The 115,343-nt window shown below is 49.4% G+C and carries 96 protein-coding genes (1 of these 96 running past the window's edge); 48 read left to right on the top strand and 48 right to left on the bottom strand.

The window, feature by feature from the left end:
* The 3 genes in view from ccsB to tilS are tightly spaced (at most 42 nt apart) and all read left to right on the top strand, a layout consistent with a single transcriptional unit that may run on beyond the window.
* On the top strand, nt 1–703 hold the 3' portion of the coding sequence (ccsB, locus tag ACJ2PR_RS00480; protein ID WP_446875526.1) for a c-type cytochrome biogenesis protein CcsB. The gene continues 287 nt to the left of window position 1, outside the view; only the last 703 of its 990 coding nucleotides appear in the window; its start codon lies beyond the left edge, outside the window; it ends in the stop codon at nt 701–703.
* A 42-nt stretch (nt 704–745) separates the two neighbouring features.
* Nucleotides 746–1,126, top strand: a complete 381-nt coding sequence (locus ACJ2PR_RS00475; RefSeq protein ID WP_446858513.1) for a KGK domain-containing protein — start codon at nt 746–748, stop codon at nt 1,124–1,126.
* Nucleotides 1,127–2,095 carry a tRNA lysidine(34) synthetase TilS gene (gene tilS / locus ACJ2PR_RS00470; protein ID WP_446875525.1) on the top strand — a complete coding sequence of 323 codons (969 nt, stop codon included), beginning with the start codon at nt 1,127–1,129 and terminating at the stop codon, nt 2,093–2,095.
* Nucleotides 2,096–2,276: 181 nt separating this feature from the next.
* Here tilS and hmpF read toward each other — a convergent pair whose 3' ends face one another.
* On the bottom strand, nt 2,277–4,025 hold the full coding sequence (gene hmpF, locus ACJ2PR_RS00465) for a pilus motility taxis protein HmpF (RefSeq protein WP_446875524.1): 1,749 nt from the start codon (nt 4,023–4,025) through the stop codon (nt 2,277–2,279).
* 758 nt (nt 4,026–4,783) lie between these two features.
* Here hmpF and ACJ2PR_RS00460 point away from each other — a divergent pair.
* The 5 genes from ACJ2PR_RS00460 to ACJ2PR_RS00440 all read left to right on the top strand — a co-directional run bounded on the left by ACJ2PR_RS00460 (nt 4,784) and on the right by ACJ2PR_RS00440 (nt 16,392).
* A complete protein-coding gene (locus ACJ2PR_RS00460; protein ID WP_446875523.1) occupies nt 4,784–6,037 on the top strand; it encodes a response regulator in 1,254 nt (417 codons plus the stop codon).
* A gap of 126 nt (nt 6,038–6,163) precedes the next feature.
* Nucleotides 6,164–6,529, top strand: a complete 366-nt coding sequence (locus ACJ2PR_RS00455; protein WP_446858509.1) for a response regulator transcription factor — start codon at nt 6,164–6,166, stop codon at nt 6,527–6,529.
* Nucleotides 6,530–6,540: 11 nt separating this feature from the next.
* Nucleotides 6,541–7,071 carry a chemotaxis protein CheW gene (locus tag ACJ2PR_RS00450; protein WP_446858508.1) on the top strand — a complete coding sequence of 177 codons (531 nt, stop codon included), beginning with the start codon at nt 6,541–6,543 and terminating at the stop codon, nt 7,069–7,071.
* 216 nt (nt 7,072–7,287) lie between these two features.
* Entirely contained in the window at nt 7,288–9,966 is a 2,679-nt protein-coding gene (locus tag ACJ2PR_RS00445) for a methyl-accepting chemotaxis protein (protein ID WP_446875522.1), read from the top strand.
* A 177-nt stretch (nt 9,967–10,143) separates the two neighbouring features.
* On the top strand, nt 10,144–16,392 hold the full coding sequence (locus tag ACJ2PR_RS00440; protein ID WP_446875521.1) for a response regulator: 6,249 nt from the start codon (nt 10,144–10,146) through the stop codon (nt 16,390–16,392).
* Nucleotides 16,393–16,542: 150 nt separating this feature from the next.
* On the opposite strand, the gene ACJ2PR_RS00435 is transcribed toward ACJ2PR_RS00440, so the two are convergent.
* Nucleotides 16,543–18,300, bottom strand: coding sequence for a phospholipase D-like domain-containing protein (locus ACJ2PR_RS00435; RefSeq protein WP_446875520.1), 1,758 nt, complete (start codon nt 18,298–18,300; stop codon nt 16,543–16,545).
* Between the two features lie 164 nt (nt 18,301–18,464).
* Here ACJ2PR_RS00435 and ACJ2PR_RS00430 point away from each other — a divergent pair, with 164 nt between their 5' ends.
* On the top strand, nt 18,465–19,631 hold the full coding sequence (locus ACJ2PR_RS00430; RefSeq protein ID WP_446875519.1) for a cysteine desulfurase family protein: 1,167 nt from the start codon (nt 18,465–18,467) through the stop codon (nt 19,629–19,631).
* A gap of 159 nt (nt 19,632–19,790) precedes the next feature.
* On the opposite strand, the gene ACJ2PR_RS00425 is transcribed toward ACJ2PR_RS00430, so the two are convergent.
* Nucleotides 19,791–20,882: a phosphotransacetylase family protein gene (locus ACJ2PR_RS00425; protein ID WP_446866205.1), complete on the bottom strand. Its 1,092-nt coding sequence runs from the start codon at nt 20,880–20,882 to the stop codon at nt 19,791–19,793.
* A 306-nt stretch (nt 20,883–21,188) separates the two neighbouring features.
* Between ACJ2PR_RS00425 and ACJ2PR_RS00420 the strand changes: the two genes are divergently transcribed.
* The 7 genes from ACJ2PR_RS00420 to ACJ2PR_RS00390 all read left to right on the top strand — a co-directional run bounded on the left by ACJ2PR_RS00420 (nt 21,189) and on the right by ACJ2PR_RS00390 (nt 30,721).
* Nucleotides 21,189–22,547, top strand: coding sequence for an ATP-binding protein (locus ACJ2PR_RS00420; protein WP_446875518.1), 1,359 nt, complete (start codon nt 21,189–21,191; stop codon nt 22,545–22,547).
* 86 nt (nt 22,548–22,633) lie between these two features.
* Nucleotides 22,634–25,747, top strand: coding sequence for an ATP-binding protein (locus ACJ2PR_RS00415; protein WP_446875517.1), 3,114 nt, complete (start codon nt 22,634–22,636; stop codon nt 25,745–25,747).
* The gene (locus ACJ2PR_RS00410) at nt 25,744–27,168 is read left to right on the top strand and encodes a response regulator (RefSeq protein WP_446875516.1); all 1,425 of its coding nucleotides are present in this window, start codon (nt 25,744–25,746) and stop codon (nt 27,166–27,168) included. Before ACJ2PR_RS00415 ends, ACJ2PR_RS00410 begins: the two co-directional genes overlap by 4 nt.
* A 1-nt stretch (nt 27,169) precedes the next feature.
* Entirely contained in the window at nt 27,170–27,616 is a 447-nt protein-coding gene (locus ACJ2PR_RS00405) for a DUF4870 domain-containing protein (RefSeq protein WP_446875515.1), read from the top strand.
* A gap of 112 nt (nt 27,617–27,728) precedes the next feature.
* Entirely contained in the window at nt 27,729–28,829 is a 1,101-nt protein-coding gene (locus tag ACJ2PR_RS00400) for a Gfo/Idh/MocA family protein (RefSeq protein ID WP_446875514.1), read from the top strand.
* 249 nt (nt 28,830–29,078) lie between these two features.
* Entirely contained in the window at nt 29,079–29,828 is a 750-nt protein-coding gene (sfsA, locus tag ACJ2PR_RS00395) for a DNA/RNA nuclease SfsA (protein WP_446875513.1), read from the top strand.
* A gap of 239 nt (nt 29,829–30,067) precedes the next feature.
* Nucleotides 30,068–30,721, top strand: a complete 654-nt coding sequence (locus tag ACJ2PR_RS00390; RefSeq protein ID WP_446858496.1) for a M23 family metallopeptidase — start codon at nt 30,068–30,070, stop codon at nt 30,719–30,721.
* Between the two features lie 260 nt (nt 30,722–30,981).
* On the opposite strand, the gene ftsH is transcribed toward ACJ2PR_RS00390, so the two are convergent.
* From ftsH to rph, 3 genes are all read right to left on the bottom strand, one after another.
* Complete coding sequence (ftsH, locus tag ACJ2PR_RS00385) at nt 30,982–32,844, bottom strand: ATP-dependent zinc metalloprotease FtsH (RefSeq protein ID WP_446875616.1); 1,863 nt, start codon at nt 32,842–32,844, stop codon at nt 30,982–30,984.
* A 206-nt stretch (nt 32,845–33,050) separates the two neighbouring features.
* On the bottom strand, nt 33,051–33,470 hold the full coding sequence (locus tag ACJ2PR_RS00380; RefSeq protein ID WP_446858495.1) for an ATP-binding protein: 420 nt from the start codon (nt 33,468–33,470) through the stop codon (nt 33,051–33,053).
* A gap of 142 nt (nt 33,471–33,612) precedes the next feature.
* On the bottom strand, nt 33,613–34,332 hold the full coding sequence (rph, locus tag ACJ2PR_RS00375; protein ID WP_446875512.1) for a ribonuclease PH: 720 nt from the start codon (nt 34,330–34,332) through the stop codon (nt 33,613–33,615).
* Nucleotides 34,333–34,492: 160 nt separating this feature from the next.
* Here rph and ACJ2PR_RS00370 point away from each other — a divergent pair, with 160 nt between their 5' ends.
* From ACJ2PR_RS00370 to ACJ2PR_RS00355, 4 genes are all read left to right on the top strand, one after another.
* Nucleotides 34,493–34,882 carry a DUF3119 family protein gene (locus ACJ2PR_RS00370; RefSeq protein ID WP_446858493.1) on the top strand — a complete coding sequence of 130 codons (390 nt, stop codon included), beginning with the start codon at nt 34,493–34,495 and terminating at the stop codon, nt 34,880–34,882.
* Between the two features lie 23 nt (nt 34,883–34,905).
* Entirely contained in the window at nt 34,906–36,030 is a 1,125-nt protein-coding gene (locus ACJ2PR_RS00365; protein ID WP_446875511.1) for a DUF3086 domain-containing protein, read from the top strand.
* Between the two features lie 4 nt (nt 36,031–36,034).
* Complete coding sequence (plsY, locus tag ACJ2PR_RS00360) at nt 36,035–36,733, top strand: glycerol-3-phosphate 1-O-acyltransferase PlsY (protein ID WP_446875510.1); 699 nt, start codon at nt 36,035–36,037, stop codon at nt 36,731–36,733.
* Nucleotides 36,734–36,824: 91 nt separating this feature from the next.
* Complete coding sequence (locus tag ACJ2PR_RS00355) at nt 36,825–37,700, top strand: STAS-like domain-containing protein (protein WP_446875509.1); 876 nt, start codon at nt 36,825–36,827, stop codon at nt 37,698–37,700.
* A gap of 663 nt (nt 37,701–38,363) precedes the next feature.
* Here ACJ2PR_RS00355 and obgE read toward each other — a convergent pair.
* From obgE to ACJ2PR_RS00295, 12 genes are all read right to left on the bottom strand, one after another.
* Nucleotides 38,364–39,398 (bottom strand): GTPase ObgE, encoded by a 1,035-nt coding sequence (gene obgE / locus ACJ2PR_RS00350; RefSeq protein WP_446858489.1) that lies wholly within the window; start codon nt 39,396–39,398, stop codon nt 38,364–38,366.
* A gap of 130 nt (nt 39,399–39,528) precedes the next feature.
* Nucleotides 39,529–40,488: a DUF6263 family protein gene (locus tag ACJ2PR_RS00345; RefSeq protein ID WP_446875508.1), complete on the bottom strand. Its 960-nt coding sequence runs from the start codon at nt 40,486–40,488 to the stop codon at nt 39,529–39,531.
* Between the two features lie 55 nt (nt 40,489–40,543).
* Nucleotides 40,544–41,944, bottom strand: a complete 1,401-nt coding sequence (locus ACJ2PR_RS00340) for an AtzE family amidohydrolase (protein ID WP_446875507.1) — start codon at nt 41,942–41,944, stop codon at nt 40,544–40,546.
* Nucleotides 41,941–42,126 carry a DUF4089 domain-containing protein gene (locus ACJ2PR_RS00335; protein ID WP_446866189.1) on the bottom strand — a complete coding sequence of 62 codons (186 nt, stop codon included), beginning with the start codon at nt 42,124–42,126 and terminating at the stop codon, nt 41,941–41,943. Before ACJ2PR_RS00335 ends, ACJ2PR_RS00340 begins: the two co-directional genes overlap by 4 nt.
* A gap of 51 nt (nt 42,127–42,177) precedes the next feature.
* A complete protein-coding gene (locus ACJ2PR_RS00330; RefSeq protein WP_446875506.1) occupies nt 42,178–42,564 on the bottom strand; it encodes an allophanate hydrolase-related protein in 387 nt (128 codons plus the stop codon).
* A 128-nt stretch (nt 42,565–42,692) separates the two neighbouring features.
* The gene (gene aroQ / locus ACJ2PR_RS00325; RefSeq protein ID WP_446858484.1) at nt 42,693–43,136 is read right to left on the bottom strand and encodes a type II 3-dehydroquinate dehydratase; all 444 of its coding nucleotides are present in this window, start codon (nt 43,134–43,136) and stop codon (nt 42,693–42,695) included.
* A gap of 21 nt (nt 43,137–43,157) precedes the next feature.
* A complete protein-coding gene (locus tag ACJ2PR_RS00320; protein ID WP_446858483.1) occupies nt 43,158–43,295 on the bottom strand; it encodes a hypothetical protein in 138 nt (45 codons plus the stop codon).
* Between the two features lie 181 nt (nt 43,296–43,476).
* The gene (locus ACJ2PR_RS00315; protein ID WP_446875505.1) at nt 43,477–44,769 is read right to left on the bottom strand and encodes a competence/damage-inducible protein A; all 1,293 of its coding nucleotides are present in this window, start codon (nt 44,767–44,769) and stop codon (nt 43,477–43,479) included.
* Nucleotides 44,770–44,948: 179 nt separating this feature from the next.
* Nucleotides 44,949–45,992 (bottom strand): glycosyltransferase family 4 protein, encoded by a 1,044-nt coding sequence (locus tag ACJ2PR_RS00310; RefSeq protein ID WP_446858481.1) that lies wholly within the window; start codon nt 45,990–45,992, stop codon nt 44,949–44,951.
* 265 nt (nt 45,993–46,257) lie between these two features.
* Nucleotides 46,258–47,541, bottom strand: a complete 1,284-nt coding sequence (gene glyA / locus ACJ2PR_RS00305; RefSeq protein WP_446875504.1) for a serine hydroxymethyltransferase — start codon at nt 47,539–47,541, stop codon at nt 46,258–46,260.
* Nucleotides 47,542–47,671: 130 nt separating this feature from the next.
* A complete protein-coding gene (locus ACJ2PR_RS00300; protein WP_446866184.1) occupies nt 47,672–47,896 on the bottom strand; it encodes a type II toxin-antitoxin system HicB family antitoxin in 225 nt (74 codons plus the stop codon).
* Nucleotides 47,893–48,282, bottom strand: a complete 390-nt coding sequence (locus ACJ2PR_RS00295) for a type II toxin-antitoxin system HicA family toxin (RefSeq protein WP_446866183.1) — start codon at nt 48,280–48,282, stop codon at nt 47,893–47,895. Before ACJ2PR_RS00295 ends, ACJ2PR_RS00300 begins: the two co-directional genes overlap by 4 nt.
* Here ACJ2PR_RS00295 and glmU point away from each other — a divergent pair.
* Both glmU and ACJ2PR_RS00285 read left to right on the top strand, forming a co-directional pair.
* The gene (glmU, locus tag ACJ2PR_RS00290; protein WP_446866182.1) at nt 48,239–49,594 is read left to right on the top strand and encodes a bifunctional UDP-N-acetylglucosamine diphosphorylase/glucosamine-1-phosphate N-acetyltransferase GlmU; all 1,356 of its coding nucleotides are present in this window, start codon (nt 48,239–48,241) and stop codon (nt 49,592–49,594) included. The genes ACJ2PR_RS00295 and glmU overlap by 44 nt on opposite strands.
* A 46-nt stretch (nt 49,595–49,640) precedes the next feature.
* The gene (locus tag ACJ2PR_RS00285) at nt 49,641–50,240 is read left to right on the top strand and encodes a Uma2 family endonuclease (protein ID WP_446875503.1); all 600 of its coding nucleotides are present in this window, start codon (nt 49,641–49,643) and stop codon (nt 50,238–50,240) included.
* A gap of 317 nt (nt 50,241–50,557) precedes the next feature.
* Here the strand turns inward: ACJ2PR_RS00285 and ACJ2PR_RS00280 are convergent, their stop codons facing one another.
* The 6 genes from ACJ2PR_RS00280 to ACJ2PR_RS00255 all read right to left on the bottom strand — a co-directional run bounded on the left by ACJ2PR_RS00280 (nt 50,558) and on the right by ACJ2PR_RS00255 (nt 54,929).
* Nucleotides 50,558–51,532, bottom strand: a complete 975-nt coding sequence (locus ACJ2PR_RS00280) for a hypothetical protein (RefSeq protein ID WP_446875502.1) — start codon at nt 51,530–51,532, stop codon at nt 50,558–50,560.
* The gene (locus tag ACJ2PR_RS00275) at nt 51,529–51,936 is read right to left on the bottom strand and encodes an Imm30 family immunity protein (RefSeq protein WP_446875501.1); all 408 of its coding nucleotides are present in this window, start codon (nt 51,934–51,936) and stop codon (nt 51,529–51,531) included. Before ACJ2PR_RS00275 ends, ACJ2PR_RS00280 begins: the two co-directional genes overlap by 4 nt.
* An 11-nt stretch (nt 51,937–51,947) precedes the next feature.
* Nucleotides 51,948–52,223, bottom strand: coding sequence for a hypothetical protein (locus ACJ2PR_RS00270; RefSeq protein ID WP_446875500.1), 276 nt, complete (start codon nt 52,221–52,223; stop codon nt 51,948–51,950).
* 320 nt (nt 52,224–52,543) lie between these two features.
* Complete coding sequence (locus ACJ2PR_RS00265; RefSeq protein ID WP_446875499.1) at nt 52,544–53,494, bottom strand: isoaspartyl peptidase/L-asparaginase; 951 nt, start codon at nt 53,492–53,494, stop codon at nt 52,544–52,546.
* A gap of 90 nt (nt 53,495–53,584) precedes the next feature.
* Entirely contained in the window at nt 53,585–53,752 is a 168-nt protein-coding gene (locus ACJ2PR_RS00260; RefSeq protein WP_446858473.1) for a DUF2256 domain-containing protein, read from the bottom strand.
* Between the two features lie 142 nt (nt 53,753–53,894).
* Entirely contained in the window at nt 53,895–54,929 is a 1,035-nt protein-coding gene (locus tag ACJ2PR_RS00255) for an XDD4 family exosortase-dependent surface protein (protein WP_446866177.1), read from the bottom strand.
* Nucleotides 54,930–55,227: 298 nt separating this feature from the next.
* Here ACJ2PR_RS00255 and ACJ2PR_RS00250 point away from each other — a divergent pair, with 298 nt between their 5' ends.
* The 3 genes from ACJ2PR_RS00250 to ACJ2PR_RS00240 all read left to right on the top strand — a co-directional run bounded on the left by ACJ2PR_RS00250 (nt 55,228) and on the right by ACJ2PR_RS00240 (nt 58,898).
* Complete coding sequence (locus ACJ2PR_RS00250; protein ID WP_446875498.1) at nt 55,228–56,016, top strand: RNA methyltransferase; 789 nt, start codon at nt 55,228–55,230, stop codon at nt 56,014–56,016.
* Between the two features lie 211 nt (nt 56,017–56,227).
* Nucleotides 56,228–57,685: a serine hydrolase gene (locus ACJ2PR_RS00245; RefSeq protein WP_446875497.1), complete on the top strand. Its 1,458-nt coding sequence runs from the start codon at nt 56,228–56,230 to the stop codon at nt 57,683–57,685.
* Nucleotides 57,686–57,929: 244 nt separating this feature from the next.
* Nucleotides 57,930–58,898: a hypothetical protein gene (locus tag ACJ2PR_RS00240; RefSeq protein WP_446875496.1), complete on the top strand. Its 969-nt coding sequence runs from the start codon at nt 57,930–57,932 to the stop codon at nt 58,896–58,898.
* A 435-nt stretch (nt 58,899–59,333) separates the two neighbouring features.
* On the opposite strand, the gene ACJ2PR_RS00235 is transcribed toward ACJ2PR_RS00240, so the two are convergent.
* The 7 genes from ACJ2PR_RS00235 to ACJ2PR_RS00205 form a co-directional block, all read right to left on the bottom strand.
* Nucleotides 59,334–60,158 (bottom strand): glycosyltransferase family 2 protein, encoded by an 825-nt coding sequence (locus ACJ2PR_RS00235; protein WP_446875495.1) that lies wholly within the window; start codon nt 60,156–60,158, stop codon nt 59,334–59,336.
* A 237-nt stretch (nt 60,159–60,395) separates the two neighbouring features.
* Nucleotides 60,396–61,139: an SAM-dependent methyltransferase gene (locus ACJ2PR_RS00230; RefSeq protein ID WP_446866170.1), complete on the bottom strand. Its 744-nt coding sequence runs from the start codon at nt 61,137–61,139 to the stop codon at nt 60,396–60,398.
* Nucleotides 61,140–61,214: 75 nt separating this feature from the next.
* Nucleotides 61,215–62,342, bottom strand: a complete 1,128-nt coding sequence (locus ACJ2PR_RS00225) for an iron-containing redox enzyme family protein (RefSeq protein ID WP_446875494.1) — start codon at nt 62,340–62,342, stop codon at nt 61,215–61,217.
* 148 nt (nt 62,343–62,490) lie between these two features.
* A complete protein-coding gene (locus ACJ2PR_RS00220; protein ID WP_446858465.1) occupies nt 62,491–63,120 on the bottom strand; it encodes a DUF1294 domain-containing protein in 630 nt (209 codons plus the stop codon).
* Nucleotides 63,121–63,290: 170 nt separating this feature from the next.
* Nucleotides 63,291–64,247 carry a UV DNA damage repair endonuclease UvsE gene (uvsE, locus tag ACJ2PR_RS00215; protein ID WP_446858464.1) on the bottom strand — a complete coding sequence of 319 codons (957 nt, stop codon included), beginning with the start codon at nt 64,245–64,247 and terminating at the stop codon, nt 63,291–63,293.
* Nucleotides 64,248–64,263: 16 nt separating this feature from the next.
* Nucleotides 64,264–64,602 (bottom strand): DUF3140 domain-containing protein, encoded by a 339-nt coding sequence (locus ACJ2PR_RS00210; protein WP_446875493.1) that lies wholly within the window; start codon nt 64,600–64,602, stop codon nt 64,264–64,266.
* A gap of 2 nt (nt 64,603–64,604) precedes the next feature.
* Nucleotides 64,605–64,820, bottom strand: a complete 216-nt coding sequence (locus ACJ2PR_RS00205; RefSeq protein ID WP_446866165.1) for a DUF2945 domain-containing protein — start codon at nt 64,818–64,820, stop codon at nt 64,605–64,607.
* Nucleotides 64,821–65,014: 194 nt separating this feature from the next.
* On the opposite strand from ACJ2PR_RS00205, the gene gorA reads away from it, so the two are divergent.
* Nucleotides 65,015–66,349: a glutathione-disulfide reductase gene (gorA, locus tag ACJ2PR_RS00200; protein WP_446875492.1), complete on the top strand. Its 1,335-nt coding sequence runs from the start codon at nt 65,015–65,017 to the stop codon at nt 66,347–66,349.
* Nucleotides 66,350–66,488: 139 nt separating this feature from the next.
* On the opposite strand, the gene ACJ2PR_RS00195 is transcribed toward gorA, so the two are convergent.
* Both ACJ2PR_RS00195 and ACJ2PR_RS00190 read right to left on the bottom strand, forming a co-directional pair.
* Entirely contained in the window at nt 66,489–71,417 is a 4,929-nt protein-coding gene (locus ACJ2PR_RS00195; protein WP_446875491.1) for a DUF5724 domain-containing protein, read from the bottom strand.
* 110 nt (nt 71,418–71,527) lie between these two features.
* Nucleotides 71,528–71,953: a hypothetical protein gene (locus ACJ2PR_RS00190; protein WP_446875490.1), complete on the bottom strand. Its 426-nt coding sequence runs from the start codon at nt 71,951–71,953 to the stop codon at nt 71,528–71,530.
* Between the two features lie 438 nt (nt 71,954–72,391).
* On the opposite strand from ACJ2PR_RS00190, the gene ACJ2PR_RS00185 reads away from it, so the two are divergent.
* The 13 genes from ACJ2PR_RS00185 to urtE all read left to right on the top strand — a co-directional run bounded on the left by ACJ2PR_RS00185 (nt 72,392) and on the right by urtE (nt 90,330).
* A complete protein-coding gene (locus ACJ2PR_RS00185; protein ID WP_446875489.1) occupies nt 72,392–74,002 on the top strand; it encodes a DUF3352 domain-containing protein in 1,611 nt (536 codons plus the stop codon).
* Between the two features lie 153 nt (nt 74,003–74,155).
* Complete coding sequence (locus ACJ2PR_RS00180) at nt 74,156–75,673, top strand: gluconokinase (protein WP_446875488.1); 1,518 nt, start codon at nt 74,156–74,158, stop codon at nt 75,671–75,673.
* A gap of 222 nt (nt 75,674–75,895) precedes the next feature.
* Complete coding sequence (locus tag ACJ2PR_RS00175; protein WP_446875487.1) at nt 75,896–78,688, top strand: ATP-binding protein; 2,793 nt, start codon at nt 75,896–75,898, stop codon at nt 78,686–78,688.
* A gap of 193 nt (nt 78,689–78,881) precedes the next feature.
* Nucleotides 78,882–80,087: a MarR family transcriptional regulator gene (locus tag ACJ2PR_RS00170; protein WP_446875486.1), complete on the top strand. Its 1,206-nt coding sequence runs from the start codon at nt 78,882–78,884 to the stop codon at nt 80,085–80,087.
* A gap of 358 nt (nt 80,088–80,445) precedes the next feature.
* Nucleotides 80,446–81,534 carry an aliphatic amidase gene (locus tag ACJ2PR_RS00165; protein ID WP_446866156.1) on the top strand — a complete coding sequence of 363 codons (1,089 nt, stop codon included), beginning with the start codon at nt 80,446–80,448 and terminating at the stop codon, nt 81,532–81,534.
* Nucleotides 81,535–81,735: 201 nt separating this feature from the next.
* Entirely contained in the window at nt 81,736–82,746 is a 1,011-nt protein-coding gene (locus ACJ2PR_RS00160; protein WP_446875485.1) for an alpha/beta fold hydrolase, read from the top strand.
* Between the two features lie 813 nt (nt 82,747–83,559).
* The gene (gene fmdA, locus ACJ2PR_RS00155) at nt 83,560–84,768 is read left to right on the top strand and encodes a formamidase (protein WP_446858452.1); all 1,209 of its coding nucleotides are present in this window, start codon (nt 83,560–83,562) and stop codon (nt 84,766–84,768) included.
* A gap of 64 nt (nt 84,769–84,832) precedes the next feature.
* A complete protein-coding gene (locus ACJ2PR_RS00150) occupies nt 84,833–85,093 on the top strand; it encodes an FmdB family zinc ribbon protein (protein WP_446858451.1) in 261 nt (86 codons plus the stop codon).
* A gap of 76 nt (nt 85,094–85,169) precedes the next feature.
* The gene (locus ACJ2PR_RS00145; RefSeq protein WP_446858450.1) at nt 85,170–86,561 is read left to right on the top strand and encodes an ABC transporter substrate-binding protein; all 1,392 of its coding nucleotides are present in this window, start codon (nt 85,170–85,172) and stop codon (nt 86,559–86,561) included.
* Between the two features lie 73 nt (nt 86,562–86,634).
* Entirely contained in the window at nt 86,635–87,609 is a 975-nt protein-coding gene (gene urtB / locus ACJ2PR_RS00140) for an urea ABC transporter permease subunit UrtB (RefSeq protein WP_446875484.1), read from the top strand.
* A 5-nt stretch (nt 87,610–87,614) separates the two neighbouring features.
* Complete coding sequence (urtC, locus tag ACJ2PR_RS00135; RefSeq protein ID WP_446858448.1) at nt 87,615–88,802, top strand: urea ABC transporter permease subunit UrtC; 1,188 nt, start codon at nt 87,615–87,617, stop codon at nt 88,800–88,802.
* A gap of 39 nt (nt 88,803–88,841) precedes the next feature.
* Nucleotides 88,842–89,642: an urea ABC transporter ATP-binding protein UrtD gene (gene urtD, locus ACJ2PR_RS00130; RefSeq protein WP_446858447.1), complete on the top strand. Its 801-nt coding sequence runs from the start codon at nt 88,842–88,844 to the stop codon at nt 89,640–89,642.
* Nucleotides 89,632–90,330 (top strand): urea ABC transporter ATP-binding subunit UrtE, encoded by a 699-nt coding sequence (gene urtE, locus ACJ2PR_RS00125; RefSeq protein ID WP_446866148.1) that lies wholly within the window; start codon nt 89,632–89,634, stop codon nt 90,328–90,330. The genes urtD and urtE overlap by 11 nt, the downstream gene beginning before the upstream one ends.
* Before the next feature lie 159 nt (nt 90,331–90,489).
* Here urtE and ACJ2PR_RS00120 read toward each other — a convergent pair whose 3' ends face one another.
* A complete protein-coding gene (locus ACJ2PR_RS00120; RefSeq protein WP_446875483.1) occupies nt 90,490–92,496 on the bottom strand; it encodes an IS1096 element passenger TnpR family protein in 2,007 nt (668 codons plus the stop codon).
* Between the two features lie 669 nt (nt 92,497–93,165).
* On the opposite strand from ACJ2PR_RS00120, the gene ACJ2PR_RS00115 reads away from it, so the two are divergent.
* The 4 genes from ACJ2PR_RS00115 (at nt 93,166) to nudC (ending at nt 97,289) form a co-directional block, all read left to right on the top strand.
* Nucleotides 93,166–93,522 (top strand): hypothetical protein, encoded by a 357-nt coding sequence (locus ACJ2PR_RS00115; protein ID WP_446866146.1) that lies wholly within the window; start codon nt 93,166–93,168, stop codon nt 93,520–93,522.
* A 77-nt stretch (nt 93,523–93,599) separates the two neighbouring features.
* Nucleotides 93,600–95,048: an alpha/beta fold hydrolase gene (locus ACJ2PR_RS00110; RefSeq protein ID WP_446875482.1), complete on the top strand. Its 1,449-nt coding sequence runs from the start codon at nt 93,600–93,602 to the stop codon at nt 95,046–95,048.
* Between the two features lie 58 nt (nt 95,049–95,106).
* On the top strand, nt 95,107–96,297 hold the full coding sequence (locus tag ACJ2PR_RS00105; protein WP_446875481.1) for an MFS transporter: 1,191 nt from the start codon (nt 95,107–95,109) through the stop codon (nt 96,295–96,297).
* Nucleotides 96,298–96,476: 179 nt separating this feature from the next.
* Entirely contained in the window at nt 96,477–97,289 is an 813-nt protein-coding gene (gene nudC / locus ACJ2PR_RS00100) for an NAD(+) diphosphatase (RefSeq protein ID WP_446875480.1), read from the top strand.
* A gap of 173 nt (nt 97,290–97,462) precedes the next feature.
* Here nudC and rbsK read toward each other — a convergent pair whose 3' ends face one another.
* Nucleotides 97,463–98,389, bottom strand: coding sequence for a ribokinase (gene rbsK / locus ACJ2PR_RS00095; RefSeq protein ID WP_446875479.1), 927 nt, complete (start codon nt 98,387–98,389; stop codon nt 97,463–97,465).
* 199 nt (nt 98,390–98,588) lie between these two features.
* On the opposite strand from rbsK, the gene xylB reads away from it, so the two are divergent.
* The 4 genes from xylB (at nt 98,589) to tnpA (ending at nt 102,797) form a co-directional block, all read left to right on the top strand.
* Nucleotides 98,589–100,037, top strand: a complete 1,449-nt coding sequence (gene xylB / locus ACJ2PR_RS00090) for a xylulokinase (protein ID WP_446875478.1) — start codon at nt 98,589–98,591, stop codon at nt 100,035–100,037.
* A 371-nt stretch (nt 100,038–100,408) separates the two neighbouring features.
* Nucleotides 100,409–101,065, top strand: a complete 657-nt coding sequence (locus ACJ2PR_RS00085) for a CAP domain-containing protein (RefSeq protein ID WP_446875477.1) — start codon at nt 100,409–100,411, stop codon at nt 101,063–101,065.
* A gap of 882 nt (nt 101,066–101,947) precedes the next feature.
* Nucleotides 101,948–102,220, top strand: coding sequence for a hypothetical protein (locus ACJ2PR_RS00080; RefSeq protein ID WP_446875476.1), 273 nt, complete (start codon nt 101,948–101,950; stop codon nt 102,218–102,220).
* A gap of 157 nt (nt 102,221–102,377) precedes the next feature.
* Nucleotides 102,378–102,797 (top strand): IS200/IS605 family transposase, encoded by a 420-nt coding sequence (tnpA, locus tag ACJ2PR_RS00075; RefSeq protein WP_446875475.1) that lies wholly within the window; start codon nt 102,378–102,380, stop codon nt 102,795–102,797.
* Between the two features lie 149 nt (nt 102,798–102,946).
* Here the strand turns inward: tnpA and tnpC are convergent, their stop codons facing one another.
* Nucleotides 102,947–103,972, bottom strand: coding sequence for an IS66 family transposase (gene tnpC / locus ACJ2PR_RS00070; RefSeq protein WP_446875474.1), 1,026 nt, complete (start codon nt 103,970–103,972; stop codon nt 102,947–102,949).
* A gap of 6 nt (nt 103,973–103,978) precedes the next feature.
* Nucleotides 103,979–104,413: a DUF6444 domain-containing protein gene (locus tag ACJ2PR_RS00065; protein ID WP_446875473.1), complete on the bottom strand. Its 435-nt coding sequence runs from the start codon at nt 104,411–104,413 to the stop codon at nt 103,979–103,981.
* Nucleotides 104,414–104,661: 248 nt separating this feature from the next.
* On the opposite strand from ACJ2PR_RS00065, the gene ACJ2PR_RS00060 reads away from it, so the two are divergent.
* Entirely contained in the window at nt 104,662–105,108 is a 447-nt protein-coding gene (locus tag ACJ2PR_RS00060) for a response regulator (RefSeq protein ID WP_446858437.1), read from the top strand.
* On the opposite strand, the gene ACJ2PR_RS00055 is transcribed toward ACJ2PR_RS00060, so the two are convergent.
* From ACJ2PR_RS00055 to ACJ2PR_RS00005, 11 genes are all read right to left on the bottom strand, one after another.
* Nucleotides 105,093–105,833 (bottom strand): HAD family hydrolase, encoded by a 741-nt coding sequence (locus ACJ2PR_RS00055; RefSeq protein WP_446875472.1) that lies wholly within the window; start codon nt 105,831–105,833, stop codon nt 105,093–105,095. The genes ACJ2PR_RS00060 and ACJ2PR_RS00055 overlap by 16 nt on opposite strands.
* An 86-nt stretch (nt 105,834–105,919) precedes the next feature.
* Entirely contained in the window at nt 105,920–106,939 is a 1,020-nt protein-coding gene (locus tag ACJ2PR_RS00050; RefSeq protein ID WP_446858435.1) for a 30S ribosomal protein S1, read from the bottom strand.
* 210 nt (nt 106,940–107,149) lie between these two features.
* Nucleotides 107,150–107,737, bottom strand: a complete 588-nt coding sequence (locus ACJ2PR_RS00045; protein WP_446858434.1) for a Uma2 family endonuclease — start codon at nt 107,735–107,737, stop codon at nt 107,150–107,152.
* Between the two features lie 254 nt (nt 107,738–107,991).
* The gene (locus ACJ2PR_RS00040) at nt 107,992–108,168 is read right to left on the bottom strand and encodes a hypothetical protein (RefSeq protein ID WP_446875471.1); all 177 of its coding nucleotides are present in this window, start codon (nt 108,166–108,168) and stop codon (nt 107,992–107,994) included.
* Nucleotides 108,155–111,280, bottom strand: a complete 3,126-nt coding sequence (locus ACJ2PR_RS00035; protein ID WP_446875470.1) for a DUF3987 domain-containing protein — start codon at nt 111,278–111,280, stop codon at nt 108,155–108,157. Before ACJ2PR_RS00035 ends, ACJ2PR_RS00040 begins: the two co-directional genes overlap by 14 nt.
* The gene (locus ACJ2PR_RS00030; protein ID WP_446875469.1) at nt 111,277–111,456 is read right to left on the bottom strand and encodes a hypothetical protein; all 180 of its coding nucleotides are present in this window, start codon (nt 111,454–111,456) and stop codon (nt 111,277–111,279) included. The genes ACJ2PR_RS00035 and ACJ2PR_RS00030 overlap by 4 nt, the downstream gene beginning before the upstream one ends.
* A gap of 127 nt (nt 111,457–111,583) precedes the next feature.
* Nucleotides 111,584–111,787, bottom strand: coding sequence for a hypothetical protein (locus ACJ2PR_RS00025; RefSeq protein WP_446875468.1), 204 nt, complete (start codon nt 111,785–111,787; stop codon nt 111,584–111,586).
* Between the two features lie 505 nt (nt 111,788–112,292).
* Complete coding sequence (locus ACJ2PR_RS00020) at nt 112,293–112,433, bottom strand: hypothetical protein (protein WP_446875467.1); 141 nt, start codon at nt 112,431–112,433, stop codon at nt 112,293–112,295.
* A complete protein-coding gene (locus ACJ2PR_RS00015; RefSeq protein ID WP_446875466.1) occupies nt 112,430–112,678 on the bottom strand; it encodes a hypothetical protein in 249 nt (82 codons plus the stop codon). The genes ACJ2PR_RS00020 and ACJ2PR_RS00015 overlap by 4 nt, the downstream gene beginning before the upstream one ends.
* 341 nt (nt 112,679–113,019) lie before the next feature.
* Nucleotides 113,020–114,687, bottom strand: a complete 1,668-nt coding sequence (locus ACJ2PR_RS00010; protein WP_446875465.1) for a hypothetical protein — start codon at nt 114,685–114,687, stop codon at nt 113,020–113,022.
* A gap of 60 nt (nt 114,688–114,747) precedes the next feature.
* A partial coding sequence (locus tag ACJ2PR_RS00005) for a hypothetical protein (protein ID WP_446875464.1) occupies nt 114,748–115,343 on the bottom strand: 596 nt, incomplete at its 5' end.

Raw genomic sequence — 115,343 nt, 5'->3', positions numbered from 1 at the left:
TCTGGTTGGGGTCGTGACCGCTCCCGTCGCGATGGCGATCACTGCGTTTGCAGCTTTGACGCTTCCTGATACGATGCAGGCTTCGGCCCCCCTGGTTCCCGCATTAAAGTCTAACTGGCTGATGATGCACGTTAGCGTCATGATGTTGAGCTATGCGACGCTGATGGTCGGGGCGCTGCTGGCGATCGCCTTTCTCATCGTCACTCGTGGTCAAAATGTTGAATTGCGCGGCAGTTCAGTGGGGACGGGTGGCTATCGCGACAAATCTTACCGACTCAATCGGGCGGAGGATTCTCAATCACCCACAATGGCACTGCAAACCGGGGGCACGGCTGTTTTAGAATCTGTTGCGACTCAAGCCGTTCCTCTCTCTCCTCAGCGTCTCAGTTTGGCAGATACGTTGGATAACATCAGCTACCGCGTGATTGGGCTGGGCTTTCCGCTGCTGACGATCGGCATCATCGCTGGTGCAGTTTGGGCAAACGAAGCCTGGGGGTCTTACTGGAGTTGGGACCCTAAAGAAACCTGGGCGATGATCACCTGGCTCGTCTTTGCGGCTTATCTTCACTCGCGCATTACCAAAGGTTGGCAGGGTCGTCGTCCCGCTCTTCTCGCCGCTACCGGATTTGTCGTTGTCTGGGTATGCTATCTGGGTGTTAACCTTCTAGGCAAGGGACTTCATAGCTACGGCTGGTTCCTCTAATCCCGCCTCGACCCTACTCTCCTTTCCACGATTAGAACCCACATGGATAACGGATACTCCCCCCTTAGAGATGATGAAGTGTTGTTTGTCGATCGCGGTCGCGTGTTGATGACCAATCCGACGTTCAAAGTCATCGAGTTTTTGGATGCGCTGGCTCAGGCTATTAGCGATCGCGAAGAAGACTGGTCAGAAGATAAAGAAGATTGGTTTGGTGACGGTCTAGCCTGCGAGGCCTTGCGCTTTGGGACGGGTGGCTGGCAGCGAGGCAGGGTGAGGATTCGATTAGAATTTATTCCTGAAAAAGTGCCCAACAAACTGCCTGAACGATCGTCCGCTTCCCGTCCTTCAGAACAGCCCCTAGAAAGAATTCGCGCCAAGCCGATCGAGACGTTTTACCAAGACCCTGAAGACGATCGCTACTAGATGACTCGCCTCCTCTGGACACCGCTCCACGCTCGACTACACCGCACGCTCAAAGAACGCAGGCTACTCACAAAAAGTCAGTCTGTGCTGGTAGCGGTTTCTGGAGGTCAGGACTCGCTCTGTCTCATTAAGTTACTGCTGGATTTGCAGCCCAAATGGAATTGGAATCTGGCGATCGTTCACTGTGACCATCGCTGGCGCTCCGACTCCGAGGAGAATGCGGGCTTTGTGGAGAGACTGGCGCGATCGTGGCAACTTCCGTTCTTTCTGCAAACGGCGGATCAAATTCCAAAGAGTGAGGCAGACGCGAGAGAATGGCGCTATCAGTGCTTTCAAGTGATCGCCCGTGAGAATTATGCTGCGATCGTCACCGGACATACTGCCAGCGATCGAGCCGAAACTCTGCTCTACAATTTGATTCGAGGCAGCGGTGCGGATGGGTTACAGGCATTGAGTTGGAAGCGAACCATCTCCCCCACGCTCAACCTTGTCCGTCCGCTGCTAGACACAACGCGCGCTGAAACTGCCCAATTTTGTCAAAATTCCCACCTTCAAATTTGGCAAGACAAAACCAATCAAGACTTAACCTACGCCCGAAATCGGATTCGTCAAGAGCTATTGCCTTATCTGCAAACCCACTTCAATCCGCAAGCAGAGCAAAATATCGCCCAAACTGCCGAACTCCTCACCGCCGAGGTTGAATATCTAGAAAAAACAGCCGCTGACCTGAGAGAAAAAGCTACGAATTCGTCAGGGCTAAATCGATCGCGCCTTCGATCCATTCCCCTCGCGCTACAGCGTCGCATCATTCGCCAACATCTTCAAAAAACGCTGACAATTAACCCAAACTTTGAGCAAATTGAGAAATTCGCCGCACTGATCACGGCTCCCAATCGATCGCGTACTGATCCCTTTCCGGGCGGCGCGATCGCTGAAGTCCAAGACGACTGGATCGTGGTCAAAACTTAAGCAGCGATTATTACTCTCTCCAGAGCGTGTAGCATCTGCACAGAATGATGAGTCTTGAAGTCGTGACTGTCGCCTAGCCCCAAACTCCATCTCACCAAAAAGTTCTCATCTATTCTGGCGAAGATGGTTATTTTGTAGCTGAGGTGCCAAGTTTACAAGGCTCGTTCCATTTCAGAACTGCTTAACTGGTGGCAAACTCTGGCTTGTTGGTGAGGTTAGTGACAATTTGCTGGATTTCAGCGATTGCGCCATTCTGATTATTTTTTGCCTCGTGGACTTGGGCGATCGTTCCGTGTAGTCCTTCAATCTGATATCTCAAACCATCCACCGCATCCTGAATCGGTTGCAGCATGTCTTGGTAGAGATTGACTTTACCCATCATTTCCGCGGCAGTCGCTCTCTGGGATCTCAGCGTTTCTTCCAGGTGTTTTAGCTCGCTGCGGGTAGCTTCTTGCTCGGTCGATCGACCGTTCACCATCTGCTGGGTTTCCTGGATGCGACTGCGAATTTGCTCAAGCTCACGCTCGATCGTTTGTAGCTCATCTGCCTGTTGCTGCCGCAAGAAATCAATCTGCTCAAACACCTGGCTCAAATCAAAGTTACCCTCGGCTGCTTCTGGGTCACTCTTGCCCTGTCTGCGAGCTAACACCGATCGATGCTGCCGCAAGGTTCCTTCCTTCTCCCTGAGACTGCGACGCTGACCCACCAAAGTTTCATTGAGAAATTGATAAGCGTCTTGTTCGTCAGCGAGTTCGGCTTCCAGAGCGATGCGCTCGTAGTCCCCAGCCTGCCCGATTTTAACTTTGAGTTCCTCAATTTCTCTCTGCTTAAACTCTAACTCTTCCTCTTGTCCGTTGACGAACCCAGAAGACATCTCAAAGTCGCGCAAAAATTCTTGAATCCGCCCTTGAAGCTCCTCGATCGACATCCTCTCCAACGCGCCGACATCGACAGAACTAATGTTTGCATCCATGCCTTCTGCAAGACGAAAAAGCTGCTGGTGCAAGTCTTCATGGTTTTGAATTTGCAGCCTCAATTTCTGAGCGTACTCTTCTTTAACCTGCAAAACTGCCTGCTGAAGTTTTACCTCGGCTTTCGCCTGCTCTAAAGCATCTTGTGCCTGATGCCACTCTTGCCAGCGACGATCGAGATCCTGAGCGCTGTGCTCGATCGCATCTTGAGACTGCTGAAGGGACGATCGCTGCTGCTCCAAATTTTGCCAGTGGTGGCTGAGAATAGCCTGCTTTTGGGTGACCAACTGTGCCACCTGATTAGCCTGTTCCTGCATCGCCTCTGACGAGAAGGCCGCGCCGTTCAAGCGATTTAGCAGATGTTGAATCGCCTGCGCCTGCTCATCATCCAAAACAGAGGCCGACTGCATTTCTGTCTGCCGCTCTTCAAACTGGCGCTTTTGCCCCTGTAGCTGCTCCCACGCGCCCTGCATTTCCTGACGATTGCGCTCTAGCTCCTCGTTTTGGCGCGTCACCTCATCGCGAGTGATCTCAAACTGCTGGCGCTGCTGCTCAAGCTGCTCAAAGTCTGCCTCAAGCTGCTCAAGCTGCTCACGACGGGCTTCCATCTCCATCTCTCGCCGATTTAACTCTTGACTCTGGTAGGTAAGAGACTGCTTCCATTGCTCGATCTCTTCTTCCTGAGTCTTAAATTTCTCTTGCAGACGAGAAAAGTTTTGCAAGATGCTAACCAGTGGCCGACCCGCTTCCTGGACACGCTGCACCTGCTTGCTGGCAGTCAAGTCCACTAACAAAAGCGTCCCAGAGGTAAAGCGACTGGCTTCCTCAGATTGAATCGATTCTTCACCAACAGCGCTCCAATTCTGCTCAGTACGCTGACAAGCAAGCAACTTGAGTTCAGACTTACCGCCGCCGATAATTCCGCCCTTTTTTTGAATGACTTCTGCTAGATACAGCACGCTGATAGCCCTCTTCCGTGTCTACGCCCAATCCTAAGATGTAAGTTGCCCCAATGAGACAAGTCCATCTCTATTCTTTTTTGCTTTGACAAATCTTCTGACAAATCTGGTGAACTGCGAAGGTTAACTCTACTCAACTCACGTCTGCTTAAGCTGAATGTACTGATGTTGTTTGAACGGTTTCATCTGGCTAATGAGTGAATCATACTGAGAACGATCGAGCTTTGTCACACCCTAAATCCGTTGTCTGTTCTTGAGTTTTAGGCCGCCCTAAGCACTCAAGTTGCATCAGTTTAATCAAACACCAGAGTCAAAAAAACCTCTGATTTACGCCTCATTGGGCAAACAGGCAGACTCTAGCACAAGATGCTATCTCACTTGGATGCAGAAGTCACGTCATTCAATAAATTGCAGAGCGTGCCGCTTTGAGTGAGTTCCCTGCTCTATAATCTAGCACTGCCATCCGCGATCGCTCTGCCTTATCTTAGACAATAAAGCTTCCCGCAAAAGATGGAATCTTAACGTGGCGTGTTACTCCAGTTAAGTTAGTAGATACAATGTTTGCACACCAGACACTAGCTTGCTGCAAAAAGATTTGCCAGAGAAAGAATTGCTGTTTGAGCAAGCGAGACTTTGAAGTATTTGCGACCGCACCTTTGAAGTCACGCCGTTCTCTCTGACCCTAAAACTTGAAAGGATCGCCACACCCAAGGGCAGAATTGAACTGAGCGCACCGATCGTAGCCGAGGAGAGGGTTGATGCAGGGACAGTTGAGTGAAATAGACATCCGCAGCATCCTGCAACTGATCGAACTCGGTCAGCGCACAGGCGAGCTTTTTGTCGAAGCGTATCCTTCATATTTATCTGTGCAAGAGTCTCGTGTTCCAAAATCCTTGAGCGGTCAGTCGTGGTTCGTCTTTTTTCTCAACGGTCAAATCGTCTACGCTGGAGAAACCGAAGGCAATCTGTCTCGACTACGCGACTATCTACATCGTTACAAAGCAGAAGATTCGCTAGAAGGGGTGGCTCTGCCGTCGATCGCCGCTTTTAATGCTCCAGAATACGGTTACCTGTGGGCACTGCTCGAAAATCACATTCTCACCCCAGCCCAAGGGCGCACCATCATTGAGAGTATGGTTCACGAAACTTTGTTTGACCTACTGAGTTTGCATCAAGGCTCGTTTATTTTTGAGATTGGCACCCCCTTGTCACCGCAGTTGATGACGATGGAAATCGCCCCACTCATGGCTAAGACCATCAAGCAAGTGCAGGAGTGGAAGCAGCTTCATACTCATTTACACTCACCGGATCAGTGTCCGATCGTGGCCAATTCGGCGGCTCTCAAAGAAGCCCTACCCGAAGCCACGTTTAGCACACTCGATCGCTACGCAGACGGCAAGACCTCACTTCGACAAATCGCCCGCTATCTGAATCGCGATATTTTCACGGTGGCCAGAGCGATTTATCCCTACGTGCAAAAAGGCTGGCTACACCTCGCTCAACCCTACACCGAGGAAACGGCAACCTCAAAAATTCGACTCCGAGACTTGGGGCTGTGGCAACCGACCAAAACTCCCAGAGTTGTGTGTATCGAAGACAGTGCTACTGTTCGCAAGACCGTCGAGTATATTTTGAACCAGCACGGTTACCAAGTGACGGCGATCGATAACCCCCTCAAAGCCCTCAGCCTCGTCTTTCAACTCAAGCCAGACCTGATTCTCTGCGACATCGCCATGCCCGAACTGGACGGTTACGAAATTTGTGCCATGCTTCGCAAATCGACCGCCTTTCGGCAAACTCCGATCGTCATGCTCACAGGTAAAGATGGATTTATCGATCGCGTCAAAGCTCGAATGGTCGGCTCGACAGATTACTTAACAAAACCCTTTGGAGAAAGTGAGCTATTAATGTTGCTAGAGAAATATGTCGGTTTGGGGCAGCCAGACCAACTCAAGTCAGACACGTTGTTAGCAGATGCCCTCGCGGATGGATTAGAAAGCAACCGCACCTAAACCCGCTATTTTTAACGAGAGTCTGATTATTTCAATGATTGAGGGTACTTTAGTTAATACATGGTTTAAGGTAAACAGCGTGGGTTTTTCCCGTCAATGGTTAAGCCAGCAAGCAGGTAGGGGGTTATGAGTACAGTTCTGGTCGTCGAAGACAGCGTTACTCAACGGGAAATGATTACGGATCTCCTCAAGGGGAGTGGGCTGAGTGTCACCGTCGCCAGTGATGGGGTCGAAGCGTTAGAGCAGATTCAGGGTCACTGTCCTGACCTGGTAGTGCTGGATATTGTCATGCCCCGCATGAATGGATACGAGGTCTGCCGCAGACTTAAAGCTGATCCAAAAACGCAAAAGGTTCCTGTTGTGATGTGTTCTTCAAAAGGTGAGGAGTTCGATCGCTATTGGGGGATGAAGCAAGGGGCAGATGCGTACATCGCAAAACCGTTTCAGCCGACTGAGCTGGTGGGGACGGTCAAACAACTGTTGAGAGGCTAGGAATTGATGTAATGGTAGGGAATCCAGATTTTTTAACAGGGCGGGGGCAAGACCAGGCACCTGAGTTCCAAGAGCTAGAAAGCCCTGAAGGTGAGTTGCATTTGCGGTTCTATATCTCTTCGGGGAATGAATTTGCGCTGCCTGCAACTGGGATTCGAGAGGTGCTTTCGCCATCGCCCGATCGGATTACCCCAGTTCCCAATGTTTCTCCGCTGCTGTTGGGGACGCTCAATGTGCGCGGTCGCGTCGTTTGGGTGGCAGATTTAGGACAATTTCTGGGAGATTCTGTACCCCTCAACACAGACAAGCCCGAAATATCAGTGATAGCCGTGGAAGACCAAGACATTATGTTGGGGCTGGCAGTTGAACGAATCGTTGGCATGGAATGGCTAGACGTTGAGCATGTCCAGATGCCCACAGCCATCCCAGACAGCGTTGCCCCGTTTCTACGCGGAGAGTGGGTGTTAGACGACTCAGAGAAGCAATTCTTAAGACTGCTCGACCAGGTAGCCATTCTACGATCGGCACGGTGGGCAGCATAATGAATGATCTAAACCTGGTAACACTCTGTACAATCAATGCCATGAAGCGACATTTAACGGAGCGATCGAGAAGCACTTTTGCCTTCCCGACAAGCATTGATCTCAATCAAGTGTATTATTCTCACTTTACACCGACTGCTCACTTTTTTCTAAGTTTAAGATCAGACAATCAGAGCAGATCTTCTAGCGCACACACGCACTTGCAGGAGAAGGCACATGGCACGCGGGACTGATTTCGCCCAAGAATATCAACAGGCTGAAAGAGCCTACATGCAGGGCAAGTATGATGAAGCTGCTGGAATTGTCGATCGCCTAGTCAACGAGTACCCACAAGACCCCAGCGCTCGACTCTTGCGAGGTCACATCTATTGCTATGGTTTGCAGCAGTATGACATTGCTCAGGAGCAGTATCAGACCGTTCTCAACCTGACTTCTGATGCAGAATTTGTAGACTACGCCAATAGCGGGCTTGCTTATGCCAGTCAGTTTGCTGGAGAATCTGACGGGGGAATTGGCAACACCGAAGACTTGTCGCTAGAAAGCAGTCCTGACGACCTTGGTTTCAGCCACCAACCCGTAACGCAGCAGCAGCCTGATCTAGACTTTCCGGCGGATGATTTTTTGCTGGACGACATGGCTCTGGAGGTCAATGAGCCTGCTGCTTCACGTCGAATTGATGCCTATGCCGACCCGTTTGAAATGAACGACTCCAACGGGGGGGCACACGACCCCAATGCGGCGACCTTTGCAGCAGACCAGTTTGCGTTTGATGAGCCGATCGAGCCTCGCAACTCTGGATTTGCCGCCAACAGCCTGGATGAATTTCCAGCTGCGATGGACGACTTCGACAGCGTTTTCTCCAACTCAGACTTTACCGACAGCAACGACTACCCACCCGCAGAGTTAGACGATCCCGATCGTTTCCCTGCATTCCCGACTGAGCCAGAATTACCCACCAACAATCACGAAGATACAGTCCGCCCCAGCTTCAATAATCGCGTCATGGGCGAAGACACGCTGTTTATGGGTGGCCCCGATCTCTATCAGTCAGATGCTGAGTTTGCACCACCGCCTGAGCAAACTCGGTTTGATGCGCTCTACAACAGTTCTGCTCCGCCGCCTGATATGAATTCCTCATCCTCTAGCAGTCAAAGCAGCGTCGATTTTCTGGATGACTTTGAAGACTTTGACGATCTGGGCAATTTATCCGACTTTGACTTATCCGAGGACTCTGCGGGGTTTACCAGTCCTTCGGTCGGGAGTGCTTTTGGGCTGACAGGCAATAGCATGGCCACCGCTTCCGATCGCTCCTCCGCGATTGAGTTTAACGACGATCGCTCGACCATTCGAGAAGACGAACTGTTCAGCATTTCCAGTGCCTCTGAGCAAGTTCCCACCTTTACCCAGCTAGACAATCCGCCAGAAGAAGCGACCCCGACGATCGAGCAGGGAATGCTGGCTCCCCTCGAAAACTCGACCCTTCCAACCAAGCAGCTAATTGTGGCTGGGGTCGCTGGAATCGCTTCAGCAGTCGCCGTTGCTCTGGTCAGCTTTGTTTCTTCTAACCTAGCGGCCCAGCAAAAAAGCCCTGAAGTCGTTTCAGAGGTTCGCAATGTAGGCTGGTTGATGACCGGAGCTGCCCTGCTTGCCGGGACAGGAGCCAGTTTTGCGGTTGGACAAGTGGTTGCAAAGCAGATGAAGCGATCGACCGATGACCTGCAAGCTCAGTTTGATGCGGTTTGTCAGGGTAACCTGAGCGCTCGTGCCACCGTTCATTCTGCTGACGAACTGGGTCAATTGTCTTCCAGCTTTAACCAGATGTCACGGGTGATTTTGACGACGACGAGCGAAGCGCAGCGCAAGGCCGAGGAGCAAGAGCAGGCCAAAGAAGACCTCCAGCGTCAGGTGATTCGTCTCCTGGACGACGTGGAAGGCGCAGCAAGAGGCGATTTGACGGTGCAGGCCGAAGTGACAGCAGACGTATTGGGAGCGGTGGCTGACTCCTTTAACCTGACAATCCAAAACCTGCGAGAAATTGTGCAGCAGGTTAAGACGGCGGCTCGTCAAGTCAGCACAGGCTCGACCGAAAACGAAATGTTTGCCCGCAGCTTGTCTTCTGACGCACTCCGGCAGGCTGAGGAACTTGCAGTGACCCTCAATTCAGTCCAGGTGATGACTGACTCGATTCAACGGGTAGCCGAAAGTGCTCGTGAGGCTGAGGAAGTTGCCCGTTCTGCATCGGCAACTGCTCTCAAGGGAGGGGAAGCCGTAGAGCGGACGGTAGCCGGGATTTTAGAAATTCGCGAAACGGTGGCTGAGACAACCCGCAAGGTCAAGCGTCTCGCCGAATCGTCTCAAGAAATTTCTAAGATTGTCGCCTTGATTTCTCAAATCGCCTCTCGAACCAACCTGCTCGCTCTCAACGCCAGTATCGAAGCAGCAAGGGCTGGAGAAGCTGGAAGAGGATTTGCGATCGTCGCCGATGAAGTCCGTCAACTCGCCGATCGCGCCGCCAAAGCCTCCAAAGAAATTGAGCAAATTGTGCTGCAAATTCAGAGTGAAACTGGCTCGGTCATGACTGCAATGGAGGAAGGCACCCAGCAGGTGATCGAAGGAACTCGACTGGCAGAGCAAGCCAAGCGATCGCTTGAAGACATTATTCAGGTGTCTAATCGCATCGATACGCTGGTTCGCTCAATCACAGCAGACACGGTAGAACAAACCGAAACCTCGCGCGCGGTGGCTCAGGTGATGCAGTCCGTCGAACTCACTGCCCAAGAAACTTCTCAAGAGGCCCAACGAGTCTCTGGTTCACTGCAAAATCTGGTGGGTGTTGCACGGAACTTGTTGACCTCGGTAGAACGGTTCCGCGTGGAGACTGTCGAGCGCAAATAGCTAAAATCTTCTAAAGACCGCGCACAGCAGGCAGGGTTCATTAAAGCATCTACTCAGGACAGGCACCACGATCGACGATTCACTCAGCACTTCAGATAAGTTACACATCTTCTCAAAGACTTAATCCCAGCTAAGCGTCTTGCCGGAGATCACTCTATTAAGGAAAGGGACATTGCGATGCAGCCGGAACAACAGCAGCGAATCATGGGCTACTTCATTGAGGAGGCCAAAGACCACCTTAATACGATTGAGCAGGGTTTGCTGAATCTGCAAGGCACGATCGACGACCCAGAAATGGTCAACGAAGTCTTTCGGGCAGCTCACTCAGTCAAGGGCGGGGCTGCCATGTTGGGGTTGAGCAGCATTCAGAAAACGTCTCACCGCCTGGAAGATTTCTTTAAGATCCTCAAGGAAACTCCTGGCATCCGACCCGACCAAAAGCTAGAATCGCTGCTGCTACAGGTTTTTGATACCCTTCAGGAGCTACTAGAGCAGCTACAGGGCCCCTTTGGTTTGACCGAAGAGGCAGCCAATGCAACGATGACGGGAGTCGAGCCTGTCTTTGAAGAACTCAAACAGCACATGACCGTGCTAGAAGGGCAAGGAGCGGCCATTGTGGCCGCGAGTTCGAGGGGCAAAGCTGCACCCGTACCTCAGCCTATCAACGCATCGCAAGACAGTGCTCTACTGCTAATCTTCCAAAGCGACGTGCCTGCTCAACTGCGAGAAATGCTGCAACTATTTCGTCAGGCAGAGGCGCTTTCAGATGGGCGCGATCGACTCCAAGAAGTCTGTCGTGGCTTAAAAGGACTGGGAGAAGCCTTTGATCTGACCCAATGGTGTGAATTGGTTGAAACAGCCAGTAGGGCGATCGCCGATCCCAATAATTCCTACCGATCCCTGGCTCCGATCATCCTTAAAGACCTCAAGCAAGGACAGGAATCCATTCTTGCCGGGCGAGCAGCCGACGTTGGGCCGAGTGAACAACTGCAAGCGCTGGTTCCTGTGGAAGTGCTACCCGATTTGGCAGTAGACGGCGACCTGGTAGACTTCTTTGCAATCGCGGACGAGCCTGACCCGACTGAGCCACTCGACCTGAGCGGATTCGACCTTGCAACATCTGACCCTGGGCTAGACTCACTAGATTTGAGCGATTTGGAGTTGAGTGATCTGAGCTTTGAGACTGCTTTATTTGAGTCTGAAAACAGTCTAGCTGGGGAAAACGAGCGAGTTGGGGCGATCGATCTCAACGAGATTTCTGCTGAAGCAGACCGCAATGGCCCTGAAGTTGGCATGGCAGAACTCAACAGTCTGGCTGATCTGTTTGAAGGTGAAATGCCCGATCTAGGTTTCACCTGGCAAGAAGAAGAAGTCATCAACCAGACGACCTCAACGTCTAGCCTGGATGGACTATTTGACGCAGAAGACAGCAGCGATTTCTCAGACTTGTTGTTTGAAGCATCCAACTCTATCTCTGCGGATAGCACGGTTGATTTCAATGGCTTGTCGGGGGGTAGTCTACCAGGCGACGCTTCCGGGGCTGTAGAGGCAGAAGCTGACGATTTTGGCTTGCCTGACTTTGATGCCAACCTTTCTGAACTGCCAGACGCTTCTATCCCAGGGTTAACGGCTGCTGACCCCTTTGCTGACCTCAACTTGGAAGACCTGGGAGACCTTGACACCGCATCTGTGGATAGTCTGTTCGATCGCACTGCTGAGTCCTCAAATGCCCCACTGGATGACCTGGGCGAACTGTTCGCAGGGTTGGATGAAACCGACCTAAACTTTACGCAGTTTTCAACCGCCTCGACAGATGCCCTGGATGCACGATCGTCAGCGTCTCCGTTTGAGGGTTTTGACCTTGATGCCAGTCTGGAGACTGCAACCGTCCCCGAATCTCTCGCTGACGAACCTTGGGGCGATCTGGGTGACTCTCTCTTAGAGTTCGAGGCAGAACAAGCGCAAACTGGATCAGGTGACTCGACAGAAGACGCTCTGTTTGACCTGACCGACTTGACCGATACAACCCCAAGCCTTTTGGATGAGCCAATTCAATCACCCGAATCTATTTTGTCGATCGAAGAAGTGGGTGACCCTTGGGGAGAACTGGAAGCCTCTGCAACCTCAAGCTTGGAGACCGATCTAAACCTTGAATCGCCTGATCTCATATTTTCAGAGGAGTCTGTTGAGCCTCTGGATGATCTGTTTGCCGAGACTGACAACCCAGCAGACCCCATCTCAGCGGATGCCGCCCTGTTTGGCTTTGAATCTTCGTTAGAGAGCGACGATCGCAGCTTTGACGATCTCCTCAACCAGGATTTGTCTCAACCGATTGAGTTTGCTGAACTGGGAGAAACCTTAGCGATCGATCCTTCCGTGGTCTCTACGCCATCCGACGAATCATTAGAGCGGCTGGATTCTTCTTTCGACCTCTCCTCAAGTGAGCAATCTGATCTTGACGAGCTTTTAGCAACTGAGTCTAGTCAAAATGACCTGAACCTGGAGCTAGACTCCCTTGAGGCAGACTTCCTGAACCTGGAAGAGACTGAAGAAAGTTTGGATAGTCTCCTGGAAAACATCACCTCAACAGACTTAGAAACAAGCTCCACGTCAGGTTTTGAGGCAGATTTAGGAGATATGGCTGGACTCTTTGAGTCTGAAAACTCCCTAAATTTTGACCTGAGCGAGACTGCGGACGTTGAGCTAGACAACCTGTTTGAGGAACCCACTGATCCATTAAATCTATTTGCTGAAGAGGCAACTCTGAGCCTTGACCTGCTAGAGGAATCGAAGGTTGCAGAAGTTGAAGTTGAACAGTCGATCGCTGCTTCAAGTCCTGACGATTTTGATCTCGACTTTGGCGACAGTGAAACTTCCACAGACGATCTGGATAGCCTTCTAGATTTGAATGCTGACGACGAACCAGCTTTTGACCTGGATCAAGCATTCTCAAGCAGTGCGACAACGGATGACCTGAATGGGTTCACACCACAAACCCCAGAATTGGATGCCCTCTTGAGCGAAGATCTGACGCTAGAACTGGAAGAAACCCCAACGTCTGAAGCTGCCTTCAGCCTAAAAGACGAACTGTTTGGCTTCTCCACTGAAGAACCTGCCCTTGGGCTGGATGAGGCATTCTCAAGCAGTGAGGACACCCCTGACCTCAATGATTTACTCAACCTGGACTCGCTAGAAACTTCAGAATCTAGTGTTCTCTCAAGCCAAGACCTGACGCTAGAACTGGAAGAAACCCCAACGTCTGAAGCGAGTCTGAATTTACAGGACGAATTGTTTGGCTTCTCCACAATTGAGGACACCGAAACACCTGACAGCCTAAACGGATTTGCCCCGCAGGAAGAAGCGATCGAGGAATCTCTAGACTTTTTCCTCACCGATTCGCTTGACCTTGAGACGACTTCTCTGTTTGAAGAAAGCGAACCCGTCACAGACGATCGCTCCAATAGTCTTGACTTCGCCGCAGAGGGTGAATCTGAGCCAGCGATCTCTTCGAGTTACACTCAGGGGGTCGCCGATTCTGATGACTTTGATTTGTCCTTTGCTGACCTCGACACGCCCACTTCAGAGACAGCCGACGACGCGCTGTTTGAGGGGTTAAACCTGGATGACGATGAAGAACCCGCCCAACCGATCGCCGATTCAGAGTTTGGCCTCGATTTTGGTCTTGCAGAGTCTCCAGATGACAGCCTTCTAAACGAGCTAGACCTGCCTGAAGTTGCCGACTCTGATGCAGCCTCTGATTTTGACCTGGCATTTTCTGATCTGGAAGCTGAGAGCGATTTAGATGATTTAGCGAGTGTTGACCCCTCTGATTCCTCAGAAGGTGGTGGATTTGACCCTCTGTTGGGTGCAGGAATTGCGGCAGCATCCCTGGGAGCGGGCTTGTTTGCAGCCTCTCGCGGAGACGATCGCTCATCGGTTGAACGTAATGTTGAGAACGAAGATGACGATCTCGACCTGCTCTTTGGCAGCGACTCTCCTGACCTTGCAGACAGCCCTTCTCAACTTGACGACCTGGATGACTTGCTGGGAACCGACTCACCCTCAACCTTCACCAGAGCCAACGAATTTAGCGATCTCGACGCACTGTTTGGCGAAGACTCCACAGAAACCCTATCCGACCCTTCAAGCAATCTTCTACAAGAACCCGCCGATCAAGCAGCCTCCGATCAATTTGACAATCTAAGTAGTCTGCTTGGTGAAGAACCTAACTTCTCACAACAAGCCCCAATCGGTGAAAACTTCGACGATCTAGAGTCCTTATTAGCAGACGCTCCCGGAGCCGACCCTCAAAATGCTTTCTCTACCGGGGACGCAGACACTGAGTTTGACGATCTAGAGAAGATGCTGGAGGATGCCGATAAAACGATGGGAGGTACTCCCTCTGTCAAAAGTCTGGGTGTCACTCAAACAGGACGTAGAGCCAACCGTCCCGGAAAAGTCTTCAGCGAACAGACGATGCGGGTGCCCGTCAAACATCTGGACAACCTCAGCAACTTGGTCGGGGAACTTGTCGTTAATCGCAACAGCCTTGAACAAGATCAGGAAAGACTGCGACAGTCGCTAGACAACCTGCTTTATCAAGTTCAGCAACTCAGCGACGTGGGACAGCGGATGCAAGACCTGTACGAGCGATCGCTCCTCGAAAGTTCTTTGCTGGCCAGCCGTCAACACCACCGGACTCCTACTAACTTGGGCAGCTTGGCACGGGACAACCACGCCACTTCTACGAGCAGCAACTCAATGGAGTACGATCCTCTAGAAATGGATCGCTTCACAGGCTTTCACTCGCTCTCGCAGGAGATGATCGAGCTAATTGTCCGAGTTCGGGAGTCTGCGTCTGACATTGAGTTCATCGTGGATGAAACGGATCAAGTGACGCGAATGTTCCGGCAGGTGACGACCCAACTTCAGGAAGGGCTGACGCGATCGCGCATGGTGCCCTTTGCTCAGACAGCCGATCGAATGCCTCGTGCCGTCCGAGATATTGCCATGAAGTGTGGCAAACAAGCAGAACTTGTGATCGAGGGTCGTGACACGCTGATCGACAAAATGATCCTGGAGCATTTGTACGATCCGATGACTCATCTGGTTAACAATGCGATCACCCACGGGATTGAAACTCCAGATGTGCGGCGGGCAACAGGTAAGTCTCCAACAGGTCGCATTACCATTCGCGCTTTTCATCAAGGGAACCAGACAGTGATTTCGGTTTCAGATGATGGGGCAGGGGTGGATGTCGATCGCGTCAAGGCAAAGGCGATCGAGAAAGGCTTGGTCACGCCCGCCGAAGCCAGAACGATGACTCGCTTAGACATTTACGATCTGCTCTTTCATCCAGGGTTTACTACCAAAGATCAGGCAGACGACTTTTCGGGTCGTGGGGTCGGCATGGATGTGGTTCGCACCAGCTTGAGTGAGGTTCGAGGCGCAATTACAACCGATTCTGCGTCTACGAAAGGAACGACGTTTACGATTCGCTTGCCTCTGACGCTGAGTATTTCTAAGGCGCTGTGCTGTATTAGCGATCGGGCGCGGATTGCTTTTCCGATGGATGGGGTCGAAGATATGTTCGACGTTCCCAAGGAGCGGATTCAAACCAACGCCGAGGGGCAAGCCTGTCTTTCTTGGCGCGATGCGCTACTACCCTTGCGACCTCTCACTGAGCTGCTAGGATACAATCGCCACTTGAGTCGAGGCAACGTCTACGGTGGCAATCAGGAAGACGATATGGTTTCAGTCGTCGTGCTGCGGAGTGCGGGCAACTTTTTGGCGCTGCAAGTCGATCAGGTGTTGGGCGAGCAAGAAATTGTAATCAAACAGCTAGAAGGCCCCGTTCCCAAACCAGTGGGTGTAGCAGGTGCGACCGTGCTGGGAGATGGGCGAATCATGCCGATCGCCGATGTGTTAGAACTGATCGACCTCTCAATGGGTCGGATTCGTCGCGACGTTGGCACAATGTGGGATCAGGGCGCGTCTCAGAATCCTAACGAAACGCTCACCGTCAAAACTGAGCCAACCGTATTGATTGTGGACGACTCGATCACAGTTCGCGAACTGCTTTCAATGACCTTCAACAAAGTGGGGTATCGAGTTGAGCAAGCTCGCGATGGTCAAGAAGCCTGGGAAAAACTGCGGGCGGGGCTGCCTTGCGATATTGTCTTCTGTGACATTGAGATGCCTCGGATGGATGGGTTAGAATTGCTGTCTCGCATTCAAAAAGATCCCAATCTCAGCAATTTGCCGATCGCCATGCTGACTTCTCGTGGAGCCGATCGTCACAGACAAATGGCGGTTTCTCTTGGCGCAAGTGGCTACTTCACAAAGCCTTATCTAGAGGAGGCCCTTCTGGATGCCGCTCAGAGAATGCTGAAGGGTGAGGTCTTGATTGCGGGTGGTGGGAATTAGAGGGATGAGGGAGAACTTCGATGATCTGTTCCCCCTCTGGGGGTAATCCGCTGCGCGAGGAGGGAGGAGGGATGAAAAAATCCGTTAATTCTTGAGTCCCAAAGTCCCTTAGTTTGTTTTGACTGATGATAGAGGGTAGAAAGCTCAACGTTACCAGGTGACTCGATCGCGCAATTTCTCAAGCAGTTTGGGGCCGACTCCGGAGACGCGATCGAGGTCGTCTAGTGAAGAAAAGGCTTTTTGTTGGCGAGCGGCGATGATGCGGGTTGCAAGTCCGGGCCCAACTCCAGGTAAGGCTTCAAGTTCTGCTTGTGTGGCGGTGTTGAGGTTGACCTGTTGACCAGAAGAGGCCGAGGGTTTGGGAGTCGGAATGGATTCCTTGTGGGTCGCTTGAAGCGACCCCTTGCGGGTAACTCGAAGAGATCGTCCCTTGTCTTCTCGTCCCTTGTCTTGTCCCTTGTCTTGAACAGAGGCAGTTGGTGGAGGAAGCGCAGCAGCAAGTTGAGGACACTTTTGGCGCTGTTCTTTGATCTTGCGACGAACGGCAGGCGGAACACCCAACACGGCATCCCCGTAGAGTCGCTCAAATTCTCGCTGAAAATGGGCAGCAACCAAAGGACTGGAAATGACTAGCAGCGTTTCATCATTGCCCTGATTAGCGGCAGTTGTCCAGTTGTGGGAGCCTGTGATCACGGTTTCTCCATCGACGATGCCAAATTTGTGATGGAGCAGATCGCCCGGAGGAAGCCGAGGAATGCCAACCGTGGAGATCGGATCTGACCAGGGACGATTATTGGGTTCGGATTTACAGTCGTCATTAAGAGCAACGCCCAACATGTCCAGACCTTCGCTATAGGAGCGGTAGATGAAACCAGGATCGATCAGGGCGCGAATTTGCCGTCCTTGCTGATGTTGAGGTTCGAGTAAATTGACCAGCGGCTGATCAGAAAATACAAAAAGCGCCAGGTCGATCGACTGTTTTGCCTGACTCAAGGCTTTGCCGATCAATCCGTTGGTCGTTTGCGTCCAGGGAATGGAGGCGGAGGAAGGGGAAAACTGCACCTCGATCGTCACCCCGCCCACATTTATCTGTTGAGAAGGACGATGAGGTTTTTTCGTCCCAAAACGGCTGTCTTGTTTGCCTCCGGCCCCATCGCCCCACATCAGGTTAAATTCTTGGGTAAACAGCGCGGCTAATTCTGGACTGTCAATTTTGAGCAAATTGTTGGCGTTGCCTCGACTGCTGGGGGACTTGAGATCGCCATGAACGTCTGACAATGTGAAGTTAGCCGACGTGATAATCAGCGATCGCCCATCCACAATCACAAATTTATGGTGCATCAAGTGGCTACCACGGGAGCCGTCAGCGGTGTCGTCAATGCGAGGAACTTTGGCGTTATCCAGCATCACCAGGGCATCGCGTTGATTGATTTCGGTGGGGCTGAGTTGTCCGTCGCCGTCTTGATCGATAAGCTTGCGAGATTCATTGAGGCGATCGCGCTCCCGTTCGACCAGTTTCTCGATTTCGTCAGGCGTAAAGCTGCTAAACGGACGCGAATAGGTGTTTTCTAAAATGACGCGCACTTTGACCCCTGCTTTTTGGCGATCGCTCAACGCCTGAGCAATTTTGGGCAATCGAAATTCTTGTACGGCCACATCGACGCTGGTTTGGGCAGACGCGATCGCATCCACCATGATCTGTTCGAGGTCGTCGCCCGATCGAGTCTGCTGGCGATAAGATTCCGTATACTCTGCCGCTGGGTTGTGGTTGGTATAAACCTGAACGGCGGTTTCTTGAGGAAGCGAAGCGGGGCGAGAAGGCTGGGGCTGGGCTTGCTGACAGGCGGCTAAACATAGCGCTAACGCAGTTCCAGTCAGCGTAAATTTGAGAAAAGGAAGAGGTTGCACCGCAGATTAAGAGAAAGCTTTGCCTCGGTAGAATTCCCAAATGCGCTACTCTATCTCCGTCTCTTTCTTCCCAAGTTGAGACTTTTGTCAGGTTTCACCCGCTTTGAGCCGTCTAAGCTGAAAATAGAAAGGGCAGTCCGCAATTTTCTCGCTGACCGAATCGTATGCAAATTTATCTCGACTATAGTGCTACCACCCCGACACGACCAGAAGTGATCGCCCTGATGCAGCAAGTTCTCACAGAGCAGTGGGGCAATCCTTCAAGCCTACACGCCTGGGGACAGCGAGCCGCCACTCTATTAGAACGGGCCAGAGTCCAGGTGGCGCGGTTGGTTAATGCTCCATCGGAGGCGATCGTCTTTACGTCGGGGGGCACTGAGTCGGATAACTTGGCGGTTATGGGGGTCGCACAGCAGTACACCAGTCCGCAGCATGTGATCATTTCCAGCGTTGAGCATTCTGCGATCGCTGAGCCAGTCCGGTTACTCGAACAGTGGGGTTGGCAAGTAACAAGGCTTGCGGTCAATGCAGTGGGTCAGGTGCGTTTGCAGGATCTTCAAGCGGCGCTGCAACCGAATACGGTGTTGGTGTCAGTTATTTACGGTCAGAGCGAAGTGGGAACCATTCAGCCGATCGCTGCTCTAGGTGAGATCGTGCGCGCTCACGGTGCTTTGTTTCATACCGATGCCGTTCAAGTGGCGGGTCGGCTGCCGTTAGATATGCAAAGGCTGCCCGTCGATTTGCTGTCGCTGTCTAGCCACAAGCTTTATGGGCCGCAGGGAGCCGGGGCGCTGTACATTCGTCCGGGGGTTGAATTGGTGCCGCTGTTGGGTGGAGGCGGTCAGGAATCAAAAGTACGATCGGGCACTCAGGCGCTTCCTGTAATCGCTGGGTTTGGTCTCGCAGCAGAATTGATGGCTGAAGAAATGGTGATCGAGACTCCGCGCTTAATCCAACTTCGAGAACGGCTGTTTGATCGGTTGTCAGAAGTAGCGGGGTTGGTGCCGACGGGCGATCGCTGGAATCGGTTGCCTCACCATGCCAGCTTTTGTCTGGAGTACGCAGATGGAGAAATTCTCAGCGGCAAAACGCTGGTGCGCCAGATGAATTTAGCAGGAATCGGCATCAGTGCGGGGTCTGCCTGTCATAGCGGCAAGCTGGTTCCCAGTCCGATCTTGACAGCGATGGGATACGGCGATCGTTTAGCAAAATCAGGAATTCGCTTAACGTTTGGACGCGACACCACAGAAGAAGATATCGACTGGACAGCAATGGTTCTCAAGCAGATTCTCTGTCGTCTGTCTCCAGAGCCTGTTTTGACCAAAGTTTGAGCCATTAAATCTGAAAGTTATTCTTAGGCTCGAAAATTAGACCACTCCTCATTCTGGCGGTTAAAACCGCACCTACAAGAACGAAGTCTGCCTTCGCAGACTAGAAAAATATCTTAACCTGTGAAGCCAGCAGCATCCGTCAGTTTCATCAATCCTTTCTCAGCTAATGGCTCCAGCGGGTTCTAGCCCCAGTTCTGCAAGCAGACGATCGCAGTCAAAATATTCTTTGATCATCTGGCAGACGTACTGATATTTGATCGGCTCATGTAACCGAACTTGACCAAAGGCGCGATCGACGATTTCCACCGTCGTCAAGGTATCGAGGTCAACAGACAGAATGGGAATTTCTAGATCTTCAGCCCGACTGATAATCGCTTTGGAGGGAGGAATGTGTCCCGTTAGAATCAGACATTGAGTAGAGGTTTCTAAAGCGGCAAGCTGCAAATCAGTGCGATCGCCCCCCGTGACCACCGCCATGTTTTGTCGCGCCCGAAAGTATTTGAGTGCAGAGTTGACATTCATTGCGCCGATCGTCAGGCTTTCGACCATTAGATCGAGGCGATCGGGACGACACAACACCTCGGCTTTGAGTTGTTTGACCAATTCACCCACGCTGACACTGCGAAGAAGCTTACTGCTGGGCAAAATTCCAAACAGTTTGATGTCGTGTTTTTCAAGAAACGGTCGAACTAGCGTCTCGATCGTCTCAACTTGGTCAGACGGCACATCATTGATCACCACGCCGATCAGATGGTTTTGTAGCTGCTCTTTGGCGGCAATCAGCCCATCTAATAGCAAGAGCGAGTGAAACCGCGCCACCAGCAAGACCGACGCTTGAATTGTGTGTGTAATCTGGTGTAGAGACAAATCAAACAGCTTGCCCTCCTCCAGCGTTCCTGACCCTTCGAGAATCACGAGATCGCCGCTCTGCTGTTGGCTTTGTTCAAAAAGCTGTTGACGATAATCTGTCGTGTCTTCTCCCAAAAGCCGCTTTTGCACCGTGTCGTTGTCTAAAGTCAGCAGCGTTGATTGAAGGCGATCGTCTGCAAGCCCTAACGTCTGGGCGACAAACTGCATGTCTCCATCATTGTCATCCATCTGAGATTGACCCCAGCCGCCTGCTAGAGGCTTACCATAGGCAATATCTAACCCTTTGGCTTTGAGTTGATGAGCGATTCCTAAAATGGTCGCCGACTTGCCGCTATAGGCTTCGAGCGATCCAATCAACAGATACTTTGGGGACTTGGGCACGTCCTCACTCCGGTTAAGTGCTTGATTTGGGCGATTGTCTAGGTCAAGAAACTGCAAATTGCGCGTTTCTGCTGTTGAGTGTCTGACCTGGTTACTATTCTAGGGGGATGTAGATACCTCTAGCGGTAAAAAATAGTCACAACGCAGTTTAATTTCAGCGATCGAACGTTTGTGAAGCAGTCATCGTGCGATTGGTCACAATACAGATCGGTAGGATTCTAAGAAGTGCGAGATAATTAACCCAGAAAATCCGATCAAAAATCCGATCAATATCAAGGCAGTTTTTGGATCACGCTTCACTCAAAAATGGTTGCCTTTGACCGCTCACAACGATCGCTAAACTTCTGCAACTGGATTAATCCCGCCATGAGCAAACCCGTTGTCATTTGTGTAGATGACGATTCGACGATTTTGGAAAGTCTCAAGATCGAGTTAAAGCAGCTATTAGGCAGAGATTGTCTCGTCGAGACCGCAGAAGGGGGTGAGGAAGCGCTAGAGCTATTTGATGACCTTCAGCGAGACAAATGTGAAGTGGCTCTGGTTTTGGCGGACTACATTATGCCCGGTCTCAAAGGAGATGAATTGCTCAAGCGGGTTCATGAATGTTCACCTAAGACGTTGAATATCATGATTAGCGGACAAGCGGATCTAGAAGCCGTGAGCAAAACGATTCGAGAAGCCAAGCTCTATCGATATATCAGCAAGCCGTGGCAGCCCGAAGATTTGAATATGGTTGTGTTGGAGGCGATTCAAAGCTATCTCAAAGATCGCAAACTAGAGATGCAGTCTCTTCAGCTACAACACGCGCACACAGAACTGACGCAGCTTTACCAAAAAGTCGAACAACTCAACGTTAATTTAGAACATCAAGTTCAGGAACGCACGCTGCAACTTCAGCAAAAAATGCAGGAGTTAGAAACGCTCAGTCAGGTCAAGGAAGATTTTCTCTATGCAGTTTCTCACGATTTGAGAACGCCGCTGATGGGGATGTTGTTGGTGTTAAAAAAGCTGCAAACTAAGCCTGGAGAAGTCCTTCCACTCCCGCGGCCTGTCTTGAATCGGATGACTGAGAGTAGCGATCGCCAGCTACAAATGCTCGATTCTCTATTAGAAGCCCATTCCAGCGACCTGGTAGGACTGAGCCTGCACCGTCAGCCGATCGACTTAAAAAAACTGGTATCTGCGATCGTTCAAGAACTTGAACCCTGGATCAGTGAACATGGGGCAACGCTGGTCGATCGCTGTCAGGTCAAAATTCCGCTAGTCCAGGCTGACCCAACCCAACTCAGGCGCGTCTACGAAAATCTGATTGTCAACGCGATCAAACACAATCCCCCTGGCATCTGTCTGACGCTGAATATCGAACTAGAGCCTTTGGAAGTGCGCTGTACGATTCAAGATGATGGAATTGGCATGACCAAAGCGGACTGTGACGGGCTGTTCGATCGCTATGTGCAGGGCAATCGGTCTCTAGAAAATCGGTCTCGTCGATCGCTAGGTCTGGGGTTGGGGTTATATCTTTGTCGGCAGATTATCACGGCCCACGGGGGACAAATTGGGGTGAGCAGCCAGATTGATCAGGGAGCGACGTTTTGGTTTACGTTGTCGATCGGGGCAGGGATGGGGGAGAACTTTGTTCCGCTGGGCGTGAGGGATGAGGGATGAGGGATGAGGGATGAGGGATGAGGGATGAGGGATGAGGGATGAGAAGGGTTGAGTTGGGCGTTTTGCTTTAGGTTCTTGTTTGCCCTATGACTTCTAAAATTTCGCTTCAGGTTGCGATCGTGGTGCCGCTGGTGATCCAGATGGTGGGGGCGGTGGGGGCAGTGGGATATTTTTCGTTTCGCAATGGGCAGCGGGCGATCGATGATTTGGCGCATCAGTTGATGGATAACGTCAGCGATCGCATTACTCAACAACTGACTCACCATTTGGAAACGCCACGGGTGATTAATCAGTTAAACACGGACACGATCGCGCTGGGGCAAGCCGATCCGCAAAATGTCAGCAGTCTGACTCGATCGTTTTGGAAACAACGGTTTTTGTTTGACTCGATGAGTGTCTCGGCCCTGTATTTTGGCAGCGCTCAAGGCGATTTTGTGGGATTAGGATTTCAGTCGAACGGCAATTGGGAAGTGGGACGATCGGATCGCTCTACAAATCGTCGATTTCAAAGCTATGCGATCGATATTGAGGGCAATCCTACAACGCTGCTGGCGACCAAGAAGCCCTACGACCCGCGCCAGCGCCCCTGGTATCAAGCCGCAGTCACTGCAAAACAGCCGATCTGGAGCCCGATTTATCTTGATTTTGCAGAACAACGACCTAAAATTACGCTGGCTCAACCGCTGTATAAGTCAGGCAAACTGCGCGGCGTGATTGGCACTGACTTTGTGTTGTCGCATGTGGGCGAGTTTCTCAAGCGACTGGAAGTAGGGCGAACGGGCAAAACCTTTGTCATAGAACGATCTGGCGCATTGGTGGCGAGTTCGGCTGATCGTCAAACGCTGCTGGATGGGCAAAAAAAACGACTGGCTGCTTCTGAAAGTGACGATCGCTTGATTCGATCGACGGCTCAACATTTGCAACAACAATTTGGCACCGTAGCGGACATTGATAGCAGTCAACAACTCAGTTTTCGGCTTGATGATCAGCGTCAATTGGTGAAGGTTGCTCCGTTTGCCGATCGCTTTGGCTTAGATTGGCTGATTGTCGTCGTCGTGCCGGAGTCCGATTTTATGGCAACCATCAACGCCAATACTCAGAGAACGCTCTGGCTCTGTTTGATTGCGTTGGGCATTGCGATCGGGTTGGGAATTTTGGCGGCGCGATCGCTGACTCGTCCCATTCTCAGACTGGTTGCGTCGAGCCAAAAAATTGCTCAGGGTGAATTTGACAAACCGATCAAAATTGGCGGCATTCAAGAACTCAACGTGCTGGCCAATTCTTTTAACCACATGAGCGGTGAGATTCAACAATCTCGGCTACGGCTAGAAGACTACGCCCGATCGCTCGAACAGAAAGTCTACGATCGCACGCAAGCCTTAGAAAAAGAAGTCCAGGAACGCCAGCAAGCTGAGGAAATAGCTAACCAGTCCAATGCTGAAATGCAGGCGTTGTTTAAGGCGATGGATCAATTGATTTTTGTATACGATCGCCACGGCCGCCATCTCAAAATTCCCTCAACGGGTCGCAAAACGCTGATGTATCGCCCGTCAGGAACTCGGTTGGGCAAGACGCTGCATGAGATCTTTCCGTCTGAGATTGCCGATCGCTTTTCGGGCTACATTCTGCAAACACTGGAGACACAAACGACGCTGGATGTCGAGTACAAACTGACCATCAACGGGCAAGAAATTTGGTCAGATGCCAGCATTTCTCCCATCGACGAAAACTCTGTCGTCTGGGTGGCGCGCAATGTCACCGATCGCAAACAAGCCGAACAAGAACTCAAACAGGCAAAACTGACCGCCGATGCCGCGAGTCGAGCCAAAAGCGAATTTTTGGCCAACATGAGTCACGAACTGCGATCGCCCCTCAACGCCATTTTAGGATTTGCCCAACTGATGCAGCGCAGTACTCGATCGCCCGACGAGCTAGAAAATCTAGACATCATCACCCGCAGCGGCGAACATTTGTTGGCGTTAATCAACAGCGTCCTCGACCTCTCCAAAATCGAAGCCGGACAAACCACCCTCACCCCCACCGACTTTGATCTCGACTACTTTTTAGACGATCTGAGCGCCATGTTTCATCTACGAGCCGTGCAAAAAAATCTGCGGATGGTCGTCGATCGTGCCCCCAACACTCCCCGCTTTCTCCGAGCTGACCAAACCAAACTCCGCCAAATCCTCATCAACCTCCTCAGCAACGCCATCAAATTCACCACCCACGGCACCATCACCCTAAGCGTTAGCTCACCTCTTCACTGCTCACGCCTCACGCCTCACGCCTCACTCTCCTTCGAGGTCAAAGACACCGGGGCGGGCATTCCTCCTAACGAACTCGACACCATCTTTCAGGCCTTTGTCCAGACTGAAATTGGCAAAGCGGCGAGAGAAGGCACCGGATTGGGACTGTCTATTAGCCAAAAATTTGTGCAACTGATGGGCGGCGAGATCACCGTACAGTCTGAGGTCGGAAAGGGCACCTGCTTTGCGTTTCACATTCCTGTCTCTGTGGTGGAAGCGGCCCAGGTCAAATCACAACAGCCGCCGCAGCGAGTAGTCGCCCTTCAAGCTAATCAACCGTTGTACCGAATTCTGGTGGTAGATGATGCAGTGATCAATCGTCGGCTATTGGTCAAGCTGCTAGTTCCCCTGGGGTTTGAGGTCAGAGAAGCCAGCGATGGACAAGCCGCGATCGCCCTCTCTCACCAATGGGAACCACACCTGATCTGGATGGATATGCGAATGCCAATTTTAGACGGCTATGAAGCCACCAGACAGATCAAATCAACCACCAAAGGACAAGCGATTGCCATCATTGCACTCACGGCCGGCGTTTTAGAAGAAGAGCGATCGGTGATCCTTTCGGCAGGATGTGATGATTTCGTTCGCAAACCCTTTCGAGAATCTGATATCTTCGCCATCATGCAAAAACATCTCGGTGTGGAATATATCTATGCAGACACTGTTTCTGATCAAGTTGATCATTCCAGACAAGAAGCGTTAACGATCGAGTGTTTTAGCCTACTTCCACCAGAATGGGTTTTGGATCTCAAACAAGCTTTGTTAAACGTTGACTTAGAGTTAGCTGCAAGAACGATCGACCAGATCAAAACGCAGAATCCTGACTTAGCGCTCGCGATTCAAGCTTGCATTGACCGATTTGATTATGAGCAGGTATTGGAGGTGATCTCATGACTGATTCTCTTCCCAATCTTTTGGTCGTTGATGACACCCCTGATAACCTGCGTCTCTTAGTCGGACTGTTAACTCAGCAAGGGTATAAAGTGCGTCCTGTCACCAGTGGAAAGCTGGCTCTGACGGCGGCTCAAGGGTTTCCGCCTGATCTAATTTTGCTCGACATCAATATGCCCGACATGGACGGATACGAAGTGTGTCAGCGATTAAAGCAGAACGATCGAACTCGTGAGATTCCGGTTATTTTTTTGAGCGCGTTGACGGATGTGTTTGATAAAGTCAAAGCCTTCTCGGTGGGTGGAGTTGATTACATCACAAAGCCGTTTCAAGTCGAAGAAGTGATCGCAAGAATTCGCACTCATTTGGCACTGCGATCGCTCCAGTCTAACCTACAACAAAAAAATCAAGACTTAGCAGAAACACTAGAAGAATTACGGTCTACACAGGCCCAGTTAATTCAGTCCGAAAAGATGGCCGCTTTGGGTCAATTGGTTGCGGGCGTTGCTCACGAATTAAACACGCCTTTGGGAGCGATTCGATCGTCAGCCGACAATATGACCCATGTTCTCAAACAAGATCTACCAGAACTGCCACAATTTCTGCAAACCCTTTGCCCAGAGCGACAGCAAGACTTTTTTGATCTAATTGCCCAATCGTCAGAAGTCAACGCTCCCCTATCGACGCGAGAAAAACGTCAATGTAAGCGATCGCTGATCGAGCAATTACAAACTCACAATATTGATAACGCTGACGTGATTGCTGACACACTGACTGACATGGGACTTTACACCCCGCTACCTAGATTTCTAGAACTGCTACAAGACGCTCACAGCCCAGAAATTTTGAATGTTGCCGATCGACTGACCTGTTTACAAAGAAGCATTCGCACTCTGGTAAGTGCTAGCGATCGAGCCGCCAAAGTGGTGATTGCGCTCAAAAGTTACGCTCATCAGCAGTCACAAAGTTATCTTGTCGAAGCAGACATTCTTGAAGGCATCGAAACCGCTCTGACCCTCTATCACAGCCAAATCAAAACTGGAGTTGAGGTGATTCGTCACTATGCCGATTTGCCGCCAATTCTCTGTTACCCCGATGAACTCAACCAAGTCTGGACGAATTTGATTCAAAACGCGCTGCAAGCGATGAACTATCGAGGAACGCTGGTGATATCGGTTGGCATGTACGATCGTGAACTCAAAGTAAGCATCTGCGATAACGGGCCGGGGATTCCTTTGGACATACAAAGCAGACTATTTGAACCCTTTTTTACCACCAAACCGAGAGGCGAAGGCAACGGACTGGGATTAAGTATTGTCAAAAAGATTATCGAAAAACACGAAGGAACGTTAGAAGTAGACAGCCATCCGGGTCAGACAATTTTTACGGTATCCATACCGATTCGAGGAGAGGCTTCTGTTTAATATGTATCAAGATTTGCCGCGATCGGTGCGTTTGTGGGGAATGGCTTGTCACTTGTCAGCGATCGTTTGTGCCCCGTGTAATTGTGTGCTGATTCCTTTCGTCAGTTTGATTGTGCCTTATCTAGTCTGGATTGGCGGTCGTGACCAGCATCCTTTTGTCGATGATCAAGGGAGAGAGTCGCTCAACTTTCAGATTTCAATGGCTATCTATGCAATTTCTATTGGCATTCTATTCATTTTTCTATTTCTGATGACCTGCGGAATGATGTTTAGTTTGCCAAGTTCTGGTAATTCTATGGGGATTGTTTTTAACTGGTTATTTGTGGGGCTTGTCTCTATAGTCGCGCTGTTTGGATTCTTTCAAATCGCTGTGATTATTCTGGCTGCGGTCAAAGCTTATAATGGTCAGTCTTACCGATATCCGTTTACGCTGGGATTTTTGCACTAAGACGTTGGACATTGGACAAAGACCGAAGACTTTAAATGCTGCTCCGTCTCTTGTCTAAAGTCTCCTGTCTAAAGTCCCCTGATATTAAACCCTAACCTCAAGCTTTTTTCCTATGGTTTTTTCTTCACAGTCTCAGATTGGTGTAGCGATCGTGGGTACGGGCTTCGGTCAAAAAGTTCATATTCCCGGCTTTCAAGAACATCCGCGCACAGAAATTGTCGCTGTCTATCATCGCGATTTGCAGAAAGCTCAAGAGATTGCCAAAACTCACAATATTCCTCACGCCTGCACGACTGTAGAAGAAATCGTCTCCCTGCCAAATGTCCACGCTGTCAGCATTTCAACGCCGCCGTTCTTACACTTTGAGATGGCCAAAACAGTGCTGAATGCTAGAAAACATTTGCTTTTAGAAAAACCCACAGCCCTCTGCGTTTCAGAAGCCAAACAGCTACAAACTCTGGCGCTCCAGCAAGGCGTTGTGACCACAATGAACTTTGAGTTTCGCTTTATCCCCGCGTGGCAACGATTTGCCGAATTGCTGGCAGAAAACTACGTCGGGCAAAAACGCTTGATCAAAATTGACTGGCTCGTATCGAGTCGAGCCGATGCCTCCCGTCCGTGGAATTGGTACGCCCGCAAAGATCAAGGCGGCGGTGCCCTGGGCGCGATCGGTTCCCATGCGTTCGATTACATTAACTGGCTGTTTGGCTCCGTCGATCGTCTGTCTGCCCGTTTACAAGTCACCGTTCCCCAGCGCCCCGATCCGCAAACTGGTGTCTTAAAACCCGTCGATGCCGATGATGTGGGCATGATCATGCTCGAACTGTCCGATAGCACGCCCTGCCAATTTTGTCTAAGTGCCGCCACCTATCAAGGACGAGGCCACTGGGTCGAAGTCTACGGCGATCGAGGCACTCTAATTCTCGGCAGCGACAACCCAAAAGACTACGTTCACGGCTTCAAACTTTGGGGCAGTCAAACGGGCGAAGCCTTGTCAGAATTAGAAATTCCCAAACGGCTGGCTTTTCCCCAAGTTTACGCAGACGGCAGAATTGCCCCCTTCATTCGAGTCGTCGATCAGTTTGTACGAGGCATCGATCGCCGCGAATCCCTCTCCCCCTCTCTACAAGAAGGCATCGCCTCACAGCAACTCATGGATCTGTGCCACGAATCCAACGAAACCGGAACTTGGGTGAATGTACCCGATCGCTAACTTTCACAGAAGACAGAAGCGTTAAGCTGACATCAGTTCGATGAACGCTTCGCTTCGCTTTTAGAGCCAGGAACGCCCCCTAAATCCCCCACTAGGGAGGGACTTTGAACCAGAATTCCTCTCTTAAAGTCCCCAAATTGGCAGCTTGGGGGGCAGAAGCCGTGAACAACGAAGCGGAAAACCTCTCATCGAATTCACGTTAAGCTGCATTCTCGCCTGAAGTCTAGAATCCACACCTCATCCCCTGCAATGCCCGACCTGATTTACAAATATCCCCCTCTCTACCCTGGCATCTTGCTCAAACGCTACAAGCGATTTTTTGCCGACATTGAGTTAGCTTCGGGCGAAGTGATTACCGCCCACTGTCCCAATACCGGCCCAATGACGGGTGTGTGTATTCCTGGTAACCCCGTCCAAGTGTCTCGCAGCGACAACCCCACTCGAAAACTGGCTTATACCTGGGAAACGATCGCCGTCAGCGACAATGGCTCCCCCGTCTGGACAGGCATCAACACCGCCCTCCCCAATCGAGTCATCAAACTGGCGCTAGAGAAATATTTGTTTCCTGAATTGGGAAAGTACAGCACGATCGCCTCCGAAGTCCCCTACGGTCAAGAAAAAAGCCGCATCGATTTCAGGCTCACAGGCGGCGAATTAGAGCGCCCTCTCTACCTCGAAGTCAAAAACACGACCTGGACAAACCAGACGATCGCTTCGAGGGATTTGCAAGGAGTCGCCCTCTTTCCAGACACCGTGACCACCCGTGGACAAAAACACCTGCGAGAACTGGCTGCCCTGCTACCTCAACACCGAGCCGTGATGCTCTACTTTATCAATCGAGGCGATTGTGACCAATTTTCGCCCGGAGACGCAGCCGATCCGCTGTATGGTCAATTATTGCGCGAAGCGATCGCCCTCGGTTTAGAAGTGCTGCCCTGTCGATTTGAGGTAACTACTGAGGGACTTAGCTACCTGGGATTGGCGAAGCTCGTGGTTTAGACGGAGAAAGCGATCGTTCTTAACCGTTCTTATATGAAGATTCTGCAAAGCAACCGTGTTCTAACGAGCATTGAGGGAATGTTGAGTCAGGAAAATTTCCGGCTCACACAGGACTTTTGTGCTTAAATGAGCCTTAGCATTTGTCCAAAGAAATTCTGTCGTTCACAACTCCTACTTCTTGTGCATTTACAGAAATTCACCTGTTTTCTCCTGAAAAATCTATGTCGAGGAGTGAAGGAATGAATCACCTCAAATCGTTGCGGACTCTGGCTAGCTCTACCTTTGCAAAGCGACTGCTCATCATCACACTCGGTATTGCAACCGCGATTACAGTTAGCTTAAGTCAGACTGTCGCAGCCGTAGAGCCAGGATCAACCGAGATCGCAACGGGCACTTGGCAAGGGGCTTCCTTCCCAGTCGAAAACTTTCAGGGCTACACCTCTCCTTTTGGCTATCGTCAATCACCCGATGGCTACTACAATCAGGAATTTCACCGAGGGCTAGATATGGCGGCTCCCGAAGGCAGCTACATTCGCAGTTGGTGGACGGGTCGAGTTGTTGAAGTGTCTGATAATTCCGCTTGTGGCACGTCTATCGTGATCGAGTCGGGCAACTGGGAACACGTCTACTGTCACATGCAAGGTCACGTCGAGAAAGATGGAAACGGGCAATATTTGAGCGATCGCTCCGGTGGTCTGCAAATCTACGAAGGTCAAGCCATCCCCGCAGGTGCCCGAATTGGTCGCGTCGGCATGACAGGTCGCACAACGGGCCCACACCTTCACTGGGGTCTCAAGTATTCCAGACAATGGGTTGACCCTGCCTTGGTGCTGAGAGCCATGTACGCAGAACAATCAGGTGGACGATCGGTGTCTAGTAGACCTGCCAACTAGAGAAACAGAATATTTAGGGTGTTCATTGGGTTATTCAATTCGGGTTAGTCAATTCGATGAAGCTTTTTCCGCTGTGATATTTTGCCCTTGTCCCTCAGTGATAGGAAATTCAGGGGCGGGTTGGATTGATAATCGCAGCGCAAGATTTCACTGAATTCACATTAGACTAAATAATCTCAATAATAAAAGTTCCTCCGTGTCTACCCTAAATCTTGGGCTACGGAGGAACTTTTTCTGAATTTAGCTTTAGTACTGCTCCCTTAAGCGTCTTTAGCAATGGCAACAGAATCTTTGACTCCAGACATCGCTGGCTGTGGAGTTTCGCGGTAGTCTGCCACAATCTTGAGAAACTCTTCACCGTCGATCGTCTCTTGTTCTAGCAGCAGATCGACTAAGCGATCGACCAGAGGACGATTCTCTCTAATAATGCGGCGGGCTTCGGCATGACAGCGGACGGCGATTTCGCGCACCTGGTGATCGATCTGAACGGCGACATCTTCAGAATATTCATTGCGTGGGGTAAAGCCGCGACCCAAAAAGACTTCGTTGTTACCACCGCCTTCGAGGGCGACTAATCCCAGGTCAGACATGCCGTAACGAGTCACCATTTCTCGCGCTAAGTCTGCAATGTAGCGCAAATCGCCGCTGGCTCCAACCGTCACCTCTGACTCGCCAAACACTTCTTCTTCGGCGGCCCGACCTCCCATCGCGATCGTCAGCCGATCCAGCATCCACGCCCGACTATAAAGCCCACTATCAATCATGTCTTCGTCGATCGCAGGTTGAGCAAAGCCGCCAATCCCCCCAGAGCGAGGAATGATGGTGACTTTGTTGAGTCCAGAAGTTTTGAGAACAGTCATCAGTAAGGCGTGACCAACTTCGTGGTAGGCAATCAGGCGCTTTTTCTTGCTGTCGAGCAGCGGCGTTAGGGTCAGACCAATGGTGAGACGGTCGATCGCGTCATCAATTTCGAGCGGAGTGACGGCATCTTTGCGGCGACGGGCCGTGAGAATGGCCGCTTCGTTGAGCAGGTTGGCAAGCTCGGCCCCCGAAAAGCCAGGAGTCCGACGGGCTACGGCTTCTAGAGAAACTTCGGGAGCCAGTTTTTTGTTGCGAGCGTGGACTTCTAAAATTCGCAACCGACCCTTGAAGCTGGGCAGATCGACCGTGACTTGACGATCGAAGCGTCCCGGACGCAGCAGGGCAGAATCTAACACATCAGGTCGGTTGGTCGCAGCAATGATAATGATTCCTGTATTGCCCTCAAAACCGTCCATCTCGGTCAGCAACTGGTTGAGGGTTTGTTCTCGTTCGTCGTTACCGCCGCCAATTCCGGTGCCGCGCTGCCGTCCTACTGCGTCGATTTCATCAATAAAGATGATACAGGGAGCGTTTTCTTTGGCTTTTTTGAACAAGTCACGGACGCGAGAAGCTCCGACACCGACAAACATTTCCACAAATTCAGATCCAGAGATCGAGAAGAAAGGCACGCCAGCCTCACCCGCGATCGCTTTTGCCAGCAGTGTTTTCCCCGTTCCAGGCGGCCCAATCAGCAAAACACCCTTGGGAATCCGCGCACCGACAGCCGTAAAGCGTTCTGGCTTTTTGAGAAAGGTGACGACTTCTTGCAGTTCTTCTTTCGCTTCCTCAATGCCCGCCACGTCATCAAACATCACGCCTGTTTTGGCTTCCATCTGAAACCGAGCGCGAGACTTGCCAAAACTCATCGCTTGCCCTGGGCCACCGGGCGCATTGGTAGACCGTCGCAAAATCAGCAACAGCCCCGCAATCAACAGCACAAACAACAGCAGGTTGGCGACCAGCCCCATGACGACGCTATTATCTGCCGTTGGCTGAGAATCAAAGCTCACCTTGTTTGCCTTGAGCCGTTCAATCAATTCAGGGTTGCGATCGAGCAGCGGCACTTCGATCATTGGCTCATTTTTCTTTTGTTTGTCTAGCTGGACTCTGGCGACCCGTTGCGCTTCGTCTAGTTCGACCTTGGCCACTTCTCCAGCGTCAATTTTTTGTAGCAGTTGGCTATAGGTCAGCGACTCCCGGTTTTGAGCGATCGCCGGATTGCCGATGATGCTCTGTGCCACAATAAAGCCAATCATCACCATGCGCGTGACGGATGAGCTTCTCCGAAGAGGATTCCGACTTGTCACTGCCTTAGTCCGACCTTTCATCATTTCCACTTGCCTTTTGTCTGCTGGAATGCTCTACCAAGTCTAGCTTAACGTTTCTAGTGAGGCGTGAGGGGTGAGGGGTGAGGCGTGAAATGAAGTCACGACTTTTCTTAGATGTAATCAGTTTGTATAGTTTGTAATCAGTTTGTATATTTGACGATCAGTAGACAGTTTCGTTGTCCCTGACGATCGTAGGTGACGCGATCGGCGAGTCGTCGGAGTAGAAACCAGCCATAGCCGCCTTCTCTGAGGGTGCCGGGTTCGGGTTCTTCGAGGTGAGTGGGGTCGAAGGGTTGTCCCCAGTCCCAGATGCGAATTTCGGTGCGATCGTCGTGTTGGGCGACTTCGATTTCGATCGACGTTTCGGAAGACAGCCCACAATGAGCATGACGAACCGCATTCGTGAATCCTTCGGCAAGGGCCAGATTCAACCGATAAAGCTGACTATCACGCCAGGTCAATTGAGAATTATGCTGGTGCCAAAACTGCTCAAACCACCTCTGCACATGATTGAGGACGGTGAGGTCACTGTTAACCGTTAGATGGTCTTGGTAAGACATGCTCAAACTCAATCAAGAATTGTCAAGTAAAGTCATCAAGAACAAAACGGCTGGTTCCTATCTGATAGGTTTTTGCAGAGAGAAACCAGAGATCTATAGCCAAAATTGCAGGAATTCCTAAGTTTGAATCAGGTCAGAAACATTACGGCTGATAGGTCTGACGCTGCAATTCTAGCAAGTCTTGAATCCCCTTCTCAGCGAAGTTCATAATTTGATCTAACTGCGTCCGACTAAAGCTCCCCGACTCGGCGGTGCCTTGCACTTCGATCACGTTAAGCGACTCGTTCATCACCACATTGCAATCCACTTCGGCTGTCACATCTTCGGTGTAGTCCAGGTCAAGAAACGGTTCCCCTTCGAGTAAGCCAACCGAGACGGCAGCCACTTGATGAATAATCGGCGATCGCTCCAGTTCTCCCTGGTTGAGTAGCTGATCGATCGCGTCTTGCAGGGCAACAAATCCGCCTGTAATGGCAGTTGTGCGCGTCCCGGCGTCGGCTTGCAGCACATCGGCATCGATCGTCAGGGTACGTTCTCCCAGGGCTTCCATATCCAAGGTTGAACGCAAACTTCGCCCAATCAAGCGCTGAATTTCTTGAGTCCGACCAGACAGTTTGAGAAACTCTCGTTCCTGACGTTCGGGCGTGGCACCGGGCAACATCCGATATTCTGCTGTCAACCAACCCTGACCTTTGCCCACCAAAAATCGCGGCACCTTGGGCTGAATCGTCACCGTACACAGCACTTGAGTTTCTCCACACTTTGCCAACACCGACCCCGCCGCAAACTTGGTAAACCTGCGCTCAAACAAAACGGGACGCAGTTGATCGGGTCGTCGGCCATCAGGACGCTGCCATGTCATAGAGAAGCCTCAAAAAGTCAGATCTGGAAGAAGATCGAACCTTTATTTCACCCTTTGCCCTTCCCCCTTCGCGCCATCTCCCTATTTTCTTCAGAATTTCTCTGCGATCGCCATTGGTCTTTAGAATAAGTAAAGTGCCGTAAGTAGTGGGAGAAACGCCATGACTGCCTCTTTTGCGTCGGATCAAACCGTCGAGCTGGCTCCGAGCTACAACATTCCGATCGTGCTGGTGTTGGCGGCGATTGCGATTGTGTGGGTTCAGGTCTGGGTAGCGCTGGCGATCGGACTGTTTGGGCTGTTTTTGATGATTCAGGCGGTGACGCTGCGCCTAAAATTTACGCCGACGGATCTCGACATCTTTAGAGGTGATAAGCTGATTCGTCGATTTCCTTATCGAGATTGGCAAAATTGGGAGATTTTTTGGTCTCCCGTCCCGATTCTCTTCTACTTCAAAGAAGTCAACAGTATCCACTTTCTGCCGATTATTTTTGATCCCAAAACCCTTCGCCCTGTTTTAGAGCAACGATTTCCTAAAAATTCTGTTTCCTGACTTTCCCTACTCCCTGGTCTGCTATGAATTCCGATGAGTTTCCGCCCCAAATGCCAGACGATGAAGATTCTGCGATCTCTTCGAGTTACCCGCAAGGGATCGACGCTGCCGAAAATTTACAGCCTTTGCCTGATTTGGGATTGGTGAGCAAGCCAGCCGAGCCGGACGCTTCTCAGGAGACCAACGCACTTCAAACGGCTGAGTTAGAAAGAGAAATTGCGGCGCTGCGATCGACCCGTGACCAACTGCAAGCCCAAATCTCAGAGGCACAGTCTGTTTTGAGCAAGCTGGTTAAAGATGGGCTGAGTGATCTAGAACGCCGTCGCCAAACGTTGCAGGTCTCGGTCGAGCAGCTAGAACGCCGTCAAGAACGGATTCGCAACGAGATGCGGACGACGTTTGCTGGCTCATCTCAAGAAATCGCCATTCGCGTCCAGAGCTTCAAAGACTATCTGGTAGGCAGTTTACAGGATCTTGCCTTAGCCGCAGAACAGTTAGAATTGCAGATTCCAGAAGCGCCCGAACAAGTCGTCCCAACGGTTGAGAAGAAGAGCGATCTCTTCGAGTTACCCGCAAGGGGTCGTTCCTCAACTCCCAAATTTGCTGACCAGAGTTTTCAAGATCAGACGCAAAAGATTCGCAGTTTGATCGATCAGTTTCGCAATCAGCCCGACTACTATGGCCCCGTCTGGAAGCTACGCCGCACCTTTGAGCCGATTCACGCCGAGCGAGTGTCTAACTGGTTTTTGACTCAGGGTGGTCGAGGAGCCGTTCGGACAATGGGTTCGCGGCTACAAAACATTCTGGTGGCTTCAGCAGCGATTTCTATTTTGTACAACCTCTATGGCGATCGCCTTCGTACCTTAATTCTCGCCAACTCTCCAGAGCGATTGGGCGAATGGCGACGTGGGCTACAAGATTGTCTCGGTGTGTCGCGCAGTGATTTTGGCAGCGATCGCGGCCTCACCCTGTTTGAGACTCCCGAACCGTTGGCACTGAAAGCCGATCGCTTAGTCAAAGACGGTCTGCTGCCCTTGATCGTGATCGACGAAACCGAAGAACTGATCAGTCTCGCAATGCTGCAATTTCCAATGTGGATCGCCTTTGCGCCCAGTCCTCAACAGATGCAACAGACCTATCTCTATTGACCCTATGCTTCCCTGGTACATCAACAATGGACTGCTGCTCCTTCTCGCTTATTTGCTGGGTTCGACTCCGACAGGCTACTGGGTCGGGCGAGTTGTCAAAGGCATTGATATTCGGCAAGAAGGATCAGGGTCAACGGGGGCGACAAATGTTTTGCGAACCGTGGGCAAACTTCCGGCAGCCTTTGTTTTACTGGTCGATATTGGCAAGGGAGCGCTGGCGATCACCGCCGTTCACTTTGCCTTCACGCACCTCCCCGGATGGCTGTACTACACCAAGATCGTCGATGTAAATTTCGCCAACTGGCAGCCCTGGATCGTGACGCTGGCGGGACTAATGGCCCTTTTGGGTCACAGCAAATCGGTGTGGCTCAACTTCACAGGTGGCAAGTCAGTCGCAACGAGTTTGGGCGTGTTGTTGGCAATGGATTGGCGAGTTGGGTTGAGTACGCTGGGCGTGTTTGCGTTGAGTTTGGCAATCACTCGAATTGTGTCGATAAGCTCGATCGCAGGTGCCCTGGCGGTTATGGTGATGATGGTTGTGTTGGGTCAGCCGTTAGCTTATGGGTTGTTTGCGATCGCGGGTGGTTTCTATGTCATCTGGCGACATCGCACCAACATTCAACGCCTGTTAGCCGGGACAGAACCTCGATTAGGAGAAAAGATTGCTCAACCCGCAGAAGGCGATGTGGGACTAGAGAATTAAAAACACTCTGCTAGTCGAAAAGTTGACAACACAGAATGTAAGGTTGGCTATAAAGAGAGCAAAGGTTGACACTCAGGAGAAATAAGCGCTAGTGGTAAAGGTTCGTAAGCGCGGTGAACAGATTCGTCAGTTTATCTTGATGAATGTAGAAGATCATCCAGAGGATGTTGCCACTTTAACCTCTCAAGAATTTGGCATTACTAGACAAGCCGTTAACAAACATATTCAACTTTTAGTTAAGCAAAACGCGATCGTGGTTAAAGGTTCTAAGATGCTGAACAATGCCATTGATCACTCATCCGGTACAGAAGTAAGTATTCAAGTCAAGAAAACAGCAGTTGATACTGAAATCATCATCTGTGACGATGGAGAAGGAATTTTTAAGAAGATTCAGAGAGCGTTACACCTCAATGATGAGCGTCATGCAGTACTTGAACTAGCCAAGGGTAAACTGACAACTGACCCAGAGCGGCATAGTGGTCAAGGCATCTTTTTTACATCACGAATGTTTGACGAGTTTAATATCTTCTCTGGCAATGTCTATTTTTCTCACGAATTCAATGAATCAGAAGATTGGATTTTAGAGCGACGTAATCTCATCCCTGGAAGGACCGTTTCCATGAAGCTCAATAACAACACGTCGAGAAGTTCAAAACAAGTATTTGATAACTTCTCATCAGGTGACGATTATGCACTTACAAAAACAGTCGTTCCTGTGCGTCTAGCTCAATATGGAGATGAAAGATTAGTATCACGATCTCAAGCCAAAAGGCTAGTAACAGGAGTTGATAAGTTCAAAGTGGCTATTTTTGATTTCTCTGATGTGGAAGCGATCGGACAAGCATTTGCAGATGAAGTTTTTCGCGTGTTTAAGAGACAACATCCAGAGATGGAGATCATGAGTCTAAACACCAACAAAGAAGTTGCACAAATGATTAGCAGAGCAGAGAGCGCTTCTACGATGTAGCGACCCTATTTACTCATCGTCATTTATCTCAACTAATCAAACATCTCGCTCAACAGCATGGCGCTCGGTGGAATGTTAGATTATGTTATTCAAGGTTTATTGAATTTTTGGCATTGAAGGATGGTGAATTTGCCTCCCAATCCTGCAATTTGAGGGGACTGCCAGACTTTCAATCTCGACGATTTAGACCGGATTCAGCAATGCCAAGTTTTTTAGACCACAGTGAATACACTCCTTAGTCCAGCGGTAACTAACTGGTCATAAGGTTCTGGCTCAACGTCAGACACTTCTGCTAAAACTGACGTGAATTCGATGAAATCTTTCGCTGCGGTTGTGAATCCAGGCAACCCCCTAAATCCCCCACGAGTGAGGGACTTTGAACCCAAGATCTTGTCTGAAAGTCCCCCAAAGTTGGGGGGTTGGGGGGCAGAAGCGCTGAAGAACGAAGCAAAAAAACCTCATCGAATTCACGTTAAAACTGCATCATAGTTTGCTCGGCTACCTCGCTGTGACAATTCCTCTAAATCGCGATCGATTGATGCAGCAATCTTCTCTGCAACTGTTGTTGAGATGAATTGATCAATAGAAATACCATCCCGTTCTGCAAGCTCTTGCAAACTCTTATAGAGAGAGTCGCTCCCGAAAAGGCGATCGCTCCCCTCTCTACCCACCGACCAACACTTCTAACTCAGCTTTTTCTGCGGCTTGAATGGCATCCAATCCTTGCCAAACTTGATTGAGAAGGGTGTCTAAATTGGCGCGGGTGACGGCCGAGATCGTAAAAACTGTAGCTTGAGTCAACTGTTGAAATTCAGTGAGGAGTGCCTGCAAGTCTTCGTCGTCTACTGCGTCAATTTTGTTGAGGGCGAGAATTTGAGGGCGATCGCTTAATCCTCGTCCGTAGGCTTTGAGTTCTTGTTGGATAGTTTGGTAGTCGGCGATCGCCGTTTCAGAAGTCGCGTCTACTAAATGCAAGAGCAACCGAGTTCGCTCAATGTGTCGCAAAAAGTCGTGACCCAAACCTGCGCCCGTGTGCGCCCCTTCAATCAGTCCAGGAATGTCCGCAAATACCGTTCCGTCTCCCGTGGGCTTTCTGACGACACCCAGATTGGGAACCAGCGTCGTGAAGGGATAATCAGCAATTTTGGGACGAGCCGCAGACAGCGCAGAAATGAGCGTCGATTTTCCGGCGTTGGGCAAGCCAATAATGCCAACTTCTGCCAGCAGTTTTAACTCTAGTCTCAAGAAGCGGTTTTCGCCGGGCTGTCCTGGGAAGGCATTTTCGGGGGCGCGGTTGCGGTTGCTCAAAAAACAATGATTGCCCAATCCGCCTCGTCCCCCTTGCGCGATTAGCAGCGTTTCGCCTGGGTTGGTCAAGTCACCGATGATACGATCGCATTCGGCATCATAAATCACGGTGCCACAGGGAACTTCAATCATCAAATCATCGCCCGATGCGCCTGTTTTATTGTTGCTGCCGCCCCGCTGACCATTTTCTGCCTTAAACAAACGGCTATAGCGGAAGTCCAGTAGGGTTTGCAGGTTTGCTTCCGCCTTAAAAATGATCGAACCGCCTCGTCCACCGTTGCCACCCGACGGGCCACCCGCAGGCACATACTTTTCGCGACGAAAGGCGACAATCCCATCGCCTCCATCCCCCGCCTGCACTTGAATTTCTGCCTGATCGATAAATTGCATGACCGCTCTCAATCCCTTTATTTTGATCTTAGCCTGAGCCGCTGGTCAGTTGAACTCAGACAAATTCAGGGAAGGCCCATTATAAGTCAATTAAAGAGATTCTTGGGAAGGACGCAGTTCGTACAGAATGCTATTTTGAGCCGAAGGTCATTTCCATTTGGGTTTCGGTGCCGATCGTCATCGGTTGAGTCGATCGCGGATTGGTGGTTTGCATCTGGGCATTTGAGGTGAGCGAAATACTCGAATCGGTGGGCAGAAGGCGATCGAGCCGAAGCATTGTCTGTCCTTGTCCAGTGGAATTGAGAGATTTGAGCGTCATCTCTACGCCTTTGGGCATTCCAGGAGTCATGAGCTTTTGAGGATTTGCCTGCTGCACCAGGGCAACTTTTAGGGTTGCCACGCCATCTTTTAGACTGACTAGCTCATAGTTTGCGGTCTGGTTGACAGCAACTCCATTTAGAGTCATGGGCATTGCGACTCGCCATTGGGCACCCACTCCTACCGCCACATCCGGCAAGGGGGAAGAAAATTGATCGAGCGACTGAGACATCTGCTCCAACATTTGGCGAGTTCTGCTATCAATCCCCGGTGGAATTACGAAATTGCCTGACTTGGTTTGACCGCGATCGTTAACCACAAATGAGCCACTCAGCCCAACCATCCGCTTCATCTGTTCGCGCAGTTGCTTGATCACCGCAGGCGGCAGAGACGCATTGTCCATCAGATCGACATCGGTGTAGCGAAAGCTGTAGTGAATATCGCCATTGGCATCAACTTTTGTCACCACAGTTTCCATCTTCATCACAGTCGAGGGGAGCTTTGAAGGAATGGAGTTGCCGCCAAACGACATCTTCATGTCCATGTTGAGCGTCATGGTTGCCGTTTCTTTTTGGTTGACGATCGGCTTAAATCGCAAGGGTTGCTGAGGCTGTGCCCCCGGAGTCAACAATTCTATTTTGGGCGGGGTGACGGTAGGCTTCGCAGCTTGGGCGATCGTATTCGGTTTAGCCGACACCGCAGGAATGAAGGGCTTTACGCCAAGCCCGATCGTCAACATCAGCAAGGAACCCACAACGACTGTTTTTTTCATAAAGAGATGAGAAATTAAGTGATTCTAGACTCCCGACTTTGGGAATGGATGGTTTTCATTTTACGGACTGACCCACCACAGGAGCAGAAACAATTCCTTGTGCCTCCAATTCGGAAGCTACCCGCAAAATCAAAGCTTCGTTGTAGGGAGCCGCCACAATCTGCACACCCAACGGTAACTGACCCGATCGCTGAATCGGCACCGAAATGATCGGCAACCCAATAAAAGAAAGCGGTTGAGTAAACATCCCCAAATTGGGACGGGTAAGCACTTTGACGTGATCTAATTCAATGTGTTCCTGTCCGATCAGCGGAGCCGCACAAGGAGTTGTGGGAGCCAGAATAACATCCACATCTTGAAAGAGTTCACGCACGCGATCGCGATACCAACTGCGAAATCGTTGAGCTTGCTGATACCAGGTGCCGGGGACGAGACAGCCGGCCAAAAAGCGATCGCGCGTTGCTTCGTCAAAGTCTTGAGGGCGGCTTTTTAGATCAGCAAAGTGTAAATTTGCCCCTTCACAGGAGGTAATCACAAACGCCGCAGATCTAGCCCGATGTGCTTCTGGAATCGTCACCCGTCGAGTCACACCCAACGCCTGCGCCACTTTTTCGACGGCGGCAAACACTTCAGGCTGGGCACCTCTGGCAAAATAATCGTCCGCAACGGCAATCCTCAATCCGTCTGTTCCCTTCGCCAACTCCGGAGCGCACAAGTCAGGAGGACGCTTTGTGCAAACTGGATCGCTGGGATCTTCTCCTTGCAGCAAATCAAAAACCGTGGCGATGTCACGAACCGATCGCGCAAACGGCCCCAAATGATCAAAGCTGCTAGAAAATAGATACGCGCCCGATCGAGACAGTCGTCCATAAGTCGGCTTCAGACCAAAAATCCCGCACAGAGCAGACGGCACGCGAATCGAGCCATTGGTATCTGATCCCAGGGTAATCGGCACCAAACCAGAAGCGATCGCGGCCGCCGATCCACCCGAAGATCCGCCCGTCATCCGTTCTAAGTTATGAGGATTGTGAGCCGGGCCATAGTGAGAATTTTCGGTAGTGAACCCGTAGGCGTACTCATCCATATTCAAGCCACCGATCAGAATGGCTCCCGCTTGCTTGAGTCGCTCCACCAAAGCGGCATCTTGAGACGCAGGCGGTCTTTCGGCATTAATCTTAGAACCTGCCAGCGTCGTCACTCCAGCAATGTCAAACAAATCCTTGACCGCAAACGGCACACCCGCCAGGATGCCTGGATCTTTTCCATCGGCGATCGCTTCATCCACCCGTTCTGCCTCTTGCAAAGCCGACTCCGCCAAAACTGTGGTGAAACAGTTGTAAAGTTTGTCAAGATTGGCAATGCGAGCCAGCGCTTCAGATACGATCGTTTTTGCAGACACTTGTCGCGATCGCACCAATTCAGAAATTTGAGTTGCGTCCAGATTGGCGTAATTCATGGCTCAAACACCGGAGCAGCTTCCACCGTTTCGGGAAGAGGAAACTCCATCACCAGTTGAGCGATCGTTTGAATTCGTTCAAAGTTGGCGATTACACCCGATCGATAGTCTGGATTAAGGGGCAAACCGACCACGGCTGCCATCAGATCGACATATTCTGCCGAGTTTATCTTGTCTGTCATAACCGTTTCATCACACCACAAACATTAGGCTTGCCATTCGTCCTAATCGTGCTACAAGTCGCGTTCTATATAAGCTCGCCAGCCACCCCATTGAGTGATTTCTTGCTCACCTTCACAAAGAAAGGGTTCGCCCAACACTCCCAGAACCTCCTCCCCATCAGATAACTTGACCTTGCCAATACACAGTCCAGGTGGCTCTGAGATTAGCAGCGTACTCAGTCCACCGACAGGAACCGCCCACACCTCAACCGCAACAGACACGCCTTCCTGAGACACTTTTAGCATTGCGGGATGACGATCGCCGATCGACCAGATTCGATAAGCCGCTTCAGTCGAAGTTTCTCGCACAAAGGCTGCCCCAATTGAGTGCAGGTTTTGGTTGAGTTCTAGCCCTCTCATCAGAGTACCGTTGACTGCCAGATAGACTGTGTTTTCCATCGCACCTTGCAGAAGTAGCTTTCAAAAACAAACTGTAAAAACAAAGAAAGACGCTGCTGCCAACGTCTTTACTTAAAAATCTACTTAAAAAACTAAAATTTCTTGATTGAACAAATTTCTTGATTGAACTACGGAGACTGCTTGAGGTAATTTACCAGGGCATGTAAGCCTAAACGGTAACTTTCGGCACCAAATCCGCTGATCTGACCGATCGCAACAGGAGCAATGTAGGAATGATGACGGAAGGCTTCACGCTTATAAATGTTGCTGAGATGAACCTCAACCGTAGGAAGGTTGACGGCGGCGATCGCATCCCTCAGCCCAATACTCGTGTGCGTGTAGGCACCTGCATTGATCAAGAGACCCTGATGCTGACCGATCGCTTCATGAATCGCATCAATCAAAACGCCTTCGTGGTTCGATTGCAGCACTAGAATGGTCGCTTGCAGGGCTTGAGACTCGCGATCAAGCATTTGATTAATTTGCTCCAGCGTGACTGACCCATAAATTCCTGGCTCTCGTTTGCCCAGAAGATTTAAGTTCGGCCCGTGGAGAACCAAAATATTGTGCAACTGATCTGTCAGAACGGAATATTACCGACGACGCTGGGGATCGTTTACAGGAATCGGGATTGGTTCCATTTCTGGCTGAACTTCTGGCCCTAGCAGCGCTTCAATCAGTCTGCGGGTCATTTCCTTTAACTTTTCCAGCACCTTTTCAATGTAATCCATTGAACTGACAGCTCCTTCGATATCGCTTGGACTTCTTCAGGATTGCCCAAGCTTGACTCAGACAATACTAATACTTTACAGAAATCTAACTAGATCTTAACAGGGGAAAACCGGAAAGCCAAGGGTCATCCCTGTAAATTTTCCGATGCCTACTTCAATCATAACGAATGATCCCCAGAGATCAAGAAGGATCCCTCTCAGGTAAAGGTTCTGTTAACAATTTGCGGCGTAGTTGGTCGAGAGCAGTACAGGCGCTCACTTGTCTTACCCAGTCGCGTCCTCGTGCGCCAAAGCGGTAGGCAAAACTCGTGACTTCGGTTTCGGGGCCGGCCAATCCGATGTAGACCAATCCGACGGGTTTGGTCTCGGTGCCACCATCGGGGCCCGCAATGCCTGTGATGCTAAGTCCCCAGGTGGTATTGAGGCGTGATCGTACCCCTACGGCCATTTGTTCAGCGACCTGATTACTGACGGCTCCAAATTCTGACAGCACCTTGGGATCAACTCCCAACAGGGTTTCTTTAACCGAATTGTCGTAAGAAATAATGCCGCCCCAAAAATAGCTAGAGCTTCCTGAAACGCTTGTCAGCATTTGTCCCAAGCCTCCCCCAGTGCAGGATTCAGCGACGCTAAGAGTCGTTTGGGTGATTTTGAGCAGGTCACCGACGACAGAAGCCAGTGACTCTTGATTAGTGCCGTAGCAGTCCAGTCCGCCGATTTGTAATAGCTGCTGTTCGACGGGTTCGATGATTTGACGAGCGGCTTCTGATGAGGCCGCCCTAGCAGAAACTCGCAGCTTTACTTCTCCAAAATTGGCGTAGGGCGCAACGGTAGGATTGTCTAGCTCAAAGAAGTCAGCGACCTTTTCGGCTAGAGATGATTCGGAGATGCCCAAAAATTTCAGCAGGCGACTGACAATGATTTCCCGCCCCCAGCCCTGAGTTTTGAGAAAGGGAACCGCCGTTTGTTGCCACATTTCCCGCATCTCAACGGGCACTCCCGGAAAGGTCAATAGGGTTAGCTGTGACTCGTCGCGGGTATCTCGAAGACGCACCTGCCAAATCATTCCCGGCGCACTTCCTACTGGGTTGGGCAAAACCTCAGCCCCTTGAGGAAGTAGGGCCTGCTTGCGGTTGTTGTCAGTCATCTCACGCCCGCGTTCTGCAAACTTTTGTTGAATGTCTGCAACGATTTCGGGTCTTTCGACCAGAGGCGTATCAAAAAAACTGGCGATCGTTTCTGTCGTCAAATCATCCGGCGTTGGCCCCAATCCTCCTGTAAAAATCAGAATCTGGGCGCGATCGCTGGCGATCGAAATGGCTTGTTTGAGGCGATCGACGTTATCCCCTACCACGGTCTGATAGTAGTGAGGAATGCCCAACTCAGCCAACTCCTGCGCCAAAAACTGAGCATTCGAGTTGAGAATATCCCCCAGCAGTAGCTCAGTCCCGACACTGATAATTTCTGCACTCATAAGTAAACAGGGATGAGGGATGAAAGGGCCTTGACGTTTGAGTCACGTTCTGACATCTAGTAGAGCAAATCAGATATCTAGCGACTTCTTGAAGCATAGATTAGAAAAGCACTTCTTGATACAACACCAAGAATTCCTTTTCATCCCTCATCCCTCATCCCTCATCTTTCACCCGCCCCTCACCTCGCGGTTCGCCAAACTTGCCAACTCGTGAGACTGAGCAAAACGGTTGCGCCCAGGGCGTAGGTCAAGCCGCTGGGCATTCCTGAAACTGCCAGGGCTAGTGTGCCGACCCATAGTGTTAACGAGTAGATAAACAGAACCGCTAACCGATGAGAAAGTCCGGCTTTAAGTAGACGGTGATGCAGGTGACGCTTGTCAGCAACAAAGGGAGACTTGCCGCGACGAAGACGATCGAGAATCACCGCAGACATATCCAAAATCGGCACCGCCAAAATCACATAGGGCAACAAGACCGCAACCGTGGTGACACTTTTCACCAGTCCAATAATGCCAACGCCCGCCAGCGTGAAGCCAATGAAATAGGCCCCGCCATCCCCCATAAAGATTTGGGCTGGATTGAAGTTGTAGCGCAAAAATCCTAAGCATCCGCCCGCGAGGGCAGCAGCAATCAGCGCAGCAGCAGGCTGTTGCATAAACAGGCAAGTGACCAGCATCACAACCGCCGCAATGCCCGAAACTCCGGCCGCTAACCCATCTAGCCCATCGATCCAATTCATTGCGTTAGCCATTCCGACTAGCCAAATGACGGTAATCGGTAGACTAATCCAATCCGCTAAAGGGAACAGCCCCTCAACCGGGTTCGTCAAAAACTCAATCTGCACCCCGGCTTTCCAGGCGAGACTGGCGACGATCGCTTGCAAAATTAACCGAGTCTTAGGTGACAAATTAAATAGATCGTCTGCGAGTCCGATTAAGAAAAACGCAAGTCCGCCGATCGTCACTCCCCAAACTTCATATTCCTTGCCGGGAGGAAGAACGCCGAAGCCTCCTGTCCACCAGACGACGAGCAAAGCAGCCACCACACCAAAAAAAATCGAAACTCCCCCCAGGCGTACCATTGGGCGCTGATGAACTTTACGACCGTTTGGCAAGTCAACTCGTCCGCTTTGAAGGCCGATTTTTTTAACGATCGGGGTCATCCAGAGGACAACCAGCACAGAAACGAGGAACGCGAGGAGGTGATACAACTGAAAGGGCATCTGAAATCGCAGTAAGGATGGACAGTAGTTGTCAGGCAGAGTCTACTACATTTCAGATGATACTCAGCAAAGAATTATTAAGCGCAATCAATTTGGAAGATTTGTCAAGGATTTCTATTGATAGTGAGTGATGAGTGCCATTGACTAATGTAGAAGCGGTCTGCCTAAAACAAAGGGCACCGATTGATGCCCTTACCTTCTCCTAGAGTGAAACTGGATCTCCGGAGGATCTAACGTGCGATCGCTGAATGCCGAATCGACCGTTCTAAACCATCGCCGGGACGGGAATGGCTAAATGTGGATAGAGCGGGAAGCGATCGCACAAAGCAGCGACTCGTTGCCGACAGGTCTGAGCCACTGAATCGTCTTCGGGAGACAGGAGGCGATCGGCGATGATGTTGGCAATTTCGGTAAACTCGATCGGGCCCATTCCTCTAGTCGTCATCGCAGGAGAGCCGAGGCGCAACCCACTTGTGACAAACGGCGATTCGGGATCAAAGGGAACCGTGTTTTTGTTGGCAGTAATATTCACACCACTTACCAACTGATCTGCGATTTTGCCCGTCATGGCGATCGATCGTAAATCAACCAGCATCAGGTGATTGTCTGTACCGCCAGAGACAATCTTGAATTGACGATTTTGAAGCTGAGTCGCCATCGCCTTCGCATTCTCGATCACCTGACCGGAGTAGGTTTTGAATTCGGGCTTGAGCGCTTCCCCAAAGGCAACCGCTTTTCCAGCAATCACATGCTCTAGCGGGCCGCCTTGAGAGCCAGGAAAGACTGCTTTATCAAGCTGTTTGCCCAGTTCAGCATCGCGAGTCAGAATCAAACCGCCTCTCGGCCCACGTAGAGTTTTGTGAGTCGTCGTCGTGACCACATCACAGAAGGGAATCGGATTGGTATGATGTCCGGTGGCGACCAGTCCAGCAATATGGGCGATGTCTGCCAGCAGGTAAGCCCCGATCTCGTCAGCGATTTCTCTAAACTTGTCAAACTGAATAATTCTGGGATAAGCAGAATAGCCACAAATCAGCAGTTTGGGACGATGCTTGAGCGCCAGATCGCGAATCTGATCGTAATCCAACGCTTCTGTTTCTTGACTCACGCCATAGTGCTGCACGTTGAACCATTTGCCCGACACATTTACGGGAGACCCATGCGTCAGGTGTCCGCCGTGGGACAAGTCCATGCCCATGATCGTGTCACCCGGCTTCAAGAGCGAGAGAAAGACAGCAAAGTTGGCCTGCGCTCCAGAGTGGGGTTGAACGTTAGCGTGAGCAGCTCCAAACAGTTGTTTTGCCCGATCGATAGCCAGTTGTTCGACGCGATCGACAAATTCACAGCCGCCGTAATAGCGCTTTGTGGGCAAGCCTTCGGCGTATTTGTTGGTCAATACCGACCCTTGAGCAGCCATCACCGCCGCCGATGTGAAATTTTCGCTGGCAATCAGTTCGAGGTGATCGCGTTGACGTTGTAGCTCATGCTGGATCATCTCCGCAATGGCTGGGTCAGCTTTCGCCAAAAAGTCTGAGTTAGTCTGAGTCACAGAGCAAAGTCCTAAATGATATGAGTTTGTTGTACAGCGACAGTAGAAGGTCTGCTTCCTGAGTGATCGATTGTAGCGTCGATCGTCAATGACTTGAAATAGCAAAGCGTTAAGTTCAGAGAAAATTCAATCAAGCAATTTGTAGGGTTTGCCCAAAAGTTTTAGGTTCAGGAAGCGGTTCGCCGTTCTGAATTGCAGAGTCGATCAAAAGTTCTAAAACTTCATGAGCATTCTGCATCGCCTCTTGATAGGTGTCACCGTGTGTATGACAGAACTCCCCCCATTCAGGCAGACTGACGACATAACACTCATCTTCATTCGACCACTGGATAATGACGGTGTAGTGAGAATTCATTCGTGACCCTCCTGTTCTCCTTTAATTTCTGCTAATCGGCTTAGTGCGTTGTCTACATCGTCTTCCTGATAACGCTTGGCATCCGCACTATCCCTGCCTGAAAGGGTAAGTTTGCCAGGTAGCAAGGGATGAAACCACTTGGTATGACTTCCTTTACCGGGTTGGTAGTCAAATCCCGCTTGCAGCAATAGACGTTTTAGTTCTCGAATCTTCTTGGGCACGTAGGATTCTATTTCTCTCCAGTTTAGCGCTTTGTAAAGCCTTCTCTGGATGTCACGATCGCAGTACTCCCAATCTCCACAGGCGCGGTATACTCCTCGGAGTAAACAGACAGAGATAGCAATGGTAGCGGTAGCAATTCTGGCGGCGGGGCGGGGAACGCGCATGAAATCGGACTTGCCGAAAGTCCTTCATCAACTGGGGGCGCGATCGCTGGTTGAGCGGGTGTTAGACAATGCCGAACAGATTCATCCCTCACGGCGGCTCGTGATTGTAGGCTACCGGAGCGAATTTGTTCAAGAGTCTCTGAGGGAGCGATCGAGCTTAGAATTTGTCGAGCAGCCTCAACAGTTGGGAACCGGACACGCAATTCAGCAGTTGCTTCCCCATCTAGAAGGCTTTGAGGGCGATTTGTTGGTCTTGAATGGCGATGTGCCTTTGCTGCGACCTCAGACGTTACAACAGTTGCTCAAGACGCATCAAGATCACGGCAACGCTGCAACGATTCTCACGGCTCAAGTTCCTAATCCTAAAGGCTATGGGCGCGTTTTTTGTGACGGCAATAATCTGCTAACCCAAATTGTTGAAGATCGTGATTGTAGTCCGGCCCAAAAGCAAAACCGTCGTGTGAATGCGGGAGTTTATTGTTTTCGCTGGTCAGATTTGTCAGACGTTTTGCCCAAACTGACGACTCGCAATGATCAACAAGAATATTACCTGACCGATGCGGTGAATTATCTCAATCCTGTGATGACCGTCGATGTCGAAGATTATCAAGAGATTTTGGGAATTAACGATCGCAAACAACTCGCCACCGCTTACAGCATTCTGCAAACTCGCATCAAAGATGATTGGATGGCGCAGGGCGTGACGTTAATTGATCCAGACAGCATTACGATCGATGACACAGTACAACTACACCCCGACGTAGTGATCGAGCCGCAAACTCATCTACGCGGCAATAGCATTATTCAAACCAGAAGTCATATTGGGCCGGGAAGTTTAATTGAAAACAGTCATATTGGCGAAAATACAACCGTTCTTTTTTCAGTTGTTCGAGATAGTGTGGTGAAATCAGATTCGACGATCGGCCCCTACGCCCATCTCAAAGGTCATGCAGAAGTTGGTTCTAATTGTCGAATTGGTAACTTTGTTGAATTGAAGAATACGACGATCGGCGATAAGACCAACGTTGCACATTTGTCTTATCTGGGCGATGCCACCATTGGCACAAAAGCAAATATCGGCGGCGGCACCATTACAGCCAACTACGACGGTGTGAAAAAACATCGAACGATGATTGGCGATCGCAGCAAAACAGGCGTGAACAATTCCCTCATTGCACCCTTAACGATTGGAGAAGATGTGACGATCGCCGCAGGCTCCACGATTAGCGAAGATTTGCCGAATGATTGTCTAGCGATCGCACGTGCCCGTCAAGTCGTCAAACTGGGCTGGAGATTGAAGTCAAAAGAGTGAGCGATCGTTAGAATAGATTCAAAGATTCGGCCAAGCTGTATGTCTTATGACTTCACTCATTCAGCCACCAAACCCAGTTGAAGAACAACGAGTCATCTTACCTGGCGTGACCTGGCAGCAATATGAAAACTTACTCACGACGCTAAGCGACCAGACTGGGCTGCGGCTGATCTACCTCGAAGGAACACTGGAGATTTTTATGCCTTCTTCAGAACACGAAATGCTGAAAAAGGTGATTGCCAGACTTTTAGAGCGCTACGCCGAAGAAGTTGACATTCCCCTACACGGCTACGGCTCGACCACGTTTCGACGAGAGGCAAAGGCGCGAGGGCTAGAACCTGACGAATGTTACTGTGTGGAAACACTTAAGGAACTGCCGGATCTTGCGATCGAGGTCAATTTGACCAGTGGAGGCATCGATAAGTTGTTAGTGTACAAAGGGCTGGGCATTCCGGAGGTGTTGATCTGGCAAGATCAGCAGTTGACGCTCTATGATCTCCGTGAAGCTCAATCTAGAGCAGTTGTACGAAGCCAGTTTTTCCCAGACCTTGACTTACAAGTATTGGCACAATACATTCGACCTCAAGAGCAACCTCAAGCGGTTAAAGAATTTTTGGCGGTGGTGCGATCTCCAAAAAGCGAATGAGCCTGAGAGCAGATCACATGCTTCACAAAGATTTTCGATGATCGTCTAGCGATCGCGCGTGCCCGTCAAGTCGTCAAACTAGGATGGAGATTGAAGTCAAAAGAGTGAGCGATCGTTGTGGAGGAGTAGTCCAATCAAGAAGTGGTTCATCGCAAGTTTGCCAAAACTTAGACTTGTAACCTTTGAGACTCAGACATTTTGTAAAAATCGGATGCAGTGATGACCCTGGAACTCGATAAAGCAGACAAAGGGAATGACTTAAGATAGCGTCATGCTTAAAGTGAGCGGACAGATATCATACAAGCAAGCAATTTCACTCAGTTGCTAGTCATATTCCTAATTTCCCAAAAATCTCCTTTATCTTCAGCAATATACTCCTCTCTCGCCTTAAAAATTCGTTTGGGAAGGGGGTTTACTGCGTAGGGGTTGTGAACCAAGACAAGCGGCAACTCAGGACAAGCAAATTCTAAACCAGCGTGAGTTGCTATCAGAGCGCTAACTTCTTTGTAATCAGGATTTAAGAAGCTGTCTGCTGGGACATGGGACTGATTATGATTAATAATATAGGGCCGATAGGATGGTTCTGAGCTAATGGCTTTGGATGTTTCACGGTTTATGACTATCTGGATATGACCAATTGCAAAAGTTGCTTCAATAGCATTAGGGTATTGTGAGATCCCAACAAAGCCATGATGCCCAAGTAAGATTGAGTTGATTGCAATCACGTATATATCTTCTGGTTTGACGATGCCCTTTTCTATATAACCAGGTTGATTGACTCCCTTAATTATCTTTCCGGTGAGCTTCTCTCGCTTTTCTTTGAGCGCTGCTGTCCAACGCAACAAAATTGGCTTTGTTAGCATAGCTAAGTCTAAACAACGTATCTTTCTCGGCTCAGTTGGTAGTGGAGCAAGATAATCCTTAATCTCCTTTGCAACTTCTTGGGCTTCAGCTCCATCTCCTGAAGGTGATGTAAGCTGAGGCGTAATGATTCCAATCCAAATTCTTCTACCGTTATGTTCAACATACAAGTCCGGCCCCTCATCCTTTGATGTAGGGGAAAAGCCTAGTTGGATAAAATGCCACGCAAAGAGCATTTCTGTGTAACGTTGTAGCAATCGATCGCGACAGCCGCTGGTTAATTCTGTAACAAAAGTACTATCTTCAAGTTCATATCTCTGAAAGGTTTCCCACAGTTGGTAAGCGAAGTTTTTAAGAACCTCGTCAGTAGAAAATGGATCTTTATGTTCAATAAACTTCTTTACTCTTGCGGTATCAATTAAGTTTTTCATGATGGATTTCTTGACAGCACTAGATTGAGAGCATCACTGTTTGAGCCTTGGACACTCATCGATCGCACCTTCTCCTCAAAAATCGATCGCGCAATTGCATCATTCATAATCCGAGAATGCAAAATGGTTGTCCATTCCGGTGCTCGTTTAACTAAATCAGGCAGGACTTGAATAAATGCCTGCAACTGCACTTGCACATCAAATGACTCCAAAAAATGAACTAACCCAAACATCACTTCGGGTTGCTGAGAGGCATCATCCAAAATTAGATGCAGGCTGGGCAAGTTCGCAGAGTCAGGATTTTGGGCAAGTTTTACCAGAGTTTGTTCAAAGGCGGCAACTTCATCGGGCGATCGCAGCAAATGATTTGCTTCCAAGATCTCAATTAATGAATTTTGACTCATACAGTATGCTCCTACTTTTCAAAGACTCCAGTCCAAGCTAATTCATTCATTTGAATGACTGCTTGGAAGCTGCTTCTAATCTTTCCTGTATAAATTCCTTGACGCTGATAGAGCGATCGTAAATCTTGAATCTCTCTAGCAAGAACCTCTCTGGGTAGAAGACTTAAATCTGGAGATTGCCCATAGGAAAGCGTTTGTCTATGACGGCCTCCTGCACCCGGTATGGGATGCTCCATCATGATAGCAATTCCCAAGTTGCGCCTATAGTCCGGCACCCTAGCTGTCATGTATGCATGGGATGGAACATGATGCGGAGTCAAATTATCGCCTCTGCGTCCAAGTTTTAGCAACTCTCCATACCGCCCTACCGTTCCTTCGCCTTCTAGTAGCTGAGAAATACCCTTTCCTCCAATACACTGTTGGTTTTATCTCAAGCGCAGTCTTGCAGTTTTGGCATGAGAATGGGTTAAATTTTGCTGATGCGCTTCACTTGGTACAAAGTCAGCAATGTTGTGCAATATACACATACGACGATCGTTTCGTAAAGAGAGCCAAAGGACTGAGTGAGTGTGAAGTCCAGCAGCCCTAACAACTTTTCAACTTGGTTTTATACAGAGAGAACGCCCATTTCCTCGGACATCTCTAGGGTGTCGCCCAGCTTTTCGCCTGTGTGGTAGGCCGCAAGAAGAACTTCGCTGGTTTTGCCCCATGCGATCGCGCCCTCTGCATCTAGCCCGATCGCGCCCAAATCTCGTTTGTTGGTATGAGCTTCTTTGATCGATCGATCAAACGCACCTAATAGCGACAAGCCATCTGCAACGCGAATCACAATTTTGGCCGCCAAACATTCATCAATGATGTCTTCGCCAATTCCTGTACAGCTCACGCCCGCCTTGACCGTGGCATAGTTTCCGGCTGGCATGGCCGAATCGCTGACCCGTCCAATCCGCTCAAAGCCTTTGCCTCCCGTGGATGTGCCTGCTGCAATGTTGCCCTGACCGTCTAAAACGACGACCCCGATCGTTCCTCTTCCGGCCTCGCTGACTAATTCCTGTTCTGCGACAACTCCCGCCATTGCTTTGTTAAAATTGCCCTCACGCTCCAGCATCCATTCTTTGAGACGCAACTCGGTCATCGGGTCGTAGAGCGGCAGTTGCAATTCGCGTAGTAATTCTGCTGAACCAAAGTCAGAGAGAATGCGATCGTCCGAGGTTTGCAAAAATTGGGCAAGCTCGATCGGGTTCTTGACGCGCGAAGTATTGATCACACCGCTAAATCGCTGAGTCGTCCCATCCATCAGAGCAGCACTCATGCGAATCTGACCATCAGACTGCAAAACCGAACCCGTTCCCGCATTAAATCGGGGATCATCTTCCAAAAGCTGACAGCCATGTACGACTGCGGTTTGAGCCGTTGCCCCATCTTTGAGCAGCGCGTAAACGTCCTCGACAACTTTGTAGAGCGATCGTCGTACCGCATCTGCGCCTCCCTTCCCCTTAAGCGAACTGCCAGCCCCACCGTGAATAATGAGCTTGGGTTGGATGCGATTTGCAGTCATGAATTAAAGCCTCAAGAGAATGATCAAACGATCGCTGGGTGGATCAACAGTTCATTATCTCTGATGGTGGATCAACTCAACGTTCGCCAATCACGAATCGTTTGCTTCTTTTGCCTGAGATTTGCGACGACGACAACGTTCTGAGCAGTACTTTACATCGTCCCAGCAGTCTTCCCACTTTTTGCGCCAGGTGAAAGGCAGCCCACAAACGGGACAAATTTTAGTCGGCAAATCGGACTTTGAGCGGGCACGAGGCATGGTGACCAAGGTATTGAGCCATGTTACTGGATTCCTCTAGCTTAAACGCTGTAGCAAATTCTTCATAAAAAAATCTCCCCTGCCTCTTAGCTGAGACAAGGAAGAAAAGTTTTGCTGCGAAGCTTCACCTGTTCAGACGTTTCTAATCGTTGGTTCGCACTGATTTACGAGAACGGAGCATCGCGGCACCTGCCAGCAAAATGGCAGCGATCGCACCCGGTTCGGGCACTGTCTGGGTAGCAGGCTCTTCATCAGGGGTTGGGTTCGGAGCAGGTGGCTCAGGGGTAGGAATGATGACCGGAGGCTCGGTGACCGGAGGAATCACAACCGGAGGCTCTACAACCGGAGGATTCACAGCAGGAGGCTCGGTGACTGGAGGAATGACGACGGGAGGAACAACGGGAGGTTCTACAACGGGAGGAGCGATCGGAGGAGTGACAACGGGAGGAGTGACAACGGGAGGGGTCGGGATGCTTCCAGCAAAGCTTGGTTCAGCCGTGTTGGTGCCGTATTGAAAACGCACACTGCTGATCGCCTTGGCAAGGTCAAAACCAGCCGGAAGTCCAGATACGCCAAAGGAAAAGACGACAGATCCCTTAATCAAATCGCGATTGAGTCCGCCATTACCTGTCGTGGGGTTGTCACCTGCTGTCACGATGCCATAGTCTAGACCGCCGACGTTTTCAGTGCCAGACAGATTGGCTGAGGTGTCGAAGCGATTTTTGGGGCCAAAAAGTCCCAATCCTGCGGCGCTCATTCCGTAGTTGTAACTCGAACTGCCGATCGCCAGCTTAGAGTTAAAGCCCCATTCGCCGCCGACGTTTGTGGTGTTGGAGCTACCGCCATAGATGCTGGAACCATTGCCCAATCGTGCAGAAATGGGATTGAGCTTTAGATTATTGCCAATGTCAAAAAACAGTCCCGTCAAAACGTCTGTGGGAACCAGAGAATCGGCTGTGCTGGTATTGTTGAGCGCGATCGACAACACGTTATTCGATAAATCAAAGAGGGCGGATGCCGATCGTCCAGAGTCGGTGCCAGAAAATAGAACCGAAGAAGTAGATGCGGTCTGCGAGTTTACTTGGGCAAAAGCTGGTGCGCTTCCCAAAACGGAAAATAAGCCGAGTGCTACGAGAATTGACTGACTTGCTCTTGACGCGAGAGAGAACTTAAACATTGCGTGCAGAACCTTGGGAGTATATGTATAAATCTATACCCAAAGATTGATGAATATCCGACCCTTCTATCGAGCTTAATCCAGTCTTCACCTAAGTTAAAAATGAGAAAGCTCTAATAAAATCACTACGTGTTATTTACTATACTTATGTGTAATTTATAATGCCAAATAGTCGTTAACTACAGATATACACTTAGCTAACAGGTTTTATTTCTTTTCTGTCGTTGCGATCGCCCCTTCTGAGTGGCCTTGTCTATGTAAAGCTAAGGAGGCTGACCTTGTATTTCTGATTTTCTTGATGAGCGAAACTGCACTTTCTCACATTCGTATTGTTTTGGTGGAGCCAGCCGGGGCGCTAAATGTGGGATCGATCGCGCGCATCCTCAAAAATATGGGGCTGAGACGTATGGTGCTGGTCAATCCCAGTTGTGATCCGCTGTCAGCCGAGGCGCGACAGATGGCAGTCCATGCCGCCGACCTGTTGGAATCCGCAGAAATCGTCCCGACGCTGCCCGATGCGCTCAAGGGATGTCAAAGAGCGATCGCCACCACCGTTCGTACCCGCTCCGTCGATACCCCGTTAGAGCATCCCAGAACTGCCCTACCGTGGCTGTTAGGAGACATAACAGAAGATCAGTCACAAGAAAGTCAGAGACTACAGTCGGCCTTGATCTTTGGTTCTGAAGATCGAGGCTTAAGCAACGAAGAACTGAAATATGCACAACGCTTTGTCTGTATTCCATCAAGTCCTGTTTATCAGTCGCTCAATCTGGCGCAAGCGGTGGCCATTTGTTGTTACGAGCTTTATCAGTGGGTCAGTCAGCCAATGACGATCAATCAATCCATTTCTACACCCACTTACAATTCAGAACTCGCCTCACTGGATGACCTGGAAGGCTACTACCAAAACCTTGAGGAATTGCTGCTTAAAATTGGTTATCTGCATCCTCACACGGCCAGCAGTCGCATGGAGAAATTTAGACGACTGTTAAATCGTGCTTATCCCGCTCCGACGGAGGTGGCTCTGCTGCGGGGAATTTTGAGACAGGTGGCCTGGGCGATCGAGACTCAAAAGCCGCGATCGTAAGTGCGAGTGACTCATTTAGGATTGCTATCAATCTGGCAATTCTTCTCAAATGTTTATTATTCAACCGACCACTTTGATGAACTCAATGTAAAATCCCTACATCTAGTGGGAGCGCTCGATCGTTCCCGTCAAAAAAATCGTCACACAAAAGGCGTTAAACCTGGCTCAAAGCCTATTCATCGATCGCTTGACTAAAGAGAGGAAGACCTAAATGCGGGATGGCAACGATCCAAATGCGCCTTTTGAGGGCAATGCTTCAGAAGAGAGACTTTCCCAACGTCCTGTTAACCAGCGGCCGAGACGCTTGAGCCAGCCTCCAGAGCCGCGTCCGATTCAAAAAACTCGACGACGTACCCGTCCTGAACCAGCCTCCCGAAAAGCCCCCCTTTCTTTGCAAAAACCGCCAGTCGATGCTTCACGCCCCAGCTTTAAACCAGAGAACGATCGCCCCGAAGCCAGCCGCAGACGACCTGAGAAGCGCGATCGCAAGCCCAATCCTGCTGTTAAAAAAAGCCAGTCTGATTTGCGTCGTCGCCAACGATCTCTTCGAGATACCCGCCAGGGGTCGCCCAAGCCTTATGCCACTCATCCGGCCAGCGTTCGACCGATGGCCAAGCCTGCTCGTCCGAGAACGCGATCGGGAGCCGCTCTTTTATATGGAACTCGCCTGCTGATCTTGGGTGTGGGTGTGGGTGTGATCGCCGGAACCATTTTGTCTGTTTGGGACCCTGCCAGCCATTTCACCGCTGGAGCTTCTTCAGAAAAGACGGAAGTCACCCCAACGCCGCCCGTCTCAGAAACGCCAACGCTGCAACTGGGGCAAGAAATCACGCCGCTCAAAACACAGATTCAGACCTTGGCCGCCCAACAGCCGCAACTGACCGCGGGAATGATGGTCGTTGACCTAGATACCAACGCCTACTTCAACCTGAATGCGGCAACTCCGCTTCCTTGTGCCAGTACGATTAAGCTACCTATCCTGGTTGCTTTCTTTCAAGATGTTGATGCGGGAAAGATTCGTCTTGATGAGATGCTAACCATGCGTCCTGATCTGGTAGCAACCGAATCGGGAGATATGCAATACCAGCCTCCGGGCACCCAGTTTAGCGCTTTAGAAACGGCAACCAAGATGATCACGATCAGCGACAACACCGCGACAAATTTACTGATCGATCGCCTCGGCGGTAAAGATGCCCTTAACCAGCGCTTTCAGTCTTGGGGCTTGATGACTACCTCGATTCGCAATTTGCTTCCTGATGTCGAAGGAACCAATATGAGTAGTTCTCAAGATTTGGTGTTGCTGCTAGGTCTAGTTAGTAATGGAAAATTGTTGTCGATGCGATCGCGCGATCGGCTGCTGGAAATCATGCGCCAAACGGTCACCGATACCCTACTACCGAGTGGACTGGGAGAAGGCGCGACGATCGCTCACAAAACAGGCAATATTGGCGGCATGACGGGCGATGTTGGACTGGTGGATATGCCCAGCGGTAAGCGTTATCTGATTGGTGTCATGGTGAAGCGGCCCCGAAATGATGATCAGGGTGAAGAACTGATTCGTCAAGCGTCTCGGATCACGTATCAGTATTTTAGTCAACCCGCTTCTAACCAAAATGGGACGACTCCTCAAGGGGCCGTACAGCCGCGATCGAAGATTGCTCAACCTTAAAACAAACTAAACATTACGTAGAAACGCATCACTTCTCAGTTAGCAGTGCGCTTTGCTTAACTCAACACACCCGACAGGTAACGGTTTTGTTTAGTTCATAATCCTTGAGTGTTCCAAAACTGACTCATTTCTCTCTTCAAATATTCCTTCTTTAGAGAGACGCTCCGATCGATCGGGGTCACTACGCTTGGAGGATACTCAGAACATTACCGGAACCCATGCTGGGAACTGCGCTGCATTCACCATGAAATTAAATTCATCTCGGTTTAGACAGGTTTTCCTACCGATTAGTATCATTGCGTTTGCTATTTTTACAGGCAATCTGCGAGCGAATGCAGAAGATCCAAACTCAACAGAGTCTTTACCAGTCAACCAGTCTGAGATTGATTGGGAGCGGGTTCGATCCAACAAACCTGCTCAAGTTAGTGTGGCTCAAATCGCCAGCAGAGTTGCTGATCCGATTCCGGGTGAGGTGCCGACTTCTGCAAGCGAGTTGACTGGAGGGCAAGCATTCCTGACTGCTCAAACTACTACAACGCCCGGTGTTGTCACGCCTGCAAATGGGGCAGATACGTTAGCGCCTTCCGGCTCGATTACTGCGCCTAACGCAACGCCTAATGCAACACCTAACACGGTGCCTAACACAGTGCCTAACACAACGCCCAATACTGGTGTAAATCAGACCCCTGTAGAATCGATTCCTCAGACTCAACCTATCCAACCGCCTGAATCTACCCCTCAAACGACTCCGAGTCCGGCGGCTCAGACGACAGAAGTTTCTCCGGGGCGAGTGACACGATCGGGGTCTAGCTACATTGGAGTGGGCGGCAACATCGGCATTGGTAGTGGAGACACGGAACTGGGACAGGGTAGCTTTGCGGTCTTGAGTAAAATTGGGCTGCTGCCGTCGGTATCTGTGCGTCCTTCGGTGCTGTTTAGCGATGATGTGACAATTTTGGTGCCTGTTACCTACGACTTTAGTTTTGGCGAAGGGCCAACGGGAGGACTTGGGTTTGCTGCGGCTCCTTTTGTGGGTGTTGGGGTTGCGATTTCGACGGGTGATGACGCTGAGGTGGGGTTGTTGCTGACTGGGGGAATCGATGTGCCTTTGAGTTCTCAGTTTACAGCGACGGCTTCTGTCAATGCTTCGGTAACTGGGGAAGCCGCGATCGGGATTCTGCTAGGCGTTGGATATAACTTCCAGGGCTTCTAAAAGCGGATTGTATTAAACATTAAATTGTATTGAACATTAAAAGGGCAATTGGTGAAAGATAGCTTTCTGATCCAATTGCCCTTACTTTATACCAATTGTATTTAATGTCTATTTGATGTGCTTGATGAAGTTCCTTCACTTCGTTATTGAGAGATTCTGCCCCGCAATACCAAATTGATCTTTGAACGCTACAGATCTTGCAGCCCCCTAAATCCCCCACGAGTGGGGGACTTTGAATGTAGGAGTTCCCCAGAGGTCAAGACTTTTCTAGGTTTCAAAGTCCCCCAGAATGGGGGATTTAGGGGGCGAAGGATCTGTAGCATTAACAGATTGATTTGGTACAACCCCTCAATCTAGGGAACTTTAAAAGAAAAATTCTAGATCATGCATTTGCAATCTATTGAATTTCTTGCTTCGCTGGTTGGTTGTGAATCATTACTTTTTGTTTGTGGTCGTTTTTGTGCGTAATACAACAGGGGCATTGACGCTGCGATCGACAATGGTAGTCGGTAATTCTTGATGGTAAACGCCTGATGGAATTAGACCACAGCCGCCATACTGGGACATAACTCGCTGTTGGGCCATGACATCTTCGCCACAATGGTTGAGCGGTAGGTCTTGCCAAAAGTTAAAGCCGCCGACAGAGCGAAGTTTTTGAGTATCATACATTACGCAACCGCCTACCCAAGCAACTCGGTATTTGCGAGGATTTTTTGGGTCGAGGTTGAGACGCTGTTGTAGGTGAAAAAGATTGGCAGCATTGTGTAGTCGCCAACGTTCCCATTCTGGCATTCCGGGTTGCAAGGCTTCGGGGTGAACTGGCTCATCCCAAAACTGGATCGCTTGCTCGTGGGGTCGAATGTCATCGACAAAACTGAGTCCCGTCAGCGCGCTTCCGACAAATCCACAGCGTTCTTGCTGAATTGCAGTCAGCATTTGCTCAATTACATAAGATTCTAGAATCAAGTCATCGTCGAGAAACAGCGCGTAAGGTGCAGTCACCTGGTCAAGGAGAAACTGTCGCTGCTCGGCCATTCCTCGACGCGGGAGATGTCTGTGCGTTGCGATCGAATGCTGGTGCGATCGCAACACTCGTAATGCTGACTGCACTTCACCAACCGCGATCGCATCAAAGGTCTCAGTCTGATCAGAAATGACAATGCGAAAATTCTGAAACGATTGAGCGATCAAACTGGTTAATGTGACGGCTAACGCTGAGGGGCGATTGTAGGTAGGAATGAGAACATCAACGATCGTCATTTCAACAATGCTATGAGGAATAGAATCTTAGAATCGTGAATCCAATAAACCCGACAATCAATTCGCGGCTAGTCGAACAAAACCTGCGAAGGCAGGTTAAGACGCTTTTCTAGTCTACTTTGTTCTGGTAGGCGCGGCTTGAACCGCCAGTCAAAATTACAGGCTGTTTAATCATTGATCCTCAACGACGAACCGTTAGATATTCGATTAGAGATTTGATGAGTGAATCACTAACTTCTAGAGCGCTGTCATCGCTTGAGTTAATTCGCTAGACAGATCAACGTCAGAAAGATCACGCTTTCTAAACAATACGCCTGCTAGAAAATAGGTGTTTCCTGAGTAGAAGGCCTGTTGATTAGCCTGAAGTTCTGCAATATGACTTTTCACCTTTGGTTCTGAACTGTAGTAACCAAATTGAAGCGGCGTGATCATAAAATCTTCAACACTATAGTTGTATATTTCACCTTGAGCGATCGTGCCCACTGGGTTAGAGTAGCTTGAGACCAACACCATGACGTTGGGATAGTCCAGCGTTAATAGAGAATTGGTAATGGCAGCCCCATCAAATCCGCCATACAGCAAGGGCATGAGAATATCATTATCGGGTGCAGGAAGGTAAGGAGGATTGGCAATGAGATATTGAGCCGTCGGTCTGGGAGTCTCAAAAAACGATCGATTGTGAATGAAATATTGATGATCTAACTCATATTGAGCCACTCTCGATTGAGCCACCTGAGAAGCCGAAGGATTTAATTCATATCCATGAACTTTACCGACAAAGTTAGTTCGTAAAAGTGAATTAATGACCGGAGTTCCATCACCACAGCCAAACTCTACGATCGTATCTACATCATCACAGTGATTAAAAACCAGACGCTCAAGACAATGGGAATAGAAATGAGATTCTTCGGGACAAAAGAAGACTTCTTTCTCAGAAACAGATTTGCGGGTGGACTGCGATCGCAACAGAATTCCAGTCAAGGTAATACCCTCGCTTTGTAAAAGTGTGTATAAAGACGAAGGGCAGACCAGATGCCTACCCCTCAAAACCGTTTATCAAACTGAGATCACGGGCAAAGGCTGCGTTTTTTCACCCTGACGAATCACTCGAACGACCGCCTCACTAGCACGATCGCCCATCAGTTTTTCCTGGTCGTAGCCCAAAATCATTTGCCATGCTTGAGTCGGGTACATATCAATCAAAGGCAGCGTGACATTTTGAATCATCCAGCGTCCGTGTCGCTCGTCTTCTTTGATGTGTAGATCCCAATAGCCCATTGCAGCGTCTGACAGTTTAAGCCGTTTTGCTGCTGCCAGATAGTTGTGATAAGCCGCCGGCCCAGCGACTTCAAAGTAAGCCAGACCGCCGTTGTAGCGCAGAAAATAACGCTTACATTCGGTGAGCAAAAAGTTGTGGTTAATGCTGGCTAACACTTCCCACGGTACAAGGTCAAAATACGCTTCTGGCTGAATGCTGAGTCCAAGTTCGGTCAACATTTGAGCAAAGAAGGTGGAGTGTTTGCGCGAAAGACGACCATTGCCATATTCTTCGAGCAAAACTTTGGTGAGTGTCGCCTGTACTTCGTTCGCAGCACCGCCCAAAATGCGGGACAGACGACTAGCTTCGATAAGACCGTCAAAGGAAGCGATCGCCAACAGATAGCGATAGCCTTCTAGAGTCATCTGTTCGCGCATGTAGTAAGCATCTAACGAAAGCGGAGGCTCTAGATCAGCATCAAAGCGATCAAGAATAGCTTGCTTTACATCCAGAGTTTTGTAAGCGTCGAGGTCAAAGTTTTCGAGTTCCCACTGCTGCCAAATGGTTTCGATCTGATCGCGGATTTTGTGCAGGTAAGGCGAGCGCTCGTTTGTGTAATTGCTCAGGTCGTCATACCAGAAGAGATTGAGACGATTGATGCGGTAGAGGACTCGCTGAATAAACAGATGAGCCGCCTCTGAGCCGTCTTGAGTGTTGTAAGCCTGAACCAGGGCGGCGTGCAAAGCAGTCTCAAAAGTACTCACTTCCGAAGTGTAGCGCTGTAAGTTTTTGTCTAAGTCTTCCGCTTCCAGAAGTTTGCCAAAAGCTTGTTCAGCGCTGTAGTAGGGGTTGTGTTCTATCTGAGTCTCCAGAGGCTTAGGAATGACTCGCTCTTTTTCCAAACGTGTAACTAAGCTGCCCTGCATGTATTTCTCTAATCATTTGTATTTTCTCTAACATATTGATTGATTGATTTGTCTAAATACATCCACTCCAGAGAGAGAGCGTTGTCACCCTAAAGGCAGAGTTTGTTGAGGTGCGATCGACTAAGATCCCCCATCAGTTTATGACCTTCTAACGTCTGAGCCACACTATCTGACCCCAAAATAACCAGGTTAGCCAAATAAGATAATGAGTTGTGACGATCGTCCAAAACGTAAACTGATAAGACTCCTTCTGACTTTTGTGGCGTACTCTCTTCTGAGCTACAAAGCCACCTGGCCAACCACCTGCAAGCTCACATAGATGCAGCCTTTTCTCTGGAGTTCTGCGGTCTCTTCGTTGGGCACGAGCTTTGTCGTCAACATACATAGAATAAGTGACTAAACTCATTACAGGATAGAGAATGAGCGGCAGCGGATTGCGAGTGATCCAGGTGAAATGAACGGCTCCAGCCAGTGGCAAAATTGACAACAGTAATGTCGTGAATATTGGGAACTTGGGCTTGGATGCGATCGACGTGGAGAAAAAAGTAGGTTTGCTGCGTGCGCCCGAAATAAAAGCATCATAGGCACGGGCTTTGCCATCTGACTCAATCACTGTGTAGTAATAAATTGTGTCATTTGCTTGGGGACGACGAGTTACGTTTTTGAGGCCAGTGATATGTAGAAAAACTTCTGGGCTACCATCATCTGGTTGAATGAAACCAAATCCACGATCGTCTTTCCACTTTACAAGCTTTCCACTGCGTAGACTGAGTTTCATAAGAAGTCAAAGAAGTCAATAGCGTGATTTTTGTAACATTGATTACCCCTTATGCTACCCGATCCACCCACGAAGTCACCACGCTTAGATTGATTCAACAAAGCTGCTAATTTGCAGACCACTTGGTTAATGTAGTCAACTGAGCATAGGCTATTATCATCTCCAGAAACCTAGGCTGCTCCCTGAGAAGTGTCGGACGATTCTACAAGTGGTAATTTAACAGGTGGCAACACATTGAGATCAGAAGGAAGCCATTCATCTTGTAGTTTCTTAATCGCGAACTCTTTTTGTTTTGCTTCAATTTCAATCCAGGGAGCCTGACGGTAAACGCTAGGCATAATGGTGATGTAATCGCTGTGACGCTGATCTAAAAAGGATTCTGCTCCGTTAGAGATATGCACAACCTGCAAGTCTGGAGTCGCCCAAGTGCTACGAGCCAATGCAAACATTTCTGCAACGCTGGCATCTTCATAGCTATCTACTTTTTCATGAATAACATGATGATGAGCATCAAATAATAAGGGAATGTTAGCTGCCTGACAAATTGTACCAATCTCTTGACTGCTGTAGGTATATTCATCATTTTCTAAGGTCAAGCGAAGCCGAATATTATCAGGCAAATCTCGAATCACACTGATTAACCGATCGCGACGATCGCCCTTTCCACCATGAATATTCATTAATGCCCAGGGAGACTGCGGCAGTCCCAAAAAATCCATAATACGGGCATGAGTTGCCAAAATTTTGATGCTGGTTTGCACGACTTCAGGGCGGTCGGAACTCAACACCACAAACTGATCAGGATGCAGCACTAATCGAATTCCCAATGCCGAACTGCGATCGCCGACCTGTTTCATTTCATCCGCAAATTCAGGCAAGATTGCTTCGCCGATCGTGTCATCTGCAAATGGAAATAGCCCAGAACCCATGCGATAGAGACGAATGTTATTCACATCGCAAAAGTCGATCGCCCGCCCAAGTCGCCGCAAATTTTCGGCATAAAGGGTTCGCAACATGGTTTCTTGCTCGGCGTGATCGAACTGCAACAACCGTTTGCGCGTCACCGTCTTGAACCTGACTGCCTGCGATTCGGTAATGCAAACCAATCCTAATTGAGGCGTTATCATCCACTCACTGCCCAATTTATCTAGCTTTTAGTGGGTCATGTCCCCAGTTCATTAACGAATAGCGCCAGCGAGTATGTTCAATATCACCCGATGGCTTTTGAGCAGAGTGACGATGTACATAGCTGATGACGCGCTGCATTTGAGATAAGTCATCTTGGCTATACTCAGAGTGCTTTTTGTGCAGAAGTTCGACAATATGACGACCGGATTCATGCCCGATCGATTCCTCGTGTCCTTCCTTGATTTGTCCTACACTGCGCGACTCTTCGGTGTTTAGCCAAGACTCTAACTCCCGATCAGTCATATTAACAGCTTGCTGAAATTCATTAACAATTGTCTTTGTTTCTTCAACCATGTCTACTCCTCAACTTTATTTAGTGCATCCGCTTTATGAATCGCTTCTTTTCCCGTCTTTGCACTTTCGACTAAGTATTCGGGGTTGTCTTTTGAAGCGTCGAAGTGATGTCCTTTAAAGTCTGTTGGTTCAGTTAATTTCTTTTTGATCGTGCCTTCGGTGGTGCCTTGGGAAGTGTTCCACTCGACCCGATCGCCTTTCTTTAGTTCTTCGCTCATGGTGATCCTGCATACTGCATTTCTAGAATAAAAGCGGATGCAACCTGTAACCTCTGTCTTGCGACGGTAGCGATTCGACCCTGCGACTGAATAAATTGAGACGACAATTACTTAGGGCTTTTGCACGCTTCGCTGTTTTAAGACGCTGAAGTTTTTGCGCTCCGCCATCCATTTAGTGAAAGGACGATCGCGCCATGTATGACTATGATTTGTTTGTGATCGGGGCTGGGCCAGGAGGGTTGTCTGCTGCCAAAAGAGCCGCAAAATATGGAGCAAACGTCGCGATCGCTGAAGCTAATCATCTCGGTGGCACCTGTGCAAATCTTGGCTGCATTCCCAAAAAGCTGATGGTCTATGCGGCTGATTTTGCAGATTGGTTTGAGGCATCAAAAGGCTATGGGTGGCAGGGTGAGCCGCCTCTGTTTGATTGGCAGCGCTTTGTGAAAGCCCGAAATCAAGAACTCGATCGTCTGCGACAAAGCCATCAAAACTCGTTACACAAAGCTAACGTTAATCTTTTTCAAGGTCGGGCAAAACTGCTTGATTTGCACACAATCGAAGTAGCGGATCAGAAGAAAGTTACAGCTAACAAGATTCTCATTGCTACAGGAGGAAAGCCAAGCAAACCTGACATTCCGGGTATTGAACATGCGCTAACTTCTGATCAAATGTTTAACCTCAAGCAGTTACCCAAACGAGTTGCAATGTTGGGGGCTGGCTACATTGGTGTTGAATTTGCGAGTGTGCTGCGCGGATTTGGATCTGAAGTTTTTTTAATGAACAAAGAGGACTGCATTTTGCATGGATTTGATCAATCCGTTAGTCAAGCTGTGCGAGAAGGTTTGTTAAAACGCGGAATTCACAATTTTTGCAATACCACGATCGACAAAATCATTCCAGTTAATGAAGGTCTGACTTTAACGCTTTCTAATGGTGAAACGATCGTGGTCGATACGGTTCTCTGTGCGATCGGGCGGTCTGCCAATTTAGAGAATTTAGGACTAGAGCAACTGGACGTGGAGATGGATCAAAAAGCGATCGCTGTCGATGCTCACAGCCGCACCAGTCAATCTCACATCTTCGCAGTGGGAGACTGCACCAATCGCAAACAACTCACCCCTGTTGCCCGTTCAGAAGGGCGCGCTTTTGCAGATACTCAATTTGGCGACTATTCTTGGACAGTAGACTATGCCAGCGTGCCGTCGGCGGTTTGTGCGCGTCCCGAAGCGGCTTCGATCGGACTGACCGAATCACAAGCCCAAGAAAAATTAGGAAAAATTCGCTGCTATCAAACAGAATTTAAGCCGCTCTTTCATAGTCTGAGTGGTCAAGATGTCAAGATGTTGATCAAGTTAGTGACCGATGAAGAGACTGATCAAGTGATTGGACTACACATCGTTGGCGATAATGCTGCCGAGATCATTCAGGGATTTGTATTAGCAATGCAGCAAGGTATTACAAAACAAGACTTCGATCGTACGATCGGGATTCATCCCTCTTCCGCAGAAGAACTGTTCACGATCGCTTAGTTTTACGCGAATTCGATGCAGTTTTTTCGCTTCGTTGTTCTGTCCTTTTGCCCCCCAAGCTGCCAATTTTGGGGGACTTTAAGAGAAGAATTGTGGTTCAAAGTCTCTGATTTGTCCAACGTCTATAGTCCAACGTCCTCTACAAAATCTGCTCTAAAATTGTGGGGTCTTGGATCTCTTTGTCTCGCGCTAATAACAGCACTTTTGAGACGACTTCGGCCGTTTTGGGATCGGGATCGACAAACGGTAAAAAGATTCTGCCGCGATGCTGAGAATGGACGGGGACGATGCAGAGCGATCCGCCTGGTTGACGATGGACGTTTGCGCTGCCCAAATGCACCGAGTAACTGCCCAACTGTCCCTCGATCAAGACGTGAGCACTTTGGAGTTGCACATTGTGAAGCTTTAACAATCGACAGGTTTCGCGGACTAATGCCGATCGCATCTCAACTGTGGAGGCCGTCGCTTCGGGATCGACTCCGCCTTGATGGGCCACACTGACCACCAGATCCAGATCGCGCATCACTTCGCTAAATAGACGAGGCGGCACTTCGGTCAACGGAATCGGCTTCCATTCGTCGCGACGGTAAAATCGAACGCCCTCGATCGTCAATCCTTCGACTTCTAGCGGCGTGTAAAATCCGTTGAGAAAATCGACTTCAGCAATCAGTCCCTCCGCGTGAAATATCCGTCGAACGCCGACTTCGGGAGTCGCGATCCAGCCCCGCTGACCCCACAGCGCCAACGCCTGTTTTGGGTTGACTTGATGACCTTCGTAGCGACGAGACATCGCTTCTGGCTGCTCGACAGTCGTGGGAACGTAGAGTTCTCGAAAGATTTGCTTGAAGGGTTGCACTCGATCGCTGCCAAAACAATCTTGCTGCCACAAATGCCATTCCTGAGTCATTAACAAATCATGGGGATGGGCAATTCTCAACTGAGTGGAGGCGATCGGGGTGACGATTTGACTGTGATTTTTCAGGGCGGTTCCTTGATTGACGAGATAGCCAATTTCAGCATCGCCCATCAACACAAGCTGACTCAACATGGGGAATAAGACCGGATGCTTTGCGAGTTGAATTAACTCTGTTGCGGTAAAGCGATCGCCCCGACACATCGCCTGCTCTAACGAAATCCGAATTCGAGAAGCCTGTTGGGTGATTTCTTGTTTACGAGCGGTGAGGACTTGAATTTCAGGCTGTTTTTTGAGTTTGGCAGGAATGGCTTTAAGCGGTTTTCCTTGTTTCGTCACCGTAATTTCTGGTGCGCCTTTAGCCGTAATTGCGAGACTGACGCTAACTTGATCGATCGTCACAATTTGAGCTTGATCCACGAGGTCGGCGATCGCTTGCGCTTCCATGGCCCATTGGAGCCGTTGGGGATCGACAAAGCCTGCGGTACGGGCCAGATTTTCGAGTCCAATCGAGACGGCTAACTTTTCGCTGGACTGTCGCTGAGAGCCAAACTTTTTGCTGGTACGCAGAAATTCTTGGAGCAGTTGGTAACGATCGAGCATCTCACGATCGCGCTTTTTCCCCTTTGGCAGCGGCAACAATCCCAACGCTCGGACGGCATCCTGATGGCGCTTGCTGGTAATGCGATCGCGTAGCGTTTGGGACTCTAGATTGCCCAACATCGCATCTGCAAACAGTTTGGCGCGCTGGTGTCCGGCTCCACTTGAGGCATATTGGGCGGCTTCGTAGAGTTGGTTCCAGCGATCGGACTTGAGTTGTTTGTAGAGGCGATGAAACCATTCGACATCGACGGCCCCCTCGACTAGACTTTGAGCCGACAGCGGAGTTCGTTCGCTAATTTGGGCGACCCAGGTTTCGCGAACTTCTGGTTCGACGCTCCAACCGTTGTCTTTGGTGTGGGCATGAAACCACCAGACCGCTTCGGCAAATCCGGGACAGTCGATCGCGTGTTCGATATAGTGAACCCACTGCGGCGCATAAAAGGCAAATTGGATTAGATTTTCTGGCTTGATTTGGGCGGATTGAACGCGCTGAGAGAATTCGGCTGGGGTGTCATCTGGGGCCGGAAAGCTGACTCGCATCAGATGACTAAACACGGAGGCTTTGCTGAGACTGTTGTAGGCGTAGTGGCGTACCAGCTTATTGCGATCGAAGGCTTGAATCAGTTGGATGACAGTAGACATTCCCACAACGGACTTGAGCGCTCGTGCTGCTTGAGAAGCGGCTGTTGGCAAATCACCGCGCTGGAGTTCGATTGCTAGAATTCGCTGACGGGCCCGATCGGACAGTTCCAATAAGAAAGGATGGGCGGTGTAGGTTTCGATGACAGTGCGACGAGTCAGATCTGACAGCGCCGGAAACGACGTTCTGAGATTGGCTTTTGCTTCGGCAGCACTCCCTGATTGTTGAATGGCATCGGTAGAACGGTCTTCAGCGCCCAACAGGTAAAACATCACATCCGCCTCAGTTGCCCCGCCAAGCTGGTAGGTGTCGAATACATCCCACAGCGTCACTGTTCCTTGATAACTGGGCAAAAAACGATCGACCCAGCGGACTAGATGCCACCAGCGAATGCGATCGGACTCCCCATCAGATTGATAATGTCGAGCGAAATTAATCCAGTAGCCAATAAAATCGCTGACCTGTCGCTTGGCTCCCCAATAGCTTGAATTGTGTTCCCACTGGGGATCATTCTTCAGTTGCGTCAAGGGAATCGTGTCGAGCAGGGTGGCGATCGCCTCCAGGCAATAGTCAAAAACTTGAGTCGGCGGATGTAGATAGAGCAGCCATGCAATGATGAGATTGATTTGCGACGGATATCGTAGTGATGGCGGAGTTTGTCCCGTGTGGGCTTGCAGGTCAGCAACAACTCGATCCACCAGGCGGGACTGATCACTCAAATTGGCGACTTCTGACGTATGAGGATCTGAGCGGTAGTCAAATCGGGGGGCGATCGCTCGAATCAACTCCAGCCCATCGGCATCGCGCAGCGTCTCAGACCGATCGCGCCACCAGTTAAGCCAAACATCACTCAATGGCAAGCGTTCCAGATTCCCCTCTCGCGACAGCTTTGAATAGAAGCGGGGAAAATTCCAGTTCAGGTTGCCGAGGAGTTCTTCTTCTTGCTCGACTTTGACAGGCGTTTGGTGATGCTCGTGGATCAGGTCATCCAATGCCAGCAAACAATTCAGAGCGGGGAGGGTCGCGATCGCAACAGGCTTGATGACTTGGGGAGGCGCGATCGCTGTCAAATCGGCAGGCTGCACCAGTCCCAGAGCGTCTGTCAGCGTGGCTTCGGTTTCGGATTGCAAAATGCCTGTAAGTAATTGCGTCTCGGTGAGCGTGAGCTTCGATCGACGGGTCTGATAGTCAGTTGCCAAACTTTGGGCGCGATCGAGCAGACGATTTCGCTGTACCAGTTCGCGCAGAAGTTCGAGTCCGGCTTGACGCTGAGGGGCTTGTTTGGCAGTGAGTAACCGTTCTGCGGAGGCGATCGCCGCTTCATCCGATTGGCTTAACAGCAAGCCCAAAATTCCTCGCCGCAGATCGCTGGCTTGACGGGTGAGCAGGTGTTCTAACTGGGTGCTTTCTGAGGGAACGATCGTGCACGCTTGTAGAAGCCGAATCACCTGTTCTCTCACATAGCTGCTGGCATCCCCGACCAGATCAAACAGCGCCGCCCGAATTTCACTGTCCCAGGGTTTGACCTCGGACAACAATCTAGCAACATTGGCTCGTTCATAAGTGTCAAGCAGTGGCAGATAAGCAATGAGTCGCTTGGGCGATCGCGTCCCCAAATTTTGGATCAGCGCTGAGGCGACTAGATTTTGGCTGGATTCGAGCGTCACCCATTCCCAGACGATCGACTGCGTTTTGGGCTTAATCGGAAAGTTGGGTAAGGCTTGTTCTAACCGCTCAAACAAGTCAGACTGATGAATGTCTGTATCTCCCGTGTGAGAAAGCGCTTGCACCGCAGCCGTCGCCACCTGCAAATCACGATCATTCACCGCCGACAATAGACTCATTCTGGCTGGCGCGATCTCTAGTTGAGCTAAAAAATGCACCGCGACAAATCGATGAGTGGCTTGGGGATGGTTGAGCAGCGGTACGGCAAGGTCGATCGCAGCCACCGCATCCACAAATCCGGCTGACCATAGGGCTAAATAAACCAGTTGTGGATCTTCACTTTCCAGAGCAGCAGATCGAGCATCCAAACTTTCGAGCAGATCCAGCACTTGGGCGATCAGTTGTTTGGCGAGTTTTTCGTTGAGTGACTCCAAACCGAATCCAAACCAGACATCCACCGCGCGAATTGTGGCGCTAAACCGAATTAGATTTTGCTCCAGAATCAATCGCAGCATTCGCTGAAAGGCGATCGGGTGAGCTTCGTCGATCGTCTCCAAAATGGTTTGTCGCAAGCCTTCTTGTCGTTGGGCGGCGAGGAGTAAGCGTTCGATAAAGTCCCAGCCATCGGCTCGATTGGCGACCAGTAGCGCACGAGTCACATGCCGCCCCATTGCTCCGATGTCGTGAGTGCCACTGGCGGATGCGGTCAAAATCTCGAAAATGGCTTGTCCTTCGGTGTGTTCGATCGCGGCTGCAAACAAAATCCCCAACACATCGGATGCATAGTAGCCCAGGTATGGCACCCAGGCGGCAAACCACTCCAAATCCTGGTCATGGCCTTCTACCACATCAATCAGTTGTTGCAACCAATTTTGTCGCTTGTCTGCACTGTATTCAGCATGGTTTGGGGCGCGAAACGATCGCCGACTGTAGCCCGATCGATAAGGTAATTGTGCAATCAGTTGCCACGCAGATTCGACGATCGGGCCAAACCTGGGAAAGAGAACATTGAAAATTTGCAGACGATCGCTGGGCGTAAACTGATCTAACTGTCGTCGCGATTGTTCTCGAACTTGATAGAACTGATGATCGTCCGATCGCTGTCCGTCAGCCCCATAACCGAGAATGGCATAACCCACCGATCGCAACCGTTCGTCAAGATCACTCAATTGTTGAATACGCTGCGATCGCCAATCTGCTACATAAACTGCTTGTAACTGAGCCTGTGCAACTTCGCGATTCAGCATTCTTTAATTCCTCAACAAATTCTTGACCTGCCGTTATTCACCCTAATTAAGCCCAAAATAGAACGATCGTCACCCTACTGAAGTGTCTCCAGGTTTGATCGTTCTAAACGCTACCCGCCTACTAGCGGAACTAACCGTAAAAACAACAGTTGCGAATCAGGTCGCAATCTCACCACGTCCTCTAAATTTTCTTGCTGCTGCTCGTCGAGAAACACAAAATACAATCCGTCTGTAAACGCTTGTAGGGCTGTCTCGATCGATCGTTCCAGATTCACAGTTTGTTCTAGATCACGGCCGCCCAAATCCACTTTTCCCTGCTCAACGCCCAGACTAATCTGACCCGGACTGACGACCCGCATCAGGCGACCCTGACGTTGACGAGCTTCAAATCCAGCAACTTCGGCGCAGACGATTTGAGTTAGCAAATTTCGTAGGGTGAGAGCGCCCTCAACTTCAGGCAAGGTTAGTTTCCAGTCAGAAAAGATGGGTTGAGTTTTTCCCATGACTTTTCCGGAGACAGTGAGTGTAGAGGCCATAGTGCTATTTGTTGAACCCGTACATACAAATGTACTATACAATACTTGAGTAAGTGCCCCTGTCGTTCAAAGTTCGCAAAGTCTTTAAACAAGGTTAGCTTTAGATTCAGTCGATCGCAAAGTGATGTTATCCCAAATCTCGACAGCTTAAAACGTTTCTTGCTCACAGGTTGAGATTCTGAAAATTCCCCTTAACTCCATAAAAAAGAGAAGAAATACTTACCGCTTTTAGTACAGATTTTTAGTACAGAAGTTAATTGTTGCGGTGTCTTTTGCACCTGATCAATTCAATACCGAAACGTTTCTCTTTGTGCTAACTCCAAAATCATAGGGAACTCTAGCGGCATTGATCTTAATCACTCAGCCGTCCGAATTCGGCAAGTGTCAGGGTGAAGTTCAATCCAGCCGTAATACTATCTAGAACGTTGAGGAAACAATATGGCGATAAAGAAGCTGATTTTACCTGCGGTGGCGGCGACTGCTGTGGTTGGAGGGGTAGCCGGATATTTTTACTTTAATAAAGCATCGGGAGATAGTGCAACCCCGATCGCAATTGCCAAAGTCATTCCTGATGAAGCGTATGCGGCCGCTTTTATCTCCACTGATGAACAAAATTGGGCAAAGCTCAAGCAGTTTGGCACCCCAGAGGCTCAACAGGCGTTTGAGAAAAGCTTTCAAGAATTTCGGCAAAAAATGCTCACTCAGTCTAATACGGACGTAGACAAAGACCTCAAACCCTGGATGGGCAACATGATGGTTGCGATGATGCCGGGGGCGAGCACCAAAGAGGCAAATATGGTAGTCGCGATCGCAATCAAAGATAAAGTGAGTGCCCTCAACTTTGCCAACAAGCTCAAAAGCGACTCAAAGGTTAAGAGCGTCGAAACTGACTACAAAGGAGTCAATGTTAGCGAATTTGTCAGTGAAAAAGGCAAAAAACCCGGCTACGCAGCAGTTCTTAACAACTCATACCTCATCGTCTCGTCGAGTAAGCCTTCGATCGAACAGGCGATCGAGTCTGCTCAGGGTAGCGCCTCTTTTGCGACTAAACCAGAAGCTGCGTCGCTCTTGGCTCAGAGTGGTAGAGAAGCCGTACTTGCTCGCTTTTACATCCCAGATTACGCAGCAATGGTACAAGCGATGACTAGCAATTCTAGTAGTCAGATGAGTGCCTCTACTCTGGAATCGCTCAAACAAGTTAAATCGATGGCTGGCAACGTTAGCGTAGATGATATGGGGCTGCGCTTTAAGGGAGGGGTTACGGTCGATCCAAAAATGGCGATCGACTTTAAGCCCTCTCCGGGCAAGGTCGTGGGTCAGTTTCCAGCCGATACGTTTGCGCTCATCTCTGGTGCCAATATTAGCGGCTATTGGAGTCAGTTTGTGGCTCAAACTAAAGACAACCCAGACAGCCAGAAAGTAATAGACGCAATGCGGGGCAACAGTCAAATGATTGGTCTTGATCTGGATAAAGACATTTTTGGCTGGATGAATGATGAGTTTGCGATCGCAATGGCTCCTGTCAATCAAGGCATGATGGCCCAACTGGGATTTGGTCAGGTCATGGTGTTTAAGACGAGCGATCGTAAAACGGCTGAAACAACGTTGGGTAAGCTGGATACGATCGCCAAGCGTCAATTTCTAAATGTCGCTCAACGAGACGTGAATGGCAAAAAAGTCACTGAATGGAAAGCGCCCCAGGGCACGATACTTGGTCATGGTTGGCTAGACGACAACACCGTTTTTATTGCAACAGGCGATCTGGTCACTACCCTGTCGAGTCAGCCCAGTCCTTCCCTAGAAGCCAGCGATAGCTTTAAAGCGGTGACAGCTTCTCTACCCAAGCAAAACATCGGTTACTTTTACATGGATGTGGAGAAAACAATGGCTCTAGTTAATAAAGCTACGCAGCTTTCTCAAACTTCGACGATGAAGCCAGAGACGACCGCCATTCTAAATTCAATCAAGAGCATCGGTGGAACAACGACTCAACTGGATAAAACGACTAGTCAATTTGAAGCGGTGCTGGCTTTTAAGCCCAAACAGTAGTAGTTTTCTGGTTGATCAAAGTAGTGTAATAAGGATGTGTTGGTCTTGGACTGATGCATCCTTTAATTTTTGAGTAATCGTAAAACTGCACTATCCACAGTTAAAGTAGTGTGGCATTCAGGATTAGCGGTTTTGTTTAGTAGGGGTTGGACAATGACTTACTTTATGGGTGTTGATATTGGAACTACCAGTACAAAAGCGATCGTTGTTTCTTCAACTGGTGAGATGAAAGGTCTTGCCAGCCGAGACTATCCTTTGCTCTCTCCGCGGCCTCGGTTCGCCGAACAAGACCCAGACGTGATCTTTTTGGCTGTGTTGCAGTCTATTCAAGCAGTCATGCAGCAGACTAATTTATCTAGTCGAGAGATTGCTGCTGTGGGATTGGGGTCTGCGATGCATAGTTTGATTGTCATGAGCGCTGATCATCAGCCACTCAGCCAGAGTATTACCTGGGCCGATAGTCGCAGTGTTGTTCAAGCTCAACAGTTAAAACAAAGCCCGATCGGACTTCAGATCTACCAAAAAACAGGAACGCCACTTCATCCAATGTCACCTTTGACCAAGTTAATCTGGATGCGAGACTGTGAGCCAGACTTGTTTCACAAAGCAGTCAAGTTTATCTCAATCAAAGAGTATGTTTTATATCAATGGTTTGAGCAATATGTAGTGGATTATTCGATCGCGTCTGCTACGGGGTTGTTTAATCTCAAGACACTAACCTGGGATACAGAAGCTTTAGAACTTGCTCAAATTCAAATTGGTCAACTGAGCGAGTTAGTTCCTACAACTCATCGATTGCAGGGGATTAAACCTCACTTTGCTGAAATGATGGGGCTAGATTCTAATACACCTGTTGTCATCGGCGCGAGTGATGGCGTATTAGCAAATCTGGGAGTCGGCGCGATCTCAGCCAATCAGCTTGCCATTACGATCGGGACAAGTAGCGCTGTGCGAAAAGTAGTTTCTCAACCCATCACCGACCAGCAAGGACGAACGTTTTGCTATGCTCTGACCGATCAGCATTGGGTTGTCGGCGGCCCTTCTAACAATGGGGGAATTGTACTTCGATGGTTTCGCGATCGCTTTGGACAACCTGAAATCGCACAAGCTACCCAACACCATCAAGATGCTTATGATCTGTTGATCCAGTTAGCTGAGACGGTGCCTGCGGGAGCCGACGGACTCCTATTTCTGCCCTTTCTCTCTGGCGAGCGTGCGCCCTACTGGAACGCAGAAGCACGAGGGGTCTTTTTTGGAGTCGCCTTACACCATGAGCGATCGCATTTTGTCCGGGCGGTTCTAGAAGGCATCTTGTTTGCAGCTTATAGTATTACGACTGTTTTGAGTGACCTCACCGAGACAAGTCAAACGATATTAGCATCGGGCGGATTTGCGCGATCGCAAGCTTGGCGACAGATGATGGCTGACCTGTTTGGTCTCGACGTTTTGACCCCAGAAGTCTATGAGGCGAGCGGATTTGGGGCAGCCATCTTAGCGATGTATGCTGTAGAGGAGATTAGCCAATTAGAAGCAGTGCGATCAATGATTCGGATTCGCGATCGACATTCTCCAAACTTACAGCAAACTCAGCGCTATCACAAATTATTTGAGCGATATCAACGGCTATATGATCAGCTAGAACCAGAGTTTGCAACCCTTGATCTTGATTAACGCCAACTTTAGGGGACTTTCAGACCAGATTTCTAGTTCAATGGCTTTTATTTAGCGGAGATTTAGGAGGCTGCCTGAATTAATAATCGCAGCGAAAGTCATCGAATTCACGTTTGATTAAAGTTAAAGTGATGCATCCACGATCGCTCTCTGTTGAACAACTACGGTTGAACAACTACGGTTGAAGCCCTACTATCCCAGCGTGACCGAGAACTCAGTCTTATGCCAATCCATCCCAGCTTCAAGATTGTTAAAGACAGGCGTGACTACAATGCTTGGGTCGCCGCAGAAACGCTAGAAGATTATGCGCTCCGGTTTGCTCCCAAATCTTTTAGAAAGTGGTCAGAGTGGCTCGTGACCAATACCGCAACGGGAGGGCTGTCATTTTTAGCCCTAGAAGCGATCGGCGGTTCTCTCTCGATTAACTATGGGTTTGCCAATTCTGTTTGGGCGATTATGGCGGTCGGGCTGATCGTCTTTTTGACGGGGTTGCCGATCGCCTACTATGCGGCCAAATACAACATTGATATGGATCTGCTGACGCGGGGGGCGGGCTTTGGTTATATTGGCTCCACGATTACTTCCTTAATCTATGCCTCGTTTACGTTTATCTTCTTTGCGATCGAGGCGGTGATCATGGCCCAGGCCTTGGAGCTATATTTTCATCTGCCGTTGGCGATCGGCTATGTCGTTTGTTCTTTAGCGATTATTCCCCTGGTCTTTTTTGGGGTGACCGTCATTAATCAATTGCATCTCTGGACTCAGCCACTCTGGTTGACGCTGATCCTGTTACCTTATGGATGCATTCTCTACAAACAGCCGGATGCGCTGTCTAGTTGGATGCGTTTTGCGGGACAGTCGAGCAGTGGGGCGGCGTTTGATCCGCTTTTGTTTGGCACTGCGGCAACGGTTTGTTTTTCTTTGATTGTGCAAATTGGCGAGCAGGTAGATTACTTACGATTTTTGCCCGACAAACAAGAAAATAATCGCGGTAAGTGGTGGTTAGCGGTGGTCTTGGCGGGGCCGGGCTGGATCTTTTTGGGCTGTGCAAAGCAGTTAGGCGGGGCGTTTTTAGCAGCGTTGGCGATCGGACATGGGGTGAGTTTTGTTCAAGCCAAACAGCCCACTCAGATGTATTCAGTCGCGTTTGAGTCGGTCTTCTCAAACCCAGAGGTTGCTTTGGCCGTCACGATTTTTTTCGTGATTTTGTCTCAGATCAAGATCAATGTCACGAATGCTTATGCGGGATCGCTGGCCTGGTCAAACTTTTTCTCTCGGCTCACCCACAGTCACCCAGGGCGCGTTGTTTGGCTTTTTTTTAATGTCGCGATCGCTCTACTATTAATGGAGCTAGGCGTTTTCTCAACCTTGGAAGCGGTGCTGGGACTGTACTCGAATGTCGCGATCGCTTGGGTGGGGGCATTGGTGGCTGATCTGGTGATCAATAAGCCCTTGGGTCTGAGTCCTTCTTATATTGAGTTTAAGCGGGCGCATCTCTACAACTTTAATCCCGTCGGGTGTGGCTCGGTTTTGATTGCGTCGATCGTCTCAATGGCTGCTTTTGTAGGAATGTTTGGCTTAGTTGCCAAGGCGTTTGCGTCATTTATTGCGTTGGGATTGGCGATGGTACTGGCTCCGACGATCGCGCTGCTCACTCAAGGAAAGTACTACATCGCTCGCGAAGATGCTTATTCAACTTGCACCCACACGATCGATTGTTGCATCTGTGAGCAGGAATATGAACCTCAAGATATGGCGTTTTGTCCGGTGTATGAGGACTCCATTTGCTCTTTGTGTTGCAGCCTTGATATGCGCTGTCACGATGCCTGTAAACCCACGGTGATTCCCGATAAGAATTTAGAGGCTCCGATCGTCAGAAGCTTTTTGCGAGACAAGCTTTCTCCACAGCTAGAAGTCAGGCTGCTGAAGTATCTGGCGGTGTCTTTTTCTTTATCGACGCTGTTAGGAGTCATGTTAGGCGTGGTCTATTATCAGCAGGTGATGAGCAACTCTGGTTTAGACAAGCTCACTGTCCAGCGGCTAACTGCGACCTTGATTGAGGTGTCGGCTGTGTTGTTTGTGCTGATTGGCATTGGCTCCTGGTGGCTGGTCTTGACTCAAGAAAGTCGGCAACTTGCCCAAGAAGAACTCGACAAGCAAAATCTTTTGTTGCAGCAAGAAATCGAAGAGCGTCAGTTAGCCGAAGTCCAACTTCAAGAAAAAGCCCAACAGCTTGAACAAACCCTGTACAATTTGCAACAGGCCGAAGCTCAACTGATTCAGACTGAGAAAATGGCGGCCCTGGGCGGACTGGTCGCCGGAATTGCTCATGAGATTAATACGCCGATCGGCATCGGGGTGACGGCGGCCTCATTGTTAGTTGAGAAAACGACTGCTTTTTCAGATTCCTTTAGGCGCAACACGATGAAGCGATCGGACTTAGAGAAGTTTCTCGCGCTCGCGCAACAAAGTAGCCAAATGACGTTGACCAATCTAAATCGAGCAGCGCAATTGATCCAGAGTTTTAAGCAGGTGGCGGTGGATCAATCCAGTGAGTCGAGGCGCGTGTTTAACTTTAGGGCTTATCTAGAAGAAGTTTTATTACAGCTTAGTCCGATCGTCAAAACCACGACCCATCTAATTGAAGTGCAGGGCGATCGTCATCTCACGCTCAACAGCTATCCGGGGGCATTTTCGCAAATTGTGACTAACCTGGTGATGAATTCTCTACTTCACGCTTACTCGCCCGGAGAACAAGGACATATTACATTACGCTTCGAGCAGATTGAGGAGCAGATCATTTTTGAGTATGCTGATGACGGTCAAGGAATTCCCTTAGAAAACTTGAGCAAAATCTTTGAACCCTTTTTCACCACAAAACGCGGTCAGGGAGGCAGTGGGCTGGGATTACATATTGTCTACAACCTGGTAACTCAAAAGCTGGGTGGAAAAATTCAGTGTGAAAGCCGACCTTCTATGGGAGCAAAATTCATCATTAAGCTACCAAAACCTTAAAACCGTTGAACCATGATATTAGCGATCGTTCTACCAATGCTCGTAAGCCGGAACGCTTGTCTTAAAGTCCCCAGAATGAGGGGTTGGGAGGCAGGAGAACTCAGCAGTGAAGCGAAAAAACGTCATCAAATTGACCTTAACTAAAGCAAACAGCCGTCCTCAAATATCTAGCAGATTTACAGAAGGCTCGTCCATGTCAAACAACGCTCAAGCTCCTAATTCTCAAAGCGACGAACTGATTTTTGCCCAAGCAGACGAAGAAATTTTGTTTGCCGAAGAAACGGAGACTAACCCGCTTGAGAAAAGCTGGAAAATTTTGATTGTGGATGATGAAGCTGAAGTCCATGAAGTCACCAAGCTAGTGCTCAGTGATGTGACCTTTGAGAATAAATCCCTCACGTTTATTAGCGCTTATTCGGCTCAAGAAGCCAAACAGTTGATGCGATCGCACCCCGATATCGCCATCATTTTTTTGGATGTAGTGATGGAAACCGAGAATGCTGGATTGCAGGTGGTGCAGTATGTCCGCGAAGAGTTGGGCAATCGACCGGTGAGAATTATTTTGCGAACGGGACAACCTGGTCAGGCTCCCGAAACCTTTGTCGCCGTTAATTATGAAATTGATGATTACAAACTCAAAACTGAATTAACGTCCAAAAAGCTGCTGATTACCGTAGTGACTGCTCTGAGAGCTTTCTCAACCCTGATGCAGATGTTAGAAATGGGTCAACGTCTCCAACTCGATCTCATTGAGTATCAGCGAGTCGAAGCGGCGCTGCGATCGAGTGAACTGCAAGAGCGCGAAAAAGTCGTACAACTCGAACGATCGCTACACCAACTACAGGCTAATCAGCAACCCCTTGCAAGTAGCTCAAAGAACTCGCCTCACCGAGAAAAAATCGAAACGCTGGGCCAACTGGTGACGGAAGTAACTCACGACATTTTGCACTACCCAAACACAGGGGCGCTATCTACAGTGTCGATGATTACTCAGATCGCCAGAATTGTGCTGCGGCTCACTGACGAACATTCTGCAAAACTGGGGCTTTCACAAACCAAGCTTTCGATTTTGATGTATCTCAGTGGTGAGCCTGACTTGTGCGCGAGTCCCTCGCTGCTGGCCAAACACTGTGGTGTGTCACGGGCGGCGATGACAGGGCTACTAGATGGATTGGAGCAAGAAGCCTATGTTGAACGAGATGATCACCCCTCCGATCGTCGGGCGCTCAGGGTCAGACTGACTGCTAAAGGACAACAATTTTTAGACTGGATTGCGCCCCAAGATCACTACCAACTCTCCAAACTGCTCGACACCCTAGACCAGGCAGAGCGGCAAAAGTTTATCGAACTGGCACGAAAATTTCTGACCATCCTGGGCGAAGAGTCGGCAAATCGGTAACTTTTTTATTGCTGAAACAGCCTCACACTGTTGATTTTCTGGACGAATTATGCCGATAAGTCAAAAAAATCTGTACTATCTGAAAATAGTTAAGAGATTAACTATTAACTGTAAAACCAGATACAAAATTCCTCTGTCCCATTCTCTATGATGGCTTGCATGTCATCAAGAACCGATTAGAAATGAATGGATTGGTGACACCGAATTGATCGCATTGATTAACAAATTGATTAACAAAGCGCGATCGCCAGCATTGCTAAAGATCAAAAATTTGTGATTGCAGGGAGATTATCTAATTAGTCTTCCAAGTTTCAGATCACGGATTACTACTCTGAATGGAAATTGATTGGAGGTCAGAATGTCTTATCACGGCGATATTTCTTCAAGTGATGATGCAGTTGGAGTTGCAGTCGTTAACTATAAAATGCCGCGTCTGCACACCAAAGCAGAAGTCATTGAAAACTGTAAAAACATCGCTTCAATGATTGACGGGATGAAAGTGGGATTACCAGGAATGGATCTCGTGATCTTCCCAGAATATTCCACTCACGGGATCATGTATGACCCCAAAGAGATGATGGAAAATGCGGCCAGCATTCCTGGTGAAGAAACCGCAATTTTTGCAGAAGCCTGCATCAAAAACAAAGTCTGGGGAGTTTTCTCACTCACAGGCGAACGGCACGAAGATCACCCCAACAAAGTGCCCTACAACACGCTGATTTTGATGAATGATCAAGGCGAGATTGTTCAGAAGTACCGCAAGATCATGCCCTGGACACCGATCGAAGGCTGGTATCCTGGCAACTGCACCTATGTTTCAGACGGGCCCAAAGGCTTGAAGATCAGTCTGATCATTTGTGATGACGGCAACTATGCTGAGATCTGGCGTGATTGCGTGATGAAGGGTGCAGAGTTGATTATTCGCTGCCAGGGCTACATGTATCCTGCCAAGGAACAGCAAATCATGGTTTCCAAGGCGATGGCCTGGATGAACAATGTCTATGTGGCTGTGGCTAACGCTGCCGGATTTGATGGCGTTTATAGCTACTTTGGGCACTCAGCCGTAGTTGGATTTGATGGGCGGACTTTGGGCGAATGTGGCGAAGAAGAAAATGGCATTCAGTACGCTGCGCTGTCTAAGTTTGCCATTCGTGACTTCCGTAAGAATGCTCAGTCTCAAAACCATCTGTTCAAACTGTTGCACCGTGGCTACACCGGAATGCTTAACTCTGGGGATGGCTCGGAGGGTATGGCGGAATGTCCGTATGAGTTCTATCGCGAATGGATTTTAGATCCCAAGAAGGCCAAGGAGAAAGTAGAAGCCTTGACTCGTCCCACTGTGGGTACGGCAGAATGTCCGATCGAGGGTCTACCCACTCAAAAGGTTCCTACGGTGTCGATCGAGAAGCCTCAGACTGCGACCGTTCCCGTTTCAACCAGCGGCTAGTCTAATGTGAGATTTCTTCGTTTTCAGAAAAGGTTGGAGGCGAAGAAATCTAGTATCTGCTCAACGAAACATTAGAACCTGAACAGTTATGAGATTGCACTTTAGATATGTTTAGACACAGTTAGAAGAACGCAAATAGTTCCATAATTCAAAGACTAGTGAATCAGCAGGACAAATTCTTTAGAATGGGAGTTGCTCAAAATGTCTGACTACGAAATCTTTGAGTTAGGGAACTTCTCGCTTCAGCAAGGAGCAACGCTGAGAAACGCAAAGCTTGCCTACAAAACCTACGGCACTCTAAATGCTGACAAAAGCAATGTAATTGTCTACCCAACCTGGTACTCTGGTCAACACTACGACAATGAATGGCTGATCGGGGAAGGTATGGCGCTTGATCCTCAGACGTATTTCATCATCATTCCCAACATGATTGGCAACGGGCTATCTTCCTCGCCCAGCAACACGCCTCAGCCTTACAACAAAGCTCGATTTCCCAATGTCACCTTCTACGACAATGTTCGCGCTCAACATCAGCTAGTCACCAAACAATTTGGCATTGAGAAGATTGCGCTGGTTGTCGGCTGGTCGATGGGAGCAGGACAAACCTATCAGTGGGCTGTCAGCTATCCAGAGATGGTTGAACGAATTTTGCCCTTCTGCGGGTCTGCAAAGACGAGTTTGCACAATGTTGTTTTTCTAGAAGGCGTGAAGGCTGCCCTACAAGCCGACGCTGCCTATCAGGGCGGTTGGTGTGATGAGCCACCGACAACTGGACTTCGAGCCGTGGGACGAGTCTATGCAGGCTGGGGGCTATCTCAGGCGTTTTACCGCGAGAAGGTCTATCTGCAAGAGGGCTACTCGTCGCTAGAAGACTTTTTGGTGGAATTTTGGGAAGGATTTTTTCTCAAAAAAGATGCCAATAATCTACTGACCATGCTGTGGACTTGGCAAAACGGCAATATTGGCAATACTCCTGGCTTTGACGGTGACTTTGAGAAAGCACTCGGAGCGATTAAGGCAAAAGCGATCGTCATGCCTGCCGAGATGGATCTCTACTTCCCGCCCGAAGATAATGAGTATGAAGTAAAGTTTATGCCCAATGCCGAGTTCTGCGCCATTAAGTCAGTGTGGGGACACTTTGCAGGCGGCGGTGTAAATTTAGTGGATACTCAATTTATTGATGATGCGCTCAAAACGCTACTTGCCCGCTAGAACATACGAGAGGTTGCAGAATTGCTCCCAGTAGATTAGCTCAAAAACGCCCAAATGCACATTGCGTAGAATTAGGCTTACTACATGACTTTTTGCAGCAGTTTCTTACAGGTTTCTTACAATTTAGTAATATGCTTTGTTCTAAACATTCTCGCCTTTAGTTAGTCGGTAAAAGCTCCAAAATCTGACTATCTTCTAAGGCTTCTAGATACTATTCAATTCTTAGCCTAACCGGGCAACTTTATCGCGCAACGGCCCCCCTACTGTGATAAAAGACAACCTGCCTGAAGTAGTGGAGAGATCCAGTGAAACGCTGAACCTCACTGTGCGAGTGCAAAGTCAAACCCTTGAGTAGCCTTGCTGTTGCTTAGTAATTAATTGCTTAATCATTTACTCCATTAAAGTCAACTAATTTATAATGAACTGTATACTTGAGCACAAAACTCTAGTTCTTCTATCTCTAGAATCTTGAGAGATCAAGCAATTAGCGAATGCAGCACAGTAAGCGTAAATCGTTCCTTAGCAAATGGCACTTTTAGGGTCAAAACTGGTATTGGATGGCAGAGTACGAGTTTTTAAAGGTTTTAACCGCTGACCCACACTCAGGTAAGTGTCACCCTTCCTCAGATTCAAAGTTTCACTGTGTATTTTGCGACGTATTTTGCGACTTGTTGATCAGTTTCAAGTTACTCTAATCATCAATCATTTGACTAGACATAAGGGCAAATTCGTGAGAGAGGTCGCCCATTTACCGTCTAGTAAATTCGGAGTTTTCTCATTACCGTAGACGCTTCTAAAATTGAGGAGAGGCTAATGCCTAAAACGCTGTTCAAAGTTGACCTGACCAAGCCGATGGATCAGCAAGATCTACCGGGACACAATCGCTGGCATCCAGACATTCCAGCCGTTGTTTCGGTCAACCCAGGCGATGTATTTCGGATTGAATGCAAAGACTGGACAGATGGACAAATCAAAGACAACGATAGTCCCGACGATGTTCGAGATGTTGATTTGACCGTGGTGCATGTGTTGAGTGGGCCAATTTGGGTCAACGGGGCTGAACCAGGAGATATTTTAGTGGTCGATCTCGTAGACATTGGCGCTCTGCAAGGAGATGAATGGGGCTTTACGGGCATCTTTGACCAAAAGAATGGCGGCGGCTTCTTAACCGATCATTTCCCGGCTCCCGCCAAAGCAATCTGGGACTTTCAAGGAATTTACACCACGTCTCGCCACATTCCTGGGGTTAAGTTTGCAGGGATTACTCACCCTGGGCTGATTGGCTGTGCCCCTTCTCATGAGCTACTCGCCAAGTGGAACAAGCGAGAAACCGAACTGATGACCAGCCAGCCCGATCGCCGCACCTATGGAGCCGGGATCAACCTGGATGGCGTTCCTGTTTTGGCAGCATTGCCCAACCCGACAAACGCGATTTTAGGCACCCTAGACAAGTCGGAGTACGATCGCGTCGCAGCCGAAGCGGCCCGTACCGTCCCTCCGCGAGAACATGGCGGCAACTGCGATATCAAAAACTTGTCGAGAGGCACGCGCATTTACTTCCCGGTGTATGTGGAAGGTGCAAAGCTATCAATGGGTGACATTCACTTTTCACAGGGAGATGGCGAGATCTCATTTTGTGGCGCGATCGAGATGTCTGGCTTTATTGATCTGCATGTAGACATCATCAAAGGCGGCATGGAAAAGTACGCGATGGTGAATCCGATCTTTAAGCCGGGCCCAGTTGAGCCAAACTACTCAGAGTACCTGGTGTTTGAAGGAATCTCAGTCGATGAGTTTTCGGGCAAACAGTACTTTATGGATGTGCATATTGCCTATCGTCGAGCTTGTTTGAATGCGATCGAGTATCTCAAAAAGTTTGGGTTTACCGGAGAGCAGGCTTATCTACTTCTAAGCTGTGCGCCTGTTGAAGGTCGAGTAAGCGGGATTGTAGATATTCCAAATGCTTGCTGTACTCTGGCGATTCCCACTGCGATCTTCGATCAAAACATTCTTCCGGTCTAATGAGTTGCTATCTGGCATTCACCAGTCTATTGTTTGAATGTGCTGACTTCTGAGTAACGAGCCTATGCCTCTCTATGAGTTTCGATGTGATGATTGTGGTCTGTTTGACGTGTGGCGATCGCTCGTCGAATCCAGCAATCCTGCCCCCTGTCCAGACTGTGACACGCCAGGGAAACGAATTTTTTCGCCCCCGGCCGTTCTCTCTGGAACCTTTCGACTAAAGCAGGAAAGCCGGGAGCCACAGTTAGTTAAGCGCGATCGAGAACCCAAAGCGCCCCAGGTTCAATATCATGCTGGCAGCCGCCCCTGGATGATTGGACACTGATTCTTCAGGGAGCATTTCGCAAAATCGCAAGGTTTCTTTTGGTGTGAGTTTTGTTAGACAAGGAGAATTTCAATTAATGAAGTCACGTACACCCCGGATTGTTTTAGGCGGAATTACCCGTCGTCGGTTTATTCAATATGGTTCTTTGGCGATCGGCAGTACGGTTGTTGCGGCTTGCTCTGGTGGTGGAGGAGGTGACACAGGGACAACGGCCAGTAGCCCAGCAGCAGGTACTTCCCCCTCTGGTGATGGCATCAAAGTCGGGGTGCTTTACTCCACAACGGGCACGATCGCGATCGTCGAAAAATCTTTGCAGGATGCGACCTTCTTAGCCGTTGAGCAAATCAATGAAGGCAAAGGGCCGTGGTCAGGCAAACAAGGCATTAATGGCAAAAAGATCGACATGGTGGTCGTCAACCCAGACTCTAACTGGGACTTGTACAACCAGATGGCCAAGCGGCTGATTGATGAAGATAAGGTTGCCTGTGTGTTGGGCTGCTATACCTCCGCCAGCCGCAAATCAGTGCTACCTGTGTTTGAGGAAAAAGACAAGCTGCTCTACTACCCGGTCTATTACGAAGGCAACGAGTGTAGTTCTAATGTCTTCTACACCGGAGCGGCTCCTAACCAACAGATCACGGACTCCATTCCGTTTTGCGCCAAGACCTTTGGCAAAAAAGGCTTCTTTATCGGCTCTGACTACATCTATCCCAAAGAAAGTAACCGGATCGCCAAAGCAGAGCTAGTCAAAGCGGGCGGCGAAGTTGTGGGTGATGAATATGCAGCCCTGGGCACGACTGAGTTCATTACAATCATCAACAAGATCAAGCAGGCGAAACCGAACTTCATTCTCAGCAACCTAGTAGGGGACAGTATTCCTGCTTTCTACAAGCAGCTAAAGGATGCTGGAATCACCTCCAAAGACATTCCCATCATGGCTTATCCCACGACTGAGGAAGAAATTCAGGCAATGGGGCCAGAGTTTGCGGAAGGTCACTACACCAGCTTTAACTACTTTCAAACGGTGGACACGCCAGAGAATAAGGCGTTTGTGGAACAGTTTAAGGAGAAGTTTGGCAAGGATCGGGTGACGAATGGAGTCATGGAAGCGGCTTACTTCCAAACTTTTTTTATGGCGCAAGCAATGGAGAAATGTGCCAAAGAAGGGAAAGAACTCACGACTTCTAACCTACGAGAAGCGACCCGTGGACAGGTCTTCAAAGCGCCTCAAGGGACTGTGAAAGTTGATCCTGACAACTACCATACGTTCCTCTACTCTCGGATTGGTAAGTGGAAAGCAGACGGACAGGCAGAGATTATCTTTGCAACGCAGGCTGCCGTGAAGCCGATTCCCTGGAGTCAGGCGCTTTATAGAGGTCGCACTTGTGTTCACAAAACACCGGATGAGCGCGGCAACCCGATCGTTGAAACCAACAAAGATCTGCCAGTCGAGCTTCTAAAGGTGTAGGCTGACCCGACTCTCCGATTTCGACTTGAAGTTGGGGAGTCTAACATTTTGATCGATTTGTATTCGAGGGGATATGAACACTCTGATATTAGACACGATGTCTGCGATCGCGGATGCAACACGCTATCTAGCACAGTCAACTCCCACAGATAAAGGGTTTGATGCGATCGCCTTTACCAACCAACTGCTCAACGGATTGGGGATCGTCGGGATTCTGTTACTGACGGGGTTGGGATTAGCGATTACATTCGGTGTGATGCGGATTATCAATCTCGCTCATGGTGAATTCATTATGCTGGGCGCATACACAACCTTTGTGCTTCAGAGTAACTTTAAGATGGATTTGCTGTTGACAATCCCATTCTCGTTTTTATTTACAGCACTGGTGGGGGCGATCGTAGAATTAACCATCATTCGCCGACTATATGGGCGACCCCTCGAAACGCTGTTAGCAACCTGGGGGTTGAGTATTGTCCTTCAGGGCGTGGTCAAACTGATCTTTACGGCTCAGTTAAAGTACGTCAAAGCCCCTCCTTACATTCGCGGCAATTGGACACCCTTTGAAGTAGGCGGACAGGCGATTCAGATTTCGGTCTATCGGCTGTTTATTGTCTTTATGGCGCTATTGTTGTTGGCGCTGACGGCTTACTTGCTCTATGGCACCTCACTGGGTCGAGAAGTCCGGGCTGTGACCCAAAACCGAGAAATGGCCAAGTGTCTGGGCGTAAATACCAGTTTGGTTGATATGGCCACTTTTGCTTATGGATGTGGGCTGGCGGGTGTTGCCGGAACGGTGATTTCTTCGCTCAAGAGTGTGGCTCCCCCAATGGGACAGGATTATCTCGTAGATGCCTGGATGACGGTGGTGACGGGAGGCGTAGATAAGTTAGTGGGCGTACTGGCGGGTGCGTTTTTGATCGGGCAATCGAATGCAGCGATCGCTTACTTGCTCAATGATCCCTCTGCCAGAGTCATTGTGTTAGCTGCTGTGATTGTGCTGATTCGCTATCGTCCAGAAGGTCTGTTTACGGTTCAGAAGCGGAGCTAATAGCAATGACAGAAGTAATTGGGCGAATTCGACAAGCTACAAATGTTCCGACTAAGTTGATTGTGACGAGTGGCGTTCTGCTGCTCATTTTGTGCATTTTCCCGCTTGTTGCGGGTGGCTTTCAAACGAACTTGATGGCGAAACTGCTGCTGTTTGGTACGTTGGGGGTTTCGCTTGATCTGGTCTGGGGATTCACTGGAATTCTCAGCTTTGCTCATGGGGTGTTCTTTACCCTGGGCGGCTATGCGATGGCGTATTACCTCAAGCTCAATTTGTCAGCCGCCGCCAACACTTACGGGGGCACCCTGCCTGACTTTATGGTGTGGAATGGACTCAAGGAGCTACCCTGGTTTATTGCACCGCTCCAGTTCTTTCCGATCGCTGCGATCGCAATGGTGGCCGTCCCTGCGGGATTTGCCTACATCATTGGTTGGTTTATCTTTCGCTCTAAAGTCAGTGGGGTATACATCACGATTATTACCCTGGCGATTTCTTCGGCCCTGACGACGTTCTTTGTCAGCCAACAAGCCTACACCGGGGGAACAAACGGGATCACAGATGTCTCAAAGTTAAGCTTGTTTGGGATCGTCGTGCCGCCGCTGGGACTGTACTACATGATTCTATTTTTTGCCGCCTTTGTGATTGCTGGAAGCTGGTGGTTAACTCAATCGAACTTCGGTCTGATTCTGCGATCGATCAAAGAAAACGAGAAGCGGATTTCCTACTTAGGCTATGACGTTGCCAGCTTTAAGATCTTTATCTGGACGCTCTCAGCGGGGATCGCAGGCATCACAGGCGGATTGTTTGTGCCGCTCAACAAGTTTATTTCTCCGGTCTATCTGGCGGTTGCGTTTGGGACTCAGGTTGTCATTTGGGTGGCAGTGGGCGGACGTGGAACGCTGTTTGGGCCAGTGATTGCGGCCATTTTGCTGGGACAGTTACAAAACTCGGTCGATCGCATTACTCAAGATTGGCAGTTAATTGTTGGCATCATTCTCTTGCTGGTGGTGCTGTTTTTACCCGATGGTTTGATGAGCTTGCTTCCCAAAAAGTTTCGCTTTACCGAAGCTAACCGAATGACTAGTTTGATGGGTTCGCGTTCTACTGCGGGGTTTGTACGAGCCAGCTTATTCGATTGGTACACGCCATTAATGGAATTTGTGGATAAGCTTCGCGGACACAACAAACGGTAAGCGGTTTCTCACTCACATAGCAATTAAGGAATACACGCGATGCAAGCAGCCTCCTCGATTTCGAGTTCCACAACCCTGAATTCTGGCGAACCTGTTTTGGCGGTCAAAGATCTCAAAGTTGTGTTTTCAGGCTTCAAAGCGCTCAAAGGCATTGATTTGGAGGTCGGAGATCAAGAGATTGTCACGATTATCGGCCCCAACGGAGCCGGGAAGAGTACGCTACTGGATGCAATCGTGGGCAAGTCTCCCGTTGCGTCAGGTCACGTCTACTATCACGGGCGAGACATTACAAATTACAATCCCTATGACATTGCTCGGATGGGAATTGGGCGTAAGTTTCAAAACCCCAATGTCTACAATGAGCTATCGGTGTTTGAGAATCTTCTTTTGGCGCTCAAAGGCTCACATGGTGTATTTGCGGCAATTCGATCGAAGCTGACCCGCGCTAAGAAAGAAAAGATTGAACAGGTGCTCGATCGCATCGGACTACTCGACAAAGGGTTTGCCAAAGTTTCTTCGCTCTCCCACGGGCAAAAACAATGGGTCGAGATTGGCATGGTCATGGCTCAAGATCCGACTGTTGTCCTACTTGACGAGCCTACGGCTGGCATGACCGCTGACGAAACTTATGCCACAGGCGAGATCATCAAGATTATTGCTCAAACTCATTCGGTTGTCGTGATCGAGCATGACATGGAGTTTGTCAAACAAATTGCTCAACGAATTGTCGTACTGCACCAGGGCGAAAAGTTAGCCGAAGGATCAGTTCAAGAAATTCAGTCAAACGCAAAAGTCATTGAGGTATATCTAGGTCGTGAACAAATCGACAATGCTGCTTGAACTCGCGGATGTCACCGTCTCCTATGACCAGACTCCCGTCTTATTTGGGGTCAATATGACCGTCGAACAAGGTGAAATTGCTTGCATTCTCGGTCGCAACGGAGTGGGCAAAACCACCTTACTGAGAAGTGTCATTGGGTTGAATAAAGTTCTGTCGGGGAGCATTGTTTTTGATGCAGATGAGATTACCAAAGTGTCCACCTTCAAACGGGCCCGCTATGGTATTTCATACATTCCCCAGGGGCGAGAAATTATCCCGTATCTGTCGGTGTTAGACAATCTCAAGCTAGGGATGTCTGCTGCCAAAAAGAAGCTTCGCAAAATTCCCGATGAGATCTTCGAGTTTTTTCCGATGCTCAAGCAGCATCTCAATCGTCAAGGGGGACTACTCAGCGGCGGACAACAACAACAACTGGCGATCGCGCGTGGTTTGATGAGCAATCCCAAAATTATGCTGTTAGACGAGCCGACCGAAGGCATTCAACCGTCGATCGTGCAAGAAATTGAGGAGACGCTCAAACGCATCAATCGCGAAAAAGGCATCACCGTCGTCGTCGTCGAACAAAAGATTGATTTCGCTCGGCAACTCGCTCAAAAGTTTTTCATTATGGAGAAGGGCGCGATCGTGGCTAAGGGCGAGACTTCTCAATTGACAGACGCGCTCGTTCACCAATATCTCACGGTTTAAGTGGTCTGGTCTGCGGGGGCGCTTTTGTTGACGGGCATTCGTTGAAATACGCTCCTTGCGACTTCCTCACAGGTGCAGAACCTCCGAAACGCTTATTTCCAAAGTCCCCCAAAGTTGCACAGTTGGCGAGTAGAAGCGCCAAACACCGCAGCGAACCGATTAAGCTTCTTCGTCCCAATCGGGATATTGCTTGGGCGCGGCACCGTGACTTTCGAGAATCGCACTGTAGCCTTGTCGATCGTCACCCTCAACTTTTTCTAACTGCACATCAAACTCCCACCAGTCGCCAAAATCAAAGACATACAGCATTGACGTTCCCTCAGCGATCGGCAACTCGCCCACCCGCACGTCATCAGTCGAAGGAGACTCCTCGACATAGGGATGAGAAATTTTTACCGATCGACCCACCTGATTTTTGTATTGATACATATCCAAATGATCCTCATCAAAGCCCACCGATTCTAAAATCAAACTGCTTAGATCACTCAGCACTAAATCACTCGAAATCGCCAGCCTGCGCCAGATTTTGCCCAGAGATACCTTAAAGACAAACACGCCCGATCGCCTTTTACGAGTGAGCCTTGCTAGATTGTTTTGCCATTCTGGAAAGTAAGGTTGCAGGACAGGTTGCAGTTCGCCAAAGGGCAGCGTTGGGTTGATTTCCGACTCCCACATCAGACCACTTTCGAGGTAGAAAGGCACAATGACCTGCATCAAAGCATTGCCGATCGCCGTCTTTTGAATGCGCTTAATTCGCCAACCTTTCCCGGTTTCCGGCTTGTCAGAGTCGATCTCCATCATGCCGAATAGCTTAAGCAGTGCCAGATTGTGATAGCCGGGATGATAATTTAATGTCTGCTGATCGGCATAGCGACTAAAGTGTTTCTCTTGAGAAATGAACCGCCAGTCTTGAACACATTGCGTTCCTTCATTGATGTAGCTTCGCTCATCTCCTAGCGTTTCTGAACTTGATCGAATTAACCAGGCTTCTAACAAAGTGAAATAGCGTTCTGTCAAATTTAGACTATTCCAGGACTGCAATAACTCAGGATCGATCACGAGAAAGTGTTTCTTACCACGACCGACTACTTGCCCTAATCCAGTCGTGCGTAATAGCAGATAGAGTGCATTGATCGGCGGATAAGATTTTTGTTGAGGACGCTGAAGATCAATTGCGATCGGATCACTCAGACGTTGATTGAGATCTGCTAAAGCTTTGACTGTTGAAATCAAATGATGTGTTCCACTGACAGGAATTCCATCGCCGATAAACTCTATGAAAGTTTGGAAGTCGCGCACGATCGTTCCCGGTGTTGTTTCGGTGATCGATTGTTGTTTGAGAAGTGCGATCGCTTCCTCGGACAAGGGCGGTAATTCAGAGGCAGTGGCTTCCCACATTGATGTTTGGAGTCCCCGATTAAAGGTATCGCCTGAAGATTCTAGGTTGGGGCGGTCAGAATCGTTGGGGCGACTCCTTGCAGGTTCAAACAGATCATCCGCTTGAGAAAGCATGGCACTTGCCATTGTATTCAGCAGATCATGTAGCTGTTGTTGTGTTGAAGTTGTATTCTCACCGGGGTTTAAGTTCTTCAGCACTTTACCAAACCCAGGCGGCGTGGTTGCTTCTCGAATCTTTTGGTTATGTTGTTCTTGAAACGCCTGCAACCCTTCCTGAGTCGTCATATCAAATCCTGACTCAATGCCTGACATAAAGATGGATTTTGCCATACCAAAGTTATTGGAGTCAGTCATTAATGCTTTAAACTCAGGCTGAATTTTTTTAAGAAAAGTAAGAATTTTAGTTGCATTCGCGTGCTTGTATTGTCGCTTGAGAAACTGCCAAAAAGCCGTCAATTCTGGAATTGCTGTATCTGCCTCATCTGGATTAAGCAACGTCACCTTAGCCGGAAATAACTCTGTGAGAATTAACTCGACATCGCTCTTTTTGAAGTGTGGCAATGTTACCGATCGATAGGAATACCCAAAGTAAAGCAGTTGATGAATCCAACCCCCAAAGGATTCCACATCAGGATGAGCTTTGAGATACGCCTTGCCTTCTGGTGATTCAACCAACTCCTCAACCAGTGTTGCAACGTAGTCATCAAGGCGATCGATCGCTTCATCAAAATCGGTAATAGCATCCAGTTGATAGAGATCTAAAGGCATGAGTGGTTCCTCACAATCGCATTTTCTTTAGGGTACAAATCTGTATGGTACAAAATTGTATGACGAGCGATCGTTTTAGAGGTTAAGAGATGTGAATTGTTTGGTGGAAGCGATCGTACGATGCAAGCTAGACATTAAGAATCGAGAATTAAATAACATCGATATTTGTGATATTTAGACAACGATTTTAGGCGTTGCTGAATCAGGGGATGAATTGCCCCAAAGCGGCGGGAAACCCAAGGTTCAAAGTCCCCCAAAATTGGGGGATTTAGGGGGCGAAAAGCTGGACACTTCTCACAGATTTATCTCTCCGATCAGCAGCGCCCGATTTTATTTAATTCACAATTCTAAACCGATCGGCATTCGATCCAGTCGCTCAACAACGCCCTGCAACATTTACTTGACGTGAGTCAAAATTCCAGATATTCTCTCAAATCAAGGACATCTTTTCGTCACAGGAAAGTTGTCTGGCTGCCCAAAAAATCTAGTCTGTCGCCGCCCCAAGTTGTTAGAAGCAACGAAGGGCAGCTAACCCGCAAGACTGCTGCTGCCAGTCAAGAGGGCTAATGGAGAATTTTATCACTCCTTTGGCTGCTCCGGCTTGTTCTGCTCTTTGGGGCGGCTGGTTTTTTGGGTTTCTTCGGAGACCTAAATTTTGGAGTATCTATCATGGCAGAGCGTCTTTTAAACGCTGGCTTTTGGCTGTGCGATTTTGCCTACGCATTTCTAGAATTGATTCAACGCCGATTCCTTCCCGATTCCATTCCCCGTTTCACCATTACTTCGCTTCGCGTTCCGCTTCAGGATCTCTTACCTGATGTCGCGATTCCTCACGCTGATGATTTTGAAGTGTTGCGTGTGTTGATCATCGGTTCCTCTGACGGTGTAACTGAGACAATCCAAAACCTGCACGTTCGACGATTTGCGAATGCCACAGACTGGAGTCCTCTACTCCCTGCACCCTCGTTTGGCGAAGTGATGAGCATTCTCACTCGACAGCGACGGAAGATGAGGGATGAGGGATGAGGGATGAGGGATGAGGGATGGTCTAATGTCCTCGGCTGATCACTCGCTAAACTAAAACAACTGCACAAATAATCTTCATGAATTGGTTAAAACGCTGGGGTTGGCTGGGGTTGGCGATCGCCCTCATTCTGTCTTCGTGGTGGGGCATTGTTGAGGCGCGATCGGGGTTAGTCGTTCGTTCTTTAGAGCGGGATGGCGTTCCTCTGATCTATATGGCACCCAAACAAGCGACACAAGCGCCTGGAGTCTTGATTGCTCATGGGTTTGCGGGGTCAAAACAACTGATGTTGAGCTATGGGCATGTACTTGCTCATGCAGGCTATGCCACAATGCTGTGGGATTTTGATGGACATGGAGCCAACCCCGCCCCCCTCACCAGATTTGACCTCTCCCAAAACCTGAAAACTGCCCTCAATGTGCTGATTGAACAGCCTGAAGTGAATCGCGATCGCCTGGCGCTACTCGGTCACTCAATGGGCAGTGCAGTTGTCATTCAAGCAGGCGTTGAGGATGTGAATCGGTTTGCGGCGACGATCGCCATTTCTCCTGCTGCTCAGAATGTCAGCCCCAACGCGCCCAAAAATCTGCAACTGCAAATTGGAGCCTGGGAAGGTCGATTAGCTCCCTACACCCAAAAATTGCTGACAGCAGCCGGAGGCGAAAACGCTCAATTTACCGTAGGCAAAGCGCGAGAACTGATCACGGTTCCCAATGTCGAACACATCACCATTTTGTTTAACGCCGTCAGCCATCAGGCGGCTTTACGCTGGTTAGATGCGACCTTTGGGCAACAGATTGAGAGTAGCTATGTCGATCGCCGCATGATCTGGTACGCGCTCCATCTAACCGGATGGCTGATTGTTTTGGGACTGCTTGCCTCTAAATTTGCGTCAGAAACGGTGAATCTCAAGCTGTCTCCGTGGCAAACCTGGGGCGGTTTAGTTACATCATCTGGCGTGGCATCGTTAGGATTGAAGCTTTTAGATCCCGTCGTCTCTTTAGAAAGTTTGGGCGGTGTTCAGGTGGGGGGTGCCGTTGGCGTTTGGTTTTTGATTGCCGGATTGGTGTGGTTAGCGATTCTGTTTCGGTGGCCGCGTTTGAGCAGACGGTCACTGGGTCTGGGTTTTGCGCTGTTTGGGCTGCTTTGGGTGGCGTTTGGGGCGATGGCTCAAGTGGTTTGGCTGCAATGGTGGCTCATTCCGACTCGGTTGGCGGTTTGGTTGCCGATCGCGTTGGCCTGTTTTCCCTGGTTTTTGGCATCGGGAATAGCTCAATCTCAGAGAAGCGCGATCGGACGAGTCGGCTGGTGGTTGACCGAAAGTTTGGTTCTGGTGGCAGGATTCACGCTAGCGATCGTATTTCTGCCAAAGCTAGGATTCATATTTCTTCTACTGCCATTATTCCCAGTATTCTTCGGATTATTTTCCTTCGTAATCAGACGACTAAATGACGTGTGGATCTATGCGATCGGCACAGCGTTGTTTTTTGCGTGGCTGTTGGCGGCTGGCTTTCCCCTCTCTGCCTGATGATAGAACGCGCCTCATTGAGAAACCCTTACGATAGGTCAGTTCTGTTTAGAAGATCATGGCTGCATCTCGTTCAAATTATCCTGCCTGGATTGGCGTTGCCCTTTCGTTTTATGCGTTTATCGCGATCGGCATTGCAGAAGGTGGCTTAGGCGTTTTGTTGCCCTCGATTCTCACGACTTATCAGCTAACTCCCGCAACCGTAACGCTGCTTTTTATCAGTCAGATGTCAGGTTACATAACCGCCGCCTTGACCAGCAGTTTACTGACTAGTCGATTGGGATTGGCGAAAATGATTTGGATGGCCGCGATCGCGCTCACCAGTGCCCTCAGCCTTTACGCGTTTACGACTCATTGGCCCATCATGGTCACAGTCGGACTGCTTCTCGGACTGGGAATCGGACTGATCGACGCAGGGATCAACACCTATATCGCCAGCGATCAGCGCAACGCTAACTTAATGGGAATGCTCCACGCTTTTTATGGAATTGGGGCGCTGTTGGGGCCTACGATCGCGACGACTCTTCTAGCATTGGGGTTGCAGTGGCGACAGATTTATTTAGTGATTGCATCTCTAGTTAGTTTGTTAATCATTGGCATGAGTTGGGCAGTGTTACACCAGTATCAACCGATGATGACTTCTTCTGTTGCTGCCAGCAATTCTAAAACTAGTCTACGTCGTGCGCTAAGAATGCCGATCGTGCTACTCTCTGCTCTGATGCTGCTGATTTACACGGGGGTAGAGGCGTCGATCGGCAGTTGGGCTTACACCGTTCAACACGTCAGCCGAGACATTCCCACCTGGGTCGCAGGCTATAGCGTCAGTGGCTATTGGTTTGGTCTGACAATGGGACGATTAGCCATGGGACAGATGGTGAGATATTGGGGGGCAATTCGCACGATCGACATTTCGCTCACCTTACTGATCATTGGTTTAGTGACCTGGTGGCAATTTCCCGATCAGGGGTGGAGTTTGCCTTTAAGTGGATTTGCGCTGGCTGCTATTTTCCCGACGATTATTTGGCTGATGCCGCAGCGAGTTCCCGCGTCGATCGTTCCCGCAGCGATCGGGTTTTTGGCAAGTATTGCGTCGCTTGGGGCAGCGGCCATTCCTAGTGCAGTGGGTTGGGTCGCCGATCGTGCAGGCTTAGAAGCCATTCCCGTCTCGCTGTTGCCTCTGGCTGTGTTGATGGTGGTAATACATCGTGGGTCAGCACGAGGCGGTGAGAAAGACAGACGTGAAGCCTAAATTCTCTCAGCTTGGCGATTCAAATCGCGGCTATCAAAACAAAGTATGCCTCTGCACACTAAGAAGCGATCGTACCAACTAGTCCACGGAGGTGGACTTCGCTCTAGTAGCCGCGATTTGAATCGCCAGTTTACGAATTTTCTCGGTGTTACCATGAGGGGCGATCGACTCCTACAATCATGCGAACTTTTCTCTCTGGCACTACGCCTCCCCCCGATTCTCAACCTGCTTACTGGTTTGCGTTTGTAGGCAACAAATTGCTGGTACATCTCACAGCAACGGCAAGTGAAATTCCCAAGCTGACGGATCTGAGCGAAATCGGACTCAAACCCATTCGCACCCAGTTTTTAGGAACGCTAGACGGCTCTCCCTGCTACTCTGCGGAACTCGACAAAGCGACCATTGCTCCCCCCGATCTAACCTTTCAAGGACTGCGCGAACTCTACGAAATGGTGGACGAAGATTTGTTCTCGCTGGCAGGTCGAGCCGTGCAGATTATGGAATGGGATCGGACTCATCAATATTGTGGGCACTGTGCGACTCCGATGATTCAGATTGAGTGCGATCGGGCAAAACGTTGTCCTGCTTGTGGATTGGTCAATTATCCGCGCCTGTCTCCTGCGATTATTGTGTTGATTTCTCGTGGTCAAGAAGTGTTGCTGGCTCGTGCGCCTCGATTTCGCAAGTCCATGTACAGCGTGTTGGCAGGCTTTGTCGAACCGGGTGAATCACTCGAAGAAACCGTCGTGCGTGAAGTTCGCGAAGAAGTCGGAATCGAAATCAAAGACATTCGCTACTTTGGTTCGCAGCCGTGGGCTTTTCCCAACTCCTTGATGATCGGATTCACAGCAACGTACGCCAGTGGTGAAATTGTCATCGACCCCAAAGAAATCGCCGAAGCCGCCTGGTTTCACAAACACAACTTGCCAGAAATTCCTTCTAAAATCAGCATTGCGCGTAAGCTCATTGACTATTGGCGGAGTGAGGAGTGATACCAAATCAATTTGTTAATGCTACAGATCCTTCGCTCCCTAAATCCCCCAAAATTGGGGGACTTTGAACCTTGGGTTTCGCTCCGCTTTGGGGCAATTCATCCCCTGATTCAGCAACGCCCAAAATCTTTTCATCCCTCATCCCTCATCCCTCATCCCTCATCCCTCATCCCTCATCCCTCATCCCTTCCCATCAGCTTCATCACCTCCTCCCGATCGGGCAATGCTCCCTGCGCCCCTGATTTTGTCGTCGATAGCGCTCCGGTGGCGGCTCCCCAAGTTACGGCTTCTCGGATGGAATGACCTTCGGCGAGGGCGGCGGCAAGTCCTCCATTAAAGGCATCTCCCGCAGCAACCGTATCGATCGCCTCCACCTCAAAAGCCGGAAAAAAGAAAGCCTCCTCTGACGTTGCACAAAATCCACCTTTGGCACCCAGTTTGAGAATCACCGTTTTGACTCCTCGTTTTTGCAGAACGCTTGCTGCTTCAGAAGTGAGAGAAGGGCTGTCGATCGGAAACCCTACCAATTGTTCCGCTTCCACAGCGTTGGGCGTGATGATGTCAATCAAAGGATACAAATCAAGGGGAATTTCGGATGCAGGAGCCGGATCGAGAATTACCGTAACGCCAGCTTTCTTTGCGGCTTGGGCTGCCAGTTTTACCGCTGCGATCGGGATCTCTAGCTGTAATAACAATGCCGTTGCGTGAGATAAATGAGGGATTAATCGAGTAACATCCTCTTCATTGACGTTCCCATTCGCGCCAGCAATCACGATAATTTGGTTTTCACTGCGATCGTCTACTGCGATTAGCGCCACACCAGAACTCACCGAAGTATCCGTTGAAACATCTTCTGTCTGAATTTTTGCTGCCTTCAACTCATTCAATAAGTTTTCTCCGAACTGATCGCCGCCCACTCGTCCGACCATGATTGCAGGAATTCCCAAGCGAGCGATCGCGACTGCCTGATTCGCCCCCTTTCCACCCGGAACGGTCGAAAACCCCTGTCCCAAAAGTGTTTCTCCTGGAATTGGCAATCGAGGCACTCTGGCAACCAGATCCATATTGATGCTGCCAAATACAATTACCGGATCAGCCATCTCGAATTTTGAACCACAATAAAATTAGGTGTTGCCGAACGATGGTCTGAATTCGCCTCACAATCCCCCTTCTGGAGGCCTCTCGGACTTTCAAAGTCCCCCACTCGTGGGAGATTTAGGGGCCGCTAGAAATGTCGCTTTCCAACGATTCACTGTTATTCAGCCATACCCAAAGTCAGTATGTCACATCCTCAAAATTATGCTGTTAGGAATTGATTTGGGGACAGGTTCAGTCAAAGCGCTATTGATGACGATCGACGGCACTCCGATCGCCCAATCTTCTCATCCCTATCTGGTCAATGCGCCTCACCCTGGATGGGCCGAAACGAATCCCGAAGATTGGTGGTCAGCCGTTGCGATCGCCGTCAGAAAGGCCGTTCAAAATCGGGGCAATCAGATTCAAGCGATCGGGCTATCAGGACAGATGCACGGAGTCGTTTTGAGTGATGCCAACAGTCAGCCGTTGTACCCTGCGATTCTTTGGGCAGACACGCGCGCGAGTGAGCAGTTGTATCGATATCATGCGATCCTCGACCTACAAAATCGCCTCGCCAATCCCATCACCACAGGCATGGCTGGCACCAGTTTGCTCTGGCTACAAAAACACGAATTTGCGCTGTACACCATCGCTCGCTGGGCCTTCCAACCCAAAGACTGGCTGAGATTTCGCCTCACGGGAACCGCCACCGCCGAACCTTCAGACGCTTCTGGAACGCTGCTGTTTGATCTGTTGAGCGATCGCTGGTCTACTTCAGTTTTGGATCGACTCAACCTCCGCTCAGACTGGTTGCCCCCCTTGATCGCGTCTCACAACATCGCAGGCTATCTCACACCCGCAGCCGCTGCATCTTTGAATTTGCCGATCGGCCTTCCCGTCATCTCAGGGGCCGCAGATACCGCCGCCGCCTTATTGGGAAGTGGCTTACTCGACCCTGGAATCGTTCAACTCACGATCGGCACCGCTGCCCAAATTGCCACCCTGCGATCTGAGCCGATTCCCCACCCCCACTACCACACCCATCTCTATCGATCGGCATTGCCTGATCAGTGGTATGCCCTGGCTGCTTTGCAAAACGCCGGACTCGCCCTGGAATGGGTACGAAATCTGTTGAGCATGAGTTGGTCAGAAGTTTACGCAGAGGCTTTTACGGTGTCTCCAGGCTGCCAAGGACTGACGTTTTTACCCTACCTGACCGGAGAGCGCACGCCTCATCTTGATCCCCATGCGCGAGGAAGCTGGGTTGGACTGGGCTTGCACCACACGCGATCGCACCTGATGCGGGCTGCTTTAGAAGGGGTCGCTTTTTCGCTGCGTCAGGGATTGAATGCACTACGAGAAACTGGGATCACACCCACTTCACTACGACTGGCTGGCGGCGGCACGATCGAGCCTGCCTGGAAACAGCTTTTAGCTGACATTCTGCAATTGCCCCTTCACCCTGTCACCGTTACGGCAGCTTCTGTACGAGGAGCGGCCATTCTCGCAGGGCTGAGAACTGGAACTTACACCTTTGCCACGGTTCCAAAAATGGTGGTTGCTCTTGAAGAAATTCTTCCCAAACCGCCAAACTCTGAGTTAGAAGCTGCCTGGCATCGATATGAGTCGCTGTATCCCTCGTTACGAGACTGGAGATTAGAAAACCACTAGCCTGTCGAGGATTTGTCGTCTGCCTGAATGTAGATCTCGTGGTTGACGATCGTGAGAAAAAATGTATCTTTCAGCAATTGCAAAGTTTAGATGAAGTGTGTCCGCACAGTGTCAACATTTGTTGATAAAAATATAGTCCGTAGTAATTCCTAATTCTCTCAAAGCCACCTAAAAACCGTTAGTTTCTGCCGTTCCAGGGAAAACTTCAGACGTAGAAACAGAGGTTGACATTATCACTGACTTCGGAAAAAATGCGGTTGGAATTCTCTTCTTGCAGTGTGTTTCCCGATCGTCTAACAGCATCGCTTCTCAATCAGAACTGATGAAGTGAGTCGCCCTCTGACTGCTGTTGTCACTACCCGGAAATTGACATGAATTTAACCCAATATTGGTCGGGCGCAGGGGTCGTTGCGTCCCTAATTTCGCTTGCTTTAATTTCCCCCACTACGGCGCAGGTAACTGCCCGAAAGTCTGGAGGCGAAGTGTGCCAAAAGCAAAAAGTTTTGTTGGCGGCGGCTTGCGATGGCGATGATCTAGAACCCGAAGAAGCCAAGCTCTACCAGTTGGTCAACCAGTACCGCGCGCAACATAATTTGCCACCGATCCCGCTCTCAAAGTCCCTGACATTGGTTGCCAACCGCCACGCCCAAGACCTTGCAGAAAATCTAGACAAGCTCACTCATAGCTGGAGCAACTGCGCCTTTGATGCCCACGATGCCCAAACTTATCCTTGTATGTGGTCAGCCCCACAGCGGCTAAAAACGGCTTATCCCAGCTACGGGTTTGAGAATGCCTACATCAGTTATGGAGAAAATGTCACCGCTGAGAAAGCCTTTAAGGGATGGCAAGATCACACCGCGCACAATGATGTGATGCTCAATCAAGAACGCTGGAAAGCAATGAAGTGGAACGCTGTAGGAGTTGCTGTCTACAAACACTACGCTGTAATGTGGTTTGGTCAAGATACCGATCCCGCAGGCCTGCCAACCAAGATTGAGACAGTTTCTATAAAAAGACCTGGACAATAGACTGAACTCTAGACTTCTTCAAAAAGTTGATGTTAGATCCCTGGCTTCTTCAAAAAGTTGGGGATCTTTTAGCAGAGATTCTGACATCTCATTAAAACCCCAAATTTAACCAGGTAGGGTGTGTTGAGTTAGTGCAACGCACCATCAATGCTTGAAATCTACACAGGACGATTCTATTTAGATCTATTTAGACGATCGTTAGAAATGCACCCCTAACGTCTGAAATCAGGGTGTCTCGCGTAGCTCACACCCTACATAGAACGATTTTGTTTAACAGACGATCGTACTTCTAACAATGATCACAAATACTCTTTTGAATCTGAGACCTGAAAAGCAGCAGACAAAGAAAGAGTGAAATTACTTATTCCGATGTAACTACTCAGGTTGAGGGATAGTCGGATTGCCCAAGAACACTTGCTTCAGTGCGTCTAGCACATTGAGGCAAGGCTTTAAGGTCAATGCGATCGAGATCGCTTTACGCTATTTCACAATTCGTGCAGAACAAACGCTCTAATTCGAGCAATGCCACATCTCAATTGCACGAATTTTTTCGTCAATTTTCAGATCTTGAATCACTTTGATATCAGTAAAGATAATATTTAAGTATCAGAAAGGCAAACGCTGTAGACTCTAAGAAAAGGGTAGTTCGGAACGTAAAAATCAGGGTTTAGGCGCTGATGACCAACGAAAAAATCAGAGATTTATCTGCCAACTCCAACTTCTCAGACATCCTCTAAAAGCTTTGATTAGGGCTATGTCGCAGTCCTAACTGCAATTCACCAATTTTTCAGCTTATTGGGAAATCTAAAGAAAAATAAGGAATTAATTTCTAGCTTTAGAAAAAATATAAAGTAAAACTACTGTGTCTAGGTGAAATTGTCTATGAGTGGTCTTTTTTCAAAAATCGTAGGTTCTGTTTTCAAAGATAGAGATAAAGAGAGGCGTGAACGTCAGCAGCAGGAGGCGAGAGAGATACTTGAAGCCGTGGAGCGTGTAGAGAGAGAAAGCGACGAGAAGCGAAAAAAAGAGCAAATAGAGAGTTTGAAAAAGGCTGGCTTGCTAGAAGATGCTCAACGCTACTGGAAAGCTCAGGAGGACAGTGAGAAAAAAATGGCTGAATATATGCAGAAGATCTACCGACGTGGAAAACCTTGAGAAACTGGAAGGTTCTTAGTAACTTGTCAGTAGCTCAGAAGGTAAGCCACTGGTTTTACCAGTGCGACTTGAACAGCTTTTAGCGTTTCCGGCGTTCCTGAGCGCGTGTAAAGTAACTCCCACGGTGGCTTGAACCGAACCGTAGGAGGATAAACACATGTCGGAATTGTATCAAAGCCTTTCTCACAGCAAGTGGGATTGCAAGTATCACGTGATTTTCGTGCCCAAGTATCGTCGAAAGACCATGTTTTTGGAGTTGCGGCAATATTTGGGGCCGGTGTTTCATGAGTTGGCGCGTCAAAAAGAATGCCAGATCATCGAAGGACATTTGCTGGTGGATCATGTGCATCTGTGCATTGCGATTCTGCCGAAACATGCCGTGTCGTCCGTGATCGGCTTTCTCAAGGGCAAAAGTGCCATTGCAATTGCCCGTCGATTCAAAGGCAAGCAGCGCAATTTTGAGGGAGAGAATTTCTGGGCACGGGGCTACGCCGTCTCAACCGTTGGATTTGAAGAGGAGGTGGTGCGTCGGTATATCCGAGAGCAAGAAGTGTTTGAGCAAAGTGGACGATTCTAATTGACTCACAGACACCTTCAGCAAGGACACCCGCCCTTGGGGCGGTCACATTCATCAAGCCACCAGCTTGGGGGTGTCTGACTTCAATTTTTCAACAGAGTACAAACTCTTGGTTGGCTTTTGCCAACCAAGAGTTTGTAAATAGGTAACTACTCAGGTTGAGGGATAGTCGGATTGCCCAAGAACACTTGCTTCAGTGCGTCTAGCACATTGAATCCCTGCTTCTTGAGCGTGGAAATATAGCCGCGAATGCGACCAAACATTTGCGCCCCTTTGACCGAGCGAAACCCACCGGAGATCTTCTGCTTCAATTTCATCATTCGCAAATCCCGCTCGGCTTGATTGTTATCAAAAGGAACGCGGAAATCGTGCATAAACGCCAACACCTGCGATTGGTGCTGTTGTAAGCGGTCGAGTAAGTTTTTGGCGGGCGATTGCTTTGGTCGTCCGCGCGATTTTACGGCATCCGGGGGTGATACCGGCGATGGATTGGCGGCCAGTCCTGCTGTTACGAGCATCGCATAGCGCTCCTCAAACCATTGCACGAGGTCTAAGTTGAGCATCGCTTCGCCTTGAGCTTTGGCATCGTCTACTTGCTGTTTGAGATCGCGCAGGAGGATGCTCATCTCTTCTGCCCAAACCTGCTGATAGCGCTCACAAATAAATTCGAGTTCGCGCAGGTGGTGAGCATTGCACAAGGCATGGTCGCACTCATACTGAGCATAGCTTTTCCAGCCATCATGCACACTGATACCCGCATAGTTCGGCACCAATGCCATCGCGTCAAGTGCTGCTCTGCCGCGCTTAGTGTGGACAAAGTAGAAGGTAAAGCCATCGGTACTGGCAACATGCAGCCACCACAATCGCCCCTTGACCCGCATTCCGGTTTCGTCGCAATGAATCACCTCTGAAGTGACAACTTGCTCGAAAATCCAATCTTCTATCGGTTCTAACTCGTCAAAACATCGTTCTCGACTCGTGTAGAGCGTTGCTTCTGACAACGCACAGCCAACCACATCGCTCAACAGTTCTTCGACCCGCGCCGAGGGCAGCAACTGGTAATCCAGCAAGTACACCATCAAGCTTTTGAGGCTGGCTCCATATTGCACCACACTGTTCACCCCGGCGGGAAACGCTCCTCGATTGAGGCTTTGACATTGGGAACAACATTTCACTTCGGCTCAATGTTCCGTCACGCTCAACTCAATCGCAGGAATGTCTTGGACTTGGCGTACATCCCACGATTCAACGGCAACTTCACGCAGCGAATTCCCACAGACTTCACAGGCTTCAACCGAGTGGACAATCACTTCGTCTACCTCAGATGACCACTCTAACGTTTGTCCCGGATGCCCGCTTTGTCCGCCACTGGATCGCTCACTCTTGCGCCGTTGGCTTTTCGGGTTCGGCTTGAACCCATCCCCTGACGGCGGTTTACTGCTATTGCGACTGTTTTTTGCTTGTTGGTTCTCTAACGCTTCGACTCGCGCTTCTAGCACCGCACTTCGTTGCACTAGCCCCTCGACCAGCGCAATCACCGCATCTTCGCCTTGAGCATAGATCGCACTGATCTCGTCTCGACTGATTGCCACTGTTTTAGGAGTCAGGTCGCTCAAGGGGCTTGTCTCGTCAAAACTTTGAACCTTCTAAAATCTGTTGCTTGCACGCTTTCTCGCAAATTCTTACAATCTTTTAACCTGAGTAGTTACATTCCGATAAAGAAACTGTTAAGAAAAGATAAACATCTCTTGCCACAGCCTTGAAATCTACCTTGAGTGAGAGATCTACAGCTTAGATAAAAACTATACCTAGTTAGAGACACAATACGGTTCGTTCTTATCCCCTTTCAATATCTTTTTTAACGATGCCACCCCACAGCTATCGAATTCTTATTGTTGACGACGTTGCAGATAATCTATTTCTGCTGCAAACCGTCTTAGAGACAGAAGGCTACCTCGTCGAGTCTGCTACCGATGGCACCAGCGCTTTAAATCAGTTTCAAGCCTCTCCACCAGATTTGGTGCTGCTTGACATTATGATGCCAGGGCTAAACGGCTATCAGGTCGCACAGCGCATCCGCCAGTCTTCCTGGGTGCCGATCGTCTTTATGACTGCCCACGATGAGTTGTCTACCCTTCCCTACTCTGAGATTGGGGTCAACGATCTGATTCGCAAGCCGATCGACTTTGATGAGTTGTTTAAAAAAATTCAGGGGTTTGCCAGAAGCGCCACTGAGCCACCCAAGCCCCAGAGAGCTTCTGAGCAACATTTTTTTGACTACTACAGGTCACGCACTCACGCCCAGGCTTGAATTTCGTCAAACTGATCAACTACGACGCTCGCATCAGTGAGGCTATTTCGGCGGGTTCCTCCCCAGGTGACCCCGATCGCAGCGATCGCGCCTCCTCGACGGGCAAGCTGCATATCGGCTTGAGAATCTCCGATGACGATCGTATTTGCCGGGGAGACGCTCAAAGCTTCGCAAGCCATTTTTAACAGTTGAGGGTCGGGCTTACTGAGTCCGCCTGATGTTCCCATTTGTAATTGCAGATAGGGCGAAATTCCAGAATAGTCGGCAAAATCTCGCACATTTTCATCACTGTCAGCCGAGAGAATTCCCAGCCTGAGATCCAGAGCGGCTAAAGACTTGAGCAAGAATAACGCTCCCTCAAACAGGGGAGTTAGAGACGCTTTGCGGGGCAAGGAGCGATCGGCTTCCTCAAAGACAGACTGCGCGATCGTTTTAGAATCGATCCAGTTCAGTCCTGTTTGGGCGATACAGACTGCCGCCGCGAGTTCATTTTCGAGTCGAGTGCCGACGGCCATCAGTCCAGCGGGATCAAGTTGACCTTGACGCACACCAAACGCCTCCAACAAAGCAGACTGCACATCGGGAACCTGGAGGTTGATCAGATGCGATCGCCGCTCTGCCAAAACTTTGAGAAACTGCTGAGAATCGGCCAGCGTCCCATCTTTGTCAAACAAAATCGCCTGAACATCCGAGAACACATTCGACCCACAGTGAACGATCGCCAAAACTCACCCCCAAAATTAGTCAAAAAACGGTCAAAAAAAAGAGGGATTGCTCCCCCGTCTCTAAAGTCTCAAATCAAACGCCTGCCTTATTCTTCTTCAGTCGCTGGAGGCAGATCTTCAATTTCTTCAACTGCATCAGGCACTTCAACGTCGATAGGGGGTTCAACGGCTACCTCGATCGCCGCTACTGGAGCCGCACCACCTTGCTGATTGATTTGCATCTGTTCACGATATTTAGCAGCCATTTCCTCGGCCTTCTCGTAAACTACGGTGGGGTTTTTCACCATATCACCGGGTTCTGGCTCAAGCTGCTTAGTCGAAAGCGAAATCCGACCGCGCTCTGCATCGAGATCGATAATCATCACCTTCACTTCGTCGTTGACGTTGAAGACGCTGTGGGGCGTGTCGATGTGATCGTGAGAAATTTCAGAAATGTGTAGCAAACCGCTCACGCCGCCGATGTCGATGAATGCACCGTAGGGTTTGATGCCGCGCACTGTACCGATCACCACTTCGCCCACTTCCAGACGATTCATCTTGCGCTCAACCAAAGCACGACGATGGCTGAGAACCAGACGGTTGCGCTCTTCGTCCACTTCTAAAAACTTTAGAGGCAACTCTTCGCTGACGAGTTCTTCTTTGGGCTTGCGGGTGCTGATGTGAGAACCAGGGATAAAGCCCCGTAGCCCTTCGATTCGCACTAGGGCACCGCCTCGGTTTGTGGCAAAGACAATCGATCGCACCGTTGCATCTTCGGCTTGAAGTTGGCGCACTCGCTCCCATGCTCGCATGTATTCGATCCGACGAATCGAGAGGGTGAGTTGACCATCTTCGTTTTCGTCTGCGAGGATGAAAAATTCGCGGGTCTCGTTGGATTGCAGCACTTCTTCGGGGCTATCAATCCGGTTAATCGACATTTCCTGAATGGGAATATAGGCAGCCGTTTTGGCCCCAATGTCAATCAGAGCGCCTCTTGGCTCTAAACTAAACACGGTACCAGCCACCACATCTCCAGGGCTGAAATGGTAGTCGTATTTGTCGAGTAGCGCCGCAAAATCTTCGTGAGTAAAGCCGACATCAATAGCTAACGTGTTCTGATTGGCCATGCTAATAGTTTCCCAGTGGTATCTCCGTAAAAAGTTCGCCTCCTGCCGATGCGTATGCACACAAAATTGTGCAGCCTACACCTCACCTCTCTCACATTTTAGTGCAAGAGATTTGTTTGGACGGATCGAGAGTTCAGAAGCACTATCATAACGCACCCCGGTTCTCTCTACACACCAGAGTTTTCACTTCTTTTTGCAAACATTACGGGGCTATGTCGCAGTCAAAATCTCATCCACCGTCAGCGTCAATTTTGGAAAAGTAGCGGAGAGAATACGATCGTTGCCTCTAAACTCACTGCCCTCATAAAATTCCTCGACCAGTGTGAAGACAGTGATTTTGCTCTCTAGAGGATCGACCACCCAATATTCTGGAATGTCGCGAAAGTTGTATTCCAGCCGTTTTGCTCGATAGTCAACGGTTTTGGTTGATTCACTGACCACTTCTACTACCAGTAAGGGGGCCGCTTCGTTTAGCTCGATCACGGCCTCACGGTTACGTAAAGTTTGCCACTGTTCTAATGGAATCACGGTTACATCAGGAATTCGAGACGTATCCCATCGGTAGCCACGGGGAATCCGAATGCCAATGACTGCCTGACGTGCGACCCAGGGCAAACTCGATCGCTCAATTTCTGCACTCAACTGCTTCTCAATAAAGTGAATGACTTCTCCATGTTGTCCGCTACCAAGACTCATCGGAATCAGTTCTCCATTGACCAGTTCATAGCGGGTGTCAGTGCCATCGTCGTATTTAAGATAATCCTCGAAACTGAGGCGCTGTTGGGTGGCGAGGGTCATCTCGATCGCTCCTGGTACTTGCGAAGGTCACTCTACGTTGGAGAACTTTACGTTGGAGAAGTGTTACTCAAAATCAAAGGCTGTACTCAGTCAGAACCTAAGCGGGTAGCGAGAATCGAACTCGCAACTAATGCTTGGGAAGCATTGAGAAAATGTTGATATGTAAGGCGTTCAAGCTTTGTAGTTTAATCTTACGCCAAACTTACGCCATAAACAGTCGTTTTTGGGAAATTTCAACCTTTCACCATTATGTATTAGCGCGATCGCCTGTCTTTTTGCCAGCGACCTTTTTTGTACTGAGAAAACGTCGTCAGCATTTTCTTGGCACCTAACAACAGCTTTGCCGCACCAGGGCGATAGGCGATCGCTTCAATTAAACGATGGCACTCTCCCTTCAGCGCAGCCACCGACAATTCTTCAGGCAGGGGCATGATCGATCGCCTCTAAGAGAGAAACATTTGCAGGTAGTATCCAATCGCTCATTCGCCAGAGGCATTCAGGTTTGCCATCCTGGGGCACGATAAAGCAAACTGCACCGTCTGCTCTTACGCCTTCAACCATGAAGGTGCGATCGCGAAGTTCTGATTGGCTGGTGCCGACATATGCGACGCGATCGCCTCTTCTCAAAACCTGACCTTCATCTGGCGAATCAGTCGGTTTATCAGATTCTTTATTAGAAAAATCACCGACAATCACCGACAAATCTTCAACGCCTTCCATAGCAAGGTTTTCAATTGTCGGTGCCCCACCGACAGCCACCGACAAACCACCGACAAAATGGTTGTCTTCAACGGCTTCTACTTCAGTCAGGGCAACCACTTCAGCATTTGTCGGTAGCTGTTCTTGGTTTGTCGGTGCATCACCGACAAAATGATCAATTGTCGGTGATGCGTTGTCACTGACGGGCACCGATCGCTTAATCGACCAGCGCATTCTTATACCTGAACCCTCGATCGAGCCGTAGCCTAATTTGACTAGTTCGCCAAAAATACGGCGGATGGCATCGACCTTGGACTTCTTCAAAACGTTGCAGCCCCGTTGAACATCTCTGGCAGTGAGTGACCCCTTGCGTTCGGACAAATCGATTAGGGCTGCGTAAACAGGCGATGTGTCAATCTCGTCAAACTGTCCATAAATTGATCTGATTTGGTCGATCGCTAACTTAGAGATTTTGACCGCCTTCTCGATCGTGGCTTTCTCAATTTGCCGTGGCGGTTCGATGCCCCTGACCGCAGACTCCAGTAGATGCAGGCACAAAGCGATCTTGCCAATTCGCCCTTCGGTTTTGCCAAACACCGATCGCAGTGCAGGGTTGCTTTCCTCTTCGCGCCGCTTTTCCAGCGTGTTGTAGCACTTCTGGAAGTACCGGAAAGCTTGGGGATTCAATGTATATTCAGTTGCGGCATAGCGCGAAATCACGTAGTAGATGCTCTCTAAGATTCCTGTGAGGTCAAAGTCGCTGCTTTCGTCCGGTAGGCTACTCGCAACTGTCGGTTGCTGAATGAAGAAAAATCGCGCCCAACCACCGTTGGCATCCTCACAATCACCTAAAAGCTTTCTCAGGACTTGAGGTTGAATCGCACCCAGAATGCCGAAATTCAAAGAATCGACATCATCCTTAACCCCATCAGTTCGCAGGACTACACCACCAGAACCGTCGTAGAAGCTCAGTAGATCTTCAAAATCAGAGCCTTTCCGATACTGATTGAGACTTTTGAAATAGCCTGCTAGTTCGTCGCTAAAGCTCAATAGCCCTCGGTGAGGAACTCTCGTGGCTTGACGTAGGATCGATTCACCTGTCGCTTTCGTGTAGTAGTAAATAGGCAGCGCTGGCTCTTGCTCCTTAAACTCCTGTTTCTCCACCTCGGCTGCTTTCTTGCGAGATTCCCAATCTTGATGTTTTGCTTCAAACTCGGACTTGTCGATCTTTGCAAGTTCTCGCAACGGGTCTTTAGAAATTGCCTTAAGAACTGGACTCTTCTTTTGGCTCGACTCTGCGACGATCGCGGTGAATATGTTAGGCGTGACCTCGAAGCCGATCGACCGTTGCAGAACCAACTTTGTCCCATTTTGTGCAAGAGATCCGATAGTCGTCACCATCGTCATCAGGTAAAGTTCTGGCCTCAAATTTTGCCATTTAGCAAGTTGGTTCAGAGGACTTGCAATTTGAGCAGGCAGCACCTCATCCAATTGCAGTTCTGACTTTTGGGCAGACAATAGCTGATCGATCTTCTGTGTCTGCTCAAGCTTGAATTCTTCGGAATCTTCCTCAAAAGCTTCTACGTGGCTTGACCAAAGTGACTCAAATTCGCGCTCCGAAAGTGTACTTTGCGATCGCAATTCAATTTTCTCTGTCTGCAAGTCAGGCTGGTTGAGGTTTTGACTCAGCAAATGCCTAATCTTGTCGCCTATCGATCGAGCGGAAAGAGGCGGGAAATCGACAACATTGGAGCGCAGATTCGCTTGAGCCAGCAATGGTTTCACCTCGTTTTTGTTTTCAAATAGTTTCTGAAATTCAGCCCATGTCAACAGTTGAGCAAATTCGATTTCAACCGAGCTTGTCTCGTCAACGTCGCTCTGCTGTTTTGCTTTCTGGCCCCACCACGCAAAAAGTAGCTCGTAACCTAGCGCTCGACAGAGTTCAAACGCCCGCCAATACTGAGTGATAATTTGATTGTTTTGGACTGATCCAGCGTCAGGATAAAGAACTGCCGTTTTTGAAACGTCGCATAAGAATTCCAGCGCTGATTTGATCTGACTTTCTGACCCTGCGAAATTCCCCCCAGAGCAGCCGATCACAACCTTTCCGGTACGTTGTGCCGCAAGAAACGGCTTGAAACCTGTCCCCTCACAAAAGGCGATTCCAGTGGGTTCACGGTCGATCGGAAAATGGACAGCGATCGGCTGTTCGCCATCAGCATTATCCAGATTGTATGGATTCTGCTTGCTCGAACAGTTCCCGTAACGCCGCCCGTCTAACGCTTCAGTAAATCGAATCGACAGCCCGCGCCACTGCCCCCGCTCGTCACAAATTGGAAAATAGATGCCATCTGCTGCCGCCGGCAAGGATTGCTCCCCATTTGCAAACGTAATGATGCCAGGCAAATCACGGGGAACCTGAATCGTCAGCATTTGCCCCTTCCGATAGCTTCTAGCGCCAAATAGCTCAATCTCGCGATCGCTCATGCGGCGCACAGACTTCAGATACTCGCGATCTTCAGGCGTTAATTCGAGTGAGCCGACGATCGCCCGATACCAGCGATCGCGCTCCTCAACAGACATCGTTGTGACCGGTGCTGGTTTTTCCCGCTTGCGATCAAGGTATGCAGCGCGATCGAACGTCGCTCCAGTATCGGGTACAAACTGCTTCCATAGCCCGTCTCTCGTGAAACCTAAATCTTTCCATCCGGGGGCAAAATCACTCGTCATGCACAGCACGAGAGGCTTATCCGTGAAGGTGCGACACTTGCCGCCAACGTCACCACACACGGGGCACTCGCGCCCTTTATTCGTGGGAAGTGCTTTCGATTTGGGGTAATTCATTCTTTGTCCCCCAAATCCGACTCTGCAATTTGTAGCAGGCGATCGACCAGTAAAGATGCACGATCGCTGTATGGCAAGTAGGTCAGCCCTGTCGCACCCCAACCGGATAGCTGCCTCGATAAGCTCTTGATTGCTCTAGCTGATTGCGCTATAATGTGCCCGTAATCGTTAATCATTGCCCTCCAAATGTCGATGAGTCTTAGCCATTCGTACTTTGGTTGATTGATGAGTTAGCCCCTGAAAAGCTCTGCCTGTCAAGCGACGAACTTTTCAAAGTAAATAAATCAAAACAGGTCGAGGTGTTTAAGCTACTTCGACCTGTTTTTTTGCTGAAACTTGGTTTGAGTCACGGGATCTCAAATATTCTCGAAGGATTTGTCGGACGAAAGACGCAGGTCTAACACCGATTGATTCTGCCTCTAACGCCAGCGCTGCAAAGTCCACTTCATTGAGCGAAGCGGTAACTTTGACATCTAAAGGCAGGCTCTCCGATCGTGGTCGCACCATCTACTTACCTCCTCGATAAGTCCATTAAAAAACCTAAAACCTGAATAAATCAACGCAATAGCGTAGAGAGTTCTTTACTTACTGGCTGGCTTGCGGCCCTTCATTTGCAATTGATTGCAAGGCAGACCCGCTAGAAAAGCGTCGATCGCTTTTTGGTGTTCGTGGCGGTCATTTCGATGGATTGCCCAGTCTTGAAGCAAATCGAGGTTGTACTTAACTACCCTGGAATTCCACCGAAAAAAGTGAACTCCTTCAATCAACCCTGAAGCTGGGTCGAACCTGTATCGTTTCAGTGTTGACGCGCTGCAAGCAAGTACTTTAGTAGCTTCTTTGCGACTTCCTAGCTTCATAGTTATGACTAAATATAGGTGGAATTGACCCAAATTAATCGAAGGAAGCCCAATAAAACAACGCTACTTTTATGAAGATTTTTTGATACTAAAACATCATTGAGCAAGTTTGAATTGGAGCGAGTCAAATGCGCCAAACTCCAATTCAAACTTGCTCAATTATTTTTCTGTTTTGCGACCCTGTAGAGTGGCTCTTTTCTGAGAATCTTCTTAATGGGTGGAAGTGCGATTGCCTCTGCTTCTGGTAGCAGTTCATCGATCGGTATTCGATAACCTTCAATCTTTTTGCGCTTCATAGATTGCCCTCCAAACTGAGATATCCCGTGATGATTTCCTCAATTGATTCGTATGAGCCAACCCATTCAAGTGTAGCGATTGCGGGGTATTTCATCTCTCTAGTTTTGTAGCGGTGAGGGAACTGCACGATCGCTTTCACCTTCCAAATTTGCCTTTGATAAGGGAACACTTCACCAACCAAGGGAAATGCACTGAAGCCTAGCAAGAACGTCCCCTGCGACTTGATAACTTCGGTTGCAGACATTTTATCTCTAACCTCATTTGGTAGATTGCAGACGCAAGAAACGTAGACTCTCGTTTGCTTGAGTTTCTGAATGTTGATAGACCATTGAATCGGCTCTAATTCGCTCATTGTTGAGTGCCTAACTAATAATTTGATGGGCAGTTTGTAGAAGGTGTCGATTGAGGTGTCTAAAGGTGTCCGTTCGTGTGTCCGAACAGGTGTCCAGGGTGTCTGGGAAGGTGTCTAACAGGTGACACCCCTTGAGTGTCCGTAGACACCGGGGTAGACACCCCGTTTTTTTGGTGTCTAGACACCCTGGACACCCTAGACACCCTGGAAGCCATTAATGTTAGAAAACAGGACTATCTAGGGATAAACTTTTCACCGTCCCATCTACCTTCATCAGATATTGCTAATATTTGAAACGCCTTGATGATGAAGGCGTTACCATACTGTCTAAACTTCTTGTTCGCTTTCTTGACTGAGCTAACATTCCAGGCGGCAACGTCGGTTCTCGATTTGATGTAGCTACCAAGATCGTCAGCAACTTTTAGGATTGTGCCAGCGACCTCTAGGCTCATTTCCTCCTCTTCATGTGGAGGTGTGACAGTATCCGAATTCCACATTTTATTGAGTTGATCAACTGGATTAGATGTTTCACTTTTAGATGAAGTCTCAGCAGGTTTCTCTTGAGTGTTTACAGCCTGGCTTCTTCTAATAACTGAATCAGGCAATAGAGAGATTAAAAATTCTTCAGTTAACCAGGAGGGAATCTGTCCCTCTTCTGTGTTGCCATCAAGCCATTTAATTTTGAATTTACCCGTTGGTTTCATTTCGTCCAGTCCATCAACACCCGTCACTAATTCCCCGATCGTCTCGACACGAACCGTAGAACTTAAAAATACTGTGACGAGTCCCTTAGTGCCTGGTAGAAATGCTTGAGTTTCACCATGCACGATGAACACGGGATACTCGCCATGCTTGGTAGCTTCTCTCAGGCTGGACGTGATGATCGCCGTTAGTGATTCTCCATCCATTACTCTGTCAAACAGTCCGAACTCATCCCACACGGTTGTGATTGAGGAGCGATCGCCATTCTCAATCCGCTCCGACATCGCATTTAATTGAGCCGCGATACCTGTATAGTCGCGTTTGTTATTCTTCCATCCCACTACCTTAAAGACGCTTGGGTAGGGATTCTCAGGCTCATAGTGAGGCGTGGAGGCAATGACACTGTGATTCTGAAGCAGCAACATTCTCAGCAGGGCCATCTTTTTAACCAGCGTCGTTTTCCCGGTTCTCTGAGTACCGACAGCGCGAATCGGTTGAGACTTGATCAGCCTGAGCAGACTGGGGCACTCAACTTTGAGACGGTCTAGCAGTTCACTTTTGTTGGTTGGTGAGTTGCTGGCAGCGTCCGGCTGGCTAAATTCAGGAGTCGGCTGAGTTTGTACGGGTGAAGCTGGGGACTCTCCTAACACGGGCTGAGGAGTTTGCGTGGTAGAGGCTGAAATCTGCTTCACTCCTAAATTGCGAGTCAGCGATTTGTAGGCAAGCGATCGCTTCTCCGCAGGCTGTTCTAAGAGCCACTTCGAGACGCGATCGGGGTTCGTCGCAAGCAAGCGATACTCTTTAGACTCTCTGGGTGAGAGATAACTTTCAGCCCGTGCAATGTCGTCAGCATCCTCTCTTTTTGAGTGCCCCGTCGCAGCCAGCCCAACCCCTGAAAGCAAATCCCCGAACCCTGTTCTGACCAGTGGGAAGAGCGCGAATTTATGCGTCTGGTGAAAGTCTGAGGCGACTGAATACAGATAGGCGATCGCGCCCATTCCCGCAAAAACGGCAGTCACGGGGGTCGCTAGAACAAATCCCGTGATGACCATAGCAGCACTGGAAATCTTTGCAGCCTCAATCTCTGCACAGTTGCCCCCGGCTTTCACCTCCAAATCCTCTAACCTCATCTCCAAAGCGTCATGGATCTCACCCTTTCTGAGCAATTCATCAAACGCTGTCTCGTTGAAATTTTCCATCCTTCCATTCCTGCAAATAAGAAGGGCAAGGCATGACACCCTACCCTGTTGCTTGTTGAATTAGTTGACAACTTCAGTTTTTGGATACTGCCTGAAGTGGCGTTTTGCATCCTCGATCGCTTCTAAAAAGAACGTTGTGATTAACTCTGCGGCAAAGACCGAAATCAGCACCCAACAGATGTTAATGAAGCACTGCCAAACACCGTTTAGAGGATTGATTGGGAAGTTTCTAAAAGCAGTTGAGAAGTCAATCAGGTAAGTCAAAATGATGACCGCTCCCTTAGCCTTCACTGCCTTCATCCCTGCACTGTGGTAGACCTCTGCTTTATGGTGTGCATAGTCAATTGCGTCGTCTGGAGTCTCTACCATGCGGTTTTTGGCAGCTTCCTCGGCTTCTTGTCTCGCCATTGCAATATTCACGTCCCGCAAGACTTTCGCCTGGACTGCGTTGATCGACAAACTCAGGATTGCTGCAATCCAGAAGGTTGAGGTGAATAGCGCAGCGTAGAGGTTGTTTAAGTTGGCAGAGTCACTAATAAATGGCTTGAACAGAAATGAGGGCAGAGAGGTATCTGAACTCTGCCAGTAGCCTTCTATCGATACCAAGTAGAAGTAAACCGTTGCAGCCCCAAACAGGATCGTGTTGCCTGGTACTG

It is taken from the genome of Phormidesmis sp. 146-33, from assembly GCF_052939515.1.
The sequence above is the reverse complement of the archived record's forward strand: the minus strand, read 5'-3'. Positions and strand labels throughout refer to the sequence as shown.

Bases quoted from the DNA above. Each gene is read 5' to 3' on its own strand.
- ACJ2PR_RS00185 (WP_446875489.1), top strand. From the start codon at position 72,392: ATGGCGATAAAGAAGCTGATTTTACCTGCGGTGGCGGCGACTGCTGTG.
- ACJ2PR_RS00145 (WP_446858450.1), top strand. From the start codon at position 85,170: ATGAAGTCACGTACACCCCGGATTGTTTTAGGCGGAATTACCCGTCGT.
- ACJ2PR_RS00030 (WP_446875469.1), bottom strand. From the start codon at position 111,456: ATGATTAACGATTACGGGCACATTATAGCGCAATCAGCTAGAGCAATC.
- ACJ2PR_RS00405 (WP_446875515.1), top strand. From the start codon at position 27,170: ATGTATCAAGATTTGCCGCGATCGGTGCGTTTGTGGGGAATGGCTTGT.
- ACJ2PR_RS00415 (WP_446875517.1), top strand. From the start codon at position 22,634: ATGACTTCTAAAATTTCGCTTCAGGTTGCGATCGTGGTGCCGCTGGTG.
- ACJ2PR_RS00180 (WP_446875488.1), top strand. From the start codon at position 74,156: ATGACTTACTTTATGGGTGTTGATATTGGAACTACCAGTACAAAAGCG.
- urtC (WP_446858448.1), top strand. From the start codon at position 87,615: ATGACAGAAGTAATTGGGCGAATTCGACAAGCTACAAATGTTCCGACT.
- ACJ2PR_RS00015 (WP_446875466.1), bottom strand. From the start codon at position 112,678: ATGTCTGCAACCGAAGTTATCAAGTCGCAGGGGACGTTCTTGCTAGGC.
- ACJ2PR_RS00370 (WP_446858493.1), top strand. From the start codon at position 34,493: ATGACTGCCTCTTTTGCGTCGGATCAAACCGTCGAGCTGGCTCCGAGC.
- ACJ2PR_RS00150 (WP_446858451.1), top strand. From the start codon at position 84,833: ATGCCTCTCTATGAGTTTCGATGTGATGATTGTGGTCTGTTTGACGTG.
- ACJ2PR_RS00380 (WP_446858495.1), bottom strand. From the start codon at position 33,470: ATGTCTTACCAAGACCATCTAACGGTTAACAGTGACCTCACCGTCCTC.
- ACJ2PR_RS00205 (WP_446866165.1), bottom strand. From the start codon at position 64,820: ATGAGCGAAGAACTAAAGAAAGGCGATCGGGTCGAGTGGAACACTTCC.
- ACJ2PR_RS00035 (WP_446875470.1), bottom strand. From the start codon at position 111,280: ATGAATTACCCCAAATCGAAAGCACTTCCCACGAATAAAGGGCGCGAG.
- ACJ2PR_RS00085 (WP_446875477.1), top strand. From the start codon at position 100,409: ATGAATTTAACCCAATATTGGTCGGGCGCAGGGGTCGTTGCGTCCCTA.
- rbsK (WP_446875479.1), bottom strand. From the start codon at position 98,389: ATGGCTGATCCGGTAATTGTATTTGGCAGCATCAATATGGATCTGGTT.
- ACJ2PR_RS00245 (WP_446875497.1), top strand. From the start codon at position 56,228: ATGCGGGATGGCAACGATCCAAATGCGCCTTTTGAGGGCAATGCTTCA.
- ACJ2PR_RS00115 (WP_446866146.1), top strand. From the start codon at position 93,166: ATGGCAGAGCGTCTTTTAAACGCTGGCTTTTGGCTGTGCGATTTTGCC.
- plsY (WP_446875510.1), top strand. From the start codon at position 36,035: ATGCTTCCCTGGTACATCAACAATGGACTGCTGCTCCTTCTCGCTTAT.
- ACJ2PR_RS00225 (WP_446875494.1), bottom strand. From the start codon at position 62,342: ATGCAGGGCAGCTTAGTTACACGTTTGGAAAAAGAGCGAGTCATTCCT.
- ACJ2PR_RS00255 (WP_446866177.1), bottom strand. From the start codon at position 54,929: ATGTTTAAGTTCTCTCTCGCGTCAAGAGCAAGTCAGTCAATTCTCGTA.
- ACJ2PR_RS00430 (WP_446875519.1), top strand. From the start codon at position 18,465: ATGCAAATTTATCTCGACTATAGTGCTACCACCCCGACACGACCAGAA.
- ACJ2PR_RS00250 (WP_446875498.1), top strand. From the start codon at position 55,228: ATGAGCGAAACTGCACTTTCTCACATTCGTATTGTTTTGGTGGAGCCA.
- urtB (WP_446875484.1), top strand. From the start codon at position 86,635: ATGAACACTCTGATATTAGACACGATGTCTGCGATCGCGGATGCAACA.
- ACJ2PR_RS00210 (WP_446875493.1), bottom strand. From the start codon at position 64,602: ATGGTTGAAGAAACAAAGACAATTGTTAATGAATTTCAGCAAGCTGTT.
- ftsH (WP_446875616.1), bottom strand. From the start codon at position 32,844: ATGGTGATGATTGGCTTTATTGTGGCACAGAGCATCATCGGCAATCCG.
- glmU (WP_446866182.1), top strand. From the start codon at position 48,239: ATGGTAGCGGTAGCAATTCTGGCGGCGGGGCGGGGAACGCGCATGAAA.
- fmdA (WP_446858452.1), top strand. From the start codon at position 83,560: ATGCCTAAAACGCTGTTCAAAGTTGACCTGACCAAGCCGATGGATCAG.
- ACJ2PR_RS00450 (WP_446858508.1), top strand. From the start codon at position 6,541: ATGGTAGGGAATCCAGATTTTTTAACAGGGCGGGGGCAAGACCAGGCA.
- ACJ2PR_RS00120 (WP_446875483.1), bottom strand. From the start codon at position 92,496: ATGCCTTTAGATCTCTATCAACTGGATGCTATTACCGATTTTGATGAA.
- ACJ2PR_RS00260 (WP_446858473.1), bottom strand. From the start codon at position 53,752: ATGCCTCGTGCCCGCTCAAAGTCCGATTTGCCGACTAAAATTTGTCCC.
- rph (WP_446875512.1), bottom strand. From the start codon at position 34,332: ATGACATGGCAGCGTCCTGATGGCCGACGACCCGATCAACTGCGTCCC.
- ACJ2PR_RS00460 (WP_446875523.1), top strand. From the start codon at position 4,784: ATGCAGGGACAGTTGAGTGAAATAGACATCCGCAGCATCCTGCAACTG.
- ACJ2PR_RS00455 (WP_446858509.1), top strand. From the start codon at position 6,164: ATGAGTACAGTTCTGGTCGTCGAAGACAGCGTTACTCAACGGGAAATG.
- ACJ2PR_RS00020 (WP_446875467.1), bottom strand. From the start codon at position 112,433: ATGAAGCGCAAAAAGATTGAAGGTTATCGAATACCGATCGATGAACTG.
- ACJ2PR_RS00340 (WP_446875507.1), bottom strand. From the start codon at position 41,944: ATGAATTACGCCAATCTGGACGCAACTCAAATTTCTGAATTGGTGCGA.
- ACJ2PR_RS00010 (WP_446875465.1), bottom strand. From the start codon at position 114,687: ATGGAAAATTTCAACGAGACAGCGTTTGATGAATTGCTCAGAAAGGGT.
- obgE (WP_446858489.1), bottom strand. From the start codon at position 39,398: ATGCAATTTATCGATCAGGCAGAAATTCAAGTGCAGGCGGGGGATGGA.
- ACJ2PR_RS00160 (WP_446875485.1), top strand. From the start codon at position 81,736: ATGTCTGACTACGAAATCTTTGAGTTAGGGAACTTCTCGCTTCAGCAA.
- gorA (WP_446875492.1), top strand. From the start codon at position 65,015: ATGTATGACTATGATTTGTTTGTGATCGGGGCTGGGCCAGGAGGGTTG.
- ACJ2PR_RS00235 (WP_446875495.1), bottom strand. From the start codon at position 60,158: ATGACGATCGTTGATGTTCTCATTCCTACCTACAATCGCCCCTCAGCG.
- ACJ2PR_RS00195 (WP_446875491.1), bottom strand. From the start codon at position 71,417: ATGCTGAATCGCGAAGTTGCACAGGCTCAGTTACAAGCAGTTTATGTA.
- urtE (WP_446866148.1), top strand. From the start codon at position 89,632: ATGCTGCTTGAACTCGCGGATGTCACCGTCTCCTATGACCAGACTCCC.
- ACJ2PR_RS00275 (WP_446875501.1), bottom strand. From the start codon at position 51,936: ATGAGTCAAAATTCATTAATTGAGATCTTGGAAGCAAATCATTTGCTG.
- ACJ2PR_RS00110 (WP_446875482.1), top strand. From the start codon at position 93,600: ATGAATTGGTTAAAACGCTGGGGTTGGCTGGGGTTGGCGATCGCCCTC.
- ACJ2PR_RS00320 (WP_446858483.1), bottom strand. From the start codon at position 43,295: ATGGATTACATTGAAAAGGTGCTGGAAAAGTTAAAGGAAATGACCCGC.
- tnpA (WP_446875475.1), top strand. From the start codon at position 102,378: ATGTCGGAATTGTATCAAAGCCTTTCTCACAGCAAGTGGGATTGCAAG.
- ACJ2PR_RS00400 (WP_446875514.1), top strand. From the start codon at position 27,729: ATGGTTTTTTCTTCACAGTCTCAGATTGGTGTAGCGATCGTGGGTACG.
- ACJ2PR_RS00330 (WP_446875506.1), bottom strand. From the start codon at position 42,564: ATGGAAAACACAGTCTATCTGGCAGTCAACGGTACTCTGATGAGAGGG.
- ACJ2PR_RS00040 (WP_446875471.1), bottom strand. From the start codon at position 108,168: ATGCCCCTGCCTGAAGAATTGTCGGTGGCTGCGCTGAAGGGAGAGTGC.
- ACJ2PR_RS00295 (WP_446866183.1), bottom strand. From the start codon at position 48,282: ATGCGCGTTCCCCGCCCCGCCGCCAGAATTGCTACCGCTACCATTGCT.
- ACJ2PR_RS00105 (WP_446875481.1), top strand. From the start codon at position 95,107: ATGGCTGCATCTCGTTCAAATTATCCTGCCTGGATTGGCGTTGCCCTT.
- ACJ2PR_RS00285 (WP_446875503.1), top strand. From the start codon at position 49,641: ATGACTTCACTCATTCAGCCACCAAACCCAGTTGAAGAACAACGAGTC.
- ACJ2PR_RS00220 (WP_446858465.1), bottom strand. From the start codon at position 63,120: ATGAAACTCAGTCTACGCAGTGGAAAGCTTGTAAAGTGGAAAGACGAT.
- ACJ2PR_RS00060 (WP_446858437.1), top strand. From the start codon at position 104,662: ATGCCACCCCACAGCTATCGAATTCTTATTGTTGACGACGTTGCAGAT.
- ACJ2PR_RS00390 (WP_446858496.1), top strand. From the start codon at position 30,068: ATGAATCACCTCAAATCGTTGCGGACTCTGGCTAGCTCTACCTTTGCA.
- ACJ2PR_RS00410 (WP_446875516.1), top strand. From the start codon at position 25,744: ATGACTGATTCTCTTCCCAATCTTTTGGTCGTTGATGACACCCCTGAT.
- ACJ2PR_RS00440 (WP_446875521.1), top strand. From the start codon at position 10,144: ATGCAGCCGGAACAACAGCAGCGAATCATGGGCTACTTCATTGAGGAG.
- ACJ2PR_RS00165 (WP_446866156.1), top strand. From the start codon at position 80,446: ATGTCTTATCACGGCGATATTTCTTCAAGTGATGATGCAGTTGGAGTT.
- ACJ2PR_RS00080 (WP_446875476.1), top strand. From the start codon at position 101,948: ATGAGTGGTCTTTTTTCAAAAATCGTAGGTTCTGTTTTCAAAGATAGA.
- ACJ2PR_RS00300 (WP_446866184.1), bottom strand. From the start codon at position 47,896: ATGAATTCTCACTACACCGTCATTATCCAGTGGTCGAATGAAGATGAG.
- ACJ2PR_RS00315 (WP_446875505.1), bottom strand. From the start codon at position 44,769: ATGAGTGCAGAAATTATCAGTGTCGGGACTGAGCTACTGCTGGGGGAT.
- ACJ2PR_RS00345 (WP_446875508.1), bottom strand. From the start codon at position 40,488: ATGAAAAAAACAGTCGTTGTGGGTTCCTTGCTGATGTTGACGATCGGG.
- ACJ2PR_RS00240 (WP_446875496.1), top strand. From the start codon at position 57,930: ATGAAATTAAATTCATCTCGGTTTAGACAGGTTTTCCTACCGATTAGT.
- ACJ2PR_RS00445 (WP_446875522.1), top strand. From the start codon at position 7,288: ATGGCACGCGGGACTGATTTCGCCCAAGAATATCAACAGGCTGAAAGA.
- ACJ2PR_RS00025 (WP_446875468.1), bottom strand. From the start codon at position 111,787: ATGGTGCGACCACGATCGGAGAGCCTGCCTTTAGATGTCAAAGTTACC.
- ACJ2PR_RS00280 (WP_446875502.1), bottom strand. From the start codon at position 51,532: ATGAAAAACTTAATTGATACCGCAAGAGTAAAGAAGTTTATTGAACAT.
- sfsA (WP_446875513.1), top strand. From the start codon at position 29,079: ATGCCCGACCTGATTTACAAATATCCCCCTCTCTACCCTGGCATCTTG.
- ACJ2PR_RS00175 (WP_446875487.1), top strand. From the start codon at position 75,896: ATGCCAATCCATCCCAGCTTCAAGATTGTTAAAGACAGGCGTGACTAC.
- uvsE (WP_446858464.1), bottom strand. From the start codon at position 64,247: ATGATAACGCCTCAATTAGGATTGGTTTGCATTACCGAATCGCAGGCA.
- ACJ2PR_RS00310 (WP_446858481.1), bottom strand. From the start codon at position 45,992: ATGCCCTTTCAGTTGTATCACCTCCTCGCGTTCCTCGTTTCTGTGCTG.
- ACJ2PR_RS00170 (WP_446875486.1), top strand. From the start codon at position 78,882: ATGTCAAACAACGCTCAAGCTCCTAATTCTCAAAGCGACGAACTGATT.
- ACJ2PR_RS00270 (WP_446875500.1), bottom strand. From the start codon at position 52,223: ATGACAGCTAGGGTGCCGGACTATAGGCGCAACTTGGGAATTGCTATC.
- ACJ2PR_RS00365 (WP_446875511.1), top strand. From the start codon at position 34,906: ATGAATTCCGATGAGTTTCCGCCCCAAATGCCAGACGATGAAGATTCT.
- ACJ2PR_RS00420 (WP_446875518.1), top strand. From the start codon at position 21,189: ATGGTTGCCTTTGACCGCTCACAACGATCGCTAAACTTCTGCAACTGG.
- urtD (WP_446858447.1), top strand. From the start codon at position 88,842: ATGCAAGCAGCCTCCTCGATTTCGAGTTCCACAACCCTGAATTCTGGC.
- ACJ2PR_RS00050 (WP_446858435.1), bottom strand. From the start codon at position 106,939: ATGGCCAATCAGAACACGTTAGCTATTGATGTCGGCTTTACTCACGAA.
- ACJ2PR_RS00265 (WP_446875499.1), bottom strand. From the start codon at position 53,494: ATGACTGCAAATCGCATCCAACCCAAGCTCATTATTCACGGTGGGGCT.
- nudC (WP_446875480.1), top strand. From the start codon at position 96,477: ATGCGAACTTTTCTCTCTGGCACTACGCCTCCCCCCGATTCTCAACCT.
- ACJ2PR_RS00190 (WP_446875490.1), bottom strand. From the start codon at position 71,953: ATGGCCTCTACACTCACTGTCTCCGGAAAAGTCATGGGAAAAACTCAA.
- ACJ2PR_RS00475 (WP_446858513.1), top strand. From the start codon at position 746: ATGGATAACGGATACTCCCCCCTTAGAGATGATGAAGTGTTGTTTGTC.
- ACJ2PR_RS00045 (WP_446858434.1), bottom strand. From the start codon at position 107,737: ATGACCCTCGCCACCCAACAGCGCCTCAGTTTCGAGGATTATCTTAAA.
- xylB (WP_446875478.1), top strand. From the start codon at position 98,589: ATGCTGTTAGGAATTGATTTGGGGACAGGTTCAGTCAAAGCGCTATTG.
- ACJ2PR_RS00335 (WP_446866189.1), bottom strand. From the start codon at position 42,126: ATGACAGACAAGATAAACTCGGCAGAATATGTCGATCTGATGGCAGCC.
- tilS (WP_446875525.1), top strand. From the start codon at position 1,127: ATGACTCGCCTCCTCTGGACACCGCTCCACGCTCGACTACACCGCACG.